Origin of the sequence: Methylobacterium sp. Leaf465 (assembly GCF_001424705.1) — a bacterium.
GTDB lineage: Bacteria > Pseudomonadota > Alphaproteobacteria > Rhizobiales > Beijerinckiaceae > Methylobacterium.
Window position 1 is genome coordinate 1 of the sequence record NZ_LMRA01000034.1, and the last position, 113,281, is coordinate 113,281.

A 113,281-nucleotide genomic window follows, 5' to 3' on the forward strand; every position below is an offset into this window, starting at 1 on the left:
ATCCCCCCCCGACGCGTCCGCGTACGAAACGCTCTGACCGACGATCGACGTCGTCAGCAAGTCCCCCAGATCCCCGTCCGAATAAACCAACGTGCCGGTCGTCTGCGCCGCATCGCCCGCATCCTCGATCACGGTGCCCGCGGTCGTACCGGAGATTGTCGGCGTGTACAGGTTCACGACCGGAGGTTCGCTCAGACTGATCGTGAGCCAGGCGGAGTTGAGTTGGCCGCTTCCATCCGCAACCGTGTAATGGAAACTGTCTTGTGCGTTCGCCGGCAGGGTGTCGGTGGTCCGCGTGTAGGCGTAGCTGCCGTCCGGAGCCATGACGAGGGTGCCGTATAAGCCTTGAATCGTTGAGCCGACCGGAACGCCGCCGACACCCACGACGGCGAGGGCCCCGTCCGGATCGCTATCATTGGCGAGGACGCCGGCCGCCGCGTCGACGGACGCCCCTTCGCCCGAATGGATCGTCAGGTTCCGAGCGTCGTCACCGGCAGTCCCGGCGCGATCGACACGAAGCGTCAACGTCGCACTGGAGTTCGCGCCGTGACCGTCTGTCAGTGCGTAGTTGAACGTATCGTAGAGCGGCGTTCCCAACGGACCATCAAGGGTCGTCGTGACGTATTGGTACGATCCGTCCTTCGCCATCGTCAGATCGCCGTAGCGACCGTGGACCACCTGCCCGACGTTGAACCCGTCGTGGTCGACGGCGATGATCGACAGCACGTCACCGTTGGCATCGACGTCATTGGCGAGCACGCCAGCCGTTGCGGAGACGGTCAGGCCCGATGAGAACACTGTGGCGACGTCGTTGGCGGCGCTCGGTGCGGCATCACCCGTCACCGAACCGACCGGGAAGGCCACTCGGCCCTCGTTCGCGCCGATCTGGAGAAAGTGCACCAGAGGATTGAGACCCGATGCGGCCACATCGGGATTCATCGCCAGGTAGATCGCTCCGTCGAAGTCCGCACTTGGATTGCGTCCTGCTTGCCAGCCGACGCCCAGGTAATCCTGCAGCGGGTCGGCTCCGGATGCTGCCACGTCCGGGTATTGGGCCAAGTAATACGACACATTGAAGAATGCGTTGGGATTGTACCCTTCGTGCCAACCGACGCTCAGGTAGTGGCTGTAGGGATCGAGACCGCTCGCGGCCACATCCGGGTGGGCCAGGAGGTAGTACTCCGGGTCGAACCCCGTGCCCGCAATGGAATCGCCGATCGCCCCGTACGCCACACGGCCTGCCGATTTGCCGACGGTGATGTAGTCTGTCAGCGGATCGACGCCGGGCGTGATGACGGTTGCGTAGCGCAGGAGGTAGCTTTTGACATCGAAGCTCGCGCTCGGGTCGTAGCCGAGTTGCCAGCCGAACGACGACCAGTGGTCGAGGGGATTGAGGCCAGCTGAGACGAGATCGGGGTGAAGCGCGAGGTACCCCTTGGTCGAAAAATACGGGTTCGGGTCGTACCCGGCCTGCCATCCGCCCTGGGTGTAGCCGACGTCGGGGACATGGTACGATGCGAGGTACCACAGATCATCGATCAGCGGCGACCCGTCATTCTCGACGACGGTCCGGTCGAGGAACACGTAGGTGCCCATGCCGGAAATGGGCAGGAGCGTTCCGTCGCTGTCCTGGAGCGCGACGACACCGTCACGCACGACGAGTGGCGCCTCGGCGGCGTTGAACGGAAGCGTCAGGGTCGTGGTCGCAAGATTGAATCCGCTACCGGACCACAACGCGCCGAGGACACTCGCAGGCTTATCCGTGTGCTCGAGCACGAAATTGGATTGGGTGAGCGTCTGCCGACCGGAAATCTGGATCTGAAAATCCGTCTTGAGGTCGCCATTGATATCAATCGCGACGACCGTTCGATCGAGGGCGGCATTGTAGGTGTACGTGATCTGGTGCGCCCGTCCCGTGAAGGCGCCGCCATCGAGCCACAACCAATCGGTGGCATGGAGTTGCTGGCTCTCCAATTCCACGAGAGAAGAAAGATCGATCTTGTCCGTCGCGGCGTTGAAGACTTTGATCCAGTCGTTTCCGTCCGCGATCGACTTATAGAGAAAGATGTTCTGACCCGGACCACCCGCGATGAAGTCGCGACCGAGACCGCCTTGGATGACGTTCAGGGCACCGGATTGAGCATTCAGGATGTCGGACCCAAGGCCCCCAATGATGTAGGCCCCTCCGAAAGACGTCACGACCGACGGAGACGCGCCGCCGCTCATCACCGACATCTGTCCCAGGTTCGGCATCGCACCGGTCGCCTCGGATCCGAAGAAGACGCCAGAGCCGGTGGTCGCGGAATTATGGGCGATATAAAGATCGGTCGGACGATCCTCCGGATCAATCGAGCCTGTGACACCGTAATCGATGACGTTGTCGTAGATGCGGACGTTCGTGATCGTTCCGACCTGATCGGCCGTATGGGTCCAGGTCGCGCCGGCGGTCACCGTGATGGTGTAGTTGCCGCCCAGGAGGACATTGTTCCGGATCGTCACGTCGTTGACGTTTCCGGCCTCGCCGGAGATGCGGATCGCATTGTTGGGCGCCACACGCGCATCGGCCGGCGTACGCCAGTCGATCACGTTGTTCTCGATCACGACCGAGCCGGTGGTTTTGCCGATCCAGATCGCGTCTGAGTGGCCGGGTGGGAAATAGCCACCACCCGCGATGTAGTTTCCGACAACGCGTCCGCTCTCAATATAGACGCCATCGACGGGCGCATTGAGGATCAAATTGTTCGACAGGGTCGTATTGATGCCGTTCGAGACGATCAAGTCCGGAACAGAATATTCCCGCTTAAGACCATCGAAAGTCGAATGATCGACGACAGTGTTGGCATAACCTGCCATGATCGTGAGCGGACTCTGCCCAATCAGAGCGGACGTGTCGAAGTAGCAGTTCGTGAAGGTGACGTTGTCGGCTTTTACAATGACCTGCTTACCACGGAAGTCGATGCCATCGAAACTGGCGCCATTCTGAGTGATCTCGACCGTGATCGGAGCGCGGAACGTTACGCCGTCCTGACCCGTCAGCGCACTCCATGGGCGCAGCGACCCGGCGGCAGACTGGCTTCCCACCGAAAAATCAGAGCCGATCGTGGCAAGGTAGCTTTTGTCGACGATCGAAGCGACGTGGTCCTTCACGGATGTCGCCGCATCAGCGCCAACCAGCGTGACACTGATCGGCTGGATCACCTGCGTTCCCGATGCCTGGCCTGACGCGACCACGTCCTGGACCACAACGTCCGAACTCAATCTCACGCTTTCGCCTGCACCCAGGAAGCTGAGCTTCGCCGGATCGATCGCGTAGCTCCAGGTGACCGTCCCCGCCCCCCCGGAGGTCGTGGGGGTGATCGTGAGATACTGCCCGAGTTCCTGAACCTGAGCGATCACGCTGCGCTGGGCATCGGTGAGCGACCCGCTGGGCTGCGCAGAGAGATCGTTTCCGAAGACATCAAAGTAGTGGATCTGGTAGGCGCCGACACTGACTGACAGGCGATCGGTCGCATCGGGGTCCGCAATGCTGATCGTGCCGCCCCGGCTGATCACGAATCCGGATGCCGCCACGAGCGGCTCGTAGATCGTCGCCCCACTGGCGATACCGGTCAGGACCGGAGAGTCGTTCACGCCGGTCATGTTGACAGTCACGTTCTGGACGACAGTGCCGCCCTTACCGTCGGCGATCGTAATTGCGTAGACTTGCGTCAGATTCTGGCCGGCCGCCAAATAGTCGAGCGCCTTATCGGCAACCGTATAGGTCCAGCTGATGGCACCAGCCTGACCGCCGGTCGAGTCCGAGATCAGGGTCGGAGTGAATTTTCCAATGTAACCGGCACCCACCGGCTTGAAGCTCATCGTATGAAGGTCGTTGACATCGAGATCAGTGAACGCGAACGTCCCCTGGGTCCCCAGTACGGCTGCCGAGTTCAAGGTACCGGCGGTTTCCGTGATGTTCGCTGTGACCTTGGTGTCGCCGGGGCTCAGCGCCTCGATCGTCGGCGAATCATTGATGCCGCTGATCGTGAGCGTTATGGGCTTGGCAACGATCCCACCGTTGTGGTCGTCCGCCTGAACTGTCGTCGTCAGGGTCAGGACATCGAGTCGGCCCAGGAAGTCCAGGGCACTGTCCGCAACGGCGAAGGACCAAGTGGCCGATCCCTTGTTGCTGCCAAGGTCCCCGAGTTGCAGCGAGAACGCCTTCGTGATCGCGAAAATCTGATCGGTCGTCAGCTTTGCAGTGAGGTCGACGCCGGCCGACGTCTTCCATTGCAGCGACTGGCTTACGATCGATGTTGTCAATTGGTCGGTGGCGTCGATGTCCGAGAACAGGACGGTTCCGCTCTTGGCGTAGCTCGTCGCGCTGCCCTCGGAAAAAACCGCCGATGTTCCGCCGCTGATCGTCGGGACGTCGTTGGACCCGGTCAGGACGACGGCGATGTCCTGCTTGGCAAGACCGCCTTTTCCGTCCGAGACAGTGATCGTATAGAGTTGCGTGACCTGCTGACCCGCAGCCAAAACATCGAGAGCCTTGTCGGCCACGGTGTAGGTCCAGTCGACCCGACCTGATCGTCCGCCGGTGGAATCCGCAGATACGACTGCCGAGACGGCGCCCGCATAGCCACCCGCCTTCGGACTCACCGTGACGGTATGGGCATCGGTGAAATCCAGATCGGAGAAGCCGATGTTTCCCGTGCGCACCGAAACCGTGCCGCTCCCGGTCATCCCCGCAGATTCGGAGACCGCAGCCGTGATCGTGGGGTCGCCGTTGGCAACGGCCGCAATGGTCGGCGCGTCATTGGTACCGGTCAGTGTGACGACGACATTCTGCGCTATGATCCCACCGTTGCCGTCAGAGGCCTGAACCACCGACGTGACCGTGATCGTTTCGCCCGCAGCAAGGAAGTCGAGGCTGCTGTCGCCGAGCGTGTAGGTCCAGCTCTGCGACCCACTGTTGCGCCCGAGATTCCCGCCGGGAATGGTGAACGCCTGGAGAAGACTGGCGCGCTGCGCGTCGCTCAAGCTTGCCGTCAGGTCAGCTCCGGCACTCGAACGGTAGGTCACGGACTGGCCTGCCAGCCCGACGGTGATTTGGTCGGTGGTATCCGCGTCCGAGAACCAAAGGTTGCCGCTGCGCGCGTAAGTCGAAGCGCTGCCCTCCCTCAGCGTTAAAGTGGTTGTGCCGGAGATCGTGGGCGCGGAGTTGGCCATGTGGTCCCTTCAACGAGGCGGAAACTGGCGGAGCGACCAGGCGGGCCCTTAAAATTTCGGTAACCGACAGACTTGAATTTGTGAAGAGGGCTATTTGTCCTAGCAGCATCGCCCATCTGAGAAGTTGGCAGATGAGTTCGGAGCAGATTTACAAGCGCCAAAATGCAACCAAGCTCGAAATTTCTACGTAAGCAGTCCGCCGATCATCGATATTTTTGGTGATCGTCTGAGGGCGAACGGACACCTTCCGACGATCAAGAAATTTTGATCGACGACTTCTGAGTTCCCAGGCTCGACCAGTGAACTGTCCTGGACATCGCGTTGAACCATTCATGCTCACCAAATTTCTCAGCCAGCAAAAAATGTCAGCGAGATGGCAAGCAATGCCCAAGGGCGTGAAGTCGATTTGCCCTAATGGGTCAAACGCACGGATCGAGGCACGTCGAGGAGGCTGCCTCTGCGATCGCGCCGACTGCCTCGATCATGGTCAGTGATCGGCCACACACCACTATCCGGGCGGCCGCTCAGGCCGCGCGCGAACGGACGCGATGGCGAAGAAAGGCCAAGGCCGAAAGAACCATGATCACGAGGGCCGGCATCCCCGCGCCGGCGACCGGACCAGGAACCGTAGCGACCGGGGCCGGGGACGATCCTCCGCTCGTCGAGCCTCCGCCAGAAGGCCCCCCAGTCGGAATGCTGCCGATCGGCGAGAAGAAGCTCGGCGCGCGGGCTGTAGGCGCAACCGACACGAGCCTGATGGCGAAGCCCGTACCTCCGCCGGCCGCCTGAACAACGCCCTGCGGCACGGAGTTTTGCCCGCCGCCAATCAGGCTCGCTTCACCACCGCCGAGCGGTGACGAAGCCGCCGCAGGAATGCTGACGGCCGTGGTCGGGATTTCACCCACCACTGCCTTGAAGGCTTCCGTCAGCTCGGGGCTGCCTCGGGAGAGAAGGGCCAGTTGCAGCTGTTGAGCGAGCTCAGGCTGCGTGCGCGCACATGCGAGAGTCGCCTGGCCCAGGCCCGCGCCCATCGCGGCTCGCTGACCGCCATTGGCCGCAACGCCCAGCGAAAGGATGACATCAGCGAAGTCCGTATTCGCGAGGACGAGCTCGCGGGTCGAGCGAGCGAGGGCGCCACCCTTCGCATCACCCTTGAGGATCGAGAAGGGATCCGCCTTGAATGCGTCGCTGTCGGCCGATGATGCCATGCCGAAGGCGGAGCTGCACGAAGCTGCCGACGCATCCCCACCCATCATGATCGACAGCACCAACGCAGCGACCGGAACGACGCGCATCACCGAATTCCATTGTTCAGCTTCTAGCCTTCAGCGCTGTTAGCAAACCATTAACCCATCATCAATCGATCGATCCTCGAAAGATGTGAGATTTCGCCTCGACTCCACGACAAGGTCCGAACGTTGTAAAAATTCATCCTTTACGCACCAAGGGGCGCCGGGAAGATCGGGATTAGAATTGCGAGCCTTGAATATCACTACGAAAAGAAGCGCTGGCCGATGCCGGGCCTTTCGCGGCGCGATGTCGTGTCCGATTGGATAGGAACCCCGGGGCAAGATCGGGTTGGGATTTGGACGGGATCCAGCTCGATGTTTGGTCTGTGTAGTTGGTGGAGCGGGTTTGACCTGTAGCGATCAGGCTCGGCAGACCACGTCATGCAGACGGCATCTCAAAGCGTGAGACTGCGTAGGGTCTAAAGCTGGCGGCTGAAGTCAGGAGCGCTCCACCAACAGCGGCAGGTGCTATCGCGGCTCGTCGGAGCTGGCGTAACGGCTGCGCTTGCCGGTAGCGTCCGCGAGGACGCTGAGGGCGGCGAACCGCGTCGCGGTTCTGCAACGGGGATCGTCGTGGGTCTGGGCGGCGGCATGGTGGGGGACGAGCGGTCGGTCTGGGCGCCGGCCATGACCGATTCCGATTGGCGAAGATGGGCCGACGGCACGGGTGCCGCTCCCGAAAGAGACGACATTGCCGATTCCACAACGTGATCGAATCTGATCGATCTGCATCTCATGGATGCAGTCTCTCAGACGACGACGAACGAACCTTTCTTCTGGCTACGGCCGTACGCATCTGTGCGGCACGCGGGAGAGCTGCGTTTTCCCATCCCTTGCCAGTGGTGACCGAACCCCTGATCGATGATCAGTGCCCAGGCTTGGACCTTTGATTCCGAGCTTGACGTTGAGCGACGTCATCGCGTATAGCTCAATCTATGCGTCTCATAAGTATTGCCTCAGTTGCGTTGATCGTCGGCAGCCTTCCAATGACTGGGGTAGCCGCTGATTTCACTGCGCCTGACGTTGCACGTCGCTCGACCTATTCGGCTCTTGGTATCGACTGCGATCGAATGCATTGGGACGATGTGGTGGTTCGTGTGGATCGCCGCCCATGGTATCGGGGATATCCCCTCTGTGTAGAACGCGATCGAACATATGATCGCCGGCCTTACTATGGATATCTAGGGATAGATCGTAAAACCCGGCGGTTAACCCAGTATCGCGAAGTTCCAGATCGTCGCTATGAAGCTCAATGATGTTGCAAGCCAACTGTTTTAGGCTTCGCCTCGTTTGCTCGCGACATGAAAAGTGCTCGATACCCGTTTTCCGATTTTTATATTTGGCTGACGGATATAGGGCGCTTCGGGTTTAACCCTTTCCGTATCGTGCTGCGACGAAGACGTTGGCGCGCTCGTCCGATGTGATGGTCTCGACGAGGTGTCCGATGGGCGATCACACGCCCTCGATGGGGCGTTCGGAACCCTTGCGCGGCAGCGTCTTGCGCTTGGCAAACGCCTGTTCGATCAGGTTGAGATCGGGCGCGCAGGCCGGCACGTAGAGCAGTCGTTTCACCAGCCGCCTCGATGCGCTCGCGGATGCTGCCGGGCTTGTGAGCCGGCAGGGTGTCGCGCACGATCGCGTCACCCTGCTTCAAGGCTTGCACCGCGGTTTCCTCGCCAGGGCGCTGGAAGCGGGCCCGATCATGCGTCGAAGCGCACGGTCGCCGTTAAGCCCCTGGCCAACAGCTGTACTGTCACGCCCTTCCAGTCCCGCTCGTCGGCGGCACCGCTGTTTTTACGCGTGACGCCGTGATGGTCGACCATGGCGCACGCAGCAGCGGGCCAAGCGGCTCGCCCCGATTCGCAGGCCAGGGTCGGTCGGGCGCACAACGCATGCAGGACCTGTTCAGGCGTTGCCAGATCGAAACGGGTCGGCCCCGGTTGCGATGATGTGCGAGCACTGATGACCGTCCATGAGCTTGGCCCAGGTGCGTCCTCGCCGCATGATGGTCGCGTGCCAGCACACGACGCGTTCACGCAGATCGGCTGACAGAGAGCCTACGGCGCTGCTCCTGGACAATAAGGCATCAGATCACATCGGAGCCGCCCTCAGGATCCCGAACGATCCAAGCCGATGGCACACCTCTCCGACAGATACCGGTCAGGTTCGATGGCGAGGGCGTTCAGGCGCGACAGCGGCGTCCGGGTCGCTGACATCATTATGTCTGCCGAGACCCACCTTGGGGAGCCGCCAACGGGACGTTTTATGGCCGGATCCCGGACTGAACTCCGCTGCGATGACGTCCGATTCAAATCGGAGGTGGCGCTTCAATCTGAGCAGAGGCTTCTCGATCGTATGCCAGGAGAACGCGGCGAGAGCGGCCGTGGCTGCCAGCGATAACAGAAAGTGCGGCACCCATCCGTGAGACTGCGGCACCAGGGCGTACACCGTTTGCTGGATCGGGAACGCATACAGATAGATGCCGTACGAATAATCGCCAGAGAAGATCAGCGGAAGCTTTTTCGGACGAAGCAGACCGACGTAGGCGGTCGCATAGGCAACGAACAACGGAGAAAGAAGAATTGCCGACTTCGACTTTATCATGACCAGAGACACGGCGAAGGCGACGACAAACAGGCGAACGTCGGACGGTATCCGGTATCGGTACTGGTAGAGGCACACGCCTGCAAGGAAATAGGCAACCAAGAGGCGTCCGTTCAGTGCATCTGGTCCGATCGGTTCATAGGCGCCCATGAGCAAGCGCGTTCCGAGAAGCCCGGACCAGAGCACCAATGCGACCAGAGCCGCTGGCCCACTCCCACGCAGTCGCAAAACCCAGAGCGCTGCCAGTGCGATGTAGCATTCCAACTCGAAGGGTACGGTCCACAGGGATCCATTCACGATGGAAGGGATCGGGTTCGACAAGAACACACCAGGAAGCTGGAAGTGAATCAAGCCAACGATATTTAGAAAGTAAGAAATAAACTCATAATCCGTAAAGTAGGATTGAATGTTGAACGAGGTCATGATCGGACCGAGCACCAACGCCGACAGGCAGATCTCGACAGCCAGGGCCGGAACCAATCTCAAGATCCTCAGTCCGAGAAATTCAATGAGCGTTCGGCTGCGCACCAAGCTGGATGCAACCAGGAACCCGCTGAGCGCAAAGAACATAGGCAAGATGAGGAATGTCAAATGCCCGAGCGGGGAGCCCGCAAGGAAAAAAGATTGATCTCGACCATAGACGATGCCAGCACTATGCCAAGCCAGGACACTGATGGACAAGAACAATCTCAGGTAGTCGAAGCCGGATGTGTTTCCGGATTCGGCCAACGATCCCAACGTATCTCTAGTTCTCATTTGCTTGAATCGAGAACGCTGGCTCTCGCTCCTGAATGTGGATGGGAGGGGCTATTCAAAATCAACACTTTGTCAATCGAAACCAACATACCTGGTACATTTATTTTGCATAACGATCCGAGTCCGTGTGGAGAGGAAAGCTCTGAAATCTGTGCAGACACCTCATAGTCGGAAATGCATACCACCGACGAAATTTTTGAAATTTAGGAAAATAGTTGGATATGTTATTCGCTTACTCTAGAACTTAAATTTTCACGGGACATGTCATTGTGCTTTCCAGGCGATGTTCGATTAATTATTTGCAAAACTGTGCTTTTTTGCATTGCCAGATCGCCAATCTGCGAGGTTACGCAATGTAATGATTTCTGTACGCATCGTGGTGATCCTAAGTATTTCCAAGCGAAGTTATCCGCCACTCTCGACACTGTTCCAATTTCAATTCGAGCGATTCGCGGCGCGCGCGTGCAGTGCACCCAAACCCATTTCGCGACGGAATCCAAATCGTGAGTGCCGTCGCGGCTTTCGGCTGGTCTGGCCTGAGCCCCCCTGAGGGCACCGGGACATGAGCCCGAGAGCGTGGGACAGAGCCTGTCTTAGCGGGTCGGCAGGGACTGCCCGCAGATCAGGTCCAGTCAGTGCCAGCCTTGCCTGGATGTGTCGCGCGGAGCCAATTGCTCGGATCGTGGGCGAGCAATTCGGTCGCATGACGCATTGGAGGGCAGCCGTTCTGTCATCGAGCAAGCGGCGCCTTTGGCGTCGGTCGAATTCACGATATGCTGGCGGAAGACAATTGGAATCGACGCGAATCGTGGATCCGCCTCCGACCCTGTGGCCGAGAGACTGGTCGGCTGATTTCGACGCCGCGCGCGTCATGCGGTCGGTTGAAATCCTACGCCCGCACGTCGATGGAATGCTGGTTGCTGCCGAAGCAACGCACAGATGCGGCTACGATGTTCTCCTGATGTCAGAACCACTCTCCATATGCTCGTGCCGATACACGAACTCAGATTTTCGATAAGCCGAGAATAAAAATGGCAAAACCGACGTCAAACGTAGTTACTCTTCCAATCATTCTCCGCAATAAGGCGCGCAGGCTGATTATTAAATTGAGATGGCTGTATCTCACAAAAATCTGGAAAATGAATATTCACCCCCTCACGTTGATATCGACCAAGGCCTACTTGGACCATTCAAATCCGAAAGGGGTCTATATCGGAGAGGGTACGGCGGTCTCTTTCGGAGCCACGATCCTATCGCACGATTACATCCGCAAGATGCACGTGGACACCCATATCGGAAGATTCTGTCAGATCGGCGCGCGGAGCATCATCATGCCCGGGATTACGATCGGCGACCATTGCATCGTCGCGGCGGGTGCCGTCGTCGTCAAGGACGTTCCGGCCCGATGCATCGTCGGAGGAAATCCGGCCAAGGTGTTGCGCGAGAACATCGACACCATCCATTGGGGTCGACTCGCTGAGTATGACGATGGCACCTTCTGACGCTGGTGCACTTCGCATCGTCCCGTAGGAAGACGACGATCAGGTCGGGCCACCCGTTCGCCCCGCTTCGCCGATTACGTCAGGTGCCACGAGCCATCTGAGTGTCGCCGGAATGCCGGTTCCGAGACCAGATCAGCGCTTGCCGCATCGATCGGGCTTGGCCCCCGCCAGGCTGGAGCCCACCGTTGATCGCGTGCTCGTCCCGCGGGATGAGACCGCTACGCGGCAGGGCGGGGATATCGGCGAGGTCCAGGGTCAGTCTTGGACGGGGGCCGGGTTGGCCATGCCATTGGCGAGTTGGTCCGCCGGAGTCTCGCTCAGAGTCCGGGTAACGCCCTCGCCGTGGCAGGGATGACCGCCGCGCCGCCCCCGTTATGGGACGGAGGTCGAACGCGTCAAGGTTGCGGAAGCGGTCTGGGTCGCAGCCCTCGTGCGCGCGCAGAGGCACGGATCGCGGTGGTCCCGTAGAGGTCCGGCAGAACCCAGGTGCCGGCCTCGAAGTGGTGCCCGCACCAGGCGAGGCGCTTCCGCACGCGGACGCCGATGACCGGGATGAACGGATCGACGCGACCGACCTGGTCGGCGTCGCGCGCCAGCTCGGCGGGCTGTTCAGCGCAACCGGACCGGACGTACCATCCGCCTCAGGGGCCGCCGCGCCCGCCGACGGCGCGGAACACCTGCCTAGTGAGTAGCTCGCCTCGTCGGAGGCGAGCAACACGTAGATGCCGGCGAGCTCGGCCGGCTGACCCGGCCGCCCGATCGGTGTGTCCTTGCCGAAATTCGGCAGCTTTTCCGGTGGCTGCCCACCGCAGACCTGGAGCGGAGTCCAGAACGGTCCCGGGGCCACCGCATTCACCCGGATGCCGCTCTCCGCGAGTTGCTTGGCGAGGTCCTTCGAGAAGTTCACGATCACCGCCTTGGTGGCAGCGTAGTCGAGCAGGGTCTCGGAAGGCTCGTAGGCGTTGACCGACGCGGTGTTGATGATCGCCGCGCCGGGCCCGAGATGGGCGAGGGCGGCCTTGGTGATCCAGAACATCGCGTAGACGTTGGTCCGGAAGGTCTGGTCGAGCTGCTCGGTGGTGATGTCGAGGATCGAGACCTGGGACTTCTGGTAGACCGCGTTGTTGACGAGGATATCGAGGCCGCCGAGTTCGCGCGCCGCGTCCGCCACCAGACGCTGGCAGAAGCCTTCGTCGCGGATGTCGCCCGGCAGCATCACCGCCTTGCGGCCGGCCTGCCGGATGAGCCCCACCCCTCGACCGCATCCGGCTCCTCGGCCGGCAGGTAGTTGATGGCCACGTCCGCGCCCTCGCGGGCATAGGCGATGGCCGCGGCACGGCCGATGCCCGAATCGCCGCCGGTGATCAGCGCCTTGCGGCCGGCGAGGCGCCCGGACCCCGTGTAACTGGTTTCGCCATGGTTCGGGCGCGGCACCATCCGACCCGCCAGCCCCGGCCAGGCCTGCTGCTGCGTCTCGAAGGGGGTCTTCGGATAGCTGCGCGGCGGGTTCGGGGCGGTGTCGGTCTGCGCGACCTGTTCCTGTGCCCCCGCGGAATGTTCCAGGACGGCCACCATGCCGGCGGAGAGGCCGCCCAACGAGGACGCGCCGCGAGGGATCGGTCTTGGTCTCTGTCATCAGGACTTCCGCTGCTCAGCGGGACGGCGGCTGGAGGCGCCTACTGGGTCCGGGTGGAGGCGCTCACCCGCCAGATCGTCTTGCCGACGTCGTCCGAGACCAGCAGGGCGCCGGTCTTGTCGAGGATCACGCCGACGGGGCGTCCCTGGGCCTTCTCGTCGGCGTTGAGGAAGCCGGTCAGCGCGTCGACCGGCTGCCCGCTGGGCTTGCCGTCCTTGAACGGCACGTAGATCACCTTGTAGCCGCTCTTCGGCCGGCGGTTCCACGAACCGTGCTGGGCGACGAACAGGCCGCTCGTCCAGGCCTCCGGCAGGCGGCTCCCCTGCGAGAACGCGATGCCGAGGGAGGCGGTGTGGGTGCCCACCGCATAGTCCGGCGCGATCGCCTTGGCGACGAGGTCGGGCCTCTGCGGCTCCACGCGCGCATCGACATGGTTGCCCCAGTAGCTGTAGGGCCAGCCGTAGAAGCCGCCCTCCTGCACGGAGGTGATGTAGTCGGGCACGAGGTCGCTGCCGATCTCGTCGCGCTCGTTCACCGCCGTCCAGAGCTTGCCCGTCACCGGCTCGAAGCCGAGGCCGTTGGGGTTGCGCAGGCCGGTGGCGTATGCGCGCATCTGCTTGGTGGGTATCGTGTATTCCCAGATCGCCGCGCGGCCGGTCTCCTTGTCGAGGCCGTTCTCGCCGACATTGCTGTTCGAGCCGACGGTCACGTAGAGCCTCTGCCCGTCGGGGCTGGCGATGACGTTCTTGGTCCAGTGATGGTTGATGCCGGACGGCAGGTCGACGACCTTCTCCGGCGTCGCGGTGATCTCGGTCTGGCCCGCCTGGTAGGGCACCTTCACCAGCGAATCGGCATTGGCGACGTAGAGGTCCGACCCGACCAGCGCCATGCCGAAGGGCGAGTGCAGGTCCTTCAGGAGCACGTGGCGCTCCTCGGCGACGCCGTCGCCGTTCGCGTCCCGTAGGAGGACGATGCGCTCGGGGCTCTTCACGCCGGCGCCGGCCAGACTCTTCACCTTGTCGGCCACCCAATCCGCGACGCCGGTCGAGGGGTCGTCGGTCTGCGGTTTGTTGGCCTCGGCCACGAGCACATCCCCGTTGGGCAGGAGGTACATCCAGCGCGGATGGTCGAACCCGTCCGCGTAGGCCGCCACCTGCAGACCATCCGCGGCCTGCGGCTTGGTGCCCTTCTCCCAGCGGGCGACGCGGGCGATGTTCACGGTGGGCATCAGGGTCGGGTTGGGCGCCGGCAGGGTCGGGTTCGCGCCCTGTCCGGCCGAGGCCTCGAGCGTGGCCTGCTCGGGATAGACGACGAAGCGCACGAAGGCCGCGCCGCCGAGGAGAACGACGGCCAGGGCCGCGAGGCCGAGTTTCGATCGGGTCCGCATGGGGATCTCGTCAGCTGGCATGGGGCGCGGGGCCCAGCGGGCCCCGTCTCATCGGAACAAGCGCCCGAGACCGGTTTTGGCTCCCTCGGCGCGGGTGCGGCTCCGGTGCGGCGCCCCCTTGCGCAGGCTCCGTGGCCTCCGCTTGAATGCGGCCCGTGACCCGGCGGATGGACCCATGCTCAGGCGCTCATTCCTCATCGCGGCCACGGCGACGCTGGTCCCGTCCAAGCGCGTGCGATCGGCCGGCACGCCGGGCGGGCTCGTACTGGCGACGGCGACGCCCGGCGGCTCGTTCCCCGCCTTCGGCCTGGCCCTGGTGGAGGCGCTCCGCACGGTCGATCCCGCCCTGTCCGTCGCCCTGCGGCCCTCCAAGGGCTCGGCCGAGAATGTCGGTCTCCTGAAGGGCGGCTCCGTCGATCTCGCCCTGGTCCAGGGCGACTACGCCTATGACGCCCTCAGGGCCGAGCCCGAGGCGGGGCCTCGGATCACCGTAGTCGCGCCGGTGAACGCCTCGCCGGGCCTCTTCGTCGTTCCGGCAGCCAGCCCGATCCACGGTGTGCCGGACCTGCGGGGGCGGCGCGTCGTCCTCGGCACCCACGCCTCCGGCCTCACCGTCATGGGCCGGACCGTCCTGACAGGTTCGGGCATCGACCCCGACCACGACATCGAGCCGATCCTCCTCGACCGGGCCGGCGACGGGGCGGTCATGGTGCAGGATGGACGCGCCGCGGCGCTCTGGGGGGCGGGGCTCGGGTGGCCGGGCTTCCGGACGCTGGCGGAGGCCCCCGGCGGCGCCCGCTTCTTCGGGCCGGCCCCGGACGCGATCGACCGCATCCTGGCACGCGGGACATCCCTGCGCCGCCGCACCGTTCCGGCGAACGTCTTCGCCGGGCAGCATGCGCCCATCGAGACGGTGGGCTCCTGGAGCTTCGTCCTCGCCCGGCCGGACATCGACGGCGCGCGGGTGGCGCGCTTCGTGGCGGCCCTGGCGCGGAGCCAGGCGAGCCTCGCGCGAAGCGACCCACAGGGCGGCGACAGCGACCCGCGCAACCTGGTCGAGGCCGTGCCCCGGGGCTGGCTGCACCCGGCGAGCGCCGCCTACCTGCGCGACATCGGTGCCCTCCCCTGAGGCGAGGCGCAACCTTCCCGCCCGCCGGCCGGTTGCGCTGAGCGGGCAGGGGGGGGGACGATCATGCGGCAGGCCATCCTGGGAATCGCCCTCACGCTCCTCGCCGGCCCGGCCGGCGCGATCGAGGTCTCCCGCAGCCGCGACATCCCGGCCCCGGCCGCCGCCGTGTGGGCGCTCATCGGCGGCTTCTGCTCCATCGCCCTGTGGCACCCGCAGGTGGTCGCCTGCGACTCCTCCGGGACCCGGGACGACGCCGACCGCGAGGACAACGAGCCCGTCCGCCGCCTCGTCGTCGCCGGAGGCCTCGGCACCCTCGTCGAGGCCGAGACCCGGCGGGACGAAGCGGGGATGAGCTACAGCTACGCCTTCATCGAGGGCCCCCTGCCCGTAGGGGCCTACAACGCCACCCTGCAGGTCCGGCCGAACGGCACCGGCGCGACGGTGGTGTGGAGCGCCACCTTCGACCCGGCCGGCATGGGCGAGGCCGAGGCCCGGGCCGACATCGAGGGCGTCTACGACCAAGGGCTCGACGGCATCGCCCGGGAACTCGGCGCCCCGGCGACCAGGCCGCGATAGGTCTGCGCGACCGCCGGGCCCGGGTTCAGCCCGCGGCGAGGCGCAGGCCGGCCTTGTCCCGGCGCCGCAACTGCACCTGGTTGCGCCCGTTCGCCTTGGCCGCGTAGAGCGCCTGGTCCGCCGCCTCGACGAAGGCGGCGGGATCGGCTGCCCGGACATCGGGGATCTGCGCCAAGCCGAGGCTGACCGTGAGCACCCCGAGGGGGCTGCTCGCATGCGGGATCTTCCAGCCCGCCACGGCCTCGCGGATGCGGTGGGCGACGATCTCCGCCCCGGCCGCGTCGGTCTCGGGCAGGATCACGGCGAATTCCTCACCCCCGATGCGGCAGGCCGTGTCGGAGGCATTGACGATGCTGGCCTCGATGGAGCGCGCGATCAGCCGGAGGGCCTCATCGCCCCGCTGGTGCCCGTAGCGGTCGTTGTAGCCCTTGAAGTAGTCGGCATCGAGGACGAGGAGCGAGAGGGGCAGCTGGTTGCGGACCGCGCGGCGCCATTCGCGTTCCAGCGCATCGTCGAACCGTCGCCGGTTGGCGAGGCCCGTCAGCGCATCGGTGGTGGCCAGCTTCTCCAGCTGGACGTTGAGGTCGAGGGCCGCCTGCTCCGCCACCCTGCGCTGGTGCAGCTCGCGCCCGAACAGCCAGGTCAGGACGATGGTGGTCGCGCACAGGCTCAGCACCACCGCCCCGAGGACCAGGGCGCGGTGCCACCAATCTGCATAGATCTCCGCCGGCGCCACGGCGATGCTGAGGTGAAGCGGCAGGTCGCCGACCTTGGTGAACACGAAGTCGCGGCTGCCCTCGCCGACCATCGCAGGGCCGGTGAAGCGACCCTCCGGCGCATCGAAGAACCTCCGGTAGCTGTCCGTGGCCGAGACGCTCCGCCCGATGGTGGCCTCGTCGTAGGGCTCGCGCATGATGATCGTGCCACCCGGACCGTAGAGGGTGACGGTGCCGGCATGATCGGCGCCGACGGCGGCGAACAGCTGACGGAAGTAGTCGAGGTAGATCGAACCGAGGACGACCCCCGCGAAGCTGCCATCCGGGTCCGACAGGCGCCGGCTGATGATGAGGACGCGCTTGCCCGTGAGACGCGAAACCAGGGGCTGGCTGATGTGCAGCTCGTTGCCCGGATGGGCGACGTGGTACTGGAAATATTCGCGGTCGGCGTAGTTCAGAGGCTCGGGGGCGAGGGATTTCGAGCTGATGATGAGCTTCCCGGTTCTGTCGAACACGAGGGTGTGGCCGAAATTCTCGGCCGTGGCGGCGCGATCGAACAGGATCATCTGCCGGAGTTCGGGATCGGCCTGGGCAAGCTCGGGAAGCTTCAGGCCGTCGACGACGGCCCGCAGGGAAAGATCGTAGAGCTCGATGTTCCGGGCGATATCCCGCCCGAGGACCTGCACGAGGCTTCGCGATGTCACCTCCGAGCGCCGGGCCGCATCGAGGCGCATCTGCCAGAGCATGAAGGCCGAGACGGCGCAGAGCCCGATGACAGCAAGCAAGTTGATGGCACTCAGCCATCTGGCCGAATGCGTCCATCGAAATCGCTGCAGCAAGACGGGTCGCTCAGGCATCGTCAGGACCCTGACATCCATCGGTGGTCTGCGGTGAGGCGGTCGGAGCAAGGAGGACGACCGCCGCCAGAGTCCAGTCATCACCGAGGGGCAGTTAATTCTTTCTCCGTTTCTTGCCTCTCCGTACGACAACACACCATCGCCGTCCGGGCGGCCGGCGGATCAAGGGCCTCCCGGCCGCGTTGCCCCGGCATGCGGACCGAACAGGACGGCGCACAGGACGGAAGGCCCCCCCATGGCAACCCGGCATCGTCACATCCTGCTCCTGGCCCTCGGGCTGGCGACCCCGGCCTCGGCTCAGACGCCGCCCCCCTCCCCGGCCGCCACCGGGCAGGCGCGCGACGAGGCGGTCTGCGCGGCGCAGGCCGACGAGAACAGGCTCGCCAGCGCCCACCGGGAGACCTTCCTGCGGGAATGCGAGGCGGGCGAGAGGCTCGATCGACCGAAACCGGATCCAGCGAAGCCGTGACGATCCCCGCCGTGGCGGGTCATGGTCAGAGAACAGCCTTCAGCTTGTCCGCCATGGACTGGTCCTTGTCGCGTCGCGACGAGAACGCCATGGTGAAGAAGACCCGCTGCACGCCGATCTCGCTCAATCTGGCCTCGCAGGCTTCGATGAGGGCGCAGATATCGCCGAGTTCGCCCTCGATATTGGTCCCGTTGGCATGCATCTCGGCATGGAGGGGACTGGCGTCGATGATCGCCTTGATCTCCTTCACGTAGGGCGAGACCGAGGGGCCGACGCCCATCGGAACGATGCACAGATCCGCCACGACCTTCATGATTCTTCTCCCGGTGCCTGCTGACCCCGTCAGAGGTCGCACGCGCCCCGGCCTGTCAATCACCTCTGGGAGCCGATCGCCTGCACCGCGGAGCCAACGGGCGGATCATCGCGGGTGGAACGGAATCACCACCTTCGCCGTATCTGCCGACCGACGGGGACGCCTCCGTGGCCCACGGGGACGATCCATCCGAGACCGGATCATCCCCGCCCCGGGCCGTCGCTGGAGGAGTCTGGGGGGACAGGAGACGATCGAGCCTTGACCGACAGGTTTCGCACCCTCGCCGTAGCGATCGCCGCCTTGCTGCTGTTGACGGCCCGGGAAGCACCGGCCCAGACCACGACGGAGGCACCGGCCGTCGAGGCGGAAGAGGTGCGCCCAGGACCGCCACCGCCCTTGCCGGACCTGGCCGATTCCAACGGACGGGCCGGCGAGCCCCTGAACCAGCCCGGCCCGAACTCCGGCATTCCCAGGGCGCTTCGCGGCTCGGCCGACCGAGCCGGTGGCCCGGCCAACGACCTGACCCCGGTCGACCGACCCGATGAGCCGCCCCTGCCCAAGGCCGATCTCGCGCAGGTTCTGGCGGGCAAGGCCCTGTTCCACGGCAATTATTGTGGGACCGGCCAACGGGGCGAGGGCCTGCCGCCCACCGACGACCTCGATGCCGCCTGCCTGCGCCATGATGCCTGCTTCGACGCGGCCGGGCATCGGTCCTGCGCCTGCAACGTCCGCCTTCAGCGGGACGCGGCCGCCGTCTCCGAGCGGCCGGGCCTCCCGCGGCAGGTTCGCGAGCGCGCCCTCAGCGTGGCCCAGGCCGCCGAGGTGATGGCCTGCCAAGCCCCCTGATCGGCTCCGTGAGGGCGGAGCGACCCAGGGCGTGACGCCCTCGACGAAGCGGCGGCCGTCTTCGTCGAGGGACAGCGTAGGGCTCAGATGTGGATCGCGCGCTTTCCGACCGCGAGGGCGGCTTCCTTGACCGCCTCGGTGAGGGTCGGATGGGCGTGGCAGGTGCGGGCGACGTCCTCGGCGGAGGCGCCGAACTCCATCGCCACCGCGACTTCCGCGATCAGGTTGCCGGCATCGGCCCCGACGATGTGGACGCCCAGGACGCGGTCGGTGGTCGCGTCGGCCAGGATCTTCACGAAGCCGTCCGTGGTGTGGTTCACCTTGGCGCGGCCGTTGGCGGTGAAGGGGAACTTGCCGCTGTTGTAGGCGATGCCGTCCTTCTTGAGTTCCTCCTCCGTCTTTCCGACGGACGCGACCTCCGGGTAGGTATAGACCACGTTCGGGATGACGCCGTAGTTCACGTGGCCCGACTGGCCGGCCAACAGCTCGGCCACGGCCACCCCCTCGTCCTCGGCCTTGTGGGCCAGCATCGGGCCGGCGATGACGTCGCCGATGGCGTAGATGCCCGTGACGTTGGTGGCGTAGTGGCTGTCCGTCTGGATGCGGCCCTTGTTGTCGAGGCCGACTCCGACCGTCTCCAGGCCGAGGCCTTCGGTGTAGGGCACCCGGCCGATGGCCACGAGCACCACGTCGGCCTGCAGCGTCTCGGCCTCGCCGCCGGCGGCGGGCTCCACCGTGACGGTGGCGGCCCCGTCCTTGACCGTGACGCCCGTCACCTTGGACGAGAGCTTGAACTGCATGCCCTGCTTGCCGAGGATGCGCTGGAACTGCTTGCCGACCTCGCCGTCCATGCCCGGCAGGATCCGGTCGAGATACTCGACCACGGTGACCTCGGAGCCGAGGCGGCGCCAGACCGAGCCGAGCTCGAGGCCGATGACGCCGGCCCCGATGATGAGGAGCTTGCCCGGGACCTTCTCCAGGGTGAGCGCGCCGGTGGAGGACACGACGATGGTCTCGTCGATGGTGACACCGGGAAGCTTCGTGACGTCCGAGCCCGTGGCGATGACGACGTTCTTCGTCTCCAGGAGCTGGTTGCCGCCATCCTCGGACAGCACCTCGACGCGGCCCGCACCGGCCAGCCGGGCGGTGCCCCGATAGGCGTCGATACCGTTCTTCTTGAGCAGGAACTCGACGCCCTTGGTGTTGCCGTCGACGCCGTCCTGCTTGAACGTCATCATCTTCGCGAGGTCGAGCTCGGGCGCGCCGACCATGACGCCCATGTCGGCGAAGTGCTTGCCCGCCTCCTCGAACGCTTCCGAGGCGTGGAGCAGGGCCTTCGAGGGGATGCAGCCGACGTTGAGGCAGGTGCCGCCATGGGCGGCCCGCTTTTCCACCACGGCCGTCTTGAGGCCGAGCTGGGCGGCACGGATGGCGCAGACGTAACCGCCGGGGCCGGTGCCGATGACGACGAGATCGTAGGACATGGGAATCTGACTCGCTGGATTGGGCGGCGGGTCATGCCCCACCATCGATGGACGAAGCGCGCGGAAGCGTCCGGCCGCGCGGGAACGCGGCCGGCGGACGGCAGCTGCCGGGCCTTAGAGGTCGAGCACGAGGCGTGCCGGATCTTCCAGAGCCTCCTTGACGCGCACGAGGAAGGTCACGGCCTCCTTCCCGTCGACGATGCGGTGATCGTAGGACAGGGCGAGGTACATCATCGGCCGCGCCTCGATCTTGCCGGCGCGCACCACGGGGCGCTCCTCGATGCGGTGCATGCCGAGGATGCCGGATTGCGGCGCGTTGAGGATCGGGGTCGACATCAGCGAGCCGTAGATGCCGCCGTTGGTGATCGTGAAGGTGCCGCCCTGCATCTCCTCGATGGAGAGCTTGCCCTCGCGGGCCTTCTTGCCGAAGCCGGCAATCTTCTTCTCGATGCCGGCGATCGACAGGTCGTCGGCGTCGCGCACCACCGGCACCACGAGGCCCTTATCGGTGCCGACCGCGATGCCGATGTGGTAGTAGTTCTTGTAGACGAGGTCCTGCCCGTCGATCTCGGCATTCACCGCCGGCACGTCCTTGAGGGCGCCGATCACCGCCTTGGTGAAGAAGCCCATGAAGCCGAGCTTCGTACCGTGCTTCTTCTCGAAGATGTCCTTGTACTGGCTCCGCATCGCCATCACGGCCGACATGTCGACGTCGTTGAACGTCGTCAGCATCGCGGCGGTGTCCTGCGCGTCCTTGAGACGGCGGGCGATGGTCTGGCGCAGCTTGGTCATGCGCACGCGCTCCTCGCGCGCCGCATCGTCGGGCTTCGAAGGCGCCCGCGGGGCGGCGGGCTTGGCCTCCCGCGCGGGGGCCGGGGCCGGAGCGGAGGGAGCCTTCGACGTGGCCTCGAGCATGTCGCCCTTGGTCACGCGGCCGTCCTTGCCGCTGCCGTTCAGGGTCGCAGGGTCGATGCCGGACTCGCGGGCCATCTTGGCGACCGCGGGGCCGTGGTCGCCGGACTCGCGGGTGGCCTGAGGCACGGCGTCACCGTGGTTGCCGTAGCCGGCCGACGACTCCTGAGCGGGCGCTTCTGCCGGCTTGCTCTCGGTCTTGGTCTCGGATTTGGCTTCGGATTTGGCTTCGGCCTTCTTCGGCGCCGCGGCCTTGCCGCCGCCGGCCCCGGCCTCGACGATCGAACCGAGGAGCGCGCCGGGCTCCACCGTCTCGCCGTCCTTGGCCAGGATCTCGCCGAGCTGGCCCGCGGCCGGCGCGTTCACCTCGAGGGTGACCTTGTCGGTCTCGAGTTCCACCAGGGGCTCGTCGGCCGCCACGGCGTCGCCCGGCTTCTTGAACCAGCGGCCGATGGTGGCCTCGCTCACGGATTCGCCCAGGGTCGGGACGACGATATCGGTTGCCATGGTTCAGTGTCCGTCCGGAGGGTTTGGGACGCCGCTCGGCGGCGCCCTCGGATCGCGAAACGTGGGGGCGAGTAGCGTGGAGGAGGGGCCGGCGGTCAGACCGCCAGCGCCTCGTTGAGGAAGGCCTGGAGCTGGGCCTGGTGCTTCGAGAGCATGCCCACCGCCGTGGAGGCGGAGGCCGGGCGACCGACGTAGCGCGCGCGCTTCACCGGCGACTGGGCCTGGCCCAGCACCCATTCGAGGTAGGGTTCGACGAAGGCCCAGGAGCCCATGTTCTTCGGCTCCTCCTGGCACCACACCACCTCGGCGTTCCGGAAGCGCCCCATCTCGCCCGCGAGCGCCTTCAGGGGGAACGGGTAGAGCTGCTCGACGCGCATCAGGTACACGTCGTTGACGCCGCGCTTCTCGCGCTCGTCGTAGAGGTCGTAATAGACCTTGCCCGAGCACAGCACGACGCGCCGGACCTTGTCGTCCTTCACGAGCCTGATGCCGTCCTCGTCGCGCTCGGCATCGTCCCAGAGCACGCGGTGGAAGCTCGAGCCGTCCGCCATCGCCTCGATCGGCGAGACCGCCTTCTTGTGCCGCAGGAGCGACTTCGGCGTCATCAGGATCAGCGGCTTGCGGAACTCGCGGTGCAGCTGGCGGCGCAGGATGTGGAAGTAGTTCGAGGGCGTGGTGCAGTTGGCGACCTGCATGTTGTCCTCGGCGCACATCTGCAGGAAGCGCTCCAGGCGGGCGGAGGAGTGCTCCGGGCCCTGGCCCTCGTAGCCGTGCGGCAGCAGCAGGGTCAGGCCCGACATGCGCAGCCACTTGCGCTCGCCCGACGAGATGAACTGGTCGATGACCACCTGGGCGCCGTTGGCGAAGTCGCCGAACTGCGCCTCCCACAGCACCAGGGCGTTGGGCTCGGCCGCGGAGTAGCCGTACTCGAAGCCGAGCACCGCCTCCTCGGACAGCATCGAGTTGATGACCTCCAGGCTGGCCTGGCCCTCACGGATCGAGTTCAGCGAGGTGTAGCGCTGCTCGTTCTCCTGGTCGATCACCACCGCGTGGCGCTGCGAGAAGGTGCCGCGCTCCACGTCCTGGCCCGAGAGGCGGACGCGGTGGCCCTCGATGAGGAGCGAGCCGAAGGCCAGGGCCTCGGCGGTCGCCCAATCGATGCCCTGGCCCAATTCCACCGCCTTGGCGCGGTTGTCGAAGAAGCGCTGGATCGTGCGGTGCAGGTGGAAGCCGGGCGGCGGCGTGGTGATGCGCTGGGCGATCTCGCGCAGGGTCTCCACCGGCACGCCGGTCTTGCCGCGGCGCGGATCGTCCACGTCCTCGCGCACGGCCTTGAAGCCGGCCCAGCGACCGTCGAGCCAGTCGGCCTTGTTGGCCTTGTAGTTCGTCGCGACCTCCAGCTCGGCGTCGAGCACGGCGCGGAACTCGGCCTTGCGCGCGTCGAGCTGCTCCTGGCTCACCACGCCCTCGGCGACGAGCTTCTTGCCGTAGGTCTCCAGCGCGGTCGGGTGCTTGCGGATGCGCTGGTACATCTTCGGCTGGGTGAAGGCGGGCTCGTCGCCCTCGTTGTGGCCGAAGCGGCGGTAGCAGAGCATGTCGATGACGACCGGCTTGCCGAACTTCTGGCGATACTCGATCGCGATCTTGGCCGCGAAGGTGACGGCCTCCGGGTCGTCGCCGTTGCAGTGGAAGATGGGCGCCTCGACCATCTTCGCCACGTCGGACGGATAGGGCGAGGAGCGCGAGAAGCGCGGATCGGTGGTGAAGCCGATCTGGTTGTTGATGATGAAGTGGATCGAGCCGCCGGTGCGGTGGCCCTTCAGGCCGGACAGGCCGAGGCACTCGGCCACCACGCCCTGACCCGCGAAGGCCGCGTCGCCGTGGATGAGCAGCGGCACCACGCGGGTGCGCTCCACCGTGGGCTTGGCCCGCTGGTCCTGCTTGGCGCGCACCTTGCCGAGCACGACGGGATCGACGATCTCGAGGTGCGACGGGTTGGCGGTGAGCGAAAGGTGGACGTTGTTGCCGTCGAAGGCGCGGTCCGACGAGGCACCGAGATGGTACTTCACGTCGCCGGAGCCCTCGACCTCGGCCGGGTTGGCCGAGCCGCCCTTGAACTCGTTGAACACCGCCCGGAAGGGCTTGGCCATCACGTTGGTGAGCACGTTGAGGCGGCCGCGATGGGCCATGCCCACGACGATCTCCTCGGCGCCGAGGGCGCCGCCCCGCTTGATGATCTGTTCCAGCGCCGGGATCATCGCCTCCGAGCCGTCGAGGCCGAAGCGCTTGGTGCCGGTATACTTGAGATCGAGGAACTTCTCGAAGCCCTCCGCTTCGATCAGCTTGTTCAGGATCGCGCGACGGCCCTCGGGGGTGAAGGTGATCTCCTTGCCCTTGCCCTCGATGCGCTCCTGGATCCAGGCCTTCTCCTCCGGGTTAGAGATGTGCATGAACTCGACGCCGAGGGTCTGGCAGTAGGTGCGCTCCAGGATCTCGACGATCTCGCGAATGGTCGAGAATTCGAGGCCGAGCACGTTGTCGAGGAAGATCGGACGGTCCCAGTCCTTCTCCTCGAAGCCGTAATGCTGCGGATGCAGCTCCTCGTGGTCGCCGCGGGGGGCGAGGCCGAGAGGATCGAGCTTGGCGTGCAGGTGGCCGCGCATGCGGTAGGCGCGGATCAGCATGATCGCGCGGACCGAATCCTTCGTCGCCTGCTCCACCGAGATCCCGGGGGCGGAGGCGATGACGGCGCCCTTGGTCGGGGCCGACGCGGTGTCGGACTTGGCGCGGATCTTGTCGCCCATCGCCTTCTCGACGGTGGCCCAGTTGCCGTCCAGCGCCGAGACGATCTCGCCATTGGCGTGGATCGGCCAGTTCGGCCGCTCCCACGAGGCGCCGGCCGCGTTCTTCTCCGCAAGCCCCTTGTCCTCGTTCAGGGACCGGAAGAACGTCTGCCACTCCGGATCGACCGCGTTCGGATCGCGGGCGTAGGCCGCCTGCAGCTCCTCGATGTAGGCGGCGTTGCCGCCGTAGAGGAACGAGGTTTCGAGCGCGTCCTGGCGTGCCATCGTTCGGGTCATCCTGCCGCTGTGCGGGGTCTTCCGCCGGGAAGGCCCCTGCCCGACCCCATCCGCGCGGATCGCGGCCGGGATCGGATGTACCGGGAAAGACGCGGGCCTCCTCGGGCTCGCGTCGCTCGTTCGTCAGATGGGGTCGCGGACCTGAACGTCGACCAACGCGAGGCCCGCGTCCCGCGCGTGTCAGCCGCGCAGAACCTCGACGAGGGTGCTGCCGAGGCGCGCCGGCGAAGGCGAGACCCGGATTCCGGCCGCTTCCATCGCGGCGATCTTGTCCTCGGCGCCGCCCTTGCCGCCCGAGATGATGGCGCCCGCGTGCCCCATGCGACGGCCCGGAGGCGCCGTGCGGCCGGCGATGAAGCCGACCATGGGCTTCTTGCGGCCGCGCTTGGCCTCGTCGGCCAGGAACTGCGCCGCCTCTTCCTCGGCCGAGCCGCCGATCTCGCCGATCATGACGATCGACTCGGTCTTGTCGTCGGCGAGGAACAGCTCGAGCATGGAGATGAACTCCGTGCCCTTCACCGGGTCGCCGCCGATGCCCACCGCGGTGGTCTGGCCGAGGCCGGCATTCGTGGTCTGGAACACGGCCTCGTAGGTCAGCGTGCCGGAGCGGGAGACGATGCCCACCGAGCCCGGCTTGAAGATGTTGGCCGGCATGATGCCGATCTTGCACTGGCCTGCGGTGACGATGCCGGGGCAGTTCGGGCCGACGAGGCGGGACTTCGAGCCTTCGAGCGCGCGCTTGACCCGCACCATGTCGAGCACCGGAATGCCCTCCGTGATGCAGACGATGAGCGGGATCTCCGCCTGGATCGCCTCGCAGATCGCGTCCGCCGCCCCCGGCGGCGGCACGTAGACGACAGATGCGTCGGCGCCCGTGGCTTCGCGGGCTTCCGCCACCGTGTCGAAGACCGGCAGGTTGAGGTGCTTGGAGCCGCCCTTCCCCGGGCTGGTGCCACCGACCATCCTGGTGCCGTAGGCGATGGCCTGCTCGGAGTGGAAGGTTCCGTTCTTGCCGGTGAAGCCCTGGCAGAGGACCTTGGTGTTCGCGTCGATCAGGATGGACATGGGGTCTCTCAGCCCTTCTTCACGGCGGCGACGATCTTCTGCGCGGCGTCGTCGAGGTCGTCGGCGGGGATCACGTTCAGGCCGGAATTCCGGATGATCTCCTTGCCCTTCTCGACGTTGGTCCCCTCCAGGCGCACCACCAGGGGCACCTGCAGGCCGACCGCCTTCACCGCCGCGATCACGCCGTTGGCGATCACGTCGCACTTCATGATGCCGCCGAAGATGTTGACGAGGATGCCCTTCACCTGCGGATCGGCGGTGATGATCTTGAACGCCGCCGTGACCTTCTCCTCCGAGGCGCCGCCGCCGACATCGAGGAAGTTCGCCGGCTCCTCGCCGTAGAGCTTGATGATGTCCAGCGTCGCCATGGCGAGGCCTGCGCCGTTGACCATGCAGCCGATGGTGCCGTCGAGGGCGATGTAGGCCAGATCGTACTTGGAGGCCTCGATCTCCTTGGCGTCCTCCTCGGTCTCGTCGCGCAGGGCCACGATGTCCGGGTGGCGGTAGAGGGCGTTCGAGTCGAAGGAGATCTTGGCGTCGAGGCACTTGAGGTGGCCGTCGCCGGTGAGCACCAGCGGATTGATCTCCAGCATGCTCATGTCCTTGGCGGTGAACGCCTGGTAGAGCCGGGTGGTGAGGTCGCCGGCTTCCTTGGCCTGGGCGCCCGTGAGGCCGAGCGTCTTGGCGACGAGGCGGCCGTGATGGGGCATTACGCCCGTGGCGGGATCGACGGAGAAGGTGACGATCTTTTCCGGCGTGTCGTGCGCCACCGTCTCGATGTCCATGCCGCCTTCCGTCGAGACGACGTAGGCGACCCGGCCGGTCTCGCGGTCGACCAGCATCGAGAGGTAGAACTCCGCCTCGATCTGGGCGCCCTCCTCGATGTAGAGCCGGTTGACCTGCTTGCCGGCCTCGCCGGTCTGGATCGTGACCAGGGTCTGACCCAGCATTTCGCCGGCGAACTGCTTCACCTCGTCGAGGGACTTGGTGACGCGCACGCCGCCCTTGGCGCCGGCTGGCGCCCCCTTGAAGGTGCCCTTGCCGCGACCGCCCGCGTGGATCTGCGACTTCACCACCCAGACCGGGCCGCCGAGTTCCTTGGCGGCCGCCTCGGCCTCCTCGGGCTTGAAGATCGGCACGCCGCGCGAGACGGGCAGACCGAATTCCTTCAGCACCGCCTTGGCCTGGTACTCGTGAATGTTCATGGATGAGACCCTCAACGTCATCCCGGGGCCGCAGAGCGGAACCCGGGATCCAGAAACACAGGTTGCGATCCAGCCCGCCGCGTCGGCGGCCCGGAATGACGGTCGAACTAGGCCAGCGCGGGGTTCACGCCCTTGCAGGCCTCGATCAGGGTCTTCACGGCACCGACCGACTTGTCGAACATCGCCTTCTCGTCGCCGTTGAAGTCGACCTCGAGGACGCGCTCGACGCCGTTGGCGCCGATCACGATCGGGACGCCGACATACATGTCGGAGACGCCGTACTCGCCGTTGAGGTAGGCGGCGCAGGGGAGCACGCGGCGCTTGTCGCGCAGGTAGCTCTCGGCCATGGCGATGGCGGAGGCGGCGGGGGCGTAGAAGGCCGAGCCGGTCTTGAGCAGGTTGACGATCTCGCCGCCGCCCTTGCGGGTGCGCTCGACCATGGCGTCGAGCTTCTCCTGGGTGGTCCAGCCGAGCTTGACCAGGTCGGGAAGCGGCACGCCGGCCACCGTGGAGTAGCGCACCAGCGGGACCATGTCGTCGCCGTGGCCGCCGAGCACGAAGGCGGTGACGTCCTCCACCGAGACCTTGAACTCGTCGGCCAGGAAGTGGCGGAAGCGGGCGGAATCGAGCACGCCGGCCATGCCGACCACCTTGTGGGTGGGAAGGCCGGAGAACTTCTGCAGGGCCCAGACCATCGCGTCGAGGGGATTGGTGATGCAGATGACGAAGGCGTCCGGCGCGTGCTGCTTGATGCCGGTGCCGACGGCCTCCATGACCTTCAGGTTGATCCCGATCAGGTCGTCGCGGCTCATGCCGGGCTTGCGCGGCACGCCGGCGGTGACGATCACCACGTCGGCGCCGGCGATCGCCGCATAGTCGCTGGCCCCCGTGTAGGTCGCATCGAAGCCGTCGACGGGCGCGGATTCCGCGATGTCGAGACCTTTGCCCTGCGGGACGCCGTCGGCGATGTCGAACAGCACGACGTCGCCGAGCTCCTTCAGGCCGGCGAGGTGCGCGAGGGTTCCACCGATCTGTCCAGCGCCGATGAGCGCGATCTTGCTGCGTGCCATGGGGGAAACGAACCTCCGGTCCTTGCGTGGCGGTCGCGGCGCTGGGAGGCTTGAAAACCACCGGCGCGTTGCTGCGGCGGTGTGTGGCCGAAAAGGCCCAGGGCTTCAACCGAGGCACGAACGTCAAAGCAGGGTTCGGGCCAAGGCGGGGGCGCCTTCGCATCGGCGAGGGCGAGAAAAAGCGTAAGCGCGATAAGGAATTAGACGAACGGAGAGCGATCCTGCCCGGCAGCGCGCCTCAAGTGACAGACGAAAAATTCTGTCACTTAGCCTCAGAGGGTACCGGTCCGCAGCACCTTCTGGATCGCGAGAATCACGGCGCCGAGGCGGGCTTCCACGAGGTCGCGCGGCAGGTCGGCATCGTGCTGAATCGCCAGCGGATGCGTGAAGCGGTAGCTGGCGTCGAAGATGTGGGCGATGGCCCGCTCGCGGTCGCGGGCGATGAAGGCACCGGCCCCGATCCCTTCCTCGACAACCCGCTCGACTAGGCTGCGCAGCCGGACTCGGTGACGCCGGGCGATGGGCCGGGCGCCCACGGTGGCATCGAGATGGACGGCGAAGAGATTCGGCTCGTGAACCAGGGTCTCGCGCTGGACGCTGGCCAGGGCGGTGAGCAGGCGTTCGATCTTGTCGTCGGCCGGGTCCGGCGCATCGGCGATGCGGGCGAGTTCCGCCTCGACGTCGCGCAGCCAGCGCCCTGCCACGGCATCGAGGAGCGCGTCCTTCGACGGGAAGTAGCGGTAGACGTTGGCATGCGTCATGCCCGCTTCGGCGGCGACGGCCACCACGGTGACCCGCTTGGGACCGAGGCGCCGCAGGTGCTCCGTGGCGACGGCGAGCAGCCGCGCATCGACGGCCAGGGGAGCCGCAGCCCGCGGTGCCGGACGCGCGACGCGCGGCACCGTGATGCGGACGGCGCCCTCCGGGGCTTTCCGGTCGTCCGAAGGTTCGCTTCCCCGGCTCTCGCCGAGGTCGATCTCGTGCCCGAAGGCGAAGGGCGGGCCGGGCGGCTGCATCAAATTGGACACCGGGGCTCGTGGATGGACAGGACGGACCCTTCTGGGCGGAGCCGCTTCGCGAGAAGCGGATTTTCCCCCCGGATCGTCCAACGAGGCCAAGATCAATGACAGCACCAGCCCCGCTGTAACGCCCCTTTAACGACTCAGAACCGGTTCTTCCAGGCCCTCAGTGCGGCAAAGACAACCGACGGGTGGGTGCCGGGGGCCAGATCCACGCTTTGAGCGAGACTCGGCTCGCCGGCGCGCAGGAACGGATTGGTCGCGCGCTCGGCCCCCAGGGTGGTGGGAATCAGGAAGCGGCCCTCCGCCCTGGCACGCTCGGCCTCGGCGGCCCGGACGGCGAGGGCGGCGTTGCCGGGCTCGGCCGCCAGCGCGAAGCGCGCATTGGAGAGCACGTAGTCGTGGCCGCTGTAGACCTGCGTCTCGTCGGGCAGCGGCAGGAAGCGCTCCAGGGAGCGCCACAGGGTGGCGGGCTCCGCCTCCATCACCCGGCCGCAGCCGAGGGTGAACAGGGTGTCGCCGGCAAAGACCGCGCCCGCTTCCTCGAACCAGTAGGTGACATGGTCGGCGCAGTGCCCCGGCGTCTCCCAGACCCGCGCCGTGAGGTCGCCGACCCGGACCGCGTCGCCCTCCGCGACCGTGGCGTCGACTTCCGGCACGGCGTCACCGGCCTTCAGGGGCGCCGTCACCCGCGCGCCGGTGCGGCGCTTCACCTCCGGGATGCCCTCCACGTGGTCGGCATGCCGATGCGTGACGAGGATGTCGGTGAGGGTCCAGCCGGTCTCGTCGAGGGCCGCCAGCACGGGGCCGGCCTCGGGCACGTCGATGGCGGCGCAGGCGCCGGTGGCGGGATCGCGGATCAGGACCCCGATATTGTCGCTGCGGCACAGGAAGGTGCGGATCTCGGGCTTCGGGGCGGTCATGGGGCTTCCTTCCGGACGGGGAATGGCCGCGCCGGCGCGGCGCGCGGCGGACCATCGCTGCGGCACACGAAGATGGGTGCGGGCGGAGACAGGTCCAGGGGCCGTTTCCCCCGGCCTTCCCGGGCCTTCCGCCGATCCGGGCTTGTCGGGCCGGGCGTCGGCCCCCATTGATGCGGGTGAGCCTTTCTCGTCGCGCGTCTCCGAGCCGACCCCGACCCGAGCCGCGCGATCGTACCGAAACCCGAGCCATGCGCCTCGACGTCACCGATCTGCGCGCCTTTTATGCGAGCCCCCTCGGGGGGGTGACGCACCGCATCGTGGCGCGCGCGATCCACGGCTTCCTCGGCTCGGTCTCCGGCCTGCGGGTCCTCGGGCTCGGCTACGCCACGCCCTATCTCGGCCCCGTCCACGTCATCGCCGAACGGACGCTGGCCTTCATGCCGGCGACGCAGGGGGTGGTGAACTGGCCCGGCAGCGGCCGCTCCTGCTCGGCGCTGGCCGACCCGACCATGATGCCCCTGCCGGAGGCGGCCGTGGACCGGGTGATCCTCGTCCATGCGCTGGAATCCGTCGAGAGCCCGACCGAACTCCTGCAGGACGTCTGGCGGGTGCTGACGCCGGGCGGGCGCATGATCCTGGTGGTGCCGAACCGCCGGGGCGTCTGGGCCCGGCGCGACGCGACCCCCTTCGGGCATGGCCAGCCCTACAGCCGCTCGCAACTCGCCCGGCTGATGCGCACCACCCAGTTCTCTCCCGAGGGCTGGGCCGAGACCCTCTACATGCCCCCGGTGGAGAACCGGCTGCTGCTGCGCACGGCCGGGGCCTGGGAACGGATGGGCACGAGCCTGTCGCTGCCCTTCGCCGGGCTGCACGTGGTCGACGCTACCAAGCAGCTCTACCGCCCCGTCGCCGTGCGCCGGGTGCGCAAGGTGGCCCGCCTCGCACCGGCCCGCGTGCTGGTGCCCGCCCCCTCACCGGGCTGAGCGGATGCTGAGTCTGATTGCGCCCGAGGCGGCGCTGCAGAGCTTCGTGCTCGCCTTCTCCTCGCTGTTCTCCATCGTGAACCCGGTCGGCTCGTCGCTGATCTTCGCGCAGGTGACCGCCCTGAACTCCCATGCCGAGCGCCTGGAGCTCGCCAGGCGCATCGGCTTCTACGCCGCCCTGATCATGCTCTCGACGCTCTGGGCCGGTGCGCCGATCCTGAACTTCTTCGGCGTCTCCCTGGCCGCTCTGCGCATCGCCGGGGGCCTCGTGGTGGCGGCCTCGGCCTGGACCCTCCTGACGGCGCCCGAGGCGCGGGAGGCACGCAAGCAGGCGGAGGCGACCCGGGAACCGGCCGGAAACTCGGCCGGGAACTCGGCCGGGAACTTGGCCGAGATCGCGTTCTTTCCCCTGACCCTGCCCTTCACCACCGGACCCGGCACCATCGCGGTGGCGATCGCGCTGGGCTCCAACCGCCCGGCACCGGGCCCCGACCGGATCGGCTTCTACGTGGGCATGTCCCTGGCAGCGCTCGCCATCGCCGTGCTCGTGCGCTTCACCTACGGCTCGGCCGACCGGGTGGTGACCTGGATCGGCCCCGTCGGCGCGCGGGTGCTCGGGCGCCTCTTCGCCTTCCTGCTCCTCTGCGTCGGCACCCAGATCACCGTGAACGGCGTCACGGACGTGCTCGGCCCCCTGCTGGCGCAGGCGGGGCGCTGATCCTTGTCGGGTCCGGCCGGAGGCTGTACCGCAACGCGGACGCGCCAGTTGGCGACACGCTCTGGAGGCTGAGGACGATGCGGCTCGTGGTGGTCGGCGCCGACGGGCGCATGGGGCGGATGCTGATCCGCGCGGTGGCGGAGACCGAGGGCTGCACGCTCTCGGGCGCCATCGAGCGCGCGGGCTCCCCCGCGCTGGGGCAGGATGCCGGCACGCTCGCGGGCTTGGCGCCCCTCGGCGTCGCGGTGACGGACGATCCGCTGCCGATCTTCGCGGCGGCCGAGGGCGTCCTCGACTTCACGGCGCCCGCCGCCACCACCTTCTTCGCCGAGCTCGCCGCGCAGGCCCGCATCGTCCACGTGGTCGGCACCACGGGCCTGCAGGAGGCCGATCTCGCCAAGCTCGCGGCGGCCGCCCACCATGCCCGCATCGTGCGCTCGGGCAACATGTCCCTCGGGGTCAACCTCGTCGCCGGCCTCGTGCGCCGGATGGCGGCGGCCCTCGGGGAGGATTTCGACATCGAGATCGTCGAGATGCACCACCGCATGAAGGTCGACGCCCCCTCCGGCACCGCCCTCCTCCTCGGGGAGGCCGCGGCGGAGGGGCGTGGGGTCGCGCTCGCCGACACCCGGGTCTCCACCCGCGACGGACACACCGGCCCGCGCCGGCCCGGCGACATCGGCTTCGCCACCCTGCGCGGCGGCACGGTGGTGGGCGACCACAGCGTGGTCTTCGCCGGCCCGGGCGAGCGGATCACCGTCGGCCACCACGCCGAGGACCGGGCGATCTTCGCCCGCGGCGCCGTGCGGGCCGCGCTCTGGGCCTTCGCCAAGCCGCCCGGCCTCTACGGGATGGACGACGTCCTCGGGCTTTAGGAGACCTTCGGGCTTCAGAGACACGCGGACTTCAGGACGGTCTCCCGGTGTCAGACGTCTCCGGGCTTTCCGACGGAGCCCACACCCGGCGGAGACGTTTCGTCATCTGACGTTCAGACTCACGCGCGCATGAGCCGCCCGATGCGCGCTCGCTGCGCTGCAACATCGCCCTTCGCCCGTGCCTCCGCCGAGGCCGTGCCCTCTCAAAGACCAAGAGGATCATCGCCCGATGGATCGCCTTCTCGTCCTCGCTCGCCATGGCCAGAGCGAATGGAACCTCAAGAAGCTGTTCACGGGCTGGCGTGATCCCGAGCTGACGGATCTCGGCGTCGAGGAAGCCCGCAATGCCGGGCGCTGGCTCAAGGAGCAGGGCTACGGCTTCGACGTGGCCTTCACCTCCAACCTGAAGCGCGCCCAGCGCACCTGCGCGCTGATCCTGGAGGAGATGGACCTCGAGGGGGTCGAGACGATCCGCAACGAGGCGCTGAACGAGCGCGATTACGGGGACCTCTCCGGCCTCAACAAGGACGACGCCCGCGAGCGCTGGGGCGACGCCCAGGTGCACCAGTGGCGCCGGTCCTACGACGTGCCGCCGCCCGGCGGCGAGAGCCTGAAGGACACCGCCGCGCGCGTCCTGCCCTACTACATCCAGTTCATCCTGCCCCGCGTCATGGCGGGCGAGCGCGTGCTGGTGGCGGCCCACGGCAACTCCCTGCGCGCCCTGGTGATGGTGCTCGACGGCATGACCACGAAGACCATCGCCAGCCTCGAGATCGCCACCGGCATCCCGCTCGTCTACCAGCTCAAGGCCGACACCACGGTGGAGAGCAAGACGGTGCTGGAGCACGACATCGACCACAAGGTCTGACCGCGGCACCGATGGCGTCCCGTGATCCGGCCGGGATCGTCCTCGTTCCCGGCCTGCTCCATTGGCCGGGCTACCTCGACGCGGCGGCGCAGGCGCGCCTCGCCGCCGAACTCGCGACGGCGCTGCGGGTCGCCCCGCCCTACACGCCGCGGATGCCCCGCACCGACCGGCCCTTCTCGGTGCGGATGTCGAATTGCGGCCCCCTCGGCTGGGTCTCCGACCGGGCGGGCTACCGCTACCAGGCGCGCCATCCCGTGACGGAGACCCCCTGGCCGGACATCCCGCCCACGGCGCGGGCCGCCTGGGACGCCCTGTCGGGGTATGGCGCTCCGCCCGAGGCCTGCCTCGTCAACCTGTACGAGGCCGACGCCCGCATGGGCCCGCACCAGGACCGGGACGAGGACGCCCTCGACGCGCCCGTCCTCTCGCTCTCGCTGGGTTCCACCGCCCTGTTCCGCTACGGCGGCCTCCGGCGGTCGGACCCGACCCGCTCGGTGCGCCTCCGGGCCGGTGACGCGCTCGTGATCGGCGGGCCCGCACGGCTGATCCATCACGGAATCGACCGCCTCGTCGCGGAGGCCCCGGACCTGCTCCAGGGCACCGCCCCCGGACCGCTGCCGGATTTCCTCATGCCGGGCGGACGCTGCAACCTGACCCTGCGACGCGTGACGCGGCCCTCGGGCGCTTGACAGCGGCGGGGTGTTGAGTCGACCCATCGGGTCAGCCTCAGCGCCGGCTGCCCCGCAAGGGGCGACCCGGCGGACCTGCCCGGTGCGAACCGGGGCCTTGCGGAGAATCGATTCGATGCGTCTGCGTAACCTCGTTCGTCCGGTTTCCCTCCTGGTCCTCGCCCTGGGGCTGGCCGCGCCGGCGCTGGCGGCGGATCCGGTCTTCCCGCCGAGTTCGCGCTTCGGCTTCGATCCGCCCTCCGACATGGTCTCCTCCAAGCGCTTCTCGGGCCTGGAGCGGCTGGAGGGCGGCGCGACGGTCTCGGTGGTGGAGTTGCCGGCCAACGCCTTCGCCGACCTCGAAACCAACTTCACCGACGCCAACCTGAAGGCCCAGGGCTTCATCGTCAGCAGCCGGCAGGCCATCAAGGTGGCGGGCGACGTCGACGCGGTGCTGTTCACAGGTGAGCAGCCGGCGGTGGAAGCGGCCGGGACCCCGGCGATCAAGAAGTGGATGCTCCTCGTCGGCGATCCGACCGTGACCGGCATCATCATCGCGCAGGCGACGCCCGATGCCGAGACCGAGGAGACCATGAAGCGGCTGCTGACCGGCATCCACATCCGGCCGGCGCTGACCCTGGAGCAGCAGGTCGCCGCCCTGCCCTTCCGCATCGGCAACGACGCCGGCTTCCGTCCGGTGCGCGTCCTCGCCGGCAATTCGGTGCTGCTGACGCAGGGCACGAAGGACGAGATGCTCGGCCTGGAGCAGCCGATCCTGGTTCTGGCCCAGGCGGTGCAGCCGCCGCCGGCCACCGAGCAGCGCGACGCCTTCGCGCGCGCCGCGCTCTACTCGAACCAGACGATGAAGGACTTCGTGATCGAGCGGGCCCAGAGCTACCGCCAGAACGGGGTCGACTGGCACGAGATCGTGGCGCGTGCGTTGGACACGGCGTCCGGCACGCCGGTGGTCATCTCGCAGACGATCCGCTTCGCGCCGGACGGCTACCTGCGCGCCGTCGGCGTCGTGAAGGCCGAGAAGCGCGAGGGTGTGCTGGCGAAATTCCGCGAGGTCGTGGACAGCGTGCAGCTGCGGTAGGGGCGACCGTTCGACCCGGTCGCAGGGTCCTTCTCCCCTCCGCGGGAGAAGATGGCCCGCGAAGCGGGTCGGATGAGGGGAGCGACGGTGCCGGCGAGGGTTTCCCCTCTCCCGCCTGCTGCGCAGGCCCCCTCCCCCGCAGAGGGGGGAGGGTCGCAGGCGCCACGCTCAGGCGGCGTCGCCCGGATTGGCGGCGGTCGGCTTCGGGCCGCCCTTGGCCACCCCCACCAGCGCCGGGCGCAGGACGCGGTCGCCGATGATGTAGCCGGCCTGCATGACCTGCACGACCGTGCCGGCGGGAACCTCCGGGTCGGGCACCTCGAACATGGCCTGGTGGCGGTTGGGGTCGAAGCGCTGGCCCTTCGGCTCGATCAGCTTGACGCCGTGCCGCTCCAGGGTCTTGGCGAGATCGCGCTCGGTGAGCTCGATCCCGTCGATCAAGGCCTTGAAGGCGCCGTCGGCGCTCGCTCGGTCCGCTTCGGGAATGCTCTCGAGGGCCCGCCGGATGTTGTCGGCGGAATTCAGGAGATCGCGGGCGAAGTTGGTCACCGCGTAGGCGCGGGCATCGGCAACCTCGCGCTCGGTGCGCCGACGCAGGTTCTCCATCTCGGCCAGGGTGCGCAGCACCCGGTCCTTCAGCTCGTCGCGCTCGGCCACGAGGGAGGCCAGCGCATCGGCCTGCATCGCCTCGCCGGATCCGGCGGACTCGGCCTGCGCGGCCCCTGGGGTCTCCTCGACCGCCTGGGCCGGGTCGCGCCGCTCATCGTGCATGTCGTTCGCCATCATGTGGTTTCGTCAGAGACTATCGGTGTCGGGGTTGGCGCTGATATCAGGCGGTGACGCGCTGAAATCAAGCGCGCGGCGCCGTCCGGCCCCACTCAAGCCTCGCGCGGAGGCGGCGAGTCGATCAGCGCATCGAGTCCCTCGGCCCGGAGGGCGGCCACGTCGCTGGCGAAGACTTCCATCACGGCCGTCCGAATCGCCACCTGGCGGTCGGGCTGGGTCACCCGGGTGCCGGTGAGGTCGGTGACGTAGAACACGTCCACCGCCCGCTCGCCGAAGGTCGCCACGTGGGCCGAGGTGATGTTGAGGCTGAGCCGGCTGAGCGCCGTGGTCAGCTCGTAGAGCAGGCCCGGGCGATCGAGGCCGGTGATCTCGATCACGGTCTCGCGGCTCGACAGGGCATTGTCGATCGCCATGTCCGGCGGCACCAGGAAGGTCCGCGCCCGCTCGCTCGGCGGGTGCTTGTCGGCCACGAGGTCGGCGATGCGGATCTCGCCGCGCAACGCCTTCTCGATCGCGGCGGTGATGCGGCCGGCCCGGCGCAGCTCGTCCTCGTCCCGCTCGAAGGCGCGCGAGATGAAGATCGAATCGAGGGCGAAGCCGTCCGTGGTGGTGAAGATCTGCGCGTCGACGATGTTGCCCCCCGAGGCCGCGCAGGCCCCGGTGACGATGGCGAGCAGGCGCGGATGATCCGGCGAGTAGATCGTCAGCTCGGTGACGCCGCGGACCGGGTCGGTCTCCGTGGCGGTGGCCACCGTCCGCCCCTCGGCCGTCAGCGCCTTGACGAAGCCCGCGTGCTTGTACTGGCGGGTGGTATCGACCTTCAGCCAGTAGGCCTGGTTGTGCCGCGCCGCGTAGGCGTCGAACAGCTCGGCCTGCCAGTCGCTGAGCTGCTCGCGCAGGGCCATCTGGATCAGGCGCACCCGGTCGGTGCGCGCGATCTCGGAATGGCCGCCGGACAGCACCACCTCGGTCTCGTCGTAGAGGGTGCGGATCAGGGTGCCCTTCCAGGCGGTCCAGACGCCGGGCCCCACGGCCTTGATGTCGGCCACCGTCAGGATGGTGAGGAGCTTCAGGCGCTCCAGGGTCTGCACCACGCCGGCGAACTTCTCGATGGTCTTCGGGTCCGAGAGGTCGCGGCTCTGGGCGGTCATCGACATCAGCAGGTGATGCTCCACCAGCCAGGCCATCAGTTCGGTCTCGGCCGGCGTCAGGCCGAAGCGCGGCCCGAGCTTCTCCGCGATGGCGGCGCCCGCGATGGAATGGTCCTCCGGCCGGCCCTTGGCGATGTCGTGCAGCAGTACCGTGACGTAGAGGGCGCGCCGGTTGCTGATCGTGTTGATCAGGCGGGTGGCGAGGGGATGCTCCTCCTCGGTGCGCCCGGACTCGATGGCCGAGAGCACCCCGATGGCGCGCAGCAGGTGCTCGTCCACCGTGAAGTGATGGTACATGTTGAACTGCATCATCGCGACGATGCGGCCGAAATCCGGGATGAAGCGGCCGAGCACGCCGGCCTCGTTCATCAGCCGCAGGATGGTCTCGGGCGAGTTCTTCGAGGTCAGGATGTCGAGGAAGAGCCGGTTGGCCTCCTCGTCCGCCCGCAGGGAATGGCCGATCAGGCGCAGGGAGCGGTTGGCCGCCCGGGTGGCGTCGGGGTGGATCGGCAGGTTGTGCCGGTCGGCGAGCCAGAACAGCCGGATCAGGTTCACGGGGTCTCGGCTGAAGGCGTCCGGGTCGCGCAGGTTGATGCGGCCGTGATCGTCGACGAAGTCCTCCGCCTCGATGGCGGTGGCGCGGAAGCGGTCGCGGAACCGGCCGATCCAGCGGTCGAGCACCGGGGTGCGCTTGGCGTGGCGCGCCTCCAGCGCCGCGCAGACGATGGCGGTGAGGTCCCCGACCTCCTTGGCGATCAGGAAATACGCTTTCATGAAGCGCTCGACGCCGGAGAGCCCGCCGCGCGGCTCGTAGCCGAAGCGCTCGGCGATCTTCGGCTGCAGGCCGAAGGACAGGCGTTCCTCGGCCCGGCCGGTGACGAAGTGCATGTGGCAGCGCACCCGCCACAGGAGCTCGTCGCAGCGCTCGAACACCCGGTACTCCTCCGGCGTGAAGAGGCCGGCGGCCACGAGCTCGCTCTGGTCGCGGACCCGGTAGGTGTACTTGGCGATCCAGAACAGGGTGTTGAGGTCGCGCAGGCCCCCCTTGCCGTCCTTCACGTTGGGCTCGACGAGGTAGCGCGAGGCCCCCGCCTTCGAGACCCGCGCGTCGCGTTCGCGCAGCTTCGCCTCGACGAATTCCGGTGCGGTCCACATCACCAACTCGGTGTCGAAGCGGGTGACGAGTTCCTCGAACAGGGCGCGGGTGCCGAACAGGTAGCGCGCCTCGAGGAGCGAGGTCCGGATGGTCATGTCGGCCCGGCCCTCGCGCAGGCACTCCTCCACCGAGCGGGTGGCGTGGCCGACCTTCAGCTTGAGGTCCCACAGCACGTAGAGCATCGCCTCGACGACGCTCTCGGACCAAGCCGTCTGCTTGTAGGGCAGCAGGAACAGGAGATCGATGTCCGAGCCCGGGGCCATAGTGCCCCGGCCGTAGCCGCCGGTGGCCACCACGGCGAGCTGCTCCCCGGTGGAGGGATTGTCGTTCGGATAGAGCCGCCACACCACCGCGTCGTGGATGGTCCGGATCACCGCGTCGGTGAGCCGGCTCAGGCGCTGGGCGCAGGCGATGCCGTCGCGCTCCTCCAGGAGCCGCGCCTCGGCATCGGCGCGCCCGAGCTCGATCACCCGGCGCAGCTCCGGCACGAGGACCGCCCGCAGGCGCGTCGCCTCGCGGGCGTCGCGGTCCAGGTTCTCGAGGATGTCGTGGAGGGCGGCGACGGCGTCGAACATGGCCAACCCCGTTAGCATGTTGGCGGAATGACGCCAGCGGCATCACCGCGCGGGCACCGCACGGCTGCGGGATCGCGGCGCAGTTTCGATCTGCTTCCCGCGCCGTCGCGGCGTCCTGCGTTCCCGCGCGCGGCGATCCGTCGGGCCACGGTTGCGCCGTAAGCCGGCGCTAGGGTCGCGTCGTTTCCCGCCCGACCCCCACCGCTCCGCGCACCTCAGCATTCACGAAGGCTCCCGATGCGTTCGATCCTGCGTCCGATGTCCGCCCGCCCCGCCCGGGCCCTCGTCGTCACGACCGGCCTGCTCCCGGCCCTCGCCGCGCCGGCCTGGGCGGCCTCCTTCGAGTTCGTGCCGGCCCCCCAGATCGACCTCAACCGGGTCTATCGCGTCGACAAGGTCACGGGCGAGGTGACCTCCTGCCAGTACGGCCTGCGCGAGGGCGCGGTGGGCAGCGTCGGCGTCACCGTCTGCTACGGCGCCGGCGAGGGCGCGAGCGCCCAGGCCCCGTCGGAATACGGCCTAGTCGCCTCCCGCCACACCCGCGAGGCGGGGGTGTTCCGGGTCAATTACCGCACCGGCGAGATGAGCATCTGCTACGTGCAGCTGCAGAAGGAAGCGGTGGTCTGCACCGCGCAGGCGAACCCGGCGAGCCCGGGGGCCGACGAGGCCCCCGCCACCGGCGCCGCCCCGGGCCGGGTGGGCCCGAGCGCCACGCCGCCCCAGAGCGCCCGTCCCTGACCGCGCCCTGAGCCGATCGCCGCCCCCGACACGCCGCGTTGGACCCTCCGGCCCGGCGTGCTAGGGGCACCGGGCGCGTCCGCCGGCCGGTGGCTCGCCCCGTTCGATTCGCCCTTCGCCCGATTCGCCCTTCGCCCGAGCCGTTCCATGCCGCACGCCCGCCCCTTCCCAGCCGCCGGAGCCGTCGCGTGAGCGGGCCGGATCTGCGCCGCGCGGCGGCCGAGGTCGCGGTCGGGTTGGTCACGCCCGGGATGCGGCTGGGGATCGGGACCGGGTCCACCGCCAACGTCTTCGTCGAGCTTCTGGGCGCCCGCGTCCGGGCCGGCCTCGACGTCGTCGGCGTGCCCACCTCCGAGGCGACACGGGTCGCGGCCGAGGCCGCCGGCATCCGCCTCGCCACCCTGGAAGCGCTGCCCGAACTCGACCTGACCATCGACGGCGCCGACGAGATCGACGGAGCGATGCGCCTCGTGAAGGGCGGCGGCGGCGCGCTGCTCCGCGAGAAGATCGTCGCCTTCGCCAGCCACCGGATGGTGGTGATCGCGGATGCCGCCAAGCGCGTCGAGACCCTCGGGGCGTTTCCCCTGCCGATCGAAGTCAACGCCTTCGGCCTCGGCGCCACCCGCCGGGCCGTGGCCGCCGCCCTGCAGGCGAGCGGCTGCACCGGCGAGCTCGTCCTGCGGGCCCGGGACGGCGCGCCCTTCGTCACCGATGGCGGCCACCACATCCTCGACGCCCATCTCGGACGCATCCCGGACCCCGAGGCCTTGTCGGGTGCCCTTTGGGCCGTGCCGGGCGTCGTCGAGCACGGCCTGTTCCTCGGCCTCGCCACCGGAGCCATCCTGGCCGAGGCACGGGACGGGCAGGCGGTGGTGAGCCGGCTCGGAATCGTCTGAGGGCGATCGCCCCCATCCCTCTCCCTTTCCGTCTTCCCCTTCGCCGAACCCCTCCCGGAGCGTCCGCCATGTCCCGCCGCCTCGCCGCCCTGGCCGCCCTCGTCCTCGCCAGCGCCCCCCTGGGCGCCCTGGCCCCAGTGCACGCCCAAGCCCCGGCTCAGAAGCCGCCGGCGGCCAAGCCCGGCGCCAAGCCGCCCGCCGCGCCGGCGCCGAGCACCCCCGCCGCGCAGACGCCGGCCTACTCGGCCAACCACCTGGCCCTCGCCCGCGAGGTCATGCTGAATTCCGGCATCGCCCGCTCGTTCGACTCGATCATCCCGGCCTTCAGCGACCGCATCCGCCAGGGCGCCGTGACCCGGCCCGAGATCACCAAGGACCTCGATACGGTGCTGGCCTCCCTCGAGCCCGAGATGGAGCTGCAGAAGCAGGCGATGATCGAGACCGCCGCCCGGATCTACGCCTCGCGCCTGTCCGAGGCCGAGCTGAACGAGATCGCGACCTTCTTCCGCTCGCCCGCCGGCAAGCGCTACGTCGAGACCCAGCCGCAGGTGCTCGACGAGATGGTCCAGGCGATGCAGACCTGGACCCAGGACGTCTCGGAATACATCATGGTCCGGGTGCGCGCCGAGATGGCCAAGAAGGGCCACCAGCTGCAGTAGCGGGCTTCAGGGCCTTGGGCGGCGCGCGGCCCGGCTTCAGGCCGCAGCCGCTTCGACGCGGTTCCGGCCGGTGCTCTTGGCCCGGTACAGGGCGAGGTCGGCCCGCTTGAGCATGTCGGCCGGCCCGGCATCCTCGGCCCGGCGCCAGGCCACGCCGATGGAGACGGTCACCGGAACGGTGCGGGTGTCGCGCTGGATGGAGAACGGCACCGCCTCGATCCGCTCGCGGATGCGCTCGGCGATGGCGTAGGCCCCCTCGGCCTCGGCATCCGGCAGGATGATGACGATCTCCTCGCCGCCGTAGCGGGCCACGATGTCGATGCCGCGCGTATGGGTGCGTATGCGCTCGGCGAAGGCCTTGAGCACCTCGTCGCCGGCCTCGTGGCCATAGGTGTCGTTGATCGACTTGAAGCGGTCGATGTCGAGCATCAGCGCCGCCACCGGACGGTTGCGCAGGGCCGCCTCGCCGAACAGCGCGCCGAGATGGCTGTCGAGGTAGCGCCGGTTGTGCAGGCCCGTGAGGCCGTCGGTGACCGCGAGTTCCATCGAGGCCTGGACGGCGCCCCGCAGGGCCTCCGAGAAGCGGCGGCGGCGCACTTGCGTGCGCACCCGGGCCACGAGCTCGTTCCGGTCCACGGGCCGCATCAGGTAGTCGTGCACGCCGAATTCCAGGCCCCGGATCACCCGGGCGCGGTCGTGCTCCTCGGCGATCATCATCACGGGCATCAGGCGGGTGCGGTCGAGGGAGCGCAGCTGGCTGCACAGGCGCAGGCCGTCGAAGCCCTGGATGTCGAGGCTGACCAGGGTCAGGTCGAACGTGCCCTCCGCCGCCAGCACCAGGGCCTTGTGCGGGTCGGGCTCGACCGTGAGCGTGTGGTGCTGGCCCAGGGCCGCCGCGAGGCGGTCTGCCGAGCCGGGGCGGTCCTCCACGAGGAGGATCGAGGCGTTGAGGCCGGTCTCGGCGGCGGCGAGGGCCAGGGGGTCGCCGATCCCGAAATCCCGCGAGGCCATGGCGCGGGAGCGCAGCTCGTCCGTCACCGCCTTGAGGCGCACGAGGCTGCGCACGCGGGCGAACAGGGCCGTGTCGTCGATGGGCTTCGTCAGGAAGTCGTCGGCGCCCGCATCGAGCCCGCGCAGGCGGTCGGAGGGCTGGTCGAGGGCGGTGACCATCACGACGGGCAGGTGGGCCGTGTTGGGGTTGCTCTTGAGCCGGCGGCAGACCTCGAACCCGTCCATGCCGGGCATCATCACGTCGAGGAGGACGAGGTCGCAGAGACCCTTCTCGCAGATCGTCAGGGCGTCGGGGCCGTTCATCGCCGCCAGAACGTCGAAGTATTCCATGGAGAGCTTCGTCTCCAGGAGCTTCACGTTCGGAAAGAGATCATCGACGATCAGGATTCGGGCCGACATCGGTCCTCGCGCAGGGTCGTACTACGGGCCATCGGGAAGGCTATGAGCGAGGTGGGCGGGTCAGGCGGTCCTGGCGTCGCCGAGATATTGGCGGACGGTGGCGAGGAACTTCGCCACCGAGATCGGTTTCGACAGGTAGGCTTCGCAGCCGCCCTCGCGGATGCGCTCTTCGTCGCCCTTCATGGCGAAGGCCGTGATCGCGATCACCGGGATGGCCTTGAGGTCGTCGTCCTCCTTGAGCCACTTCGTGACTTCGAGGCCGGAGACCTCGGGCAGCTGGATGTCCATGAGGATCAGGTCGGGGCGATGCGCCCGCGCGAGCTCGATCGCCTCGATGCCGTTGGCCGTCTTGAGCGTCGCGTAGCCATGGCCCTCCAACAGGTCGTTGAAGAGCTTCATATTGAGTTCGTTGTCCTCAACGATGAGCACGGTCTTCTTCATGGCCCGTTGTTCCCGGTGCGTGGACGGCCCATTGTCGTTCGACGCATGCCCCGCCTCAGGAGATTTAGCGGATACATGTTGACGAAACGCAAACCCAATGGCGGAGACGACTCCGCCGAGGGCGTGGCCCTGGCGGCCCTCGCCTGGATGGCCACCGACGACGAGCGCCTGTTCGCCTTCCTCAATGCCACCGGGGCGACGCCCGAGACCCTGCGGGCCAGTGCACAGGATCCCGGCTTCCTGGCGGGCATCCTCGATCATATCATGGGTGACGAGGCGACGCTCCTCGCCTGCGCCGAGGCCCTCGACACCAAGCCCGAGCGCATCGCCGCCGCCTGGCGCCGCCTCGGCCCGCCGGACTTCGACGACGGCCTGTAGGCAGGGCCACGCGGCCGGATATCCCCGCGGGATTGCCCTCCGAGGCTCGCCCCGTCCCCTGCCCCGCGCTATGGCTCGACGGCTTCGCGCGGGCGCCGTCCGCGCGGCGGGCCCATCGCCGGAGACCCCTCGCCCATGTCCCTCGCCAGCCTCTCGACGACCTGGGCGCCGCGCCTCCTCAGCATCCTGCGCATCGTGGCAGGCCTGCTCTTCCTGGAGCACGGCACGCAGAAGCTGTTCGGCTTTCCCGTGCGGATGGGGGGCGGAGCGGCCCCCGCGATGATGTCGCTGCTGTGGTTCGCCGCCATCCTCGAAACCCTGGGCGGCGCGCTCATCATCCTGGGCCTGTTCACGCGGCCGGTGGCGTTCCTGCTCTCGGGCCAGATGGCCTTCGCGTACTTCATCGCCCACCACCCCAAGAGCCCGTTCCCGGCGCTCAACGGGGGCGATGCCGCGATCCTGTTCTGCTTCGTCTTCCTCTACCTCGCCGCCGCCGGCGCCGGCCCCTGGAGCCTCGACGCGCAGCGCCGCGGCCGGTTCTGAAGGCGGTTCAGGCGCTGAAGCGCCAGACGCTGCTGCGCTTGATCTCGGCGTCCTCCAGGGAGCGGCTCACCGGCACCGTGTAGGTGGCGAGTTCGGTGAGCCGGTCGCGCGGCAGGTAGGAGCGGCCGGGATCGCCCACCAGCACGGTGGCGCCGCCCGCGTGCAGGCCGGACAGCCAGTCCGTGACCCGGGCCGCGAGATCCCGCTCGTAGAAGATGTCGGCGGCGAGCACGACGGCGGAGCCCGGATCGGTGCCGATGAGGTCCCGCGACACCGCCTCGATTTGCCCCGCCACGCCGTTGGCCGCCGCGTTGAGGCCGATGGCCGGGATCGCGAAGGGGTCGAGGTCGCTGGCCGTGACATGATCCGCGCCGGACCGCGCCGCCGCGATGGCGACGAGGCCCGAGCCCGAGGCGAAATCGAGCACCCGGCGGCCCGCCACGAGGCCGGGATTGTCGAGGATGTAGCGGGCGAGCGCCTGCCCGCCGGCCCAGGCGAAGGCCCAGAACGGCGGCGGCAGGCCGATCGCCTCCAGCTCGTCCTCGGTCTTCTGCCACAGCTCGGTGGCCTCGTCGGCCACGTGCAGGACGATCTCGGGTGCGTGCGGCACCGGGCGCAGCCGGGTGTTGGCCCGGATGAAGGCAAGGGGATCGGCCGACGGCGTCATGCTGGCGTGCTCATGCTGGCGCGCTCCTCCTGGCATTTCATGCCCGGGCGAACTCGCCGTAGAGGGTGCCGGCGGCGGCCGCGAGCCCGTCCGCGCCCGCCAGTGCCAGCGCCGTATCGGCCGGATCGAGCCCCAGGGCGGCGGCCTCGGCCGCGGTCGCGCAGAGGTATCGGGTGGTCCGGGTGGCGAGGGGGCCCCGCAGCGCCTGGCGCAGGGCGAAGCGCGTCAGGCGCCCGGCGGCATCCGTGCGGGCGTTCAGGGCCGCGAGGTCGTCGGGCTGGTAGATCCGCGCCGCGATCCCCGACATGGCCGCGGCCGTGCCGCCGACCACGATCGCCCGGAGGCCGATGGCGTGGAGGAGGTCGGCTTCCAGGGCCTTCAGGATCCCGGCGAGCTGGCCCGCCTCGTAGCCCGCCGCCATCGGGTTGATGCGCGAGGTCCCCAGCGCGAAGGGCACCACCCGGGCGCCCGCCGCCTCGATCGCCCCGCGATGGGCGTCCACCCGCGTCACCACCGTCGCGGACAGCCCGGCGGCCCGGGCCGCCGCGACCAGGGGGAGGTCGCGGGCGGCGAACCCGGCATCGTCGGGGGCGAGGAGGACGAGGCGCCGGGGCCTGGTGCCGGAAGCGGGATGATCCATCGGACGCGCTGTAGCACGCCCCCGCCGGAACAGCCCATGGCGGAACAGGGGATGGCGGAACAGGGGATGGCGGAACAGGGGATGGCGCGGCCCCGTTGACGGCCAACGAGACACCGTGAGGGACGGAACCGGAGCATGGCCACGGCGCGCGACGAAGAGGGCACGGTCGCCGACCCGCGCGACGCCGCCGAGGAGGCGGGCCTGCGCTACGTCGAGGACACGATGCCGGGGCTGACGCGCCGGAAGAGCGGGACGGGCTTCGCCTATCGCGACGCCCGGGGCCAGCCGGTGCGGGACGCGAAGACCCTGGCGCGCATCCGCGCCCTGGCGATCCCGCCGGCCTATACCGACGTCTGGATCTGCCCGCGGGCCAACGGCCATATCCAGGCGACCGGCCGCGACGCCAAGGGGCGCAAGCAGTACCGCTACCACCCGGATTTCCGCGCCGCCCGCGACCTCACCAAGTTCGAGCACGTCATGGCCTTCGCCGACGCGCTCCCGGCCATCCGCGCCCGGGTGGATGCCGACATGGGCCGGCGCGACCTCCCCCGTGAAAAGGTGCTGGCCACCGTGGTCCACCTCCTGGAGACCACGCTGATCCGTGTCGGCAACGACGATTACGCCCGCACCAACAAGAGCTTCGGCCTGACCACCCTGCGCGACCGGCACGCCCGGATCGAGGGTTCGGCGCTGACCTTCCGGTTCAAGGGCAAGAGCGGCAAGACCTGGGACCTCGGCCTCAAGGACCGGCGGGTCGCCCGCATCGTCAAGGCCTGCCAGGACCTGCCCGGCCAGGAGCTGTTCCAGTATCGCGACGCCGACGGCACCGTGCGCGACGTGACCTCGGCGGACGTGAACGCCTACCTGCGCGAGATCACGGGCCAGGACATCACCGCCAAGGATTTCCGGACCTGGGCCGGGACCGTCCTGGCCGCCCTGGCGCTGCAGGAATTCGAGGCCTTCGACAGCGAGGCCAAGGCCAAGAAGAACCTGCGCGCCGCCATCGAGGGCGTCGCCGCCCGGCTCGGCAACACGCCGACCATCTGCCGCAAGTGCTACATCCATCCCCAGGTGCTCGACTGCTACCTCGAGGGCGCCCTCCTCCTGCAGATCAAGGACGCGGTGGAGGACGAGCTGCGCGAGGACCTCGCCGGGCTGAAGCCCGAGGAGGCGGCCGTGCTCGGCCTGCTCCAGGCACGCCTCGCCGAGGTGAAGGACGGCAAGGGCCGGGATCTCTCGGGCGCGCGGGCCGGGAAGACGGCCGGGAAGCGGCGCGCGACGGCATCGGAATCCCCACAGGGTCAGGCCGCCTGAGACGACGCTCGCAGACAGCTTGGCCTCGACGCATCCCCCTCCCCCCCTCTGCGGGAGAGGGAGAGTCGCGGAGGGCATCAGCCATGACGACCCCGCTTCCCCCGTGTCGTTTGGGCACGCATCCCCGCCGGCACCAGGTCGCCCCCGAACCCGTTGGCGCCACACGCTCACCAAGGATGAAACATCATGAAGGTCGCGGTCGTCACCGGGGGAACCGCCGGAATCGGGCTCGCCACCGCCCATCTCTTCGCCCGGCGGGGCTGGGCCGTGGCTGTCATCGCCCGCGATGCCGACCGCCTGCGCGACGCGGAGGCCGACCTGTCCGCCTACGGCCGCCCCGTCCTGGGGATCTCGGCCGACGTGGCGGACGCGGAGGCGATCGATGCCGCCGCCGAGCGGATCGAGCGGGAGTTCGGCCCGATCCGGGCCTGGGTCAACAACGCGATGGCGACCATCGTGAACCCGGCCGACCGGATCACGCCCGAGGAGTACCGGCGCGTCACCGAGACGACCTACCTGAGCCAGGTCTACGGGACGCTGGCGGCCCTGCGCCACATGAAGCCGCGCGACCGCGGCGCCATCATCCAGGTCTCGTCGGGCCTCGGCATCCGCGCCGCGCCGCTCCAGGCGCCCTACTGCGCGGCGAAGTTCGCGGTCTCGGGCTTCACCGACGCCCTCCGCTCCGAATTGATCCACGATCGCGTGAAGGTCTCCCTCAGCGTGGTCTACCTGCCCGCCGTCAACACCCCGCAGTTCAACTGGGCCCGCAACCGCACCGGCCACGGCCAGTACGCCCCCGATCCGGTCTACGATCCGCGCCTCTGCGCCGAGGCCATCGTCGCCACGGCCGACAACCCGAGCCGGGAGGTCTGGGTCGGCCACAGCACGGTGATGATGGCCGCCGCCCAGGCGCTGATGCCGGGCTACGCGGATGCGAAGGCCGCCACGATGTGGTCGGCCCAGCTCACCGACGAACCGGCCCCCGACAAGGCCGGCAACCTGTTCGCCCCGGTGCCCAGCCCTGTGGGCATCGACGGGCGCTTCTCGGACCGGACCAAGACGACGCGCAGCGCCTATTGGACGAGCCGCGACCGCGATCTCCTCGTCGCCGGCCTGACGGGCGTGGTGGCTCTCGGGCTGTTCGGGGTCGCGACCCTGGCCCGCGCGCCGCGCCGCCTGCTGCCGCGGCGCTGAGCCGCCCCGAGGCCGCACAACCCTGCGACCCGGTCGCCCGCCGCGAACCGGATGCAGCTTCGGCGTCTTCACGCTATAGCTGTTCCAGGGTCCCCTCCCATCGGGGGCCCCACATCGCATGAGGGTTTGCCATGGACGTCGACGCGCTCCTGCTTTCGCGCATCCAGTTCGGCTTCACCATGGCCTTCCACATCATCTTCCCGGCCTTCACCATCGGGCTGGCGAGCTTCCTCGCCCGCCTGGAGGCGCAGTGGCTCTGGACCGGCAACCCGATGTACCGGAACCTCTACCGGTTCTGGGTGAAGGTCTTCGCGGTCTCCTTCGGCCTCGGCGTCGTCTCCGGCATCGTGATGAGCTACCAGCTCGGCACCAACTGGTCGCGCTACTCCGACTTCACCGGCAACGTGCTCGGGCCGCTGATCCAGTACGAGGTGATCACCGCCTTCTTCCTGGAGGCCGGCTTTCTCGGGATCATGCTGTTCGGCTGGGACCGGGTCGGCGACCGGCTGCACTTCGTCTCCACCTGCATGGTGGCGATCGGCACCCTGATCTCGGCCTTCTGGATCCTGTCCGCCAATTCCTGGATGCAGACCCCCGACGGCTTCGTCGTCGAGAACGGCCGGGCCATCGCCACAGACTGGTGGAAGGTGATCTTCAACCCCTCCTTCCCGATCCGCTACGCCCACATGGTCCTGGGCTGCTTCCTCACCACGGCCTTCGCGGTGGCGGGCATGTCGGCCTGGATGATCCTGCGGGCGCGCAAGGAGCCGGCCGAGAAGGTGGCGGGCGCCCGGCTCTCGCTCTCCATGGCGCTCTGGTTCGCGGTGATCTTCACGCCGATCCAGATCTTCGTCGGCGACACCCATGGGCTGGCCGTGCTCAAGCTGCAGCCGACCAAGCTCGCGGCGATCGAGGCGAACTGGGACCGGCAGGACAACATGCCCCTGCTGCTCTTCGCGATCCCCAACATGGAGGCGGAGAAGAACGACTTCGAGATCGGCATCCCGCGGCTGGGCAGCTTCATCCTCACCCACGACTTCTCGGGCGTGGTGCCGGGCCTGAAGGACGTGCCGCGCGACCAGCGTCCGCCGGTCTGGCCGGTCTTCTATTCGTTCCGCATCATGGTCGCGATCGGCATGGCGATGCTGGGCCTGAGCCTGTGGAGCCTCTACCTGCGCTGGAAGGGCACGCTCTTCTCGAACCGCTGGTTCCTCAACGCGGCGATGCTGATGACGCCGTCCGGCTTCGGCGCGGTCCTGTTCGGCTGGTTCACCGCCGAGATCGGGCGCCAGCCCTACATCGTCTACGGGCAGCTGCGCACGGCGGACGCCCACTCGCCCCTGACGGTCAACGCCGTGACGACCTCCCTGGTCGCCTTCCTGATCGCCTACGCCTTCATCTTCGGGTTCGGCAGCTACTATCTGGCCAAGCTCCTGCGCAAGGGTCCGGAGCCGCTGGAGGAGGCCATGCGCGGCGGCGACGTGGCCCAGAAGCCCAAGCGTCCCCTCTCCGCGGTCAACGAAAGTCTGACTCCTGCCTGAGAAACGTCTTGCTCGCCTGAAAAAGGTCTTGCCCGCCTGAGAAACGTCTTGCCCGCCTGAGGGGCGTCGCGGCCCGGCTCAGAGCCGGGCCACGGACTCGCTCGCGTGCAGGCCCCGGGGGCGGTCGCCGCCCGTCGAACGGACCGGCGCGGCATCGACCACCGGCGTGAGGCCGAGGTGGCGGGCCAGGGCGACGAGGTCCTTGAGGCGCCCGGTCTGGGTCTTGCGGCGCAGGTTGAGGCGGTGGGTCTCCACCGTGCGCACGCTCAGGCTGAGGCGGCGAGCCACCTCCTTGTTGCTGAAACCGGCACTGAGGAAGCGCAGGATCTCGGCTTCGCGCGGCGTCAGGCCATCGGCGGGGGCCGGGGCCACCGGTGCCGCCTCGTCCCGGGACGATTCGGTCGGGCTGGCGGCAAGGGTGAGGAGGGCCCGGCAGATGTCGCGCGGCGTCGCCGAGCGGGCGATGAAGGCATCGGCGCCCGCCTCCACCAGCCGGGTCAGGAGGCCCGCCCGCAATACCTCGAAGCCGACGAGGACGGCGAGGCCCGGCGCCCGGCCCTTGAGCGCCGCGATCCGGCCGGCAAGGCCCGGCTCGGGCTCCGCCCCGACGAACAGCAACGCGACCTTGCGTGACGGTCCGTCCGACCCGGGCGAGAGTTCCCCTTCGCTCAAGGTCTGCAGGCGCGGCTCATGCTCGATGACGGCGCGAAACGCGGGCTCGAGCCCGAGGGGCTCGCCGACGATCAAAACTCCCACGGCGTCATTCATGCCGCTACCCTCCCCATTGTCCCACCGCGACACACCGCGGCGTTCCCTGGGAGGTTCAGATCAAGTTTCGTTCCAAGGTTTTACTGGCCAAGGCTCGATCTGGATTCTGGTGCAATCCCCCGAACATTGACCAAAACCCACGGGAAATCCGGCGGTACTTTGGTAAACGGCCGCATCGCGCGACCGGGTCGGGAATGCGGGCGTTTCGCAACGGCACAGGGGAGCTGCCGGGTTCCCCCTCGATTCGAGACAGGTTCCGGCTCAGCCGGCGCGGGCCAGCACGAGGTCGGAGGCAGCGCTCACGACGCGGTTGCGTCCCGTCGTCTTGGCCTCGTAGAGGGCGATGTCGGCCCGCTTGAGCAGACCCTCGATGGTGTCGCCCTCCGACCATTCGCTGACGCCGAAGCTGCAGGTGAGGCGGATCGGGACCCGGCCGCCGCGGATGCGCAGGGCCTCCATCGAGCGGCGCAGGCGGGTCGCCACACCCTCGGCCTCCGTGCCAGAGCGGTGGGGCAGGATGATGCCGAACTCCTCGCCGCCGAGTCGGCCGACGATGCCATCGAGGGCGAGTTCCCGGCACACGGCCTGGATCGCCGCATCGCCGACGTCATGGCCGTACTCGTCGTTGATGCCCTTGAAGTGGTCGATGTCGAGGAGAATGGCCGACATCCTGCCGTGATCCCCCACGCGCTCCGCGGCATCCCGCGATTTCTGCAGGAAGGCGCGCCGGTTGAGCAGGCCCGTCAGCGAGTCCGTGTCGGCGAGGCGGATCAGTTCGCTCTGCATCGTGGTGAGGCGCTCGGCGGCCCGCAGGCGGGCATGCAGCTCCTCCGGTCCCGGCGGCTTCTCGATGAAGTCGTCGGCGCCGCTATCGAGGGCCTCGGCCAGGTTCCGGGCGTTCCGGGCCGAGGACATGGTGATGACGTAGAGGGGGCGATTGGCCTCGGCAAGCAGGCGGGCGGACCAGCACAGTTCGAGGCCGCCCAGCGGCCGGACCTCGAGGCTGGTAATCAGCACCCGGACCGAGCCGGTATTCTCCACGAAGTTGAGGGCCTCGGCGGAATCGGTGAAGGCCGAAACGGTGTGACCGTTGGGCTCGAGCAGCGCCGCGATCATCTTGAGGACGACCCGACTGGTGTCGACGAGGACGATATGCATGGCGCGGCCTGACCACCTTCACGGTTCTTGACCAGAAGGTGGCACGAACAGATTAACCGCTTGCGAAAGTCGGCGCGGAGTCTTCTTCCGGCGCTGCGCCCTAACGCTGCGTGATCTGGGCCGGCGAAACGCGGACGGGAATGACGCGGGCCCCTCCGCTCGTCTCGGCAACCGGGGCGGCAGCCTGGAACGGGCCGCCGCGGCTCCGGGCTCGCGTGGGCCCGGCAGCGTCCGACCAGCGCCCCTGTCGGCCGCGCGTCAGAACCCGGGAGCGGCCGGGGGCTGCGGCGCGGGAAGCGGAGGGCTGCCCCTCGATGACGTAGACCGTCGGCGTGCCGACCGAGGCACTGCGGATCCCCGCCACCGTGGGGATGCCGTAGGTCCCGTAGCCCCAGGCGCTGGGCACGAGTTCGCTCGGGCGGGGGAAACGGGTGAGCGGCGCACCGACATAGTCGCCATGGATCAGCGGCCCGCCGTAGCCGTTCTCGTAGCCGGCATAGGGATAGCTGCCGTAGGCAAGGTCCTGGCCCTGCGCCGTGCCGGCCAGGCCGGAGAGCACCAGAGCACCGGCGAGGCCGGCCATGCCGAGGGAGATTCCCCTGCGCGGCAGGATCTTCGAACGAGTGGTCATGCGACGCCGGACTCCCACGCTAGCCGATTCGAACGAGAACCGGCGGACGCCTCCGTCGTTCCCGAAATCCCGGCGGCCTTCAGCGTCGAAGAGTGCTTAGGCGGGCCCCCGAGCGGGACGGAGCAGCCTCGGCAGGCAGGCGACAAGGCTCACGATACGAAAAAACCCTGCCTCGCGGCAGGGTCGGGTTCGCCGCGGCGCTCCCGGTCTCGCGCTAGCGGCAGGTGGTGACGCGACGAACGATCCAGCCCTCGCCCTCGACCCAGAGGCGCTTGCGCGAGCGGCTGCAATTGACCGACTCGTCTTCCGATTCGGTCACGGCCGCGACGGGGGTGACGGTGGGTGCAACCACGGAGGCCTTGCCCGGACCCTGGTCGGCGACCGGAGCCGCAAGGGCGCCGGAGACGAAAGCGCCCGAGAAACCGGCACCCGTCAGGAATGTCCCGGCCAAGACAAGAGTACCCGCGATGGCGGATACGCGCAGTCGATTCGCTACCATCGAAAAGTCTCGCTCGCACATCCCTCGGGGGATGTGCCCTCAACGTGTCAGGATCGTGCAACGGCGTGCGTTGCCTCTTGAACTGTTAAGTCGCGAGGGGCCGGAAGGGTTGCAGTCGCGAGGACCGGCCGATCATGAATCCTTGAGCGGGATTCGGTGTACGGCCCGGATGAATGCTCAGGGCAGCGCCGAGACCGAGATCATCGGCAGGCTGACCGCGAGCTGGGCCACGGTCGGGCGCGGCAGGGCACGGTGCGAGAGGACCAGGGCACCGAGCCCGAGGACGAGACTGAAGGCCAGGAGGCTCGTCTCGATGCCGCGATAGAACCCGTCCATCCCACACTCCCGGTGCGCCGACGCGAGGCCGAGATCGGGCTCGCACCACCATGGTCGGCCGGGAGTATGAGGGAATCGTAACCATCCCGGCTCATACCGGATCCTGGACCTGAGGGCTGGCCGGTTGATCCCTTCCGGATGGCGGATTTGGACTTCGCTCAAACGCCGCGAGGGCTTGCCGGATACGGGCTCCACGTTGATCGAGCGGAGCTCGTATCAGGCGCGCCCGAGGGGGATCATGCGGGCGAGATCGGGCTCGGGCGGCTGCATCAGGGCCGCCGCGAGGTTGGCCTCCAGCACGATGAGGTCGCAATCGGGATCCGGCTCCCAGCCGCAGCGGCAGCCCTGCGGCCCCTCATGGGCCTGGGCCACCTGTCGATAGAGGGCACCGACGACGCGGGCCGCCACCTCCAGCGCCGACAGGGCCGGCAGGGGCGCCCGGTTCAGGCTCTGCCAGAAGGCGCGGCGCAGGGCCTCGTCGAGATGGGCCTCGGGCGACGCGGGCTCGGCGCAGGCCGGCGCGGGGTGCGGTGGGGCATCCATCCGCTCGTCCTGCCCGCTCATGCCCGGGCTCCCGAGGTCCGGTCGGACAGTCGTTCCCGCCAGTGGGCCGGCACCAGGGCGGGATCCGTTTCCGGAGCGCCCGCCAGGGCGTCGATGAGGTCGGCGAAGCGATGCAGCCGCAGGTCGAGGGCCGAACCGTCCCACCAGGCGATCCGCACGGTGCCGCGCAGCCAGTCCAGCGTGCGTTCCATGATTCCGCTCTCCTCTCGCGATCCGCGTTCTGGAGAGAGGTTTGAAAGCTGAGTCTCCGCTTGGCAAGCAATTCTCGAAACATTGGAATAGGTTGAATCTTGCGCTCGGCGGAGGATCTACTGTCTTCGATTTGGAAGAATTCCATACGTCGGGAAAAGCAGCGTCCTGGCCGGGGCTTGATCCTGCGACAGCGCGGGGCCGGGCGGTTCTCAGCCCCGGTAGGCCACCAGAATGGCCCCGGCCGCGATCAGGACGACGCCGATCCAGTTCGGCAGGGTGAGGCTCTCGCCGAGGAGAATCACCCCGAGGATCGCGACGAGCACGACGCTGAGCTTGTCGAGGGGCGCCACCCGCGCCGCATCCCCGAGGGCGAGGGCGCGGAAGTAGCAGAGCCAGGAGGCGCCCGTGGCGAGGCCCGAGGCCACGAGGAAGCCGACGCTGCGGCCCGGGATCGCCGCGAGGCCCGGCACCTGCCCGGTGGCGAACAGGATCGCGCCGGTGAGGGCGAGGATCACCACGGTCCGCACGAAGGTCGCCACGTCGGGAGGGACGCCGGTGACGCCGACCTTCGCCAGGATGGCGGTCAGCGCGGCGAAGACGGCCGAGAGCAGGGCCCAGAACCGCCAGGAGAGCAGCAGCGCGCTCAGCATCGCGACGGCCCGGCCGGTCTCACAGGATCATCCGCATGACCATCAGGCCGAGGAGCAGGCCGGCGAGCCCGAGGACCACCGAGCCCAGGATGTAGATGATGGCCGCCGCCATCTCGCCGCGCTCCAACAGGAGGATGCCTTCGAGGGCATAGGACGAGAAGGTGGTGAAGCCCCCGAGGACGCCGGTGGCGAGGAACAGCCGCATCGGCTGGCTGCCGCTGCGCATGGCGTACCAGCCCGCCAGCACCCCCATCAGGATCGAGCCCAGGATGTTGATGCCCATCGTGCCGTAGGGAAAAGCCGTGCCGAAGCGCAGGGCGGCCAGCCCGACGCCGTGGCGGGCCATGCCGCCGAGGCCGGCCCCGAGAAAGACGATGAGAAACCCCATGGCGGGTACGATCCCCCTGCAGCCGGCCGCCGGCCCGGCCCCACGCTGAGGATACGCAGAAAATTCGCGTGGTTCGCTGTCCCGGCCCGGCTTGCCCCCGAGGTCCACAGGGTCCGGACCGGATTTCGTCGCGGGGTCGGGCCGGCCCATCGCATGCCCGCTCGCCGAAGAGCGGGGACGGAGGCTCCCGGCAGGGTGCCGAACAGCGAGGCGGAAGATTTCTCCACACAATGCGTCGCGGTTTATCTGCGATTAACCAAGTTGCGGCTGAATAGGGCCAGTTAAGGTTGATGTTTTCCTAACAGGCACCGTTCACGACCCTCCTCTTCGCTTAACCTTTTCTTGAGGTCTGCAGAGATGGGGCTGTGCCAGTTCGGGAACTGCGTATCCGAGTTCGCCCGCATGAACGACGCTGTGTACCCGTCCGGCCGCCGCCTCCGCCGTCGTCGCCGGCCCCACGGGCCGATGCTCCTGCGGACCTCCGCCGTGGCGCTCCTCTGCGCCGCCTTCCCGCACCTGACCGCGCCGGACGCGCCCGTCCCGGCCGGTCCGGGACGGCCGGTGCTGGCGACCGCATCGGCGCCGAGCGCCTCTGCCTGGATGCTCGATCCGACGCCGGCCCTCGGCCTCGCAGCCCGGGGTCTGGCCCAGGCGGCCCCGCTCAGCGCCGCCCTGGTGCCCCCCGCGGGTGCGGCCCGGACGACGCTGGCGATGGCGGCGCCGCGCCCCGCGCCCGCCCCGGCCGCCAGCCCGGTCCGGACCGCGCAGGCGCTGCCCCAGACCATCCCGCTGCCGGTGCCCCGCCCGGCCGGCCTGGTGGCCCAGGCCGAGCCGGCCCGCCTGGCGCTCCGCTCGGCCCCCGCCCTGCGCGCGCTGGCCACCCGCCGGACCCAGGTCGCCCGTGCCAGCGCCGAGGCCGCGGCCGAGCGCTCGTTCTTCGACACGGTGTTCGGGACGCGCTCCGCGCCGGAGCCCGAGGCGGCGCCGCGGACCACCCTGGCCTACGCGGCGGTGGACTCGAGCGTCGATCCCGGTCCGCGCCGGGTGATCGAGAGCAGCCCGGTGGTCGGCGCCGGCACGGCCGTCTACGACATCACCGCCCGCACCGTGACCCTGCCGAGCGGCGAGCGGCTCGAGGCCCATTCCGGTCTCGGCGAGAGCATGGACAACCCGCGCCATGTCCACCGCCGGATGCGCGGCTCGACCCCGCCGGGCACCTACGACCTCACCGAGCGCGAGGCGCTGTTCCACGGCGTGCGGGCGATCCGCCTCAACCCGGTGGGCGGCAGCGCGGCGATCCACGGCCGCGACGGCATCCTGGCCCACACCTACATGCTGGGCCCCAGCGGCGCCTCGAACGGCTGCGTCTCGTTCAGGGACTACAACCGCTTCCTCCAGGCCTTCCTGCGCGGCGAGGTCCGCCGCCTCGTCGTGGTCGCCGGACGCGGCGATGCCGGCCCGACCTTCGCCGAGCGCCTGTTCGGCCGCGCCACGCGCTGAGAAAAGAGCCGCGCACCCGGGGTGCGCGGCTCTCAAGACGTCAGGACCCGCGGCGCAGGATCAGCCGATGATCTTGTCGATGGTGATCGGCAGCTCGCGGATGCGCTTGCCGGTGGCGTGGAACACCGCGTTGGCCACCGCCGCCGCCGTGCCGACGATGCCGATCTCGCCCAGGCCCTTCACGCCCATCGGGTTGGCCTTGTCCTCCTCGTCCACGAAGATCACGTCGATCTCGTGGATGTCGGCATGTACCGGCACGTGGTACTCGCCGAGGTTGTGGTTCATGAACCGGCCGATGGTGTGGTCGAGCATGGATTCCTCCTCCAGCGCCGAACCGATGCCCATGACCACGCCGCCGAGGATCTGGCTGCGGGCGGTCTTGGTGTTCAGGATCTTGCCCGCCGCGATCGCCGAGACGATCCGGGTGACGCGCACCACGCCGAGATCCTCGTCGACCTTCACCTCGGCGAAGATGGCCGAGTGCGTGTAGCCGGCGAATTCCTGGGAATGGTTGGAATCCGGGCCGGCCGAGCCGGTGGCCTCGATCTGGTCCATCCCCGCCTTCGCCATCACCTCCGTGATGGCGATGCTGCGGGACGGATCGCCCGCCACCGAGATGCGCCCGTCCTTGAACACCGCGCGATCGAAGTCGACGTTGGCCAGGGGCGAATCGTCGAGGCCGCGGGCCAGGGTGAAGACCTGGGCGGCGATCTCGCGACAGGCCTTCATCACCGCCGTGCCGGAGGAGGCCGCCGTCCAGGAGCCGCCGGCGATCGGCGCGTCGGCGAGCTTCGAGTCGCCGAGCTTCGTCGTCACGTCCGTCATCCGCAAACCCAGCGCATCGGCGGCGATCTGGGTCAGGATCGTGTAGGTGCCCGTGCCGATGTCGCCGGTCTGGTTGCCGACCACGAGCTTGCCGTCGGCCGTCAGCGTGGCCTGGGCGCTCGACTGCTGCATCATCGACTCCCAGATGCCGGTGGCCATGCCCCAGCCGACGAGCTCGCGCCCGTCCTTCATGGAGCGCGGCTCGGGGTTGCGGGCCGACCAGCCGAAACGCTCGGCTCCCTCCGCGTAGGCGGCCCGCAGGGATTTCGAGCTGAACGGCTTGTCCTGGGTGCGGTCCTTCTCGGCGTAGTTCCGCAGGCGCAGCTCGATCGGGTCCTGCCCCGTCTCGTGGGCGAGCTCGTCCATCGCGATCTCGAGGGCGAACACGCCCGTCACGGCGCCGGGTGCCCGCATGTCGGAGGGGGTGTAGGTGTCGATCTTGGCGAGCCGGTAGTCGAGGGCGACGTTCGGGCAATCGTAGAGGATGCCCGACCAGTTCACGACGACCTCCTGGTAATCCTCGAAGCCGGAGGTGCCGGAGATCGCCTCGTGCCGGAGGGAGGTCAGCGCGCCGTCGGCCTCGGCCCCGAGGGCGATGGTCTGGCGCACGTCGGGCCGGTAGCCGAAGGTGAACATCTGGTCGCGGGTGAGGGTCACCCGCACCGAGCGCTCCAGCTCCCGCGCCGCCATGACGGCGAGGAAGAGCTGGTATTGCGGGCGCAGGCCCGAGCCGAAGCCGCCGCCGAGATAGGGATTGAGGACGTGGACGTCGTCCTTCTTCATCCCGAACACGCCGGTGATGTAGCCCAGGCTGTTCGAGACGCCCTGGATCTTGTCGTAGACCGTGAGCTTGCCGTCGCCCTCCCAGACCACGGTCGAGGCGTGGGGCTCCATCGGGTTATGGTGCTCCACGGCCATGTGGTAGTGGTTGGTGAGTTGGACCGGGGCGGCCTTGTAGGCGCCGTCCGCATCGCCCCAGGGCGCCGGCGGCGGCTTGATGCCGGAGCGCTTCTTGGGCGGCACGTAGGCCGCGTCCTCCAGGGTCCGCAGGTCGGTGGTCGGCGCATCGGCCTCGTAGGCGAGCTTCACCAGCGAGGCGGCGTAGCGCGCCGTGCCGAAATCCTCCGCCACCACCAGGGCCACGGGCTGGCCGCTGTAATGGACCTTGTCGTCGTAGAGCGGCCGGAAGGGCGAGCCGGGAGGCGCGACCTGATCCTGGTAATTGTAGTCGAGCCAGGCGGTGCGCGGCCGGTTCTCGTGGGTGAAGACCTTGAGGACCCCCGGCACCGCCTCGGCGGCCGCCGTGTCGATGGACAGGATCCGGCCGCGGGCGATGCCGCTCGACACCACGTAGCCGTGGGTCAGGTCGGGGGCGGCGAACTCGCCGGCGTATTTCGCCTGGCCGGTGACCTTGGCCGGGCCGTCGACGCGGCTCTGCGCGGTGCCGACATAGGTGTCGGTGCCGGAGGTGCTGATGCTGTGGGCCATGGGGGTTCCTTCAGGCGATGCGCTTGTCGGACTGAGACTGGGGCGTGCCGGCGGCGGCCTGGGACAGGCCGCGGATGAGGGCGCGCCGCGCGAGTTCGATCTTGAAGCCGTTCTCGGATTGGGGGTGCGCCGCGGCGACCACGATATTGGCGGCGGCGGCGAAGGTCTCGTGGGTGGCCGGCTTGCCGACCAGGAAGGCTTCCGCCTGCGCGTCGCGCCAGGGCTTGTGCGCGACGCCGCCCAGGGCGAAGCGCGCGGTCTGGATGGTGTCGCCGTCGAGCTTGATCACCGCCGCCACCGAGACGAGGGCGAAGGCGTAGGAGAGCCGGTCGCGCAGCTTCAGGTAGGTGTGGTGGGCCCCGAATTCCTCGTCGGGCAGGTCGACCGAGAGCACGATCTCGTCGACCGCGAGGGTGGTGTCCCGCTCGGGCGTGTCGCCCGGCAGGCGGTGGAAGTCGGCGAAGGGGATCGTGCGCTCGCCCCCCGGGCCGGCGACCCGGACCTTGGCCTCCAGGGCGGCGAGGGCCACGCACATGTCGGAGGGGTGGGTGGCGATGCAGGACGGGCTCGTCCCGAAGATGGCGTGGATGCGGTTGACCCCGCCGATGGCGGCGCAGCCGGTGCCGGGCTCGCGCTTGTTGCAGGGCGTGGCGTCGTCGTAGAAATAATAGCAGCGGGTGCGCTGCAGGAGGTTGCCGCCGGTGGTGGCGGCGTTGCGCAGCTGACCCGAGGCGCCGGCCAGGATCGCGCTCGACAGCAGCGGATAGCGCGCCTTGACCCGGTCGTCGTAGGCCACGGTCGCGTTCGTCACCAGGGCGCCGAGGCTGAGGCCCCCGTCGCGCTCCTCGATCCGGTCGAGGGGCAGCCGGGTGATGTCGACGAGGCGCTCGGGCCGCTCGACATTGTACTTCATCAGGTCGACGAGGTTGGTCCCGCCGGCGATGAAGCGGGCCTGGGCGCCGGAGGCGATGGCGCGCACCGCCTCGTCGACGGTCGTCGGGCGGACGTAATCGAAGCGGTTCATTTCGCGGCTCCCGCGTGCATCACGTCCTCGATGGCGTCGACGATGTTGGTGTAGGCGCCGCAGCGGCAGATGTTGCCGCTCATCGCCTCCCGGATCTCGTCCCGCGACTGGGCGTGCCCCTCGGAGAGCATGCCCACGGCCGAGCAGAGCTGGCCGGGCGTGCAGTAGCCGCACTGGAAGGCATCGTGCTCGACGAAGGCCGCCTGGAGCGGGTGCAGGCCCTCGGCGCCGGCCAGGCCCTCGACCGTGGTGATGCTGGCCCCGTCCTTCATCACCGCCAGCGTCAGGCAGGAATTGATGCGCATGCCGTTCACCAGCACCGTGCAGGCGCCGCACTGGCCGTGGTCGCAGCCCTTCTTGGTGCCGGTGAGGTCGAGGTCCTCGCGCAGGAGGTCGAGGAGGGTGGTCCAGGGGGCGACCTGAAGCGTCCGGCTCTCGCCGTTGATCGTCAGGGTGATGCCGATGGTGTTCGCAGCATGGGAGGAGCCGCTTTCGATGAGCATGGCGGTATCCGTGGCTTGCGCGGCGCGTAAGGCGCGACGCCGCTGGTGTTCGAGGAAACTCGCAGGGGCGGCGGCGGGGAAAAAACATCCGCCCCGTCCCGGTCCACTCGATAACAGTTCCAAAAAGCTGGTGTTCCCGCCGGGGATCCTTGCGCCGGGTTCACGTTTGACGAGAGCACCACTGCGCCGGTCGGTTTCAGCCGGAGACGTCTGCCGTCCGATGGCCGGCGCCGTCGCTCGGTCGAGGTTGCTGGGTCGAGGTTGCTTGGTCGAGGTTGCTTGGCCCAGCCGCCATGGGCTAACCCGGGAGCCGCCGCCCGCCTTCGCTCAAGGACGCCCGATGATCGCGCTCGCCCCCGTTCTCAACGACATCGACCGCGACCTCGACAGCGCCCTGGAGCGGCTCTTCGCCTTCCTGCGCATCCCCTCGATCTCCACCGATCCGGCCTTCGCCCCCCAGTGCCGCGAGGCCGCGACCTGGCTCGCCGGCACCCTGACGGCCCTGGGCTTCGAGACCGGCATCCACGAGACCGCCCTGCACCCGGTGGTGCTGGCCCATAAGCCGAAGCCCGGCTTCCCGCACGTGCTGTTCTACGGGCATTACGACGTGCAGCCGGTGGACCCCCTGACCCTCTGGGAGACGCCCCCCTTCGAGCCGCGCCTCGCCACCGACGCCGCCGGGAAGCGGACGATCGTCGGGCGCGGCGCCTCGGACGACAAGGGCCAGGTGATGACCTTCGTGGAGGCCTGCCGGGCCCATCTGGCGATGGCGGGCGAGCTCCCCTGCGGCGTCACCATCCTGGTCGAGGGCGCCGAGGAGAACGGCTCTCAAGGGTTGCCCGAATGGGTCGCGGCCAACCGCGACAAGCTCGGCGCCGACATCGTGCTCGTCTGCGACACCAGCATGTGGAATCCGACCACCCCGGCCATCACCACCTCCCTGCGCGGGCTGGCCTATTTCGAGGTCAAGGTGACCTGCGCCGACCGCGACCTGCATTCGGGCTTCTTCGGCGGCGCCGCGCGCAACCCGATCCACGTCCTGTCCAGGATCATCGCCGACCTGCACGACGCCGACGGAAAGGTGGCGCTGCCGGGCTTCTACGAGGGCGTGCGCGAGACGCCGCAGGCGGTGCTCGACCAGTGGCGCGGCCTCGACTTCACGGCGGACACGTTCCTCGGGCCCATCGGCCTGTCGGAGCCGGCCGGCGAGCGCGGCCGCATGCTGATCGAGCTGGTCCAGTCCCGCCCGGCCTGCGACGTCAACGGCATCATCGGCGGCTATACCGGCGAGGGCACCAAGACGGTGATCGCCGGCCAGGCCAGCGCCAAGGTCTCGTTCCGCCTCGTCGACGACCAGGACCCGGAGCAGCTCGCCCGCACCTTCGAGGCCTTCGTGCGCGAACGCATCCCGGCCGACTGCTCGGTGGAGGTGATCTGCTACAAGGGCAGCCGCGCCATCAGCCTGCCCTTCGACATGCCCGAACTCGAGACCGCCCGCGCGGCCCTGGCCGAGGAATGGGGCGTGCCCGCCGTGACCATCGGCGCCGGCGGCTCGATCCCGATCGTGGGCGACTTCAAGCGCCTCCTCGACCGCAACACGCTGCTGATCGGCTTCGGCCTCGACGACGACCGCATCCACTCGCCCAACGAGAAGTACGACCTGACCAGCTTCCACAAGGGCACCCGCTCCTGGGCCCGCATCCTGGCGGCCTTCGGCGGGCAGCGGGCCGGCTGAGCGGCCCCGTCGTCGCCCGTGGCGCGCGGCCTCGCACCCCGGAGCTTGGGTCGATCCTCGTGGGGACGCGCGTGACGCCGAGCCATCGACGACCGGGGCGAGACGCGAGGCGGCTCCCTCGCCGGGAAGGAGCGGGTTGGGGTGAGGTGTGTGCCCTTTCCGGACTGCGCACCCACCTCCCCCTGTCCCTCTCCCGACCGGCGTGGGGACCCGCGCAGCCCACGCCCCTGGCCGGCCGGCGAGCCCCGGCCGGGCGGGGAGGATCGGGTGACCGTCGACCGTTCGAAATCCGCGGACGCACGCTCCGCTCGAATCCCCAGGCCGCATGACCGCCACCCCTGCCCCTCCCAGTCCCAGCGCGGCTCGCCTGTTCGCGGCGGGCCAGGGCGTGCTCGTCTGCCGCTACCCGGTCGCCACCGACCTGCCGATCCCCCTCGCGGTCCTGGCGCCGGCCGGTCTCGGCCTCCTCACCTGGGCCTTCACCGGCTTCGGCGGCCCCGAGCCCGATCCCGCCGGGCTCCTCGTCCTGCATGACGGGCAGGCGGCCCTGACGGAGGGCGGCACCCTGACCCTGGAGACGCATTTTCGCGATGCGGCGATCGCCTGTCCGAAACCCCGGCCCGTGGCGGAGCTGGCCCGGCCCGAGCGCGCCGCCCTCGGGGAGGCGGTGCTGGCGGCCGTGATGCCGGACACCCTCGATGCCCTGGCGACGCTGTTTCCGCTGCTGGCCCCCGCCGTCGCGGAGGGTCCGATGCCCGAGACGGCGCCCCGCCTCGCCCTCGCGGGCGACGATGCGCGCCGGGCCACGCTCTCGGGCTCCACGGTGCCGAACTACCTGCTGCTGCGGGCCGGCAGCACCTGGAGCTGCGCCCGGGTGGCGACGGCCGAGCTCCGCTTCGGCCCGGCCCCCGCGATCGACCTCACCCTGGCGCCGGCCTGGGGCAACCCCCGCGGGGCGACCGTCGAGACCGCGTTCCTCCTCGGCCCCGGCACCGTCACGCCCGCCCGCCTCCGCCGCGAGGCCGGACGATGAGCGGCCCCGCGATCCTCGTGGTGGCGCCGATGCCGGCGTTTCCGACCAGCGCCGGCAACCGGCGCCGGCTGCTCACCACCTGCGCCGCCCTGCAGCGCGGCGGCTACGCGGTCGACCTCGCCTATTACGCCCACGAGGACCAGATCTATCGCCGCTTCGGGCAGCACCCGCCCACCGACGAGGCCGCGGCGGCGGGCCTGTTCCGGCACATCTTCCGGATCGAGCCGCCGGCGACCATCCCGCTCACCACCCGGTCGCGGTGCTTCGCCATCGACGACTGGTGCCCCGAGGCGGTCGGCGCCTTCGTCGCCTGGTACGGACGGGCCTACCCTGAGACCCGTGCGATCCTGATGAACTACGTGTTCCTGTCGCGGGCGCTGGAGGCGGCGCCGCCGGGCGTGCTCAAGCTCATCGACACCCACGACCGCTTCGCCGACCGGCAGCGGCAATACCGTCCGTTCCGGGCCGAGCCGAACTTCTTCTACACCGACCGGGCGGGCGAGGCGGCGGGCCTCGCCCGGGCCGACATCGTGCTGGCGATCCAGTCCGAGGAAGCGGCCTATTTCCGAACGATCACCGATCGCCGGGTTCACCTGCTGCCGCCGCGCTTTCCCGCCCGCCGGCCCTTCGCGGCCCCGGCCCGGGTCAAGCGGATCGGCTTCCTCGGCCACGGCAACGATCCGAACCTGGTCTCGATCCGGCGCTTCGCCGCGGCCTGGAGCGAGGACTGGACCCCGGCCCGTCCCGAACTCGTCATCGCGGGCGAGATCAGCAACAGCCTCGGCCCGACCGCAGGGCCCGGTGTGCGGCTCGCCGGTTACCTGCCGGAGCTGGAGGACTTCTACGACGGCGTCGACCTCGTGGTGGCGCCGATCCTCATGGGCAGCGGCCTGAAGATGAAGGTCGCCGAGGCCCTGTCCTTCGGCAAGCCCGTCATCGGCACCGCCCTCGGCTTCGAGGGCTTCGACCCCGTGGCGCCGGCCCACCGCCTGCCCACCGCCGAAGCGGTGAAGGCCGAGGTGCTCGCGCTGGCCGACGACGCGGCCGGCCTCGCCGCCCTCACCCGCGCCTGCGCGGATCTCTTTGCCGGCTATAACGCCCGCGCCGAGCAGGCCGAAACTGCTTTGCTGGCAATGCTCTCTGTTTCCGATGAGAAACCATCTGAGGCTGCCGCGTCTGTCGCCCCCGCCACCGCAAACGATCCCGATCGGGTGGTCACGTTCCTCGAGCGCGGACGCCTCACCCGCGAGACCTCCCTGCGGTCCGACCTGCGCGACGATCCCGAACGCGGCCTCCTGGTCGCCACCGAGCGCGTCGCCCCGCCCGGCGCCGATCCCTACACCCCCGCCCGCCGGCGCTGGTTCGCCAGGGCGGAGGAGGGCAAGACCGAGCGCAGACAGGACGAGGCCGGATCACCGGACGCCGGTTTGGCCGGGCTCCGGCTCGCCCTCTCGCCGGAATGGGTCCGCGACCGGCGCCTGCCCCCTCCCCTCCGGGCGGACCTCGCGGCGCAGCTGGCGGACGTCGCGGCGGACTGGGAAGCCCAGGCGGTCCGCGTCGGCACCGCCGGAGACGCGACGACCCTGGCCCTGACGCTGCCGCGTCACCTCGCATTCGGCACGCATCCCCACGCCGCCTTCCGGATCGGCACGCCGACGCGCGAGATCACGCTCGGACGTGTCACCCCTCTGAATACCAGCCGGATTCCGATGTATTCCAGCGCGTATATCAGCGCGTATACCAGCGCCCGCGCGGACCTCCCGGGCGCGCCGGCGGCCGTGACCTTCGCGGGGCTCGGAGCAGGCCCGAAGGCCTCCACGATCCTGTTCCTGCACGACGACCTCATCGGTCGCATCACGGTCCTGCCCGACCCCATCCCGAGCCCGGAGCCCCTTCCATGATGGCGGCCCCCGACATCCTCGACGCTCCGGCGGGCCGAAAGGCGGCCCTGGTCGAGGCCGCCCTGATCTGGAATGCGTTGTTTCTCAACGACATCCGCATCGCGTTCCGGCCGGAAGCCGCGCCCGTGATCTCGGTCGTGATCGTCTCGCGCGGGGCCCGGCACCTGCTGGCCTGGACCCTGGCGAAGCTCGCCGGGCACCAGGCCTTCGCCGGCCCCGCCTTCGAGGTGATCCTGGTCGACAACGCCTCCGATGCCGAGACCCGGACGCTCTTCGACCGGGTCGACGGCGCCCGGATCCTGCTCAATCCGGAGAACGCCGGCTTCGGCCCCGCCTGCAACCAGGGGGCCGCCGAGGCCCGCGGCCGCTACGTGCTGTTCCTGAATCCCGACATCGACCTGATGCCCGGCGCCCTGGCGGCCCTGGTCCGCACCTTCGCGGAGGCCGACGACGTCGGCATCGTCGGCGGGCGGCTGGTCTTCCCCGGGGGCATCCTGCAGGAGGCCGGGGCCGGCTTCCAGGACGACCCGCAGCTCACCCATCCGGCCGGCCGCGGCGGCCTCGATCCCTTCGCGCCGGAGGCCTCCTACGTCCGCGACGCGGGCTACGTCTCCGGGGCCCTGCTGATGATCGAGGCCCGGCTGTTCACCGAGCTCGGCGGCTTCGACGACCTGTTCGCGCCGGCCTATTTCGAGGACACCGACCTCTGCGCCCGCTGCCAGCAGGCGGGGCGGCGGGTCGTCTACCAGCCGCGTGCGATCGCGATCCACGTGGAGAGCGGCACCAGCGTCCGGCGCGCCGACGTCGAGGCGCTCCTCGACCGCAACCGGGTCCGCTTCCGCGAGCGGCACGGTGCCTGGCTCTTCGGGCAGGGGCCGCGGCGCACGGGCTTCGGGCCCCGCGACGACGCGCCCTTCGCCCTGCGCGTCCTCTACGTCGACGACCGCGCCCCCCATCAGGATCTCGGGGCCGGGCTGCCGCGGGCCAACACCATCGTCAACGCGATGGCGGATCTCGGCTACGCCGTGACGGTGTGCTCGGTCTACGGCGAGCGCGAGGAGCCGGCGACGACCTATCGGGATCTCTCGGACCGGATCGAAGTCATCGAGCCCTGCGGACGGGAGGGCTTCCGCTGCCTCGTCACCGAGCGGGCCGGAGCCTACGACGTGCTCTGGGTCAGCCGGCCGCCGCACATCCGCATGGTGTGCGAGGTCCTGGCGGATCTGGGCCTGAGCCCGCGGGATGTGGGCCGCGCCCGCGTGGTGTTCGATTCCGAATCCCTCTACGCCCTGCGCGAGTTCGTCGTCGACGCCCTCAAAGGCCGGCCGTCGCCGGGGCCGTCCCTTGCCCGGGCGACCGCCCTGGAGCTCCGGACGATCGCGGCGGCCGACCGGGTGGTCTGCGTCTCCCCGGCCGACGCGCGCCTGCTGCGCCGGGCCGGGGTCGCCGATCCGGTGGTCCTCGGCCACGTCCAGGCGCCCCATCCGAACCCGCCCGGATTCGCCGCCCGCCGGGGTTTCGTCTTCATCGGGTCCCTCGCCCGCGAGGGGGAGCCGAACATCGATTCGCTCGACTGGTTCTTCGGGCAGGCCTGGGACTTCCTGCGGGCGCTCCTGCCGGACGCCCACGTCACCATCATCGGTGCGGTCGCGCCCTCCATCGCCGAGCGGCTGACCCGGCCCGGCGTCACCGTGCTCGGCCGCCTCGACGAGATCGGCCCCGCCCTGGATGCCGCCCGCGTCGCCCTCGCGCCGACGCGCTTCGCCGCCGGCCTTCCGCACAAGGTGCTGGAGACCGTGGCGCGCGGCCTGCCGAGCGTCGTCACCCCCGTCCTGGCCGGGCAGATGGGCTGGCCCGACGGCACCGGATACCGGGTCCACGACTGGCACGATCCCCGGGGCTTCGCCGAGACGCTGGCGCATCTCCACGCGGACGCGGCGGCGTGGACGCAGGTGCAGTGCGCCGGCCTCGCCCAGGTCGGCCGCGACGAGGACCCCGCGGCCTACCGCGCCATCCTGCGCCAGGTGTGCGAGGCGCCGACCTTCCCATGACACGCAGCCCGACGTTCCACGCCGTCCGCCTCGCCACGCCCCTGATCCGCCGGGTGATCCTCGGCCGCGTGCCCCGCCTGTTCGATGCGGCCTATTACCGGGCGACCAACCCGGACGTGGCCCGCTCCGGCATCGACCCGTTCCTGCACTACGTCTGGCGCGGCGCCGCTCAGGACCGCGATCCGAGCGCCGATTTCGACACCGCTTTCTACAAGCGCCAGAGCGGCCCGACGCGCCTCGACCCGGTGCGGCACTACCTGCGGGCGGGGGCGAAGGCCGGCCTCGACCCGAATCCCGCCTTCAGCACCCTGATGTACGTGGCCCGCTACCCCGATGTCGGGCTGGCCGGGGTCAACCCCCTGGTGCATTACCGCCAGGACGGGCGGGCGGAGGGCCGCGTCACAGCCCCGTCCGCCTCGCAGCCGGAGGAATGGGTGCCCTTCCAGGGGGTCCGCGAGACCCATCGCTGGACCTATCCGGCCCAAGCCTCGCCCCGCTTCGCCCTGACCCTGCGGCGTGACGTGCCGGTCTCGGCCTGCCCCAGCTTCCTGCCCCGGCTCTGCCTCGTGCTGACCCTCGACGGAAGCGAGATCGACGGCCTGGTCCAGAGCTTCGACGCCTTCCCGGGCTCGGCCGCCGACGCGCTCACCCTCGCGGTCGACACCACCCTGCGCCCCCATCCGCCCCGCCCCACCCTGGTCCTCGCCCTGGATCAGTGCTTCCACGGGCCGGGCCCCGGGGGCGCGGTGCTGCTGCGCTACGCGGAGGCGCGGATCTGGGACGTGCTGCTGGAGCGCCCGCACGTGCTGCGGCTCTGCCCGGCCGGCGCGCTCGCGCTTCGGGTGCTGTGAGGCGCCCCCGGTGCGGGGGACGGGCGTTCAGGCGGCGGAGACCGGGCGCACCAGATCGGCGAGGTCGACCGGGCAGTCCCCGTCGCGGGCGATGACGATCACCGGGACGGCCTGGTGCCGGGCGATCGCCGCCGCCACGACCTCGGGCGGAGTCGGCGCGTCCGGGCTGGCGCAGACGACGATCCCGATCAGGGGGACGCCGTGCGCGTGCAGGGTCTCGGCCGCCGTAAGGGCATGGCTGATCGCGCCGAGATAGGAGCCGGAGACGAGGAGCGCCGGCAGGCGGAGCGCCGTGAGCCAGTCGAGGCCGGTCGCCTCCCCTGTCACCGGGCTCATGACGCCGCCGACCCCCTCGATCAGCAGGGTGCCGCCGGGCGGTGTCGCGGCGATCGCGGCCCGGCACCAGCCGACGAGGTCGTCGAGGGCCAGGGTCCGGCCCTCGCGGGCGGCGGCGAGATCGGGGCTCAGGGGGGCGACGAAGCGCCAGGGCGAGCAGGCGGCGACCGTCTCCGGCGTCACGGCCAGGCCCTGCGCCGCGAGAAGCCGCCCGGTGTCGCTCTGCGCGAAGTCCGCGGCATCGAGGGGCGGGACCCCGCTCGCCAGGGGCTTGAGGGTCCGCACGTCGCGGCCCAGGGCGCGCAGCCGCCGCGTCAGGGCGGCGGTGACGTAGGTCTTGCCGATCTCTGTCCCGGCGCCGGCGATGAAGACGGCGCGCGTGCCGCTCACTTCTCGACGAAGGCCTTCTCGATGACGTAGTGCCCGGCCTCGCCGTGGTTGCCCTCCTCGTAGCCGCCATCGGTCAGCAGCTGGCGAGTGTCACGGATCATGTCGGGCGAGCCGCAGAGCATGAAGCGGTCATTCTCCACCGACATCGGCGGAAGGCCGATATCCTCGAACAGCTTGCCCGAGGTCATCAGGTCGGTGATGCGGCCACGGTTGCGGAAAGGCTCGCGGGTCACGGTCGGGTAGTAGATCAGCCCGGCGCTGATCACCTCGCCGAGGAACTCGTGGTTCGGCAGGTCCTGGGTGATGGTCTCGCCGTAGGCGAGCTCCTGCACCTGCCGGCAGCCATGGACGAGGACGACCTTCTCGAAACGCTCGTAGGTCTCCGGGTCCTTGATGATCGACATGAAGGGCGCCAGGCCCGTGCCGGTGCCGAGGAGGTAGAGGTTCTTGCCCGGCATCAAATTGTCGAGCACCAGGGTGCCGGTGGGCTTCTTGCCGACGATGATCGGGTCGCCGACCTTGAGGTGCTGCAGCTTCGAGGTGAGCGGGCCGTTCGGGACCTTGATCGAGAAGAATTCCAGCTCCTCCTCGTAATTGGCCGAGACGACGCTGTAGGCGCGCAGGAGCGGCCGGCCCTCGACCTCGAGGCCCATCATCACGAACTCGCCGTTGCGAAAGCGGAAAGCGGGATCGCGGGTGGTGCGGAAGGAGAACAGCGTGTCGGTCCAGTGGTGGACGCTCAGCACACGCTCCTCGTTGAACTTGCTCATCGACGGTCCGTCTCGAATTTCGCTCGAATCTCGAAGCTTTGCGTGGCGTCTTCTCGCACCTGCGGTAGGCCCGTCAAGGCGGCGCGCTTACGCAGTCGCACGTCGGCACAGTGGCTTGGAATCGTTCTTAATTCTGCCGCGGCGCGTCAGAGCGGCTTCAGGCCGGCCTCGATCTCGACGCGGCGGGGTTCGAGGAAGGGCGGCAGGGCGAGGCGCTCGCCCAGGGTCTCCATGGGCTCGTCGGTGGCGAAGCCCGGCCCGTCGGTGGCGATCTCGAACAGGATTCCGTTGGGTTCGCGGAAGTACAGGCTGCGGAAATAGTAGCGGTCGACCGGGCCGCTGGAGGGCATACGGCGCTGTTTGAGCCGGTCGGCCCAGGCAGCGTAGTCGGTGTCCGGGATGCGGAAGGCGACGTGGTGGACGGCTCCGGCGCCCTGACGCGCAGAGGGGAGGTTCGGCTCGGCCACGAGATGGAGTTCGGCAGCGGGGCCACCCGCGCCCATGCGATAGACGCGGACCTCGCCCTCGGGAAGCTCATAGTTCCGGTCGTGATTCAGGCCGAGGATCTCGGTGAGCACGGCCTCGGTCCGCTCGATCTGCGCCACGCTGAGCCGGATCGGCCCGAGGCCGCGAATCTGGTGCTCGCCTGGCACGGGACTCCGCGCCCAGGGATGGGCCTCGCCGACGCCGCCGTCATCCACCAGCATCAGGCGCTGGCCCTCGCCATCCTCGAAATCGAGGGTCAGGCGCCCGTCGCGCTCCACCGGCACGGCGTGGTTCACGCCCTGCCGGGCGAGATGCTCGCGCCACCACCCGATCGCGTCTGCGCCGGAGACGCGCAGGCCGGTGCGGCTGATGCTGTCGGTGCCGCGTCGCTCCGGCGGCGCAGGCCAGTCGAAGAACGTGATGTCGGTGCCGGGCGAGGCGCGGCCGTCGGCGTAGAACAGGTGATAGGCCGAGACGTCGTCCTGGTTCACCGTCTTCTTCACCAATCGGAGGCCGAGGACCCGTGTGTAGAAGGCGAGATTGTCGGCCGCCTGCGCGGTGATGGCGGTGAGATGGTGGATTCCGGTGAGTTGCATCGGCGGATCCCTGAGCGGCGGGCTGACCTGTCGGATGGGGCGACCGACCCGAAAACGAAACGGCCCCCGGGAGGGGGCCGTTCGACGACGTCGGAGGGGGCGCTCAGACGGCGCTGGCGAGAAGGCCGAGGCCCGCAACCGCGAGGGCCGCACCGGTCACCCGCAGGGCGGTGAGACTCTGCACGAGCCGTCCGGCCGAGAGGCCGAGACCGAGGCCCACCGCGTGCAAGAGGGCGGTCGCCCCGAGGAAGCCGAGACCGTAGGCGAGGCCCGAGCCGGTCTCCGGCATCTCGGCGCCGTGGGCATGGCCATGGAACACCGCGAAGGCGCCCACGAGGGCCATGGCGGCAGCGAGCGGCAGGGCCGGGCGCAGGGCCAGGGCGGCGCCGAGCACCACCACCGAGAGGGCGATCCCGATCTCGACGAAGGGCAGCCCGATGCTGGCGACCCCGAGGGCGCCGCCGACGGCCATCATGCCGAGGAAGGACAGGGGGACGAGGACGCGGGCGCGTCCGCCGATGCGGGCCGCGATCAGACCCACCGCCACCATGGCGAGGACGTGGTCGAGGCCGCTGAGGGGATGGAGGAAGCCCTGCGTCAAGCCGGCGGCGGGCTCGTGGCCGGGATGGGCCAGGGCCGGCGTCGCGGCGAGGCCCATCGCCGTCACAAGGGCGAGGCGGGCCGGCAGGGAGGCGAGGCGTGATGTCATCCGGACTGTCCCGAGCTTGAAAACCAGCGGTGCAGCATCGTCGCCGCCTTGGCGGAAACTAGCAACCGCCGTGCCCGCGTACAGTCCCTAGCGACCGCAGCCGGGCGCGGCGGTTCGTCCACGGGCCCCGGAAACCCGGACGCCCCGAACGTTCGTGATCCGTCAGAAGTCCGTGGGACGGCCGGCGGCGACCACCAGCATCTTCCCGTCCGCGAAGGTACGGGCCCCGGCGCGGCGGATGTCGGCCTGGGTCACGTTGGCCACGAGATCGTTGCGACGGGCGATGTAGTCCATGCCCAGGCCCTCGAAGGCAATCTGCACGAGCTGGTGCGCGATCTTGGTCGAGGTGTCGAAGCCCAGCGCGTAGGAGCCGGTCAGGTAGTCCTTGGCCTTCTGCAGCTCCTCGTCCGAGGGGCCGTCCGTGATGAGGCGGCCGATCTCCTCGCCGATCACCGACAGGGCCTCACCGACGCGCTCGTTCTTGGTGGCGGTGTAGCCCCAGGTCATCGAGGCGGCGCGGTGGCTGACGAGGGACGTGCCCACCGAATAGGCGAGGCCGCGCTTCTCGCGCACCTCCTGGAACAGGCGGGAGGTGAAGGAGCCGCCGCCCAGGATGTGATTCAGGACATAGGCCGGGATGAAGTCGGGATCGCACCACGGCACGCCGTTCATGCCGAAGCGGATCACGGATTGCGGCACGTCGAGATCGACTACGTGGCGCGCGCCGATGTTCTGCATGCGGGTCTGGGGCACCGCCTTGAGAGGGGCAGCCATCTCGAGCCGGCCGAACGCCCGGTCAAGGCTCTCCGCCAGGCGCGCGGCGTCGATGGCGCCCACCGCGGCGACCTTGACGGCCCCGCGGCCGATGATCTGGCGATGCATCGTCACGAGATCGTCGCGGGTGATCGCCGCGATGCTCTCGGGCGTGCCGGAGGACGGACGGGCATAGGGATGCCCGGCATAGGCCTCGGCGAAGAAGCGGCGCGAGGCCATCACGCCCGGATCGTTCTGCTGATAGCGCAGGCCGGCCAGGGTCTGGGCCCGGACCCGCTCGATGGCGTCGGGATCGAGGCGGGGCTTGGCCAGGGCCAGGGCCAGGAGGTCGATCGCCTCGTCGGCGTGCTTGACCAGCATCTTGAGGGAGCCGCCCAGCGCATCGGAGCCGGCATGGAAGGAGAGCTCGATGGCCCGGGCCGCGAGGCGCTCCTGGAACGCGTCGGAGGAGAGGTCGCCGGCCCCCTCGTCGAGGAGGCGGGCGAGCATCTGGGCCACGCCGGCCTTGCCCTCGGGGTCCTGCGCCGCGCCGCCCTCGAAGGTGAAGGCGAGGGCGATCAGCGGCACCACCGGGGATTCGACGTGCCACGCCTCGATTCCGGGGGCCGCCGCGACAGGAACCGCCTGGGTCGGCGAGGTCGCGGAGCGGGTGGCGGAGTCGAGCAGGTCGGTGGTGGCCACGTTCATGGGAACCTCATGCTGTGCGCGGGGCGCGGCGGCGGGCGCCGCGGCCTCCCGAATGGTGTGGCCCGGCCGGGGGCCGGGATCGGCCGTCAGGCCGCGTCGGCCTCGCGGGCCTTGGTCAGGTAGCCGGTGACGGAGCGGGAGGGCGTCAGGTAGCGCTCGGCCACGGCCACGAGCCGCGCCTTCGTCACCCCCTCGATGTCGGAGGGCCAGCGACGGACCTCCTCGATGCTCTCACCGATGGCCAGCGCCGAGCCGTAGATGCGGGCGAGGGAAGACTGGCTGTCGGAGGAATAGACCGTCTCGGCCACGAGCCGGGTCTTGGCCCGCTCGATCGCCTCGGGCTCCAGGGCCTCGGAGGGGACGCGGCGCAGGACGCGGTCGACCTCCTCCTCCAGCTTCTCCAGACTGACGCCCTCGGCGGGGATCGCGTAGACGGAGAAGCGGGTGTCGTCGATGGCCGAGCCCATGTACCAGGCGCCGGCATTCACGGCGACACCGAGCTCCATCACCAGCTTGCGGTAGAGGTAGGAGGTGGAGCCGCCGCCCATGACTTCGGCCAGCAGTTCGAGGGCGTGGCACTCGCCGTCCCGCGCGGTGATGCAGGAGGGAGCGAGGTAGAGCCGCTGCAGGGTCGGCTGCTCGACCTTGGGGTCGGCCACGGCGAGGCGGCGGAGCGCCCGGGGCTCCGGCTCCTTGGCGCGGATGCGCACGGGCCGGGCGCCCTGCGGGGTGACGCGGCCGTAGGTGTCGTCGGCCATGCGGCGGACGTCGTCCGGGGTCACGTCGCCCGCCACCACCAGGATGGCGTTCTCCGGCGTGTAGAAGCGCTTGTAGTAGTCGAGGGCGTGGGTGCGGTTCAGCTCCTCGATCTCATGCATCCAGCCGATGATCGGCGTGCCGTAGGGGTGATGCACGAACAGGGAGGCGGCCATCGCCTCGGAGAGCTGTGCCGAGGGGTCGGTCTCGACCCGCATGCGGCGCTCCTCCAGCACCACGTCGCGCTCGGGCGCCACCACGGCGTCGTCGAGGACGAGGCCGGTCATGCGGTCGGCCTCGAACTCCATCATGGTCCGGAGGTGATCGCGGGCGACGCGCTGGAAATAGGCGGTGTAGTCGTAGGAGGTGAATGCGTTCTCCTGGCCGCCGAGGCCCGAGACGGCCTTCGAGAAGGCGCCGATCGGGTGCCGCTCCGTACCCTTGAACATCAGGTGCTCGAGGAAGTGGGCGATGCCCGACTGGCCGAGCGGATCATCGGCCGAGCCGTTGCGGTACCACACCATGTGGGTGACGACCGGGGCGCGGTGATCGGGCACGACCACGACGTCGAGGCCGTTGTCGAGGGCGAAGGCACTGACCTCGGGGCCGCCCGCCTCGGAGCGCCCGAAGGGCGCGGCTTCGGCCCGGCCCGCGCTGGCATGGCCGCGCGAGGGTCCGAAGAGGGGCATGTCCTTCCTGAACAGGTGCATCGAAGCTCTTCCTTCCGCGGTCGGCCGCTTGCGAGGGCCATCCGTCATGTTGGCGTTGCGCCGGCTCCGCGCCACGGGGGTGCGTCGGAGGGGCAGGAAACGGGTCCTCGTGCGGTGACCCGCCGCGCCTGCGGCACCGGGCCGGACCCGGGGTTCAGTTCGCGGAACGCGCGCGCACGTAGGCGCCCGGATCGGACTCCTCACGCTCGCGATACGGGTTGTTCACGGGGTCGCCGTTGGTCTTGGCGACCTTGCGGGGCGGCTTGCGGTAGCCGGTGGGCGGATCGGTGAGGACGTCGCGGTCCGGCTCGACCTGCGAAGGCTCCGCGACCTCGGCGGAGCGCAGGCCGAAGGGGTTCGACCAGAAGGAGTTGCGATCGTCGTTCTCGCCCTCGGGCCGGCCCGGCTCGGTGCGCGCCTGGGCGCCCGCACGGCGTCCGCCGCGCATCTCGTCGATGGAGAGCGTCATGTTGTTGTCGTTCATCCGGCCCTGGGCGCCGCGGACGATCGGCTTCCGGGCCTCCTCGCGCTCGCGCTCGCGCTGGACGACCTCGGGATCCTTCGGCCACTGGGCCGAGGCTTCCGGCTGGCGCGGCGGCGGCAGGGACTTGCCGTCGAGCTTGGGCGGCATCACCAGGGGGGCCCGCTCGCGGTAGGTGATCGCGGGCTTCTCGGGCTCGATCAGGCCGATGCTGCTGAGCGTGTCGCGCATGAACACGCCCTGCTGCGCCTGCGCGCTCCCGGCGGTCAGAATGCCCGCCACCACCAGCAAAGCCCGATGTCCGATCATGCTATCCCCGCTCTCCGCCCGGTTGTGGGTCCCGGTTCCCCGAGCCCGGATGATCGCCTTGTGCCACGATCCTGATCCGACCTTCTCGGCCTGATCCCGGTTTCAGGCGATCGTATGGCGCCTTGACCGCAGTGCACCAGCCTCGCCGGCACAACGATCCCGGCTGTGGTTTACGGATCACAGGTCGGGCGGAAATGACGGCGGAGCCTCAGAGCTCGGACCCGGTGCTCCGGGGGGCCGGCCGCAGGCTGTCGAGGATGAGGCCGACGACGCCGGCGACGATGGCCGCATCGGCGATGTTGAAGACGTACCAGGACCAGCTGCGCCAGTGCAGGTGCACGAAGTCGAACACCGCGCCGTAGGCCGCGCGGTCGATGGCGTTGCCGAGGGCGCCGCCCGCGACGAGCCCGAGGGCCACCGCCAGCAGGCGCGATTCCGCCCGCCGCATCCAGAGCGACAGGCCCAGCGCCGCGAGGCAGGACACGCCCACCAGCACCCAGCGGCCGAGGCCGCCCTCCTGCTGGAACATCCCGTAGGAGACGCCCCGGTTCCACACCACGAGGAACTCGGCGAAGGGCGCGATCCGCCAGGGCTGCGTCAGCACCAGGTCGGTGCCGAGATAGAGCCAGAGCTTCGAGGCCTGGTCGACGACCAGGGTGACGAGCAGCGCGACGAGGCCCAGGCGGAAGGGGGTCATGGGGGAGAGGGGGTCATCGGGGAGGACGTCACGCGGGAAGGCGGGGCCTCCCCCCGGGATGGGGGACGGCGAGGGGCGGCATCCGCGTCACGCGGCGTTCGTGCCGGCATGCGCCGCGTCCCACTCGCGCAGGGCGCGGGCGTCGCGGGGCGTCACGTCGGGATAGTCCGGGTCGCTGCCGACCTCGGGCGCGACCCGCCAGGAGCGGGCGCATTTGCGGCCCTCGGCCAGGGCCGGCACCACGGCGACGCCCCGCACGTCGTCGAGGCGGAACGCCTCGGCCGGGCCCTCGCCCGCCGCGATGCGGAGGGCGGAGGTGATGCAGACATCGGCGAAGTCGACGCCCTCCACCACCGTCCGCAGCTCCGCATCCGCGATATGGACGGTGGGGGCCGCCTCCAGGCTCGCCCCGATGCGCTTGGCCGTCCGCTCGATCTCCAGGGCGCCGGTGACGACCCGGCGCACCCGGCGGATCGCCTGCCAACGGGCCGCGAGGGCCTCGTCCCGCCAGGCGACCGGCGTCTCCGGCAGCGTCTGCAGGTGGACGGAGCCGGCCTCGGACGGGTAGCGGTCGAGCCAGGCTTCCTCCGCCGTGAAAGCCAGCACCGGCGCGAGCCAGATCGTGACCCGGCGGAAGGTCTCGTCGATGACCTGGAGGGCGGCGCGGCGCACGGGCGAGGAGGCCGGGTCGCAGTAGAGCACGTCCTTGCGCACGTCGAAGTAGAAGGCCGAGAGGTCGCCGGTCATGAAGCCGTTGAGGAGCGCCACCACCCGCTTGGTGTCGAAGGCGGCGTAGGCCTCGCGGATCTCGCCGTCGAGCTCGGACAGCCGGTGACGGACCAGGCGCTCGAGCTCGGGCAGCTCGGCGTGGGCGATCTCGGTGCCGGGCTCGAAATGCGCCAGCGACCCGAGCATCCAGCGGACCGAGTTGCGCAGCTTGCGGTAGGTCTCCGCGAAGGTCTTGATGATCTCCGGGCCGATGCGCAGGTCGTCCGCGTAATCGGAGGCCGCCACCCACAGGCGCAGGATGTCGGCGCCGGAATCCTTGATGACGTTCTGCGGGGCGACGACGTTGCCCTTCGACTTCGACATCTTCAGGCCCTTCGGGTCGAGGACGAACCCGTGGGTCAGGACGATGTCGTAGGGGGCGCGACCGCGGGTGCCGGCGGATTCGAGCAGGGACGACTGGAACCAGCCGCGATGCTGGTCCGATCCTTCCAGGTACATCACCGTGTCGGCGCCGCCGTCGCGCTTGCGCTTGACGCCGGACAGGCCCGGGAACTGCTCGGGATCGTCGAGCACGAAGGCGTGGGTCGAGCCGGAATCGAACCAGACGTCGAGCACGTCCGTGACCTTTTCGTAGTCCGCCGGATCGTGGTCGGGGGCGAGGAAGCGGGCGCCGTCCGCATCGGTGAACCAGGCATCCGCGCCCTCCGCCTGGAAGGCCGCCGCGATGCGGGCATTCACCGCCGCGTCGCGAAGCACCTCGTGGGTGCCGCGCTTGACGAAAACCGTGATCGGGACGCCCCACGCGCGCTGGCGCGACACCACCCAGTCGGGCCGGTTGCCGACCATGCCGTTGATCCGGTTCTTGCCCTGTGGCGGTACCCACTGGGTCTCTTCGATGGACCGCAGGGCGACATCGCGCAGGGTGCGGCCGTCCAAGGACCCGACCGGCTTGTCCATCGCGATGAACCATTGCGGCGTATTGCGGAAGATGACCGGTTTCTTCGAGCGCCAGGAATGCGGGTAGCTGTGCTTGAGCGTGCCGCGCGCCACCAGGGTGCCGGCCTCCATCAGGGCGGCGATGACCGCCTTGTTGGCGTCGCCCTTCTCGCCCTTGTGGTTAAGAACGAGTTTTCCCGTGAAACCGGGGGCCTCCTCGGTGAGCGCCCCGTCGGCGTCCACCGTGTAGGGGATGCGGGTCTCGATGCCGCGCTGGGCGAGCGCCCGGCCGTTGGCCATCCAGACCTCGAAATCCTCGCGGCCATGGCCCGGCGCCGTGTGGACGAAGCCGGTGCCCGCCTCGTCGGTGACGTGCTCGCCCTCAAGGAGCGGTACGGCGAAGTCGTAGCCAGGCACGTGGCCGGCCAGCGGATGGCTCAGGGTCAGGGCGGCGAGTTCGTCCGGGGCGACGTCGCGCAGGCGCTCGAAGGCCTCGACCCGGGCGCTGGCGAAGACCGAGGCGGCCAGGGCATCGGCGAGGACGTAGCGATCGCCGACCTTCGCCCAGTTGTCGTCGGCCGCCGCCGTGACCTGGTAGAGACCGTAGGCGACCCTGCGCGAATAGGCGACGGCGCGGTTGCCCGGCATGGTCCAGGGCGTCGTGGTCCAGATCACCACCCGGGCCTCGGCGAGATCCGGGCCCGCGCCCGCGATGGGCCGGAACGCGGCGAAGATTGTGTCGCTGACGTGGTCCTCGTACTCGACCTCGGCCTCGGCCAGGGCGGTCTTCTCCACCACCGACCACATCACCGGCTTCGAGCCGCGATAGAGCTGGCCCGTCATGGCGAAGGTCATGAGCTCGCGGGCGATCGCGGCCTCGGCCGGGAACGACATGGTGACGTAGGGGTGGTCCCAGTCGCCGGTGACGCCGAGGCGCTTGAACTCCCCGCGCTGCACGTCGAGCCAATGGGCGGCGAAGGTCCGGCATTCCTGGCGGAACTCGATGACCGGCACGTCGTCCTTGTTGCGGCCCTTGGCGCGGTACTGCTCCTCGATCTTCCACTCGATGGGCAGGCCGTGGCAGTCCCAACCCGGCACGTAGTTGGCGTCGTAGCCGAGGGTGCCCTGCGCGCGGACGATGACGTCCTTCAGGATCTTGTTCAGCGCCGTGCCGATGTGGATGTTGCCGTTGGCGTAGGGGGGGCCGTCATGCAGCACGAATTTCGGCCGGCCGGCGGCCTGCGCGCGGATCTGCCCGTAGAGGTCGGTGGCGGCCCAGCGCTCCAGCAGCAGGGGCTCGCGCACCGGCAGGCCGGCCCGCATCGGGAAGTCGGTCTGGGGCAGGAACAGGGTCTTCGAGTAGTCGCGGGCGGGGGCCGCAGCGGGAGAGGTCTGGTCGCTCATGGGCTGTCTGTGAGGTCTTCGGCGCGGATCGGCGTTGAGGCGGTCGGTGGGCAGGACTGCCCCCGGGGCCGGCGGACTGGAGGCGAGGCGTCGCCCTCCCGGCCTTCGCATCGGACCGCCGCGGCGGCCCTCAGGCGCAGGCCGGGCTCATAATTCGAGGCCGGGGGGCGCTCGGCACGCCGCGCCGCCCGCGTGGATCACCATCAACGCACATTCGGCGGCTTCTAGCAGCGGTGCAGGCGCGAGACCAGCGAGCTTTCCGACGCCGGCATGCCGGACCAACTTTCGTGGGGACCTTCTTTCAAGCTCGGCCGTTGTCCCTCACGCGTTCGGGCGCCGTCCGGCTTCGGCCGGGGACCAGATCCGAGGGGTGACCGAGACGCGGCGTCATTGGGAGACACGACCATGAGAAAAGCTCTGCTCGCCGCCAGCCTCGTCCTGTCCGCCTTCGCCCTGTCGGGCGCGGCCGAAGCGCAGGGCCTGCCGGGCGGCATCCGCCGTGGCGCGGCCGAGGGCGACCGGGTCGCCGGTCCGGTGGGCGGCATCGTCGGCGGCGCCGTCGGCGGCGCGGTGGGAACCGTGAACGGGGCGCTCGGCATCGATCCGGGCCGTCGCGCCTACCGCACCCGCATGAAGTCCCGCCGCCACTCCCATCACCGCCGTCACCGCTGAGGCGATGCGGGATCCCGCGGGGCGCACGCGCCGTCCGGCCGGCGCCGCCCCCGGGATTCCAAGGCCTTGGACTCCTGGGCCAGGAGATAGAGCCCGGACCCGATCACGATGGACGCGCCGATCAGCGTCCATCGGTTCGGCACGTCGCCGAAGATCAGGTAGCCCAGCATCAACGACCAGAGCAGCTGGGTGTAGATGAAGGGGGCCAGCACATTGGCCGGCGCCCGGGCATGGGCCAGGACCAGCAGCCAATGCCCGAGGGTGCCGAACAGCCCGACCCCGATCAGCAGCGCCCAGGTGCTCCACGCCGTCGGCGTGGTCCAGATCCAGGGCAGGAGCGGGCTCATCAGCGCGAGTCCGGCCAGTCCCGAATAGAACACCGTCGTGGCCGTCGAATCGACGCTCGCGAGCTTGCGCGTGGTCAGCACGTAGAACGCGTAGCACAGCATGTTGCCGATGCTCAGGAGCACGGCGGGCTGGAAGGCGCCGACGCCCGGACGCACGATGACGAGGACGCCGAGGAAGCCGATCGCCACCGCCACCAGGCGGCGCGGCGACGACCATTCGCCCAGCACCGGCCCCGCGAGCAGCGCCACCATCAGGGGCGTCGCGAACTGGATCGACAGGGTCTCGGCGAGCTGGAGCTGGCGCAGGGCCAGGAAGTTGAGGGCCGTCGACCCGAACAGCAGCAGCGAGCGCAGGACCTGGAGCGCGAGCCGGTTCGTCCGCGCCACCCCGGGCGTCCGGACCGGATTGAGGACCACCAGCACCAGCGCGACGTTCACCGCGTAGCGCATGAAGGTCGAGAGCAGCGGATCGACGTCCAGGCCCGCCAGGGTCTTGGCCGAGGCGTCGAGGCAGGCGAAGAACGCCAGCGTGCCGCACATCAGTGCGATGCCGGCCAGGCGCCGGTTCGTGGGCGCGCCGCCCTCTGGTGGTGACCTCAACGACGTGATCCCGATCCGCGACGGCGTTTCGCCTGGTATGAACGGCGCGACCGGGGAGCTTTAAAGCAGACGCGGGGGAGCGCACACCTGCGTGGGGATCGGGTTCGCCACGGCGTTGAAGCATCGCTGGCCGACGCGGCACCGCCCGGTTCGGAACCGGATGGCGACCGTCGGTTGCGGCCGCGCCGGCGAGTCGCGTCGGCTGCACCAATTCTTATCGATGTCCGTCCATCCTCGCGGCCGAACGTCTTTGGCGGAGGGCCATCCATGACGCGGACCATACCGTTGCTTGCCACTTTCGGGCTGGTCTGCCTGATGGTTCTCCCCGCTCCGGGAATCCTGGGCCTGATGATCGGCCTCGGCTGCGCGATCACCATCGTGATCTGCGCGGCGGTCTGGCTGTTCGACCGGGCCGCCACCCGCCTGGCCCTCGTCCTGGAGCGGACCGGCGAGCGCCTGTTCCGGCGCCGGCGGGCCGTGCATGCGGGCTCCGGGATGATGCGCAAGGCGAAGGCCCCGAAGTCCGCCCCGCTCTAGGGAGACCGGCCCGGGCGCGGCCGGCGCTACAGCGCGCCCGGGACGGCCAGGCTGTCCGCCTCGTCCTCGTCCATCTCGGAATCGCCCTCGACCTCGTGGCCGGTGACGCCCGAGACCTCCGCGAGGTTGCGGGCGGCCTTGCGCAGGAGCTTGCGCAGGCGGCGCTTCTCCTTGCCATCGAACCCGTCGAGGAGCTCGGCCTCGACCTCGTCCCACAGGCGCTCGATGGCGGCGGCCTTGGCGAGGCCCGTCTCGGTGAGGCGCACGCGGACGATGCGGCCGTCGCCGGCCTCGGCGCGGCGCTCGACGAATCCCAGGGCCGCCAGCCGCGAGATCGTCTTGGAGGCGGTCGGCGGACGCACCCGCAGGGTCGCGGCGAGGTCGCCCATCGTCATGGTTCCGGCCGCGGCGAGCGCCTGGACGACCTGCTCCTGTCCGGCGAAGAGGTCGAGGCTGGTTAGCCGGTCGCCCACGCGGGAGCGGTGCAGGCGCGCGGCCTGGACCAGGGCCCAGCCCACGCTCTTCGCGCCCGGGGGCCGCAGGCGCTTGTCGGACTTGCTCATGCTCCGCTCGCCATCCCTGTCACCGCTCGCCCCGGGGAGCGACGCCATCACCGCGCGGGTCAGGTCCCCGTGGGGTTCGACCCTCCCGCGCTCGTCAGCCGCCCGCATCGCTCGCGCCCTTCAGCTCTCATACCCCGCGAACGATGGGCCCGCGCCGGTCAATCCGGGCACATCCACCGCCAACCGGGAACGTCCCTCCGTCCCGGGGCATGACCGGGCCGTATGAAGCTGCGATGACAGCGCCCCGCCCGGGAGCCCGAGCGGGCGGGAAAAGTCGGCTAAACGGCCCGTCCGCCCCCGCGCCTGGACGAAGGGCGACCCCTCGATTAAGCGTTGCGCGACGGGGCGCACGCGCCCGCAGCGCGGCCGTTCCCGCGCCAGGACCTTCCGAAGACCGCTCAGGAATCCATGAAGGCAGTCATCCTCGCAGGCGGTCTCGGCACGCGCCTCTCGGAGGAGACGGTGATCCGCCCCAAGCCCATGCTGGAGATCGGCGGCCGGCCGATCCTCTGGCACATCATGCAGATCTTCGCCGCCCACGGGGTGCGCGAATTCGTGATCTGCCTCGGCTACAAGGGCTACGTCATCAAGGAGTTCTTCCTGAACTACCGGCTGCACCTGTCCGACGTGACCGTGGACATCGGGCGCGGCCACGTGGATTTCCACCGCAGCACCGCCGAGGACTGGCGCGTCTCGCTGATCGAGACCGGCGAGACCACGATGACGGGCGGGCGCCTGAAGCGGGTGCGGGACTATCTGGGCGACGACGACTTCTTCATGACCTACGGCGACGGCGTCGCCGACGTGGACCTGACGGCCCTGGCGGCCTTTCACCGGGCCCACGGCAAGCTCGCCACCCTCACGGCGGTGACGCCGCCGGGCCGCTTCGGGGCGCTGGAGCTGGAGGACGGCACGGTGCGGCGCTTCCGGGAGAAGCCCGCCGGGGACGGGGCGACGATCAACGGCGGCTTCTTCGTGCTCTCGCCGCGGGTGCTCGACCGGATCGCGGGCGACGCCACCGTCTGGGAGGCGGAGCCCCTGGAGGGCCTCGCCGCCGACGGGCAGCTCGCGGCCTACGTCCATGCGGGCTTCTGGCAGGCCATGGACACCCTGCGCGACAAGAACCACCTCGAAGCCCTGTGGGCGGGGGACGCGCCGCCCTGGAAGTGCTGGTAGTCTGGCGCCCCACCGGAGATCGTTTCAGAGCGTGCAGCCCTCGCCCTTCCCTCTGCCGCGCACGCGCGACCCGAATCCCGATCCCGCCTTCTGGGCCGGGCGACGGGTGCTCGTTACGGGCCATACCGGCTTCAAGGGCGGCTGGCTCTGTCTGTGGCTGGAACGCCTGGGCGCCCGGGTGAGCGGGCTGGCGCTGGCCCCCGAGACCACCCCGAGCCTGTTCGCCACGGCCGGCATCGGCCGCGGCCTCGACTCGCACCTCGCCGATATCCGCGACCCGGCGGCGGTGCAGGCGTGCCTGGCTGCCACGGACCCCGAGATCGTCATTCACATGGCCGCCCAGGCCCTGGTGCGCGCCGCCTACCGCGATCCGCTGGCCACCTACGCCACCAACGTGATGGGCACCGCCCACGTGCTGGAGGCGGTGCGGGCGACGCCCTCCGTCCGGGCCGTGGTGGTGGTGACGAGCGACAAGGCCTACGCGAACCGTGAATGGGCCTGGGGCTACCGCGAGACGGAGGCGCTGGGCGGCCACGACCCCTACAGCAGTTCGAAGGGCTGCACCGAGCTGGTGGCGGCGGCCTACCGGGCCTCGTTCCTCAGGGAACGGGATTGCCGGGTCGCCACCGCCCGGGCGGGCAACGTCATCGGCGGCGGCGACTGGTCGGAAGACCGCCTCGTGCCCGACATCGTCCGCGCCTTCGCGCGGGGCGAGTCGGTGGAGATCCGCGCGCCCCACGCGACGCGGCCCTGGCAGCACGTGCTCGAGCCCCTGAGCGGCTATCTCCGCCTCGCCGAATGCCTGTCGGGGGCGGACGGGCCGCGCTACGCCGAGGCTTGGAACTTCGGCCCGGCCGACGAGGATTGCCGGCCGGTGGCCCATCTCGTCGACGAACTCGCCCAGGCCTGGGGCTCCGAGGCCCTGTGGCACCTGTCGGCGGCGATCCATCCGCACGAGGCGATCTTCCTCAAGGTCGATTCGGCCAAGGCCCGCACCCATCTCGGCTGGGACCGGCGCCTGCGCCTCGACGCGGCGCTCGCCTGGACCGCCGCCTGGCACAGGGCGCAGGCCGGCGGGGCGTGCGCCCGCGACCTGACCCTGGCGCAGATCGGCGCCTACGAGGCGCTCGCCGCATGACGACTCCGACAGCGACTACGACCCCGACCCCGACCCGAAGCTGCCGCGCCTGCGGGACGCCCCTGCACCGGAGCGTGGCCGATCTCGGCCTGTCGCCCCTGGCCAACGCCTACGTGCCGGTCGAGCGCGCCGGCCGGGGGGAAATGGTCCATCCCCTCCACGCCTTCGTCTGCGAGGCCTGCTGGCTGGTGCAGCTCGAAGCCTTCGAGACGCCGGAGGCGATCTTCTCGGACTACGCCTATTTCTCCGGCTTCTCCGCCGGCTGGCTCGCCCATGCGGAGGCCTACGTCGCGGCCATGCAGGCCCGCTTCGGTCTCGGGCCGGACAGCCGGGTCGTGGAGGTGGCGAGCAACGACGGCTACCTGCTGCGCGCCGTCGTGGCCCGCGGCATCCCGGCCCTCGGGATCGAACCGGCCGCCAACGTGGCCGCGGTGGCGCGCGAGCGCGGCATCCCCACCGAGGTGGCGTTCTTCGGGGCGGAGACCGCCCGGCGCCTGCGGGCGGAGGGCCACGCCGCCGACCTGATGGCGGCCAACAACGTGCTGGCCCACGTGCCCGACATCCACGACTTCGTGGACGGCTTCCGAATTCTCCTGAAGCCCGAGGGCGTCGCCACCTTCGAGTTCCCGCACCTCCTGCGGATGATCGCGGAGCGCCAGTTCGACACCATCTACCACGAACACTTCTCCTACCTCTCCCTCGGGGTCGTCTCGGGGATCCTGGAGGCGCACGGCCTGCGGGTCTTCGACGTGGAGGCATGGCCGACCCATGGCGGCTCCCTCCGGGTCTTCGCCTGCCACGCGGCGGCCGCGCACCCGCAGGGTCCCGCCGTGGACCGGGTGCGCGCGGAGGAGCGCGCCGGGGGCCTGTTCGACGCGAGCGGCTACACCGCCTTCGCGGAGGACGTGGTGCGCATCAAGTGCGCCACCCTCGCCTTCCTGGCGGACCTGCGGCTGACGGGAAAAACCGTCTGCGCCTACGGGGCGGCGGCCAAGGGCAACACCTTCCTCAATTACTGCGGCATCGGCCCCGAGCTGGTGCGGGTCGTGGCGGACCGCTCGCCGCACAAGCAGGGCACCCTCCTGCCGGGCAGCCGCATCCCGGTGGTCTCCCCGGAGGCCCTGCTGGCACAGCGGCCGGACTACGTCCTGATCCTGCCCTGGAACCTGAAGGACGAGATCGCCGGCGAGATGGCCGCCATCCGGGACTGGGGCGGGCGCTTCGTCACGGCGATCCCACGGCTCTCGGTGTTCTGAGCCCATGCGCTTCGAGGCCCTGCCGCTCGCCGGCGCGTACCGGGTCGTCCCGGACCCCCAGGCCGATGCGCGCGGCTTCTTCGCCCGCACCGCCTGCGCGGAGGACTTCGCCGCGCGGGGCCTCATCGGCGCCTTCGCGCAGTCCAGCATCTCCTACAATGCCCGGCGCGGCACCGTGCGGGGCCTGCACTTCGCCGCCGAGCCCCACGCGGAAACCAAGCTCGTGCGCTGCACGGCCGGCGCGATCCACGACGTCCTCGTCGACCTGCGGCCGGATTCGGCCACCTACCTCCAGGCCTACGGGACCGAACTCAGCGCCGGGAACCGCCACGCCCTCTACATTCCCGTGGGCTTCGGCCACGGCTTCCAGGCGCTCAGCGACGACGCGGAAGTGCTCTACATGATCGACCGCCCCTACGTGGCCGGCAGCGCCCGGGGCCTGCGCTGGAACGATCCGAGCCTCGACGTCGCCTGGCCGGAGCCCGTCACGGTGATCGCCGCGCGCGATCTCGCCTACCCCGACTGGGTGCGGTGAGGGAGCGCGTCCTCGTCACGGGCGCGGCCGGCTTCGTCGGCCGCCACGCCGTGCCGGCCCTGCGGGCGCGCGGATTCGAGGTTCACGGCGTCGGTCGCAGCCCCTCGGCGGAGGCGACCTGGCACGCGGCCGACCTGCTCGTGCCCGCGGAACGGCACGCGCTGATCGCGAAGATCCGGCCGAGCCATTGCCTCCACCTCGCCTGGGATGCGGAGCCCGGCCGCTACTGGACCTCGGCGCGCAACCTCGACTGGGTCGCGGCCACCCTGGATCTCGCCCAGGCCTTCGCGGCGGCGGGGGGCCGCCGGTTCGTCGGGGCCGGCACCTGCGCCGAGTACGAATGGGGCGCGGCCCGCTTCGAGGAGGCGACGACGCCCTGCCGGCCCGCGACGCTCTACGGCGCCGCCAAGGACGGCACGCGGCGCATCCTGGAGGCCTATGCCGCCACGCAGACGCTCAGCGTCGCCTGGGGGCGGCTGTTCTATCTCTACGGCCCCGGCGAGCGCCGCGGGCGGCTCGTGTCGGACGCGATCCGGGCCCTGACGGCCGGCACGGCGTTCCCGACCTCGCACGGGCACCAGCGCCGCGACTTCCTGCACGTCGCGGATGCCGCCGCGGCCCTGGCCGCCCTGGTGGCGGGGGACGTGCCCGGGCCGGTGAACATCGGCTCCGGGGCGGCGATCCCGGTGCGCGCGCTCCTCGAAGGGCTCGCCGCCCGGATCGGGGGCGCCGAGCACCTGGATTTCGGGGCCCGTCCCTTGAGCCCGACGGAGCCGCCGGTCATCGAGGCCGGGACCCGCATCCTGACGGAGACCGTGGGGTTCCTGCCGCGCTTCGACGTAGCGCAGGGGCTCGACGACACCGTCGCGTGGTGGCGGGCCCGGGGGAAGGCTCCGGGCTGACCGCTCAGACCCTCAGCAGGGCAGCAGGCCCTTGAGCTGGGACAGGATGTCCTCGCCGGTGCAGGGCCGGGCGATGAACTTGGCGCCCTTCGGCATCCGTTCGGGATCGGGGGCCGCGCGCCCCGAGACGATGACGATCGGCAATTGCGGCCGGGCCTCGGACACCGCGGTGGCGAGCTCGAAGCCGTTGGTCTTGCCAGACAATTCGACGTCCGTGATCAGACCGCTGATGTCGGGGCGGTCCTGGATGATGCCGAGCGCCCGTTCGGCCGAGGCGCATTGCACGGTCTCGTAGCCGCCATTCTCGAGAACGTCGCCGAGGTCCATGATCGTCAGGGCCTCGTCCTCCACCAGCAGGATCACCGGCCGGTCGTCGTTCGCCTTCGCCTCGTCCACCACGATGCACCCTCCAGCCTGTCTGGCCGCGGGCCCCGCCCGGGACCGGGATCCTCGCGTGAAGCCCAGGGGCCCGCACGGCGCGATCCGGGACACCGGAGATCCTGGACATGGGGCCAGCGCAACGTCATCCCAACGAGCGACGGGGGCGTGGGTTGCACCGGACGCAGGGTCCTCGCCGTCAGGGGGCGACCGCCGGCACCACCGTCCGCATGGCGTCGAGAAGCTCGGCCAGATCCTGCGGCGGGACGGTGAGGGCCGGCGTCAGGTAGACGATGTCGCCGAACGGGCGGACCCAGGTGCCCCGCGCCAGGAAGCGGCGCTTCAAATCGGCCAGATCGGGGGGCCGGCGGAACTGCACCACCCCGATCGCCCCCAGGACCCGGATGTCGGCGACGTGCGGCAGCCCGCGAAGGGGTTCGAGCCCGTCCGCCAGGGCCCCCGCGAGGGCCGCGACCTGATCGAGGCGCGGTTCGCGGTCGAACAGGTCGAGGCTGGCATTGGCCGCCGCGCAGGCGAGCGGGTTGGCCATGAAGGTCGGCCCGTGCATGAGGGCGGCGGCGGGATCGTCGGCGAGGAAGCTCTCGAACACGGCCCCCGTGGCCACCGTGGCGGCCAGCGCCATCGTGCCCCCGGTGAGGGCCTTCGACAGGCACAGGATGTCCGGCACGATGCCGGCCTGCGTGCAGGCGAACAGGGTGCCGGTGCGCCCGAACCCGGTGAAGATCTCGTCGGCGATGAGCGGCAGCCCGTGGCGCCGCGCGAGCCGCGCGACGGTCGCCAGCACCTCGGGGGGGTGCATGCGCATGCCGCCGGCCCCCTGGACCAGGGGCTCGACGATCACCGCCGCCAGGGTCTCGCGCGCGGCCGCCAGGGTCGCGTCGAGGGCGGCGACCTGCGCCGCCGTCCGGGGCAGGTCGCAGAAGACCTGGGTCGGCAGGTAGGCGCCGAAGCGCCGGTGCATGCCCTCGTCGGGGTCGCAGACCGACATCGCCCCGAGGGTGTCGCCGTGATAGCCCTCGCGGAAGGCCAGGATGCAGGTGCGCCCGACCACCCCCCGGTTGATCCACATCTGCACCGCCATCTTCAGGGCGACCTCCACGGCCACCGAGCCGGAATCGGTGAAGAAGACGTGGTCGAGGTCGCCGGGCAGCAGGGCCGCGAGGCGCGCCGCCAGCCGCTCCGCCGGGGCGTGGGTGAGCCCCCCGAACATCACGTGCGGCATCGTCTCGAGCTGCGCGGCCACGGCCGCCCGGATGTGGGGATGGTTGTAGCCATGGGCCGCCGTCCACCAGGAGGCGATGCCGTCGATCAGCTCGCGCCCGTCGGCGAGGACGATGCGCGACCCGTGCGTGCGCACGGCTTCCAGCGGCGGGGCCGCCCCCCGCATCTGCGTGTAGGGGCGCCAGAGATGATGCCGTCCGGGGGATTCGCGCGGGCTCGTCATGATCGGACAGGGATGTGAGCGCGGGACCGCCGGGTCAAGCAGGCCCTTCGCTGCCGACTCCCCCCCGCGACGGGACTGAACACATGAGCCTTCTTCTTATGATCAACCATGTATATACTGTCTAAGCTATTCATATTCATTCCTTTTAGCGGTTCTAATCTTTAAACGATATCTTGCAAATGATGTTGCAGCGCACTACGGCGAAGCTTCTGCTTCCTCCGAGATCCGATATGCCGCGCGCCGCCCGAACCTCCCGCCATCCGTCCCGGCACCGCCGGTTGGCCGGGGGCGCCCTCTGGCTGCTGTCCGCCGGTGCGAGCTCGGCGCAGGAGGCGCCGTCCACCGTCACCCTCGAGGAACTCAGCGTCGCCGGCCTCGGCAACGGACTCGCGACCGTCGGCTACCAGCCCAAACGCTCGACCTTCGGGGCGGGGGCCGACACCGCCCTCCTCGACACGCCGGCCAACATCGCCGTGGTCTCCGCCGCGGTGCTGCGCGACCAGCGCGTGATCTCCCTCGACGAGGCCCTGCGCAACGTCAGCGGCATCGCCCAGACCAACAGCGTCGGCGGCACGCAGGAGGCCGTGGTCCGGCGCGGCTTCGGCACCTTCCGCGACGACTCGATCCTGCGGGATGGCCGGCGCACCGTGCTGCAGCAGAACTTCAGCTACGCCATCGAGCGGGTGGAGGTGCTCAAGGGCCCGGCCTCGCTCCTCTACGGCATCACCGACCCGGGCGGGCTGATCAACCTCGTCTCGAAGCGGCCGGACTTCACGCCGCACGGCTCCCTCAACCTCACGGGGACGAGCTTCGACGGCGGCCTGGTCCAGGGCGACCTCACCGGCCCCATCGCGGGCACCAACCTCGCCTACCGGATGGTGGCCGACATCCAGAGCTACGCCTACTGGCGCAACTTCGGCCATCTCAGCCGCCAGGTCGTGGCCCCCTCCCTCACCTGGAAGGGCGACGACACCACCGTGACGGTGGGGTATGAATTCGGGCACTACCGCGTGCCCTACGACCGCGGCACGATCTTCGATCCCACCACCGGGCGGCCCCTGCGGGTGCCGCGCGACCGGCGCTTCGACGAGCGCTCGAGCCAGCACGAGGCCACCAGCCATCTCGCCACCCTCGATGTCGACCACCGCTTCGACAACGCCTGGACGTTGCATTTCGGCTACACCTACTCCCACCTCGGCTACGACGAGGACCAGATCCGGCCGGTCACCTATCTTCCGGCCAGAGGCCTCCTCACCCGCCGGGCCGACGGCACCCGCAACGCGGACTTCAATGCGCATGTCGCCCGCCTCGACCTGACCGGCAGCTTCGACACCGCCGGCCTGCGCCACGACCTCCTGGCCGGCGTCACTTACGAGAACATCGATTACGGCCGGCCCGACATCATCCGGGGTCCGAACCGGGCGGGGTTCGACCCGTTCCGGCCGGTCTACGGCACCCTCGCGGCGGTGCCGGTGATCTCGCCCGCCGACAGCAACCTGCGCGAACGCTTAGTGAATACCAGCGTGTATTTGCAGGACTCCCTGCACCTCAGCGACCAGTGGATCCTGGTCGCCGGGGTCAGCACGCAGATCTTCGACCAGTTCGGCGCCAAGGGGACGCCGGCGGTGGCCTACACCGACATCGACGGGGTGCGCGTCCTGCCGCGGGTCGGCCTCGTCTACAAGCTCGCCCCCACCCTCTCGCTCTACGGGAGCTATTCGCAGTCCTTCAAACCCAACACCTCGCTGGCCAACATCGTCGGCGCCCTGCCGCCCGAGGAGGGAGACTCCATCGAGGTCGGCGTGAAGGCGGATGTCGCCGCCGGGCTGACCGTGACGGGGGCGATGTTCGACATCGACAAGGCGAACGTGCTGGTGACGCAGGTCAACGGCCAGGGCCTCACCGTGGCGACCACCGCCGGCAAGGTGCGCTCGCGCGGGTTCGAGCTCGACGTCGCCGGCCAGATCCTGCCCGACTGGGCGGTGATCGCCAGCTACGGTTTCACCCAGGCGGAGGTGACCCAGGACCCGGTGCTGGTGGGTAAGCAACTCCTCAACACCCCGCGGGTCACCGCCTCGGCCTTCCTCACGCATCAGTTCGGTGCCATCGCCGAGGCCAAGGAGTTCGGCGCGACGCGGCTGGGCGCCGGCTTCCTGGAAGCCGGTTTCGGGGCGCGCTACGTCGGCGCCCGGCCGGGGGACGCCGCCAACAGCTTCGCCCTGCCCGACCACGTCGTCTGCGACGCGTTCCTCGCCTACAGCACCGAGGTGAACGGCTTGGCGACCACGCTCCAGCTCAACCTCAAGAACCTGTTCGACCGCACCTATTATCCCTCGTCGGGGGGCAGCAACCTGCTGGTGGCGGTGGGCGAGCCCTTCCAGGCCCTGGTGACCGCGCGGGTGGCGTGGTGAGGCACCTGCGCGCCGTCCTGTTCCAGCTGCACTGGCTGCTGGGGCTGGGGGCCGGGCTGATCCTGACCGTGGCGGGCGTCACCGGTGCGCTCCTCAGCTACGAGGACGCCATCGGCGAGGCCTTCGACGCGGACCTGATCCGGGTCGCCCGCCGGGCGGAGGATCCGCTCGCGCCGGATGCCCTCCTGGCCCGCTTCCATGCCCAGCGCTCCGACACGGTGGCGAACCTGACGCTCTCGGCCGAGGCTGCCACCGCCGCGATGGTCCGGCTCGGTCGCGATCCCGCCACCGGCCTGCGGCCGCCCTCCCTCTATCTCGACCCCTATGACGGCACGGTGCGCGGCTCGGCCCGGACGGAGGAGGCCTTCGCGACCATCCGGCGCCTGCATCGCTGGCTGCTCCTGCCCGGCGACGGCAAGGGCTGGGGCCGGCCCCTGACCGGCGCGAGCGTCCTCGCGCTCCTCGTCCTCCTCTGCACCGGTCTCTACCTGCGCTGGCCGAAGGTGATGTCGCTGCGGATCTGGCTGAAGCCCCATCTCCGGCAATGGGGCCGGCCGACCTACTGGTCGCTGCACGCGGTGGCCGGCACCTGGGTGCTGCCGGTCTACCTCGTCATCGCCCTGAGCGGGCTGTGGTGGTCCTTCGACGGCTATCGCGAGGTCGTCACCACCCTCCTCACCCTGGGCGAGACCATCACCCGGATGGCCGATGGCAAGCCGCCGGCGACGAAGGCGAACGGGCTGCCCGCCGGCCGGAGGGACTCTGCAGCGAATGGCGAGGCTGCAGGCGGGGGCAGTCGCAAGGAGGTGGGGTTGGGCAGCGCGGGGGCGCCGTCCCTCGACGCGGCCTGGGCGGCCTTCCGTACCGCACAGGACGGGCAGTTCCTCCGTGCCACCCTGCTCCTGCCCGCCGGCCCCGCCGGGCTCGTGCGCATCCGCTCCGAGAACCGGAACGGCTGGCGCGACGACATACGGATCGAGGCGACCAGCGGGCGCATCCTCATGCGCGAGATCGGCGGGGAGCGTCCGCTCGGCGCCCGCATCGCCGGCAACATGCTCGACGTGCACAGCGGGCGCATCTTCGGACTCCTCGGGCCACCGATCTTCCTCGTCGCGGCCCTGCTGATGCCGCTCTTCCTGGTGACGGGCGTGCTGCTCTACGTCGGGCGACGGGCGGCGAAGGCGCGGCGCGCGCAGGCGGGAGCGGACCGTACCGCGACCTCCGCGCTCAGCCCGCGCGCTTGACCCCCAGACCGGTTTTCGACAGGTTCCGCCGCCACAGCTCCCGTCCCCGACCGCTGCAACTCCTGAGATCCGATGTCGTCTGGCGACGAATCCGCCGTCCCGCCCGCCGCATCCGCGCACGAGCGACGCTTCACGATCTGCCGCGAGGACGAGCCGGTGCCGCCCGTGATCGCCGGAGCCATCGCGGCGATCGGCAATTTCGACGGGGTGCATCTCGGTCATCGGACCCTGATCGCCGCCGTGCGCGAGACCGCGCAGGCGGCCGGCCGCCCGGCGGTCGTCCTCACCTTCGAGCCGCATCCGCGCGCCTATTTCGCGCCACATCTCCCCATGTTCCGTCTCACCGACGCGGAAGCCAAGGAGATCGTCTTCGCCCATCTCGGCCTCGACGGACTCATCGTGCGCCGCTTCGACGCAACCCTGGCGGGAACCGGCGCGCGCGACTTCGTCGAGGGGCTGCTGGTGCGCGACCTCGGGGTGGCGGGCGTCGTCATCGGCCACGATTTCCATTTCGGCCGAGGCCGCGAGGGCACGCCGATGGTCCTCGCCGATCTCTGCACGCAGGCGGGCCTGAGTTGCCGGATCATCCCGCCTGTCGCCCTGAGCACGGGGGCGGAGCCGGTCTCGTCGAGCGCGATCCGGGCTGCCCTCACCGAGGGTGCGGTGACGCGGGCCAACGCGCTCCTCGGCTACCGTTGGTTCGTCTCCGGCGAGGTCCGCCACGGCGACAAGCGTGGACGTACCCTCGGCTATCCCACCGCCAACGTGGCGCTGCCCGCCTGCAACCTCGCCCACGGCATCTACGCGGTGCGAGCGCGCCTGCCCGACGGTCGGGTGAAAAACGGGGTCGCCAGCTACGGCCGGCGCCCGACCTTCGACGACGGCGCCCCGCTCCTCGAGGTCAACCTGTTCGATTTCTCCGGCGACCTCTATGGCCAGACGATCGCGGTGGAGTTCCTGGACTATCTCCGCGGCGAGGTCCGCTTCGACGGAGCGGAGGCCCTGATCGCCCAGATGCATCGCGACGCGGCCGAGGCCCGCCGGATCATCGCCGAGAATGCCGCCCCCTCAATGCTCGACGCCTGAGGCCACGCCTATTCTGCGTCGTCCTCGGTCTCTGGCGTGCGATTGGGCCAGGTCACGATCCGATCGAGGAGTTCGTCGGCTGTGAACTCCTCCTCGTTGCCGGAGACGCGGCCGCGCACGGAGATGCCGGCCTCATGCACGCTGGCGGCGCGGCCCGAGACCAGCGGATGCCAGGCGTAGAGATCGCGGCCCTCGCGGATCAGTCGATAGGCGCAGGTCGGTGGCAGCCACGGGATCGTGCGCACCGCCTCGGGCGTCAGGCGCACGCAATCGGGCACGCGCTTCTGGCGCCGCGCATAGTCGCGGCAGCGGCAGCCATGGCCGTCGAGGAGGGTGCAGCCGACATCGGTGTGATAGACTTCCGCCGTATCCTCGTCCTCGAGCTTGAGGAGGCAGCAGCGGCCGCATCCGTCGCACAGGCTCTCCCACTCGGCCGGCGACATCGCCTCCAGGCTCTTCGTCCGCCAGAACGGCTCCACGGTCGGAGCGGTCTGGGGATCGGAACGGATGGTTTCGGGGAAGGCCTGCGGCGTCGGGGAACGCGCGGCCGAGCGGTCCCGCATGGGGAACACCTTGGGCTGGGAGCGGCGAGGATCCGGATGATCTGCCCCTGTGCCGCAACGCGGCCCCGGGAGCAAGCGTTGCCGGCGCACGGCATGACGCCGCGCCGTGTTCGGAGGCGCCGCGCCACCGCGCCGCCCCATTCCGGCATCAAGGTTAAGAACAGGTTATGGCCTGCGGCGGCGGGACGCTCGCCCTTGTTGGGCGTTCCCATGAACGAAGCCTCGCGGCCGGGCGCGGGTGTTGGTAGGATCGCGCGGACCGGCGTCGTGCCGGAACCGGGTGCGGAAGGACTGGAACTCAGGTGCGCCTGCCCAAAGCGACCTCCCTCACGACACGGATCAAGCACGCCGCCCTCGCCTTCGACGCATGGGTGAACGCGAGCCTGTACGACGGCGGTCGCACGGCGGGAGAGACCTACGAGCGCTTCCAAGAGCGCATGAACGTCTTCTCGGTACGAGGCTGGAAACGCTTCGCCCTCGACCTGACCAGCGAGGGGGTGACCCTCGGTACGGGTGGCGCGGTCCTGATGCTTGCCCTGGCGCAGCCGGCCTTCAACCTGACCAGCGACAACTGGCTCAAGGCCCAGGACCTCGCCGTGACGTTCCTCGACCGCTACGGCACCGAGGTCGGACGGCGCGGCATCAAGCACGACGACTCGCTGAGGCTCGACGATTTTCCCGACATCATGATCAAGGCTCTGGTCTCCACCGAGGACCGGCGCTTCTACGAGCATTGGGGCATCGACCCCATCGGCACCGCCCGCGCGCTGGTGTCGAACTCGCGCGGCGGCGGCAACACCCAGGGCGGTTCGTCGATCACGCAGCAGCTCGCCAAGAACCTGTTCCTCACGAACGAGCGCTCCCTCGAGCGCAAGATCAACGAGGCCTTCCTGGCGCTCTGGCTGGAGAGCCACCTCTCCAAGAACGAGATTCTGAAGCTCTACCTCGACCGGGCCTACATGGGCGGCGGCACTTTCGGCGCCGTGGCGGCGGCGGATTATTATTTCGGCAAGCCGCTGAAGGACATCTCCCTGGCCGAGGCCGCGATGCTCGCCGGCCTGTTCAAAGCGCCGACCAAGTACGCCCCCCACGTGAACCTGCCGGCGGCCCGTGCCCGCGCCGGCGACGTGTTGCACAACATGGTCGAGGCCGGCTTCCTCACCGAGGGCCAGATCCAGACCGCCCTGCGCAACCCCGCAACACCGGTGACCCGGACCCGCGACATCACGGCGGACTACTATCTCGACTGGGCCTTCGGCGAGATCAAGCAGATGGCCGATGCGGGCCGCTTCCGCAGCGACCGCGTCCTCACCGTGAAGACGCCCCTCGACCTGACCATCCAGCGCCGGGCCGACGAGGTGGTGCAGAATACCCTGCGCCGATTCGGCGACCAGTACGAGGTTGACGAGGCCGCCATGGTGATCCTCGATCCGGACGGGGCCCTTCGGGCGATGGTCGGTGGTGCCGATTATGGCGAGAGCCAGTTCAACCGCGCCACCGACGCCCTTCGCCAGCCCGGCTCGTCGTTCAAGCCCTATGTCTACGCCGCCGGCCTCGCCTCGGGCCTGTATCGGCCGGACACGCGCGTCGTCGATCGGCCCGTCTGCATCGGCAACTGGTGCCCGCAGAACTACGGGCGCTCGTTCTCGGGCGCCACGACGCTCACTGTCGCGGTGGCGAAATCTATCAACACCATCCCGATTCAAGTCTCGATCGCCCTGGGCAAGGCGATGGGCATCTCCCATGAAGCCAGGGCCGCCGCCGCCGGGCGCAAGAAGATCATCGAGACCGCCCACGCCATGGGCATCACCACGCAGCTGACCGATTCCGTCTCCCTGCCGATCGGCTCGGCGGAGGTGAACGTCATCGACCAGGCCGCCGGCTACGCGGTGTTCGCCAATGGCGGGCGCAGGGCCAAGCCCTACGCGGCCATGGAGGTCCGCAACTCGTCCGGTGATGTGATCTACCGCCATGCCGACGAGCCGATGCCGCAGGTGCTGTCGACCCAGGTGGTCGCCGACATGAACTACATGCTGACCAAGGTGGTCGAGGAAGGCACCGGCAAGCGCGCGGCCCTGGAAGGCATCAAGGTCGCGGGCAAATCCGGCACCACGAATGCTTACCGGGACGCTTGGTTCGTCGGCTATACGGGCAATTACGTCGGCGCTGTCTGGTTCGGCAACGACGATCACACCTCCACCAACAAAATGACGGGCGGCTCGCTGCCGGCCATGACTTGGCATGACGTGATGGAAGTCGCGCATCAGGGTATCGAGCTCAAACCCATGCCGGGCCTGAAGGATCCGGGCCGTGCAGTGGCGCAGTCGGGGCAGAGTGCGGCCCCCGTGAACGCGGCGGCGAGCGCGGCCGGCAAACTTTCCCGGCGTTCCTTCGAGGTCATCGGCAGCATGAACGGCCTGTTCCGCCAGGTGGAGAAGACCTCCCTGAAGGCATCCGAGAAAACCTCCGCCCTCGAGCCCCTGAACGCCCCCGGCCCGGTGGCGGACGGGGTTCGCGCCGTCGGCGGCCGCGTCGGCACACCGTAGCCGGCGATCATGCGCATGACATTCGCCGAGACGGTGGCGCGGTTGCGTCCGGACCAGAGCCGGACGCGTTCTTCCGAGCTTCGGAGCCGGGAAGCAGGCCCGGTCTCCGGGACCGGCGGACGCCTGGCGCGCGCGCTGCGACGCGGCGTCCGCAAGGCTTCGACCGTGACAATGATGCTGTACGCCCTGGCGCTGGGGGCGGGCCTTGGCCTCGCGACCGCCGATTACGCCACGCGAGGTGGCTATCCCTTCGGCGGCGTGCGGGTGGGGGCCTGGACCGCCTGGCCGAAAGTCGGTTCCGTCGGTGCGGATCCCTACGCCCGCGCGGTCAACGCGCGGCGCGGTGAGATCCCCCTGGCGATCGGTGAAGGCATGCTACTCACGGCCGAACAGGACGAATCCGGACGGGCACTCGATGCCGCCTGCACCTACCGCGTGGCGGGCGTGACGCCGCCGGCCCGCGCCTGGACCGTGACGGTGGCCGGGCGCGGGCCACGCGACTCGGACACCGTCCCGATGCGCGAAGGCTTCACCGCCACCGAGATCCTGCGCGAGACCGACGGGCAGTTCGTCATCACCCTGTCGCGGGAGGTCCAACCGGGGAACTGGCTGCCGATGCCGCGCCCCAGGGGGCCGGTACGGCTCGCCTTGCGCCTGTACGACACGCCCGTGGCGGCCAGCGCGGGCAGCCTCGACCGCTCGGCGGTGCCGGCCATCACCCGGACCGGGTGCGCCGCATGACCCCGCGGGGCCGCTTCCTCGTCGCCACCCTGTCGGGACTGGTGCTCGCCGGCCTCGTGCACGGGGCCACCGTCCTGCTCATCCCGCGCCTGGCGGAATCCGATGCGCTGTCGCGGGCGCGTTCCGGGGAGAACCTCGACCATCCGCTGGCGATCAACACCGTGGCGGCCGGCGACGCCACCCCGCCCGTGGAGGCGTGGCTTCCGATTCCGGACCCGGCGGTGGCGGTCGGGCTCTGCGCCTATGATCTCTCCGAGGGACCGATGCGGGTTTCGGCCCGTACGGGCTCGCTGATGCTGTCCCTGGCGGTACATGGACAACGGGGGGCTTTCTACGCGGTGACCGACCAGGCGGCGGTGCGCGGCGCCCTCGACCTCGTGGTGCTCACCCGGTCCCAATACGACGAGGCGCTCGCCAATGCCGACGAGGACGAGGTCAGCCACGATGTCCGCATCGTCGCCGGCGACACCCGGGGCTTCGTGGTGGTGCGGGTGATCGCGGCCCTGCCGAGCCAGCGCACGGCGGCCGACGCGGCGGTACAGGCAGTCTCCTGCACCGTCGACAGCCCCGGCGACGAGAAGACCGGCGGCTGAGGCACTCCTCAATTCTTTGCGACGATCGGCCTCGGCGCTGCGACCGCGACCACGCCCTCCGCCTCCGGCAGGAGCCCGCATCGGGCCTCGGCTTCCGGCGGCACCAACGGATCGAGCAGGGGACGCCGCCCGTCGAGGGCGGCCAGGGTCCCTTCCACCGACACGCCTTCCGGCCCTGGCGCCTCGATCAGCAGATGCTCGAGAGCATAGCGGTAGCGGCGGGAGCGGCGACCGGTCTCGAAGCGGACCCAGGCGATGAGGCACCGGTTCTCGGCCACCCGCATGGCGGCTTGGCGCACATCGCCGTCGTCCAGACTCTTGGCGAAGGGCAGGCTGCGCAGGCGCAGGGCGTCGCCCTCCTTCACCCGCATCGCCAGGGCGGCGAATTGGGGGATCAGCCGGGCATCGGTGCCGATATCCTCCGACAGGCGCCGGTAGCGCGAGACCGGCGAGCGAAAGCTCTGTGCCATCAGCGTGTCGTGATAGGCCGCCGGATCGTCGGTCCGCCAGGAGGCGGGAAGCACCCGGGCGCGCGTGAGATTGGCGAGAATGTCCGTGAACGCGTCGTGCCCGGCCGCTGGCATGAGGAAGCGCCAGGCGCGGTCGCGCAGGACGCGTTCCTCATCGGTGAAGGGAAAGGCGGAGGCCGGCTCCTCGCGCTCCCGCGCCGCCAGGGTCCCGGTGGTCTCGATCAGGCTGTTCCAGGCGCCGGTTTTGGGCCGCCCGAAATCCCCCTCCTGCGCGCAGCCGGCGAGGAGCGCCGGGATCGCGAGGGGTATCAGGCGCAGCGCATGCAGCCGGAGGGCCTGCCGACGTCCGGTTCGGAATAAGGGCACCATGCGGGGGCGCGTCGGCCGGGTGTCAGGAACGGCGACGCAGGCGCGGCGCGGGAGCTTCCGGCTCGGGCATGCGCTCGTAGCGAATTCCGGTGAAGAGCAGAATGGCGCCCCGCGGCGCGTCCGCGTCCGCTCTCCGGAAGCGGCGCGCCGTAGCCGGGAACGTCACGACCGTGGCCGTCGGACGCTCGGGGCGGCGATCGGCGCCGCCGGTGTCGGGCAACCTGTGGGTGTTCATCGGCTGGTTTCCGATTCCGTTCGATCTCTGAGGCGAGCCGTCGCCGGGCCTGCTCCCGCCGCATCCGGGCCGTTCCGGTGTCGGGGTGATGCCGCCAGAGATCAGCATGGGGTGGTTAACGGAACCTTGCGATGGCCGGAACGGCTCTCTCTTCCGTGCCTCGGTCGCAGCGGGCCAGTCCGGCGTGGCTTCCCTGCCACGCCCTCGGCCCATGGCATGGCCCGCTATTTGCGACGGCGTGGGCTGCCCATGGCGGGCATTTCCTCCCTTGTACTCGGCCCCGCTCGCCCGGCGAGCGGGGCTTTTTTTGCGGGATCGGCATTACGGCGACACTTCGAACCCCGCCGGACGCGGGATCGACGGCATGGAACACGCGGCGGCGGGAGCGCTTGCTAAGGGCCGGTCGCGCCCGATATGCCGTGTCGCTTCCGTTCGAACGGCCTGACTTTTCGCGAACGCACTCTCCCATCCAACACATTTCCCTTTCGCACACCCCATTTCGATTGAAGGACACCGCCGGATGCGCGTGGTTATCTCCCAACTCTTGAGCTCGACCAGAGGACTCAGCACGGCCCTGCGGATTGCGCCGTTCGCCTTCCTGATGGTGGCGGTCAGCCCGGCCCAGGCCCAGCGTGAGGACCAGGGCCTTCAGCTGGGATGCGCCAACGACTATTTCCGCCTCTGTGCCGGCGTGGATCCCAATAGCCAGGATGCGGAGCGCTGCATGGATCGCAACCGCGCCCGCCTGTCGCCGGAGTGCAAGGCGGCCATTGGCGACTACGACCGCCGCACCGGCGGGAAATCGCAGAAGTAAGGTGCCGCACGGCACACCGCATCACGGGCGGGACGGGCAACGACGCTGCCCGTTCCCAGACAGAGGTTTGACAGCATGACCCTGACCGTCGCGGTGCAGATGGACCCGATCCAAACGATCCGGATCGCCGGGGACACCACCTTCGCGCTCCTGCTCGAGGCCCAGGCCCGGGGACACCGGTTGCTGCACTACACGCCGGATCGCTTGTCGATGCAGGGTCAGGTCGTGACGGCCCGCGTCGAGGCCCTCACGGTGCAGGACGTGGAGGGGGCGCACGCCACTCTTGGGCCGGTCGAGCGCATCGATCTGTCGAGCGTCGATGTGGTCCTAATGCGTCAGGACCCGCCCTTCGACATGGCCTACATCACCGCAACCCACATGCTGGAGCGGATCCACCCGCGGACCCTCGTGGTGAACAACCCCGCCGAGGTCCGCAATGCGCCCGAGAAGCTGTTCGTCCTCGATTTTCCCGACTTGATGCCCCCTACCCTGATCACCCGCGACAAGGCCGAGATCGAGGCGTTCCGGGCCGAGCACGGCGCCATCGTGATGAAGCCCCTGCACGGGCATGGCGGAGCTGCGGTGTTTCGGGTCCTGCCGGAGGACGCGAATTTCGGCTCGATGTTCGACCTGTTCTCGGTGACCTTCCGCGAACAATGGGTCGTGCAGCGTTTCCTGCCGCGCATCACCGAGGGCGACAAGCGCATCATCCTGGTGGACGGCGAGCCGATGGGCGCGATCAACCGGGTGCCCGCCCTCAACGACATCCGCTCGAACATGGTGCGAGGCGGGGCAGCGGCGGCTTCGGATCTCACGGAGCGCGAGCGCGCGATCTGCGCCGCCATCGGCCCGGAGCTGAAACGCCGGGGCCTGATCCTCGTGGGGATCGACGTGATCGACGGAAATCTCACCGAGATCAACGTGACGTCGCCGACCGGCATTCGGGCGATCAGGCGCCTCGGCGGGCCGGACTTGGCGGTCTCGGTATGGAACGCGATCGAGGGCCGCGTCGGCAAGGTCCTGTCGGCCTGAGGGGCGCCGAGGCTCGGACGGCCCCGTGTGGCAGGTCCGGTATATCCCAGACCTGCCCCGTTCGTTCCGGCGTCAGACCAGACCGAGCTTCTGCGCCAGGCCGATCCGCTGGAGCTTGCCGGTGGCGCCCTTCGGGATCTCGTCCAGGATCATGATCTTGGCCGGCACCTTGAAGGCGGCGAGACGCTCCGAGGCGAAGCCGCGCAACTCCTTCTCGACGAGGTGGTGTCCCTCGCGCAGCACGATCGCGGCACAAACGTCCTCACCGAGCTTGTCGTGCGGCATCGCGAAGGTGACGCACTGCGACACCGCCGGGTGGTCCATGAGAATCTCGTCGACTTCGCGGGGCGAGATCTTCTCGCCGCCTCGGTTGATGATCTCCTTGAGGCGCCCCGTGATGGTCAGGTAGCCCTCGGGTGAGAGCGAGCCCTGGTCGCCGGTGCGGAACCAGCCCTGCTTGGTGAAGGCCTCCGCATTGGCCTTGTCGTTGTTCTCGTAGCCAGACATCACGTTGTCGCCGCGGATGACGATCTCGCCGGTCTCACCGGCGGGCAGGGGCTCGCCATCCTCGTCCACGATGGCGATCTCCGGACCGGCCGCGAGACCGACCGAGCCGGCGTAGTGCGGGCGCGGCGGCAGCGGGTTCGAGGCCATCTGGTGGGAAGCCTCCGTCATGCCGTAGGCCTCGATCAGGGGTGCGCCGAAGACCTCCTCGATCTCCTTCATGACCTGCGGCGGCATGGAGGAGGAAGACGAGCGGATGAAGCGCAGGGGATTGGCTTCGATGGTCTCCCGGTTGCGGGAGGCGCGGCCGAGGATCGCCTGGTGCATCGTCGGCACCGCCGTGTACCAGGTCGGGCGGATCTCGCTCATCCAACCGAAGAACTTCAGGGCGTTGAAGCCCGGGGTGCAGCAAACCTGGCCGCCGGCCGAGAGCGGCGCCAGGATGCCGGCGATCAGCCCGTGGATGTGGAACAGCGGCATGATGTTGAGACCGCGATCCTCGGCCGTAAAGGCCAGGGTGGTGCGGATGTTGCGGGCCGAGGCGCAGACGTTCGACTGCTTGAGGGGCACGATCTTGGGGCGCGAGGTGGTGCCCGAGGTATGCAGCACGAGGCCGATATCGTCGGGATGGGCTGGGCCGCCCTGGGCCGCCGGGGCTGCGGTGGAGTCCTCGAAAGACAGGGTGAAGCTGCCCGCGCCTTCTGCCGGGGTGGGGGTCAGGCGCACCACGGGTACGCCCAGGCGCGCGGCCACGGCCACGGCCGGGCTCTCGGAGCCCGCGGCGACGACCAGCAGGCGAGCGTTGAGGTCGGAGAGGTAGAACGTGAACTCGTCCGCCTTGTAGCTCGGGTTGAGGGGGGCCGCCGTCGTGCCCGCTCCGATGGCGATGAAGGCGGCCGCCATCTCCGGCCCGTTGTCGAGGACGATGCCGACCCGATCGTTCCGACCGATGCCCTGCGCGTTGAGGGCCGCGATCGTCCGGTCCGTGAGCGCACGGAGACGGCCGAAGGTCAGCGGCACGCCACCGGGGCTCGACAGGGCGGTGGCCTCCCCGGCCCCCGCGCGGATCAGGGCGTGGAGAGTGGTGGCGGCGGTCGTCGGTGCGGCGGTCTCGGCCATGGTCATCGTCCTCGAATGTCTGGGGTTCAGGCCGGCGTGATGGAGAGGCGCCCCTGCGCCCGCTCCAGGCTCTGGGCGAGGAGGCGCATCAGGGCGTAGACGGTGTCGATATGGGGCGTCGGGGTGTCGGTGAGGCGCCCGAGTTCGATGATCGAGCCGACCAGGGCCTCGAGCTCGATTGGCCGCCCGGCCTCCACGTCCTGCAGCATCGAGGTCTTGTGGGCGCCGACCTTCTCGGCCCCCGCGATGCGGCGCTCGATGCCGAGCTTGAAGGTGACGCCGAGGCGGTTCGCGATCGTCTCCGCTTCCCGCATCATGTCGGCGGCGAGCGCCCGGGTTTCGGGAAACTGGCAGATGTCCACCAGGGTGGCGTGGGCCAGCGCCGAGATCGGGTTGAAGCTGAGATTGCCCCACAGCTTGAGCCAGATCTCCGCCCGGATGTCGCTGGTCACCGGTGCGCGAAAGCCCGCCTTGATCAAGGTCTGGGCCAGGGACTGCACCCGCGCCGACATCGAGCCGTCGAGCTCGCCGAGGCCGAAGCGATGGCCCTCCACCACCTGAACCACGCCGGGCTCCGTGAGCACGGCCGCCGGGTACACCACCGACCCGATGACGTGCTTCGGGTCGAGGTGCTGGGCGATGAGGCCGGCCGGATCGGCGGTCTCCAGGTGCGTACCCGTCAGGTCCCCGCCATACCCCTGCGAAAAGTACCACCACGGGATGCCATTCTGCATCGTCACCACCATCGTCTCGGGTCCGATGAGGTGGTGAAGGTCGGCTGCGATCGGCCCGACCTGATGCGCCTTGACGGTGAGGAGCACGATGTCGTGCTGGCCCGCCTCGGCCATGGACTTGGTGGCCTTCAGGTTCGTGACGTGGATCTCGGAGCCGTCCTCCTCGATCAGCCGCATGCCGTTTCGCTGGATGGCGTCGAGGTTGGCGCCGCGCGCGATGAAGGTGACGTCCTCGCCCGCATGGGCGAGGCGCACGCCGAGAAATCCTCCGATGGCGCCGGCGCCGACGATCGCGATGCTCATATGGGTGTCCTCAAAACCTGTCCTGATCACGTCTGCTTCGTGGGAGTCGGGTGTCTCATGAAACGCCGTTCGACAACACGCCGATGCCGGCGATCTCGACCTCTACCGTGGCGCCCCTGGGGATCGGGCCGCTGCCCACCGAGGTGCCGCAGGCGATGAGGTCGCCGGGCTCCAGGGTCATGTCCCGAGAAAGCTCGGCCACGAGTTCGGCGGGCCGGCGCATCATGTCGGCGAGCGGATAGCGCTGGCGCTCGCGTCCGTTCACCCGCACCGCCACATCGAGCCCCTCGGGATCGATGTCGGTGGCAATCACCGGACCGAAGGGGCCGAAACCGTCGAAGCCCTTGGAGCGTGTCCAGTGCACGAAGCTCGGGTCGGCCTTCAGCGCTTCCAGCGCGGTGACGTCGTTCACGCAGGTGTAGCCGAAGATGTGCGCGGCCGCCGTCTCCGGCGTGAGGTCTCGGCCGCGCCGGCCGATCACGATCCCGAGTTCGCCCTCGAACAGCAGCCGGCCTGAGCCCTCAGGCGCCGTGATCGTCTGCCCGCTGGCGAGGTAACAGCTCGCCGGCTTCACGAAGTAGAGCGGCACATCGGGCCGGGTGAGCCCCTGCTTCTCGGCCGAGGCGTGGAAGTTGTTCCACAGGGCGATGTACTTCGACGGTCGGCACGGAAGGTCGAGGGTGACCTCGGACAGCAGCAGGATCGCGCCGGTGGGTGTCGGATCGGCGAACAGATCGCCCGCATGAACGTGGATGGTCTCGCCGTCGAGGCGGCCGAAGCCGCTCGCGCCGTGGTGGAGGTAGCGGAGCCAGCGTGCCATCGGGTCAGCTCCGGGCGATGAATCGGGCGCGCATCGGCTTCAGCACGAAGAGCGCGAGGAACCCGGCCAGGAAGGCCATGCCGGAGGCGGCGTAGAACACGTTCTGCCACGAGCCGGTCTTGGCCTGGATCATGAGCAGGATCGGCAGGAGCAGGGCGGCGGTGCCCTTGGCGGTGTAGAGAAGGCCGGCATTGGCCGCCGCGTTCTTGTCGCCGTAGGTGTCGCTGCAGGTGGCGGGGAACAGCGAGTAGATCTCGCCCCAGGCGAAGAACACGAGCCCGGTGAGCAGCACGAAGGCCATCGGGATATGAGCGAACATGCCGAGCGCCAGGATGCCGGCGCCCTCGATCATGAAGGCGATGACCATCGTGTTCTCGCGCCCGATCTTGTCCGAGACCCAGCCGAAGAACGGCCGCGTCACACCGTTGAGCACCCGGTCGATGGTGAGCGCGAAGGTCAGGGCCGGCAGGGTAATGCCGATGAGCGAGACCTCGACCCCCGCGACCTTGAAGTCCTTGGCGATGGGAGCGAGGGAGGCGGCCGCCATCAGGCCGCCGGCGGCCATCATTACGAACATCAGGTAGAGCAGCCAGAAGACCGGCGTCCGGACCATCTCGGCGGTCGAGTACTGGCGCCGGGTGACGGTGTTCACGGTCGCGGTGCGGCCGGCCAGCATCCGATCCTTGAAGGCGGCGCTCGGCGAGACGAGGAGCAGGGCCGCCAGCATGACGACCAAGCCCTGGCCGAGGCCGAACACGAAGAAGGTGTGCTGGTAGCCGGAATCGCGGATCATGTTGGCGATCGGGATCACGGTCAGGGCCGAGCCCGCGCCGAAACCGGCCGCGGTGAGGCCGGCCGCGAAGCCGCGCCGGTCGGGAAACCACTTCAGGGCATTGCCGACGCAGGTGCCGTAGACCGCGCCCGCGCCGACGCCACTGATCGCGGCGGCCGCATAGAGCATGGTCAGCGTGTCGGCGTAGGAATTCATCACCCAGCCCAGCGCGCAGAGGGCGCCGCCGAAGATGGTGACCAGGCGCGGGCCATACTTGTCGACGAACCAGCCCTCGATCGGCACCAACCAGGTTTCCATCACCACGAAGATCGTGAAGGCCCACTGGATCGCGGTGCGTTCCCAGCCGAACTTCTGCTGGATCGGATCGACGAACAGCGTCCAGCCATACTGCAGGTTGGCGATCATCGACATGCAGAGCACGCCTAGGACGAGCTGTCCCCACCGGCCGAGCGGTGGCGCATCCACTTTCGCAGCAAGCTCCCTGCGGCTTGCAGCAACGTCGGCGGGCGCGATCGACGTCGTCCCGGGCGGGACAGGCGCAGCAGTACGCGCGGTCATGGGCGTCTTCCTTGACTCAACTCTTGTTTGCGGATTTCGGTTTTATCGGCAATTATTTTGAATTCAAGGAGCTATACCTCGGCCAAACCTGTGGTTCGTCTACAAAATTTTTGGGTTAAGCCCCTAAAAAATTTGAGATGCTGCTCAATCCGCGCATTCGGCCCGTAGATTTTCTTGCAGTGCAAAGGACGACGTTTGCGGTGCGACATCGGAAGTGCAGTGGACAGGCTCAGGCCAGGCGGGAAACTGTCGGATATGGAACCAACGGGAGCAGGCACCGTTACGCTTGCCAGACGACGCCGGGTTGCATCCTGCGACCGGACGTTCAGCCTGGGACCAACTTTACGGAGCGTTTGATGAGCAGCACGACGGACAAGATCAAGGGTCTCGCCAACGAGGCCGTCGGCAACATCAAGCAAGGCATCGGTTCGGCCACCGGCAATGAAAAGCTGCAGGCCGAGGGCAAGGCTCAGGAACTGAAGGGCGAAGCCCAGAAGACCGTCGGCGATGCCAAGGACGGCATTAAGGGCGCGGCCCAGAGCGCTGCCGACGCCGTCAAGAAGATCTGAGCGGATCGTCCCTTCGCCTCGGTCCCTGACGGGTCGAGGCGTCGCGCCGTCGGGCCGACCCACAGCATCATCGAAACAGTCCTGGCCGGAGTGCCCGCGCGCATTCGGGTGTTCTGACTAGGACCGAGACGAGAAGGATCTTCAAGATGAACCGCGACCAGATCGAGGGTGGAATCCGGAACATCCAGGGCCGCGGGCGCTCGGCCCTCGGTGCCGTGACCGGACGGGTCCGTCCGCAGGCCGAGGGCGCCTACGACCAGGCGGCCGGTGCCGTCCAGTCTGCCTATGGCCGGGCCCGTCATGCCGCCGATGACCTGCAGCGCGACGGAGCCCACCGTGTCGACGAGGCCCGCCACAGGGGCCGGGCCATCGCGGGTGCCCTCCAGGACCGCGGCCGGCTCTATCAGGATGAGGCCGTGCGACGCGGCCGCGCCGTTGCCCGCCGGGCCGACGAGAACAAGGGTCCCACCCTCCTCCTCGTGGCCGCGGCCGCCTTCGGCGCCGGCTGGCTCCTGCGCCGCACCCGCTGAATCATCGATCCATCGCCTGAGAGGCGGGCCGGGGCGTTCACGCGCCCCGGCCCGCTTCGCGTTCGACGGTGCGGCAGCCCCTCTTGGATGAGGCATGGTTTCCGTGGCACGCAGGATGGCGCGCAGCGTCTCGATCGCTTCGCCCGAGGAGAGCGGCGATGCCGATACGCCAATGGGCCGAGTTGACGACGGACGAGATCCGGTATCGCGACATGGGTCGCACGATCGCGGTGCTGCCCGTCGCTGCCATCGAGCAGCACGGCCCGCACCTGCCGCTGGCCACCGACGCGATCATCGCCGAGGGCTATCTCGCGCGTCTCATGACGTTGCCGGCCCAAGATCTCGACGTCCTGCTCCTGCCGGTCCAGCTCGTCGGCAAGTCGGACGAGCACGAGAGTTTTCCCGGGACCCTGTCGCTGACCACCGCGACGGCCCTGCAGGCCTGGACCGGGATCGGCGATGCCGTCCGCCGCGGCGGCTGCGGCAAGCTCGTCATCGTGACCTCGCATGGTGGCAACAGCGGCCTGATCGATCTCGTGGCGGGGGATCTGCGCGGGCGCCACGCCATGGTGGCGGTGACCACCGCCTGGAGTCGGTTCGGTTATCCCGACGGGCTGTTCCCCGAGGCGGAGATCCGTCACGGCATCCATGGCGGCGGTATCGAGACCGCCCTGATGCTGGCCCTGCGGCCGGATCTGGTGCGGCGTTCCGAGATCGCGGATTTCACGCCGCGCACGCTGGCGATGGAGCGGACCTTCACCCATCTGCGCGCGGGCCGTCCCGCCGCCTTCGCCTGGCGGGCGGAAGACCTCAACCCGGCCGGCGCCATCGGCGACGCCCGCCTCGGTACCGCGGAAGCCGGGGATCGTGCCCTCGACCACGGCGCCCGCGCCTTCCTCGAGCTCCTGCGCGACGTCGACCGCTTCCGCTTGGCCGAGTGAGAGGGCGACGATCGTGACGTCGGTCCCATGCGCTCCGTAACCTCCGGGAAGCCCGGCGCGAACAAGCCTGATGCGAGAGAGCCGACATGCCGGATGTCGACCTCTCGGATCATGGAGCACCCCCGATGGCCTGTGCCGTCCCGGCCGGACACGATCGGCCGACCCCGCAGGCCCGCGACCCCTTCGGCTGGGCGACGGTCGCCCGGCCCGCCGCGGCGGCCAGCGGGCGCACCGAGCGCATGAGCCGGGATCAGGCTCTGGCGTGCGATATGGCGGCCGCCCAGGCGGGCGACGCGGAGGCCTATCGCCGCCTCTTGCGCGACTGCCTTCCGGTGATCGCCGGACTGGCGCGGGCGCAGGGGGTCCGGGCGGAGGCGGTGGACGATGTGGTGCAGGACGTGCTGCTGACGATCCACCGGGCGCGGGCGACCTACGATCCGGCCCGGCCCTTCCTGCCCTGGCTGCGCGCCATCACCCAGCGCCGGGCCATCGACGGGATGCGCCGGGCGAGTCGCCGCCCGCGGGAAGTCCACGACCCCATCGCCTACGAGGCGGAGGTCGATCGCGGGCCGGCGCCGGGCCACCGCCTGGAGGCGCGCGACCGGGAGCGGGTCCTGGCCCGCGCCGTCGCCGCCCTGCCGGAAGGCCAGCGCCAGGCCGTGGAGCATCTCGCCCTTCAGGAGCGCAGCCTGGAGGAGACGGCCGCCCTGACGGGGCGCACCAAGGGTGCCCTGAAGGTCAACCTGCACCGGGCCTTGAAGGCCCTGCGACGGACGCTGGGATCGGGTTCCGCGGACCGGGACGAGGCCGCGTTCCGGCCGGGCGAGCGAGGAACCCACGATGTCTGACACGGCCCGCACGTCTTCGCATGACCGCCTGATGGACAGCCTCGCCGGCGGTCTGCGGCCCGTCCGGCGCCTGCCCGGGCCGGCCTTTCGGGCGCTCGCCTGGTGCGCGGCCGCCGTCGGGCTGGGGCTCGCCCTGATGCCCTTCGCCGATCTCGAGGCCCTGCGCATCCGCATGGCGGTGGCCGATCTACGCTACGCCGCCCTCGGCGCGGTGCTGACCGCCGTCGCGGCGGCGGTCGCCGCGTTCCAGACCAGCGTGCCGGGGCGCGCCTCCGCTTGGGCGCTCCTGCCCCTGGCGCCGGCCGCATTCTGGATCGGGGCCAGCGGCGCCGGCTGCCTGCGCGACTGGGCGGTCCCCGGTGCCGACCCCGCCGACATGCATCAGACCGGGGGGTGCGTCGCCTTCCTGCTCGCCGTCTCGCTTCCGTTGTCGCTGGTCCTCGTCTGGATGCTGCGGCGGGCCTGTCCCCTGCGCCCCAACCTCACGGCGGCGCTGGCGGGGCTCTCGGCGGCGGCGGCCGCGGCGGCGCTCCTGGTGCCGTTCCATCCGCACGACGCCACCGCGACGGACCTCGCCCTGCACGCGCTCGTGGTCGGTCTCGTGATCGGGGCCAACGGGCTCGCCGGCGGACGCCTGCTGCGGCGGGGCTGAGGGACGCGCCGGTATACCGGCGGGGTCGTGTCGAGGTCGCGGGGGGTTCGCCCCGCGCCGCTCAGCCGGCGCGGATCGCGGCCGCGACCTCGCCCGGATATTCCTCGTGCGGGCTGAGCGCCCCCGGCACCGAGGCCCGGGCGACCCGGCCGGTGGCGATCAGCGCGTCCATCTCGGCGCCGGAGCGGCGCGGCGCCCGCTCCGGCCGCAGGACCAGGACCGGCGGCAGGCCGGGGGCCTCGAACAGGTCGAGGAAGTCCCGGCGATTCGCGAAGGGGTCGAGGCCGCCGGTGACGAAGGCGGCGGTGCCGAAGCGGCCGCCGTTCTGGCGGGTGATGGCGTGCTTGTCGGCGATGACCCCGGGCGTGACGTGGTCGGGGTCGGCATAGACGTGGGCGCGCATCATCCGGCCGATGACGGGGCGGCTGATGTTGATGCGGTAGAGGGCATCGCCCAGGAGCGGCAACTCGACGGCCCGGCGCAGGCCGGCGAACAGGCCCCGGCGCTCCGGCCCGAGGGCGGTGGGCAGGGGCCCCCGCCAGGTCGGGGCGACGAGGACGAGGCGCGCGAAGGCCCCGGGATGGCGCCGGGCGGCGGCCACGAGGTAGCCGGCGGCGTGGCCGGCCCCGACCCCGAGGGCGTAGGGCCCGGGGGCCGCCGCCAGCAGGGCGTCCAGGAAGGCGTGCATCGTCTCCGGATTCATCGGCACCCGGGCTCGGACATGGTCGCCGAAGCCCGGCCAGTCCGGCACGAGGCAGCGATAGGCATGGCCGAGGTCCTTGGCCAGGGGCCGCATCTCGACCCGGGCCGAGATCGAGGACAGGGCCGGCAGCAGCAGGGCCTCGGGGCCGCTGCCGACGACGTCGTAGGGCGTCGGCACGCGACGCCCGGCGAAGGTCAGCGCGAAGCTGCGGGCGGAATGGGCCGGGTCGATCATCGTTACGCCTCTCCCTCGCATCCGGGCCGATGTCACCGCCACCAGATGGGGCATGGCCGGCCGCACCGGCACGCGACCGAGCGCCGCCCCGACCCCGGTCGAGCGACCCGGCGACGCCCCCGGGATCAGGTGCGCAGGAGTTCGTTGATGGCGGTCTTGGCGCGGGTGCCGGCATCGACGCGCTTGACGATCACCGCGCAGTACAGGCCCGGGCCGGGGCTGCCGTCGGGCAGGTCCTTGCCCGGCGTGGTGCCGGAGACCACCACCGAGTAGGGCGGCACGCGGCCGTACATCACCTCGCCGGTGGTCCGGTCGATGATCTTGGTCGAGGCGCCGATGTAGACGCCCATGGAGAGCACGCTGCCCTCGCCGACGATCACGCCCTCGGCCACCTCGGCGCGGGCGCCGATGAAGCAGTTGTCCTCGATGATGACCGGGTTGGCCTGGAGCGGCTCGAGCACGCCCGCGATGCCGGCGCCGCCGGAGATGTGGCAGTTCTTCCCCACCTGGGCGCAGGAGCCGATGGTGACCCAGGTGTCGACCATGGTGCCCTCGCCCACATGGGCGCCGAGGTTGATGAAGCTCGGCATCAGCACGGCGCCGGGGGCGATGTAGGAGCCGCGGCGCACGACGCAGCCGGGCACGGCCCGGAAGCCGGCCTCGCGAAACTGCTTCTTCTTCCAGCCCTCGAACTTCGAGGGCACCTTGTCCCACCAGGTCGCGCCGTCGGGGCCGCCATGGATGATCTCCATGTCGTTGAGGCGGAAGGAGAGCAGCACCGCCTTCTTGAGCCACTGGTTGACCTGCCAGTCGTCGCCGACCTTCTCGGCGACCCGGGCCTTGCCGGAATCCAGGAGGTCGAGGGCCGCGTCGACGGCCTCGCGCACGGCGCCCTTGGTGCCGGTGTCGATGCCGGCGCGCTCCTCCCAGGCGGTCTCGATGGTGGCGGCGAGGTCGGTGGGGGACGCGGGGTGCGACATGGGGCAGGTTCCGGCAACGGATCGGGACGGGCCCCGTGCTTACAAAAGCCCGTCCGGCCTGTCACCTTCGCGGCTGCGGTCCGTGGGGCGGCCCGGGCGGCCGTCCCATCCGGACGGGCTCAGCCAGTCGTCATGGGTTTGGCGCTGGCATGGCCGCAGGCGTCGTAGCGGCGCTCGATGAGGAAATAGTCCCTCATGGCGGTGTTGTAGTACTTGGCCGAGACGGCGACCTCGCGCCGGCCCGGGCGCCCCTCGGCGATGGCGCTGGGCACCCGCTCGATGGTGCAGCACTCGGTCTTGTCCCCGAGATAGTCGAGCCGGTTGGCATAGGCCCGTCCGCCGTGATCGCCGTTCCTGACGATGTCGCGGATCATGATGTCGACATAGGCCTCGTCGGGCAGGGTGGCGTTGGTCTCGTAGCAGACCAGCAGGCGGGTCGACTGCTCGTAGATCAGGTAGCCCGCGCCCATGACCGCCAGGGCGAAGAAGGCGACGGCCGCCGTCTGCGTCCTCCGGCTCATCGGTTGATCCTCCTGGCGCTCCGCCATCGCATGCCCCTCCGCCGGGCGACGACCCGGGCCCGGAGGCGCACGGGGCCCGTGCCCGTGAGCCCGAACCGGGGAGTCACGGGCGCCGGATGTCACGTCCGGCCGAGCATGCGCCCGATTCCATCACAAAGGGTTTCCGCGAGGCGGTTCGACCCTCACAACGGTCGGTCTCGCTCCGGGGCAAGGCCCCGGCTCGGACCGCCCCCGAGGGGGTCGCGGGCGACCGAGCCGGGGGCGACCGTCGTTCACTCCCCGTAGAAGCGCTGGATGCGCGCGGCCCGATCGGCGCGATCCGCGAACCGGGCGTCTCCGTCGGATTGCGCCTGCCGGACGGCGGCGGCGTGCGAGAACACCCGTGCCGCACCGAAATCACCGTGGAGCGCAGCAACGTTCGCGGCATGCACGTCTCTGCGAGACTGAATGGCACGAACATTCGCGCTATGGGCGGCGTGTTGCGCGACGATCGCCGTCCGCAGGCTCTCCTGAGCCTGCGCGGGCACCACGAGCCACGCCGAACCACTGACGAGACATCCGGCCAGGACCATTTTGACGCCGTTCATGACAGTGTATCCTCAATCTGATCGATGATCACCGATGACGCGACAGGCTCCCTCCATCCCGTCGGACGGATCAGGAGCCTGGGGCCGAGTCGGACTTAGTGTCTTTGTCCGGACTCGACTAGGCCTATAGCCTGTGGAAATCGAAGATCCCTCGACGGCCCGCGCCACGGGCGCCCCGCCGGCGCATCGCGACCGCGACGGTCCGTGGACCTGCGGCGGCGGTGACGAGGGCCCCGCGCCGGCTCCGTCACCGGATCGGGGGCGAAAGCCGTGGGCCGCCACGGACGGGGCGCGCGACCGGATGCGGGCGGCTACGGCGCGATGCGGTCGAACCGGTCGCCGAGGCGGACGAGGTCGCCCGCGAACGCGGCGAGGTCGGCGCGCAGTTCGCCGTGGATCGCGCGGGCGGCGTCGGGAAACTCCTCCAGCACCCGGCGCATCAGGGTCGGGGTGATGCGGACCACCTCGGCGGGGCTCGCCGCGTCGGCGTCGCAGGGACGCTCGCCGCGCTGGAACAGGGCCAGGCGCCCGATCAGGCTGGAGCGCCCGACCGTGACGGGGGACGCACGGTCCCCCCGCGGGGTCAGCGTCAGGGTGCCCGACATCACCACGAAGCCGCCGTCGCCGCGCTCCCCGCGCGCGAACAGGCGCTCGCCCGCCGCGAGGCTGCGGCGCTCGGCGGCGAAAGAGAGCAGGCGCAGGGCATCCCGGCCCAGGAAGCCGAACAGCGGCGCGGCGCTCAGAATCGCGATGTCGTCGTCGAGCCCCACCTGCCGTCCCGTCCTTGGCCGCACTGTCGGGGGAGCTTAGCCGAACCGGCCGGCGGGCGAAACGGCGGGGACGCCGCGCCGAGGCAGGCCCGGACGCGTCGCCGCCGGAGGTCGACGCCCCCGTGCGCTCCCCCGTGCGGGGGCCGGGATCGCCGGACGCTCCCCTACGGCAGCAGCTTGTAGCCGCCGCCCTCGGTGACGAGGATCGCGGCGAGCGCCGGGTTCGGCTCGATCTTCTGGCGCAGGCGGTAGATGTGCGTCTCGAGGGTGTGGGTGGTGACCTGGGCATTGTAGCCCCAAACCTCGGCCAGCAGCGTGTCGCGGCCGACCACCTCGCGCCCGGCCCGGTAGAGGAAGCGCAGGATCGCGGTCTCCTTCTCGGTGAGCTTCAGCTTCGAGCCGCGCTCGCCCACCAGGAGCTTGGCGCCGGGCCGGAAGGTGTAGGGGCCGATCTGGAACACCGCGTCCTCGCTGGCCTCGTGGCTGCGCAGGTGGGCGCGGATGCGCGCCAGCAGGACGGCGAACTTGAAGGGCTTGGTGACGTAGTCGTTGGCGCCCGCCTCCAGGCCCTCGACGGTGTCGTCCTCGGAATCCTGCGCCGTCAGCATGATGACGGGGCCGCGATAGCCGCCGCGGCGCATGGCCCGCACGGCCTCGCGCCCGTCCATGTCGGGCAGGCCGACATCCATCACCGCCAGATCGATCCGATCCTCCGTGACGCG

The 113,281-nt window shown here is 69.6% G+C and carries 103 protein-coding genes and 1 pseudogene (1 of these 104 cut by a window edge); 45 read left to right on the plus strand and 59 right to left on the minus strand.

Features of this window, described 5'->3' with window-relative positions; translation table 11 throughout:
- The 3 genes from ASG51_RS15145 to ASG51_RS15155 form a co-directional block, all read right to left on the minus strand.
- A partial coding sequence (locus ASG51_RS15145) for a VCBS domain-containing protein (protein ID WP_156389741.1) occupies positions 1-5,211 on the minus strand: 5,211 nt, incomplete at its 3' end.
- A gap of 524 nt (positions 5,212-5,735) precedes the next feature.
- The gene (locus tag ASG51_RS15150; RefSeq protein WP_056381724.1) at positions 5,736-6,506 is read right to left on the minus strand and encodes a hypothetical protein; all 771 of its coding nucleotides are present in this window, start codon (positions 6,504-6,506) and stop codon (positions 5,736-5,738) included.
- A gap of 2,154 nt (positions 6,507-8,660) precedes the next feature.
- Entirely contained in the window at positions 8,661-9,860 is a 1,200-nt protein-coding gene (locus tag ASG51_RS15155) for an acyltransferase (RefSeq protein WP_082514030.1), read from the minus strand.
- A gap of 1,031 nt (positions 9,861-10,891) precedes the next feature.
- On the opposite strand from ASG51_RS15155, the gene ASG51_RS15160 reads away from it, so the two are divergent.
- Entirely contained in the window at positions 10,892-11,362 is a 471-nt protein-coding gene (locus tag ASG51_RS15160) for an acyltransferase (protein ID WP_082501434.1), read from the plus strand.
- Between the two features lie 676 nt (positions 11,363-12,038).
- On the opposite strand, the pseudogene ASG51_RS25155 reads toward ASG51_RS15160, so the two are convergent.
- Positions 12,039-12,937 (minus strand): annotated as a pseudogene (locus ASG51_RS25155) (SDR family oxidoreductase); the annotation flags it as partial.
- A gap of 101 nt (positions 12,938-13,038) precedes the next feature.
- Positions 13,039-14,385 carry a sorbosone dehydrogenase family protein gene (locus ASG51_RS15170; protein WP_056381728.1) on the minus strand — a complete coding sequence of 449 codons (1,347 nt, stop codon included), beginning with the start codon at positions 14,383-14,385 and terminating at the stop codon, positions 13,039-13,041.
- Between the two features lie 175 nt (positions 14,386-14,560).
- Between ASG51_RS15170 and ASG51_RS15175 the strand changes: the two genes are divergently transcribed.
- Together ASG51_RS15175 and ASG51_RS15180 are read left to right on the plus strand one after the other, a co-directional pair.
- On the plus strand, positions 14,561-15,514 hold the full coding sequence (locus ASG51_RS15175) for a TAXI family TRAP transporter solute-binding subunit (RefSeq protein WP_056381732.1): 954 nt from the start codon (positions 14,561-14,563) through the stop codon (positions 15,512-15,514).
- A 63-nt stretch (positions 15,515-15,577) separates the two neighbouring features.
- Positions 15,578-16,090, plus strand: a complete 513-nt coding sequence (locus ASG51_RS15180) for an SRPBCC family protein (RefSeq protein WP_056276587.1) — start codon at positions 15,578-15,580, stop codon at positions 16,088-16,090.
- Positions 16,091-16,115: 25 nt separating this feature from the next.
- Here ASG51_RS15180 and ASG51_RS15185 read toward each other — a convergent pair whose 3' ends face one another.
- Complete coding sequence (locus ASG51_RS15185) at positions 16,116-17,591, minus strand: sensor domain-containing diguanylate cyclase (RefSeq protein WP_056381734.1); 1,476 nt, start codon at positions 17,589-17,591, stop codon at positions 16,116-16,118.
- A gap of 307 nt (positions 17,592-17,898) precedes the next feature.
- On the opposite strand from ASG51_RS15185, the gene ASG51_RS15190 reads away from it, so the two are divergent.
- Positions 17,899-18,132: a hypothetical protein gene (locus ASG51_RS15190; RefSeq protein ID WP_056276577.1), complete on the plus strand. Its 234-nt coding sequence runs from the start codon at positions 17,899-17,901 to the stop codon at positions 18,130-18,132.
- 25 nt (positions 18,133-18,157) lie between these two features.
- On the opposite strand, the gene ASG51_RS15195 is transcribed toward ASG51_RS15190, so the two are convergent.
- Positions 18,158-18,445: an MTH1187 family thiamine-binding protein gene (locus ASG51_RS15195; protein WP_056218179.1), complete on the minus strand. Its 288-nt coding sequence runs from the start codon at positions 18,443-18,445 to the stop codon at positions 18,158-18,160.
- A 300-nt stretch (positions 18,446-18,745) separates the two neighbouring features.
- Between ASG51_RS15195 and ASG51_RS15200 the strand changes: the two genes are divergently transcribed.
- Complete coding sequence (locus ASG51_RS15200) at positions 18,746-19,291, plus strand: hypothetical protein (RefSeq protein ID WP_082501444.1); 546 nt, start codon at positions 18,746-18,748, stop codon at positions 19,289-19,291.
- A gap of 83 nt (positions 19,292-19,374) precedes the next feature.
- Here the strand turns inward: ASG51_RS15200 and lpdA are convergent, their stop codons facing one another.
- The 8 genes from lpdA to gloB form a co-directional block, all read right to left on the minus strand.
- Positions 19,375-20,775 (minus strand): dihydrolipoyl dehydrogenase, encoded by a 1,401-nt coding sequence (gene lpdA / locus ASG51_RS15205; RefSeq protein ID WP_056276574.1) that lies wholly within the window; start codon positions 20,773-20,775, stop codon positions 19,375-19,377.
- Positions 20,776-20,889: 114 nt separating this feature from the next.
- Positions 20,890-22,194, minus strand: coding sequence for a 2-oxoglutarate dehydrogenase complex dihydrolipoyllysine-residue succinyltransferase (odhB, locus tag ASG51_RS15210; protein ID WP_056276569.1), 1,305 nt, complete (start codon positions 22,192-22,194; stop codon positions 20,890-20,892).
- A 95-nt stretch (positions 22,195-22,289) separates the two neighbouring features.
- The gene (locus tag ASG51_RS15215) at positions 22,290-25,262 is read right to left on the minus strand and encodes a 2-oxoglutarate dehydrogenase E1 component (RefSeq protein WP_056381735.1); all 2,973 of its coding nucleotides are present in this window, start codon (positions 25,260-25,262) and stop codon (positions 22,290-22,292) included.
- A 192-nt stretch (positions 25,263-25,454) separates the two neighbouring features.
- The gene (gene sucD, locus ASG51_RS15220) at positions 25,455-26,339 is read right to left on the minus strand and encodes a succinate--CoA ligase subunit alpha (protein ID WP_056218190.1); all 885 of its coding nucleotides are present in this window, start codon (positions 26,337-26,339) and stop codon (positions 25,455-25,457) included.
- An 8-nt stretch (positions 26,340-26,347) separates the two neighbouring features.
- A complete protein-coding gene (gene sucC / locus ASG51_RS15225; RefSeq protein WP_056276566.1) occupies positions 26,348-27,544 on the minus strand; it encodes an ADP-forming succinate--CoA ligase subunit beta in 1,197 nt (398 codons plus the stop codon).
- Positions 27,545-27,651: 107 nt separating this feature from the next.
- The gene (gene mdh, locus ASG51_RS15230; protein ID WP_056218199.1) at positions 27,652-28,614 is read right to left on the minus strand and encodes a malate dehydrogenase; all 963 of its coding nucleotides are present in this window, start codon (positions 28,612-28,614) and stop codon (positions 27,652-27,654) included.
- Positions 28,615-28,886: 272 nt separating this feature from the next.
- Positions 28,887-29,516 (minus strand): TetR family transcriptional regulator, encoded by a 630-nt coding sequence (locus ASG51_RS15235; protein WP_338011819.1) that lies wholly within the window; start codon positions 29,514-29,516, stop codon positions 28,887-28,889.
- A 260-nt stretch (positions 29,517-29,776) separates the two neighbouring features.
- The gene (gene gloB, locus ASG51_RS15240; RefSeq protein WP_056351679.1) at positions 29,777-30,556 is read right to left on the minus strand and encodes a hydroxyacylglutathione hydrolase; all 780 of its coding nucleotides are present in this window, start codon (positions 30,554-30,556) and stop codon (positions 29,777-29,779) included.
- Positions 30,557-30,804: 248 nt separating this feature from the next.
- On the opposite strand from gloB, the gene ASG51_RS15245 reads away from it, so the two are divergent.
- The 6 genes from ASG51_RS15245 (at position 30,805) to ASG51_RS15270 (ending at position 35,764) form a co-directional block, all read left to right on the plus strand.
- Entirely contained in the window at positions 30,805-31,539 is a 735-nt protein-coding gene (locus ASG51_RS15245) for a class I SAM-dependent methyltransferase (protein WP_056218206.1), read from the plus strand.
- Between the two features lie 4 nt (positions 31,540-31,543).
- Entirely contained in the window at positions 31,544-32,257 is a 714-nt protein-coding gene (locus ASG51_RS15250) for a MarC family protein (RefSeq protein WP_056276559.1), read from the plus strand.
- A 77-nt stretch (positions 32,258-32,334) separates the two neighbouring features.
- Positions 32,335-33,132, plus strand: coding sequence for a 4-hydroxy-tetrahydrodipicolinate reductase (gene dapB, locus ASG51_RS15255; protein WP_056276556.1), 798 nt, complete (start codon positions 32,335-32,337; stop codon positions 33,130-33,132).
- Positions 33,133-33,361: 229 nt separating this feature from the next.
- Positions 33,362-34,000, plus strand: coding sequence for a 2,3-bisphosphoglycerate-dependent phosphoglycerate mutase (locus ASG51_RS15260; RefSeq protein WP_056218219.1), 639 nt, complete (start codon positions 33,362-33,364; stop codon positions 33,998-34,000).
- Between the two features lie 11 nt (positions 34,001-34,011).
- Positions 34,012-34,689: an alpha-ketoglutarate-dependent dioxygenase AlkB gene (locus ASG51_RS15265; RefSeq protein ID WP_056381737.1), complete on the plus strand. Its 678-nt coding sequence runs from the start codon at positions 34,012-34,014 to the stop codon at positions 34,687-34,689.
- Positions 34,690-34,804: 115 nt separating this feature from the next.
- On the plus strand, positions 34,805-35,764 hold the full coding sequence (locus tag ASG51_RS15270) for a hypothetical protein (protein ID WP_056381738.1): 960 nt from the start codon (positions 34,805-34,807) through the stop codon (positions 35,762-35,764).
- 168 nt (positions 35,765-35,932) lie between these two features.
- Here ASG51_RS15270 and grpE read toward each other — a convergent pair whose 3' ends face one another.
- Both grpE and ASG51_RS15280 read right to left on the minus strand, forming a co-directional pair.
- The gene (gene grpE, locus ASG51_RS15275) at positions 35,933-36,550 is read right to left on the minus strand and encodes a nucleotide exchange factor GrpE (protein WP_056351697.1); all 618 of its coding nucleotides are present in this window, start codon (positions 36,548-36,550) and stop codon (positions 35,933-35,935) included.
- Positions 36,551-36,642: 92 nt separating this feature from the next.
- Positions 36,643-39,432 carry a [protein-PII] uridylyltransferase gene (locus ASG51_RS15280; protein WP_056219367.1) on the minus strand — a complete coding sequence of 930 codons (2,790 nt, stop codon included), beginning with the start codon at positions 39,430-39,432 and terminating at the stop codon, positions 36,643-36,645.
- 258 nt (positions 39,433-39,690) lie between these two features.
- Here ASG51_RS15280 and ASG51_RS15285 point away from each other — a divergent pair, with 258 nt between their 5' ends.
- The 3 genes from ASG51_RS15285 to ASG51_RS15295 all read left to right on the plus strand — a co-directional run bounded on the left by ASG51_RS15285 (position 39,691) and on the right by ASG51_RS15295 (position 41,725).
- Complete coding sequence (locus ASG51_RS15285; protein WP_156389759.1) at positions 39,691-40,170, plus strand: hypothetical protein; 480 nt, start codon at positions 39,691-39,693, stop codon at positions 40,168-40,170.
- A 188-nt stretch (positions 40,171-40,358) separates the two neighbouring features.
- The gene (gene rpiA / locus ASG51_RS15290) at positions 40,359-41,066 is read left to right on the plus strand and encodes a ribose-5-phosphate isomerase RpiA (RefSeq protein ID WP_056351700.1); all 708 of its coding nucleotides are present in this window, start codon (positions 40,359-40,361) and stop codon (positions 41,064-41,066) included.
- Positions 41,067-41,134: 68 nt separating this feature from the next.
- Positions 41,135-41,725, plus strand: a complete 591-nt coding sequence (locus ASG51_RS15295; RefSeq protein WP_056218234.1) for a DUF2059 domain-containing protein — start codon at positions 41,135-41,137, stop codon at positions 41,723-41,725.
- A gap of 36 nt (positions 41,726-41,761) precedes the next feature.
- On the opposite strand, the gene ASG51_RS15300 is transcribed toward ASG51_RS15295, so the two are convergent.
- Together ASG51_RS15300 and ASG51_RS15305 are read right to left on the minus strand one after the other, a co-directional pair.
- Complete coding sequence (locus ASG51_RS15300) at positions 41,762-43,135, minus strand: PleD family two-component system response regulator (RefSeq protein ID WP_056218237.1); 1,374 nt, start codon at positions 43,133-43,135, stop codon at positions 41,762-41,764.
- 60 nt (positions 43,136-43,195) lie between these two features.
- Positions 43,196-43,576 carry a response regulator gene (locus ASG51_RS15305; RefSeq protein WP_055946254.1) on the minus strand — a complete coding sequence of 127 codons (381 nt, stop codon included), beginning with the start codon at positions 43,574-43,576 and terminating at the stop codon, positions 43,196-43,198.
- 75 nt (positions 43,577-43,651) lie between these two features.
- On the opposite strand from ASG51_RS15305, the gene ASG51_RS15310 reads away from it, so the two are divergent.
- On the plus strand, positions 43,652-43,954 hold the full coding sequence (locus tag ASG51_RS15310; protein ID WP_056218239.1) for a DUF3572 domain-containing protein: 303 nt from the start codon (positions 43,652-43,654) through the stop codon (positions 43,952-43,954).
- A gap of 135 nt (positions 43,955-44,089) precedes the next feature.
- The gene (locus tag ASG51_RS15315) at positions 44,090-44,497 is read left to right on the plus strand and encodes a DoxX family protein (RefSeq protein WP_056218242.1); all 408 of its coding nucleotides are present in this window, start codon (positions 44,090-44,092) and stop codon (positions 44,495-44,497) included.
- Positions 44,498-44,504: 7 nt separating this feature from the next.
- Here the strand turns inward: ASG51_RS15315 and ASG51_RS15320 are convergent, their stop codons facing one another.
- Positions 44,505-45,164, minus strand: coding sequence for a methyltransferase (locus ASG51_RS15320; protein WP_056351703.1), 660 nt, complete (start codon positions 45,162-45,164; stop codon positions 44,505-44,507).
- Positions 45,165-45,201: 37 nt separating this feature from the next.
- The gene (locus ASG51_RS15325; protein ID WP_056218248.1) at positions 45,202-45,804 is read right to left on the minus strand and encodes a hypothetical protein; all 603 of its coding nucleotides are present in this window, start codon (positions 45,802-45,804) and stop codon (positions 45,202-45,204) included.
- Positions 45,805-45,939: 135 nt separating this feature from the next.
- Between ASG51_RS15325 and ASG51_RS15330 the strand changes: the two genes are divergently transcribed.
- From ASG51_RS15330 to ASG51_RS15340, 3 genes are all read left to right on the plus strand, one after another.
- Positions 45,940-47,118 carry a DNA topoisomerase IB gene (locus ASG51_RS15330; protein ID WP_056218251.1) on the plus strand — a complete coding sequence of 393 codons (1,179 nt, stop codon included), beginning with the start codon at positions 45,940-45,942 and terminating at the stop codon, positions 47,116-47,118.
- Between the two features lie 186 nt (positions 47,119-47,304).
- Positions 47,305-48,312 (plus strand): SDR family oxidoreductase, encoded by a 1,008-nt coding sequence (locus tag ASG51_RS15335; protein ID WP_056381741.1) that lies wholly within the window; start codon positions 47,305-47,307, stop codon positions 48,310-48,312.
- 131 nt (positions 48,313-48,443) lie between these two features.
- Positions 48,444-49,853, plus strand: coding sequence for a cytochrome ubiquinol oxidase subunit I (locus tag ASG51_RS15340; protein ID WP_056218257.1), 1,410 nt, complete (start codon positions 48,444-48,446; stop codon positions 49,851-49,853).
- A 78-nt stretch (positions 49,854-49,931) separates the two neighbouring features.
- On the opposite strand, the gene ASG51_RS15345 is transcribed toward ASG51_RS15340, so the two are convergent.
- From ASG51_RS15345 to crcB, 9 genes are all read right to left on the minus strand, one after another.
- Complete coding sequence (locus tag ASG51_RS15345; RefSeq protein WP_056381743.1) at positions 49,932-50,621, minus strand: response regulator transcription factor; 690 nt, start codon at positions 50,619-50,621, stop codon at positions 49,932-49,934.
- A 261-nt stretch (positions 50,622-50,882) separates the two neighbouring features.
- Complete coding sequence (locus tag ASG51_RS15350) at positions 50,883-51,779, minus strand: diguanylate cyclase (RefSeq protein ID WP_056276536.1); 897 nt, start codon at positions 51,777-51,779, stop codon at positions 50,883-50,885.
- Between the two features lie 100 nt (positions 51,780-51,879).
- The gene (locus tag ASG51_RS15355; protein ID WP_056381744.1) at positions 51,880-52,410 is read right to left on the minus strand and encodes a hypothetical protein; all 531 of its coding nucleotides are present in this window, start codon (positions 52,408-52,410) and stop codon (positions 51,880-51,882) included.
- Between the two features lie 214 nt (positions 52,411-52,624).
- Positions 52,625-52,861 carry a hypothetical protein gene (locus tag ASG51_RS15360; protein WP_244480165.1) on the minus strand — a complete coding sequence of 79 codons (237 nt, stop codon included), beginning with the start codon at positions 52,859-52,861 and terminating at the stop codon, positions 52,625-52,627.
- 225 nt (positions 52,862-53,086) lie between these two features.
- Entirely contained in the window at positions 53,087-53,245 is a 159-nt protein-coding gene (locus tag ASG51_RS24670; RefSeq protein ID WP_200917574.1) for a hypothetical protein, read from the minus strand.
- 216 nt (positions 53,246-53,461) lie between these two features.
- A complete protein-coding gene (locus ASG51_RS15365; protein WP_056219375.1) occupies positions 53,462-53,788 on the minus strand; it encodes a hypothetical protein in 327 nt (108 codons plus the stop codon).
- 17 nt (positions 53,789-53,805) lie between these two features.
- Entirely contained in the window at positions 53,806-54,000 is a 195-nt protein-coding gene (locus tag ASG51_RS15370) for a hypothetical protein (protein ID WP_056218269.1), read from the minus strand.
- A 210-nt stretch (positions 54,001-54,210) separates the two neighbouring features.
- Positions 54,211-54,648: an EamA family transporter gene (locus ASG51_RS15375; protein WP_056219378.1), complete on the minus strand. Its 438-nt coding sequence runs from the start codon at positions 54,646-54,648 to the stop codon at positions 54,211-54,213.
- 22 nt (positions 54,649-54,670) lie between these two features.
- Positions 54,671-55,039, minus strand: a complete 369-nt coding sequence (gene crcB, locus ASG51_RS15380) for a fluoride efflux transporter CrcB (RefSeq protein WP_056218272.1) — start codon at positions 55,037-55,039, stop codon at positions 54,671-54,673.
- A 402-nt stretch (positions 55,040-55,441) separates the two neighbouring features.
- Here crcB and ASG51_RS15385 point away from each other — a divergent pair, with 402 nt between their 5' ends.
- Positions 55,442-56,539, plus strand: a complete 1,098-nt coding sequence (locus ASG51_RS15385) for a DUF2778 domain-containing protein (protein ID WP_056382055.1) — start codon at positions 55,442-55,444, stop codon at positions 56,537-56,539.
- 60 nt (positions 56,540-56,599) lie between these two features.
- Here ASG51_RS15385 and ASG51_RS15390 read toward each other — a convergent pair whose 3' ends face one another.
- Genes ASG51_RS15390 through ASG51_RS15400 form a run of 3 tightly spaced genes read right to left on the minus strand, consistent with a single transcriptional unit; the run spans position 56,600 to position 60,379 of the window.
- A complete protein-coding gene (locus tag ASG51_RS15390; RefSeq protein ID WP_056381747.1) occupies positions 56,600-58,852 on the minus strand; it encodes a xanthine dehydrogenase family protein molybdopterin-binding subunit in 2,253 nt (750 codons plus the stop codon).
- A gap of 10 nt (positions 58,853-58,862) precedes the next feature.
- Complete coding sequence (locus ASG51_RS15395) at positions 58,863-59,876, minus strand: xanthine dehydrogenase family protein subunit M (RefSeq protein ID WP_056218278.1); 1,014 nt, start codon at positions 59,874-59,876, stop codon at positions 58,863-58,865.
- Positions 59,873-60,379, minus strand: coding sequence for a (2Fe-2S)-binding protein (locus ASG51_RS15400; protein ID WP_056381748.1), 507 nt, complete (start codon positions 60,377-60,379; stop codon positions 59,873-59,875). The genes ASG51_RS15395 and ASG51_RS15400 overlap by 4 nt, the downstream gene beginning before the upstream one ends.
- 340 nt (positions 60,380-60,719) lie before the next feature.
- Here ASG51_RS15400 and ASG51_RS15405 point away from each other — a divergent pair, with 340 nt between their 5' ends.
- The 5 genes from ASG51_RS15405 (at position 60,720) to ASG51_RS15425 (ending at position 67,950) form a co-directional block, all read left to right on the plus strand.
- On the plus strand, positions 60,720-62,114 hold the full coding sequence (locus ASG51_RS15405) for a M20/M25/M40 family metallo-hydrolase (RefSeq protein ID WP_056276526.1): 1,395 nt from the start codon (positions 60,720-60,722) through the stop codon (positions 62,112-62,114).
- Between the two features lie 325 nt (positions 62,115-62,439).
- On the plus strand, positions 62,440-63,147 hold the full coding sequence (locus tag ASG51_RS15410) for a hypothetical protein (protein WP_056381750.1): 708 nt from the start codon (positions 62,440-62,442) through the stop codon (positions 63,145-63,147).
- Positions 63,144-65,048 carry a glycosyltransferase gene (locus ASG51_RS15415; RefSeq protein ID WP_056381753.1) on the plus strand — a complete coding sequence of 635 codons (1,905 nt, stop codon included), beginning with the start codon at positions 63,144-63,146 and terminating at the stop codon, positions 65,046-65,048. The genes ASG51_RS15410 and ASG51_RS15415 overlap by 4 nt, the downstream gene beginning before the upstream one ends.
- Positions 65,045-67,099 carry a glycosyltransferase gene (locus tag ASG51_RS15420; RefSeq protein ID WP_056381755.1) on the plus strand — a complete coding sequence of 685 codons (2,055 nt, stop codon included), beginning with the start codon at positions 65,045-65,047 and terminating at the stop codon, positions 67,097-67,099. Before ASG51_RS15415 ends, ASG51_RS15420 begins: the two co-directional genes overlap by 4 nt.
- Positions 67,096-67,950, plus strand: coding sequence for a hypothetical protein (locus tag ASG51_RS15425; protein ID WP_056381757.1), 855 nt, complete (start codon positions 67,096-67,098; stop codon positions 67,948-67,950). Before ASG51_RS15420 ends, ASG51_RS15425 begins: the two co-directional genes overlap by 4 nt.
- A 27-nt stretch (positions 67,951-67,977) precedes the next feature.
- Here the strand turns inward: ASG51_RS15425 and bioD are convergent, their stop codons facing one another.
- The 9 genes from bioD to ileS all read right to left on the minus strand — a co-directional run bounded on the left by bioD (position 67,978) and on the right by ileS (position 78,720).
- Positions 67,978-68,676, minus strand: a complete 699-nt coding sequence (bioD, locus tag ASG51_RS15430) for a dethiobiotin synthase (protein WP_056218295.1) — start codon at positions 68,674-68,676, stop codon at positions 67,978-67,980.
- Positions 68,673-69,446, minus strand: a complete 774-nt coding sequence (locus ASG51_RS15435; protein ID WP_056176712.1) for a ferredoxin--NADP reductase — start codon at positions 69,444-69,446, stop codon at positions 68,673-68,675. Before ASG51_RS15435 ends, bioD begins: the two co-directional genes overlap by 4 nt.
- Before the next feature lie 146 nt (positions 69,447-69,592).
- Positions 69,593-70,528, minus strand: coding sequence for a ring-cleaving dioxygenase (locus ASG51_RS15440; protein ID WP_056381758.1), 936 nt, complete (start codon positions 70,526-70,528; stop codon positions 69,593-69,595).
- A 103-nt stretch (positions 70,529-70,631) separates the two neighbouring features.
- The gene (locus ASG51_RS15445; RefSeq protein ID WP_056381760.1) at positions 70,632-71,237 is read right to left on the minus strand and encodes a HupE/UreJ family protein; all 606 of its coding nucleotides are present in this window, start codon (positions 71,235-71,237) and stop codon (positions 70,632-70,634) included.
- 162 nt (positions 71,238-71,399) lie between these two features.
- A complete protein-coding gene (locus tag ASG51_RS15450; protein ID WP_056276504.1) occupies positions 71,400-72,698 on the minus strand; it encodes a pitrilysin family protein in 1,299 nt (432 codons plus the stop codon).
- 86 nt (positions 72,699-72,784) lie between these two features.
- Positions 72,785-74,164, minus strand: coding sequence for a pitrilysin family protein (locus ASG51_RS15455; RefSeq protein WP_056218306.1), 1,380 nt, complete (start codon positions 74,162-74,164; stop codon positions 72,785-72,787).
- 154 nt (positions 74,165-74,318) lie between these two features.
- Complete coding sequence (locus ASG51_RS15460; RefSeq protein WP_056218309.1) at positions 74,319-74,954, minus strand: hypothetical protein; 636 nt, start codon at positions 74,952-74,954, stop codon at positions 74,319-74,321.
- Between the two features lie 208 nt (positions 74,955-75,162).
- On the minus strand, positions 75,163-75,651 hold the full coding sequence (gene lspA / locus ASG51_RS15465; protein ID WP_056218313.1) for a signal peptidase II: 489 nt from the start codon (positions 75,649-75,651) through the stop codon (positions 75,163-75,165).
- A gap of 87 nt (positions 75,652-75,738) precedes the next feature.
- Positions 75,739-78,720, minus strand: a complete 2,982-nt coding sequence (gene ileS / locus ASG51_RS15470; protein WP_056381762.1) for an isoleucine--tRNA ligase — start codon at positions 78,718-78,720, stop codon at positions 75,739-75,741.
- A 405-nt stretch (positions 78,721-79,125) separates the two neighbouring features.
- Here ileS and ASG51_RS15475 point away from each other — a divergent pair, with 405 nt between their 5' ends.
- Positions 79,126-79,392 carry a hypothetical protein gene (locus ASG51_RS15475; protein WP_056218320.1) on the plus strand — a complete coding sequence of 89 codons (267 nt, stop codon included), beginning with the start codon at positions 79,126-79,128 and terminating at the stop codon, positions 79,390-79,392.
- Here ASG51_RS15475 and ASG51_RS15480 read toward each other — a convergent pair.
- Entirely contained in the window at positions 79,383-80,279 is an 897-nt protein-coding gene (locus ASG51_RS15480) for a DMT family transporter (RefSeq protein ID WP_082514034.1), read from the minus strand. The two genes, ASG51_RS15475 and ASG51_RS15480, sit on opposite strands and share 10 nt — an antisense overlap.
- 327 nt (positions 80,280-80,606) lie before the next feature.
- On the opposite strand from ASG51_RS15480, the gene ASG51_RS15485 reads away from it, so the two are divergent.
- On the plus strand, positions 80,607-80,876 hold the full coding sequence (locus tag ASG51_RS15485) for a hypothetical protein (protein ID WP_056276488.1): 270 nt from the start codon (positions 80,607-80,609) through the stop codon (positions 80,874-80,876).
- Between the two features lie 26 nt (positions 80,877-80,902).
- Here ASG51_RS15485 and ASG51_RS15490 read toward each other — a convergent pair whose 3' ends face one another.
- A complete protein-coding gene (locus ASG51_RS15490) occupies positions 80,903-81,439 on the minus strand; it encodes a MarR family winged helix-turn-helix transcriptional regulator (protein ID WP_244476477.1) in 537 nt (178 codons plus the stop codon).
- A 408-nt stretch (positions 81,440-81,847) separates the two neighbouring features.
- Between ASG51_RS15490 and rfbF the strand changes: the two genes are divergently transcribed.
- The 5 genes from rfbF to ASG51_RS15515 are packed head-to-tail and all read left to right on the plus strand — an operon-like array spanning position 81,848 to position 86,446.
- Positions 81,848-82,615 carry a glucose-1-phosphate cytidylyltransferase gene (rfbF, locus tag ASG51_RS15495; RefSeq protein WP_056218330.1) on the plus strand — a complete coding sequence of 256 codons (768 nt, stop codon included), beginning with the start codon at positions 81,848-81,850 and terminating at the stop codon, positions 82,613-82,615.
- Between the two features lie 31 nt (positions 82,616-82,646).
- Positions 82,647-83,753, plus strand: coding sequence for a CDP-glucose 4,6-dehydratase (rfbG, locus tag ASG51_RS15500; RefSeq protein WP_244480166.1), 1,107 nt, complete (start codon positions 82,647-82,649; stop codon positions 83,751-83,753).
- Complete coding sequence (locus ASG51_RS15505; RefSeq protein ID WP_056381766.1) at positions 83,750-85,009, plus strand: class I SAM-dependent methyltransferase; 1,260 nt, start codon at positions 83,750-83,752, stop codon at positions 85,007-85,009. The genes rfbG and ASG51_RS15505 overlap by 4 nt, the downstream gene beginning before the upstream one ends.
- A gap of 4 nt (positions 85,010-85,013) precedes the next feature.
- Positions 85,014-85,544: a dTDP-4-dehydrorhamnose 3,5-epimerase family protein gene (locus tag ASG51_RS15510; RefSeq protein WP_056218335.1), complete on the plus strand. Its 531-nt coding sequence runs from the start codon at positions 85,014-85,016 to the stop codon at positions 85,542-85,544.
- Positions 85,541-86,446, plus strand: coding sequence for an NAD(P)-dependent oxidoreductase (locus tag ASG51_RS15515; protein ID WP_056381768.1), 906 nt, complete (start codon positions 85,541-85,543; stop codon positions 86,444-86,446). The genes ASG51_RS15510 and ASG51_RS15515 overlap by 4 nt, the downstream gene beginning before the upstream one ends.
- Positions 86,447-86,458: 12 nt before the next feature.
- Here the strand turns inward: ASG51_RS15515 and ASG51_RS15520 are convergent, their stop codons facing one another.
- Entirely contained in the window at positions 86,459-86,845 is a 387-nt protein-coding gene (locus tag ASG51_RS15520; RefSeq protein ID WP_244472675.1) for a response regulator, read from the minus strand.
- A gap of 178 nt (positions 86,846-87,023) precedes the next feature.
- Positions 87,024-88,289, minus strand: a complete 1,266-nt coding sequence (locus ASG51_RS15525) for an adenosylmethionine--8-amino-7-oxononanoate transaminase (protein ID WP_056381770.1) — start codon at positions 88,287-88,289, stop codon at positions 87,024-87,026.
- Between the two features lie 230 nt (positions 88,290-88,519).
- On the opposite strand from ASG51_RS15525, the gene ASG51_RS15530 reads away from it, so the two are divergent.
- From ASG51_RS15530 to ASG51_RS15540, 3 genes are all read left to right on the plus strand, one after another.
- On the plus strand, positions 88,520-90,700 hold the full coding sequence (locus tag ASG51_RS15530; protein WP_056381772.1) for a TonB-dependent siderophore receptor: 2,181 nt from the start codon (positions 88,520-88,522) through the stop codon (positions 90,698-90,700).
- Positions 90,697-91,944, plus strand: a complete 1,248-nt coding sequence (locus ASG51_RS15535) for a PepSY-associated TM helix domain-containing protein (protein WP_244476474.1) — start codon at positions 90,697-90,699, stop codon at positions 91,942-91,944. The genes ASG51_RS15530 and ASG51_RS15535 overlap by 4 nt, the downstream gene beginning before the upstream one ends.
- Positions 91,945-92,016: 72 nt before the next feature.
- A complete protein-coding gene (locus ASG51_RS15540) occupies positions 92,017-93,030 on the plus strand; it encodes a bifunctional riboflavin kinase/FAD synthetase (protein ID WP_056276471.1) in 1,014 nt (337 codons plus the stop codon).
- 8 nt (positions 93,031-93,038) lie between these two features.
- Here ASG51_RS15540 and ASG51_RS15545 read toward each other — a convergent pair whose 3' ends face one another.
- A complete protein-coding gene (locus ASG51_RS15545; protein ID WP_082501427.1) occupies positions 93,039-93,593 on the minus strand; it encodes a YcgN family cysteine cluster protein in 555 nt (184 codons plus the stop codon).
- Positions 93,594-93,895: 302 nt separating this feature from the next.
- Here ASG51_RS15545 and ASG51_RS15550 point away from each other — a divergent pair, with 302 nt between their 5' ends.
- From ASG51_RS15550 to ASG51_RS15560, 3 genes are read left to right on the plus strand one after another with little or no spacing between them, the layout of a single operon-like run.
- The gene (locus ASG51_RS15550; protein ID WP_056218353.1) at positions 93,896-96,139 is read left to right on the plus strand and encodes a PBP1A family penicillin-binding protein; all 2,244 of its coding nucleotides are present in this window, start codon (positions 93,896-93,898) and stop codon (positions 96,137-96,139) included.
- Between the two features lie 15 nt (positions 96,140-96,154).
- Positions 96,155-96,880: a DUF1214 domain-containing protein gene (locus ASG51_RS15555; RefSeq protein ID WP_200941356.1), complete on the plus strand. Its 726-nt coding sequence runs from the start codon at positions 96,155-96,157 to the stop codon at positions 96,878-96,880.
- Entirely contained in the window at positions 96,877-97,473 is a 597-nt protein-coding gene (locus ASG51_RS15560) for a hypothetical protein (protein WP_056218356.1), read from the plus strand. Before ASG51_RS15555 ends, ASG51_RS15560 begins: the two co-directional genes overlap by 4 nt.
- Before the next feature lie 8 nt (positions 97,474-97,481).
- Here the strand turns inward: ASG51_RS15560 and ASG51_RS15565 are convergent, their stop codons facing one another.
- Complete coding sequence (locus tag ASG51_RS15565; RefSeq protein WP_244480167.1) at positions 97,482-98,312, minus strand: hypothetical protein; 831 nt, start codon at positions 98,310-98,312, stop codon at positions 97,482-97,484.
- Between the two features lie 22 nt (positions 98,313-98,334).
- On the minus strand, positions 98,335-98,547 hold the full coding sequence (locus ASG51_RS15570; RefSeq protein ID WP_056218358.1) for a hypothetical protein: 213 nt from the start codon (positions 98,545-98,547) through the stop codon (positions 98,335-98,337).
- 520 nt (positions 98,548-99,067) lie between these two features.
- Between ASG51_RS15570 and ASG51_RS15575 the strand changes: the two genes are divergently transcribed.
- On the plus strand, positions 99,068-99,361 hold the full coding sequence (locus ASG51_RS15575) for a hypothetical protein (protein ID WP_056381775.1): 294 nt from the start codon (positions 99,068-99,070) through the stop codon (positions 99,359-99,361).
- 75 nt (positions 99,362-99,436) lie between these two features.
- Positions 99,437-100,393, plus strand: coding sequence for a glutathione synthase (gene gshB, locus ASG51_RS15580; RefSeq protein WP_056381777.1), 957 nt, complete (start codon positions 99,437-99,439; stop codon positions 100,391-100,393).
- A 72-nt stretch (positions 100,394-100,465) separates the two neighbouring features.
- Here gshB and ASG51_RS15585 read toward each other — a convergent pair whose 3' ends face one another.
- Genes ASG51_RS15585 through oxlT form a run of 4 tightly spaced genes read right to left on the minus strand, consistent with a single transcriptional unit; the run spans position 100,466 to position 105,224 of the window.
- A complete protein-coding gene (locus tag ASG51_RS15585) occupies positions 100,466-102,022 on the minus strand; it encodes an acyl--CoA ligase (RefSeq protein ID WP_056218367.1) in 1,557 nt (518 codons plus the stop codon).
- 20 nt (positions 102,023-102,042) lie between these two features.
- Positions 102,043-103,053, minus strand: a complete 1,011-nt coding sequence (locus tag ASG51_RS15590) for a 2-dehydropantoate 2-reductase (protein WP_056218368.1) — start codon at positions 103,051-103,053, stop codon at positions 102,043-102,045.
- A 55-nt stretch (positions 103,054-103,108) separates the two neighbouring features.
- Positions 103,109-103,873, minus strand: a complete 765-nt coding sequence (locus ASG51_RS15595; RefSeq protein WP_056381779.1) for a fumarylacetoacetate hydrolase family protein — start codon at positions 103,871-103,873, stop codon at positions 103,109-103,111.
- A 4-nt stretch (positions 103,874-103,877) separates the two neighbouring features.
- Positions 103,878-105,224, minus strand: coding sequence for an oxalate/formate MFS antiporter (gene oxlT / locus ASG51_RS15600; RefSeq protein WP_082487435.1), 1,347 nt, complete (start codon positions 105,222-105,224; stop codon positions 103,878-103,880).
- Positions 105,225-105,580: 356 nt separating this feature from the next.
- Between oxlT and ASG51_RS15605 the strand changes: the two genes are divergently transcribed.
- From ASG51_RS15605 to ASG51_RS15625, 5 genes are all read left to right on the plus strand, one after another.
- Positions 105,581-105,793, plus strand: coding sequence for a CsbD family protein (locus tag ASG51_RS15605; protein ID WP_055946396.1), 213 nt, complete (start codon positions 105,581-105,583; stop codon positions 105,791-105,793).
- A gap of 146 nt (positions 105,794-105,939) precedes the next feature.
- Positions 105,940-106,323 (plus strand): CsbD family protein, encoded by a 384-nt coding sequence (locus tag ASG51_RS15610; protein ID WP_056381781.1) that lies wholly within the window; start codon positions 105,940-105,942, stop codon positions 106,321-106,323.
- 158 nt (positions 106,324-106,481) lie between these two features.
- Complete coding sequence (locus tag ASG51_RS15615) at positions 106,482-107,264, plus strand: creatininase family protein (RefSeq protein WP_056381783.1); 783 nt, start codon at positions 106,482-106,484, stop codon at positions 107,262-107,264.
- Between the two features lie 239 nt (positions 107,265-107,503).
- Positions 107,504-108,112, plus strand: a complete 609-nt coding sequence (locus tag ASG51_RS15620) for a sigma-70 family RNA polymerase sigma factor (protein ID WP_056382064.1) — start codon at positions 107,504-107,506, stop codon at positions 108,110-108,112.
- Complete coding sequence (locus ASG51_RS15625) at positions 108,105-108,764, plus strand: NrsF family protein (RefSeq protein WP_056218382.1); 660 nt, start codon at positions 108,105-108,107, stop codon at positions 108,762-108,764. The genes ASG51_RS15620 and ASG51_RS15625 overlap by 8 nt, the downstream gene beginning before the upstream one ends.
- A 61-nt stretch (positions 108,765-108,825) precedes the next feature.
- On the opposite strand, the gene ASG51_RS15630 is transcribed toward ASG51_RS15625, so the two are convergent.
- From ASG51_RS15630 to ASG51_RS15655, 6 genes are all read right to left on the minus strand, one after another.
- Positions 108,826-109,701, minus strand: a complete 876-nt coding sequence (locus ASG51_RS15630) for an alpha/beta hydrolase (protein ID WP_156389743.1) — start codon at positions 109,699-109,701, stop codon at positions 108,826-108,828.
- A gap of 125 nt (positions 109,702-109,826) precedes the next feature.
- A complete protein-coding gene (dapD, locus tag ASG51_RS15635) occupies positions 109,827-110,681 on the minus strand; it encodes a 2,3,4,5-tetrahydropyridine-2,6-dicarboxylate N-succinyltransferase (protein ID WP_056218385.1) in 855 nt (284 codons plus the stop codon).
- 119 nt (positions 110,682-110,800) lie between these two features.
- Entirely contained in the window at positions 110,801-111,202 is a 402-nt protein-coding gene (locus tag ASG51_RS15640) for a hypothetical protein (protein ID WP_156389744.1), read from the minus strand.
- 272 nt (positions 111,203-111,474) lie between these two features.
- Positions 111,475-111,789, minus strand: a complete 315-nt coding sequence (locus ASG51_RS15645; protein ID WP_056218394.1) for a hypothetical protein — start codon at positions 111,787-111,789, stop codon at positions 111,475-111,477.
- 311 nt (positions 111,790-112,100) lie between these two features.
- Entirely contained in the window at positions 112,101-112,559 is a 459-nt protein-coding gene (locus ASG51_RS15650; protein WP_056276444.1) for a Crp/Fnr family transcriptional regulator, read from the minus strand.
- A gap of 164 nt (positions 112,560-112,723) precedes the next feature.
- On the minus strand, positions 112,724-113,281 hold the 3' portion of the coding sequence (locus ASG51_RS15655; RefSeq protein ID WP_056218401.1) for a response regulator transcription factor. It continues 129 nt past the right edge of the window; 558 of the gene's 687 nt are visible here — the last part of the coding sequence; its start codon lies beyond the right edge, outside the window; its stop codon occupies positions 112,724-112,726.

Coding starts and splice junctions, on each gene's coding strand:
- ASG51_RS15150 (WP_056381724.1), bottom strand. CDS start 6,506: ATGCGCGTCGTTCCGGTCGCTGCGTTGGTGCTGTCGATCATGATGGGT.
- ASG51_RS15155 (WP_082514030.1), bottom strand. CDS start 9,860: ATGAGAACTAGAGATACGTTGGGATCGTTGGCCGAATCCGGAAACACA.
- ASG51_RS15160 (WP_082501434.1), top strand. CDS start 10,892: ATGGCAAAACCGACGTCAAACGTAGTTACTCTTCCAATCATTCTCCGC.
- ASG51_RS15170 (WP_056381728.1), bottom strand. CDS start 14,385: ATGCGGACCCGATCGAAACTCGGCCTCGCGGCCCTGGCCGTCGTTCTC.
- ASG51_RS15175 (WP_056381732.1), top strand. CDS start 14,561: ATGCTCAGGCGCTCATTCCTCATCGCGGCCACGGCGACGCTGGTCCCG.
- ASG51_RS15180 (WP_056276587.1), top strand. CDS start 15,578: ATGCGGCAGGCCATCCTGGGAATCGCCCTCACGCTCCTCGCCGGCCCG.
- ASG51_RS15190 (WP_056276577.1), top strand. CDS start 17,899: ATGGCAACCCGGCATCGTCACATCCTGCTCCTGGCCCTCGGGCTGGCG.
- ASG51_RS15195 (WP_056218179.1), bottom strand. CDS start 18,445: ATGAAGGTCGTGGCGGATCTGTGCATCGTTCCGATGGGCGTCGGCCCC.
- lpdA (WP_056276574.1), bottom strand. CDS start 20,775: ATGTCCTACGATCTCGTCGTCATCGGCACCGGCCCCGGCGGTTACGTC.
- odhB (WP_056276569.1), bottom strand. CDS start 22,194: ATGGCAACCGATATCGTCGTCCCGACCCTGGGCGAATCCGTGAGCGAG.
- ASG51_RS15215 (WP_056381735.1), bottom strand. CDS start 25,262: ATGGCACGCCAGGACGCGCTCGAAACCTCGTTCCTCTACGGCGGCAAC.
- sucD (WP_056218190.1), bottom strand. CDS start 26,339: ATGTCCATCCTGATCGACGCGAACACCAAGGTCCTCTGCCAGGGCTTC.
- sucC (WP_056276566.1), bottom strand. CDS start 27,544: ATGAACATTCACGAGTACCAGGCCAAGGCGGTGCTGAAGGAATTCGGT.
- mdh (WP_056218199.1), bottom strand. CDS start 28,614: ATGGCACGCAGCAAGATCGCGCTCATCGGCGCTGGACAGATCGGTGGA.
- gloB (WP_056351679.1), bottom strand. CDS start 30,556: ATGACCGCCCCGAAGCCCGAGATCCGCACCTTCCTGTGCCGCAGCGAC.
- ASG51_RS15245 (WP_056218206.1), top strand. CDS start 30,805: ATGCGCCTCGACGTCACCGATCTGCGCGCCTTTTATGCGAGCCCCCTC.
- ASG51_RS15250 (WP_056276559.1), top strand. CDS start 31,544: ATGCTGAGTCTGATTGCGCCCGAGGCGGCGCTGCAGAGCTTCGTGCTC.
- dapB (WP_056276556.1), top strand. CDS start 32,335: ATGCGGCTCGTGGTGGTCGGCGCCGACGGGCGCATGGGGCGGATGCTG.
- ASG51_RS15260 (WP_056218219.1), top strand. CDS start 33,362: ATGGATCGCCTTCTCGTCCTCGCTCGCCATGGCCAGAGCGAATGGAAC.
- ASG51_RS15265 (WP_056381737.1), top strand. CDS start 34,012: ATGGCGTCCCGTGATCCGGCCGGGATCGTCCTCGTTCCCGGCCTGCTC.
- ASG51_RS15270 (WP_056381738.1), top strand. CDS start 34,805: ATGCGTCTGCGTAACCTCGTTCGTCCGGTTTCCCTCCTGGTCCTCGCC.
- grpE (WP_056351697.1), bottom strand. CDS start 36,550: ATGATGGCGAACGACATGCACGATGAGCGGCGCGACCCGGCCCAGGCG.
- ASG51_RS15280 (WP_056219367.1), bottom strand. CDS start 39,432: ATGTTCGACGCCGTCGCCGCCCTCCACGACATCCTCGAGAACCTGGAC.
- ASG51_RS15285 (WP_156389759.1), top strand. CDS start 39,691: ATGTCCGCCCGCCCCGCCCGGGCCCTCGTCGTCACGACCGGCCTGCTC.
- ASG51_RS15295 (WP_056218234.1), top strand. CDS start 41,135: ATGTCCCGCCGCCTCGCCGCCCTGGCCGCCCTCGTCCTCGCCAGCGCC.
- ASG51_RS15300 (WP_056218237.1), bottom strand. CDS start 43,135: ATGTCGGCCCGAATCCTGATCGTCGATGATCTCTTTCCGAACGTGAAG.
- ASG51_RS15305 (WP_055946254.1), bottom strand. CDS start 43,576: ATGAAGAAGACCGTGCTCATCGTTGAGGACAACGAACTCAATATGAAG.
- ASG51_RS15310 (WP_056218239.1), top strand. CDS start 43,652: ATGTTGACGAAACGCAAACCCAATGGCGGAGACGACTCCGCCGAGGGC.
- ASG51_RS15315 (WP_056218242.1), top strand. CDS start 44,090: ATGTCCCTCGCCAGCCTCTCGACGACCTGGGCGCCGCGCCTCCTCAGC.
- ASG51_RS15320 (WP_056351703.1), bottom strand. CDS start 45,164: ATGACGCCGTCGGCCGATCCCCTTGCCTTCATCCGGGCCAACACCCGG.
- ASG51_RS15325 (WP_056218248.1), bottom strand. CDS start 45,804: ATGGATCATCCCGCTTCCGGCACCAGGCCCCGGCGCCTCGTCCTCCTC.
- ASG51_RS15330 (WP_056218251.1), top strand. CDS start 45,940: ATGGCCACGGCGCGCGACGAAGAGGGCACGGTCGCCGACCCGCGCGAC.
- ASG51_RS15335 (WP_056381741.1), top strand. CDS start 47,305: ATGAAGGTCGCGGTCGTCACCGGGGGAACCGCCGGAATCGGGCTCGCC.
- ASG51_RS15340 (WP_056218257.1), top strand. CDS start 48,444: ATGGACGTCGACGCGCTCCTGCTTTCGCGCATCCAGTTCGGCTTCACC.
- ASG51_RS15345 (WP_056381743.1), bottom strand. CDS start 50,621: ATGAATGACGCCGTGGGAGTTTTGATCGTCGGCGAGCCCCTCGGGCTC.
- ASG51_RS15350 (WP_056276536.1), bottom strand. CDS start 51,779: ATGCATATCGTCCTCGTCGACACCAGTCGGGTCGTCCTCAAGATGATC.
- ASG51_RS15355 (WP_056381744.1), bottom strand. CDS start 52,410: ATGACCACTCGTTCGAAGATCCTGCCGCGCAGGGGAATCTCCCTCGGC.
- ASG51_RS24670 (WP_200917574.1), bottom strand. CDS start 53,245: ATGGACGGGTTCTATCGCGGCATCGAGACGAGCCTCCTGGCCTTCAGT.
- ASG51_RS15365 (WP_056219375.1), bottom strand. CDS start 53,788: ATGGATGCCCCACCGCACCCCGCGCCGGCCTGCGCCGAGCCCGCGTCG.
- ASG51_RS15370 (WP_056218269.1), bottom strand. CDS start 54,000: ATGGAACGCACGCTGGACTGGCTGCGCGGCACCGTGCGGATCGCCTGG.
- crcB (WP_056218272.1), bottom strand. CDS start 55,039: ATGGGGTTTCTCATCGTCTTTCTCGGGGCCGGCCTCGGCGGCATGGCC.
- ASG51_RS15385 (WP_056382055.1), top strand. CDS start 55,442: ATGAACGACGCTGTGTACCCGTCCGGCCGCCGCCTCCGCCGTCGTCGC.
- ASG51_RS15390 (WP_056381747.1), bottom strand. CDS start 58,852: ATGGCCCACAGCATCAGCACCTCCGGCACCGACACCTATGTCGGCACC.
- ASG51_RS15395 (WP_056218278.1), bottom strand. CDS start 59,876: ATGAACCGCTTCGATTACGTCCGCCCGACGACCGTCGACGAGGCGGTG.
- ASG51_RS15400 (WP_056381748.1), bottom strand. CDS start 60,379: ATGCTCATCGAAAGCGGCTCCTCCCATGCTGCGAACACCATCGGCATC.
- ASG51_RS15405 (WP_056276526.1), top strand. CDS start 60,720: ATGATCGCGCTCGCCCCCGTTCTCAACGACATCGACCGCGACCTCGAC.
- ASG51_RS15410 (WP_056381750.1), top strand. CDS start 62,440: ATGACCGCCACCCCTGCCCCTCCCAGTCCCAGCGCGGCTCGCCTGTTC.
- ASG51_RS15415 (WP_056381753.1), top strand. CDS start 63,144: ATGAGCGGCCCCGCGATCCTCGTGGTGGCGCCGATGCCGGCGTTTCCG.
- ASG51_RS15420 (WP_056381755.1), top strand. CDS start 65,045: ATGATGGCGGCCCCCGACATCCTCGACGCTCCGGCGGGCCGAAAGGCG.
- ASG51_RS15425 (WP_056381757.1), top strand. CDS start 67,096: ATGACACGCAGCCCGACGTTCCACGCCGTCCGCCTCGCCACGCCCCTG.
- ASG51_RS15435 (WP_056176712.1), bottom strand. CDS start 69,446: ATGAGCAAGTTCAACGAGGAGCGTGTGCTGAGCGTCCACCACTGGACC.
- ASG51_RS15440 (WP_056381758.1), bottom strand. CDS start 70,528: ATGCAACTCACCGGAATCCACCATCTCACCGCCATCACCGCGCAGGCG.
- ASG51_RS15445 (WP_056381760.1), bottom strand. CDS start 71,237: ATGACATCACGCCTCGCCTCCCTGCCGGCCCGCCTCGCCCTTGTGACG.
- ASG51_RS15450 (WP_056276504.1), bottom strand. CDS start 72,698: ATGAACGTGGCCACCACCGACCTGCTCGACTCCGCCACCCGCTCCGCG.
- ASG51_RS15455 (WP_056218306.1), bottom strand. CDS start 74,164: ATGCACCTGTTCAGGAAGGACATGCCCCTCTTCGGACCCTCGCGCGGC.
- ASG51_RS15460 (WP_056218309.1), bottom strand. CDS start 74,954: ATGATCGGACATCGGGCTTTGCTGGTGGTGGCGGGCATTCTGACCGCC.
- lspA (WP_056218313.1), bottom strand. CDS start 75,651: ATGACCCCCTTCCGCCTGGGCCTCGTCGCGCTGCTCGTCACCCTGGTC.
- ileS (WP_056381762.1), bottom strand. CDS start 78,720: ATGAGCGACCAGACCTCTCCCGCTGCGGCCCCCGCCCGCGACTACTCG.
- ASG51_RS15475 (WP_056218320.1), top strand. CDS start 79,126: ATGAGAAAAGCTCTGCTCGCCGCCAGCCTCGTCCTGTCCGCCTTCGCC.
- ASG51_RS15480 (WP_082514034.1), bottom strand. CDS start 80,279: ATGTGCGGCACGCTGGCGTTCTTCGCCTGCCTCGACGCCTCGGCCAAG.
- ASG51_RS15485 (WP_056276488.1), top strand. CDS start 80,607: ATGACGCGGACCATACCGTTGCTTGCCACTTTCGGGCTGGTCTGCCTG.
- ASG51_RS15490 (WP_244476477.1), bottom strand. CDS start 81,439: ATGAGCAAGTCCGACAAGCGCCTGCGGCCCCCGGGCGCGAAGAGCGTG.
- rfbF (WP_056218330.1), top strand. CDS start 81,848: ATGAAGGCAGTCATCCTCGCAGGCGGTCTCGGCACGCGCCTCTCGGAG.
- ASG51_RS15505 (WP_056381766.1), top strand. CDS start 83,750: ATGACGACTCCGACAGCGACTACGACCCCGACCCCGACCCGAAGCTGC.
- ASG51_RS15510 (WP_056218335.1), top strand. CDS start 85,014: ATGCGCTTCGAGGCCCTGCCGCTCGCCGGCGCGTACCGGGTCGTCCCG.
- ASG51_RS15525 (WP_056381770.1), bottom strand. CDS start 88,289: ATGACGAGCCCGCGCGAATCCCCCGGACGGCATCATCTCTGGCGCCCC.
- ASG51_RS15530 (WP_056381772.1), top strand. CDS start 88,520: ATGCCGCGCGCCGCCCGAACCTCCCGCCATCCGTCCCGGCACCGCCGG.
- ASG51_RS15540 (WP_056276471.1), top strand. CDS start 92,017: ATGTCGTCTGGCGACGAATCCGCCGTCCCGCCCGCCGCATCCGCGCAC.
- ASG51_RS15545 (WP_082501427.1), bottom strand. CDS start 93,593: ATGCGGGACCGCTCGGCCGCGCGTTCCCCGACGCCGCAGGCCTTCCCC.
- ASG51_RS15555 (WP_200941356.1), top strand. CDS start 96,155: ATGACATTCGCCGAGACGGTGGCGCGGTTGCGTCCGGACCAGAGCCGG.
- ASG51_RS15560 (WP_056218356.1), top strand. CDS start 96,877: ATGACCCCGCGGGGCCGCTTCCTCGTCGCCACCCTGTCGGGACTGGTG.
- ASG51_RS15565 (WP_244480167.1), bottom strand. CDS start 98,312: ATGGTGCCCTTATTCCGAACCGGACGTCGGCAGGCCCTCCGGCTGCAT.
- ASG51_RS15570 (WP_056218358.1), bottom strand. CDS start 98,547: ATGAACACCCACAGGTTGCCCGACACCGGCGGCGCCGATCGCCGCCCC.
- ASG51_RS15575 (WP_056381775.1), top strand. CDS start 99,068: ATGCGCGTGGTTATCTCCCAACTCTTGAGCTCGACCAGAGGACTCAGC.
- gshB (WP_056381777.1), top strand. CDS start 99,437: ATGACCCTGACCGTCGCGGTGCAGATGGACCCGATCCAAACGATCCGG.
- ASG51_RS15585 (WP_056218367.1), bottom strand. CDS start 102,022: ATGACCATGGCCGAGACCGCCGCACCGACGACCGCCGCCACCACTCTC.
- ASG51_RS15590 (WP_056218368.1), bottom strand. CDS start 103,053: ATGAGCATCGCGATCGTCGGCGCCGGCGCCATCGGAGGATTTCTCGGC.
- ASG51_RS15595 (WP_056381779.1), bottom strand. CDS start 103,873: ATGGCACGCTGGCTCCGCTACCTCCACCACGGCGCGAGCGGCTTCGGC.
- oxlT (WP_082487435.1), bottom strand. CDS start 105,224: ATGACCGCGCGTACTGCTGCGCCTGTCCCGCCCGGGACGACGTCGATC.
- ASG51_RS15605 (WP_055946396.1), top strand. CDS start 105,581: ATGAGCAGCACGACGGACAAGATCAAGGGTCTCGCCAACGAGGCCGTC.
- ASG51_RS15610 (WP_056381781.1), top strand. CDS start 105,940: ATGAACCGCGACCAGATCGAGGGTGGAATCCGGAACATCCAGGGCCGC.
- ASG51_RS15615 (WP_056381783.1), top strand. CDS start 106,482: ATGCCGATACGCCAATGGGCCGAGTTGACGACGGACGAGATCCGGTAT.
- ASG51_RS15620 (WP_056382064.1), top strand. CDS start 107,504: ATGAGCCGGGATCAGGCTCTGGCGTGCGATATGGCGGCCGCCCAGGCG.
- ASG51_RS15625 (WP_056218382.1), top strand. CDS start 108,105: ATGTCTGACACGGCCCGCACGTCTTCGCATGACCGCCTGATGGACAGC.
- ASG51_RS15630 (WP_156389743.1), bottom strand. CDS start 109,701: ATGATCGACCCGGCCCATTCCGCCCGCAGCTTCGCGCTGACCTTCGCC.
- dapD (WP_056218385.1), bottom strand. CDS start 110,681: ATGTCGCACCCCGCGTCCCCCACCGACCTCGCCGCCACCATCGAGACC.
- ASG51_RS15640 (WP_156389744.1), bottom strand. CDS start 111,202: ATGAGCCGGAGGACGCAGACGGCGGCCGTCGCCTTCTTCGCCCTGGCG.
- ASG51_RS15645 (WP_056218394.1), bottom strand. CDS start 111,789: ATGAACGGCGTCAAAATGGTCCTGGCCGGATGTCTCGTCAGTGGTTCG.